This is a genomic window from Aestuariibaculum sediminum (assembly GCF_014596945.1).
GTDB lineage: Bacteria > Bacteroidota > Bacteroidia > Flavobacteriales > Flavobacteriaceae > Aestuariibaculum > Aestuariibaculum sediminum.
This window is the reverse complement of record NZ_JACVXB010000004.1, coordinates 115,343-230,685: the sequence shown is the minus strand read 5'-3', so window position 1 is coordinate 230,685 and position 115,343 is coordinate 115,343. Positions and strand designations below refer to the sequence as shown.

Annotated in this window: 91 protein-coding genes (1 of these 91 cut by a window edge); 39 read left to right on the top strand and 52 right to left on the bottom strand. The window is 33.8% G+C overall.

All coding sequences use genetic code 11. The features are described from left to right. Positions 1–70 precede the first annotated feature (70 nt). The gene (locus tag ICJ83_RS11035; protein ID WP_223154741.1) at positions 71–985 is read right to left on the bottom strand and encodes a DMT family transporter; all 915 of its coding nucleotides are present in this window, start codon (positions 983–985) and stop codon (positions 71–73) included. Positions 986–1,215: 230 nt separating this feature from the next. Here ICJ83_RS11035 and ICJ83_RS11030 point away from each other — a divergent pair, with 230 nt between their 5' ends. After that, on the top strand, positions 1,216–2,502 hold the full coding sequence (locus ICJ83_RS11030; protein WP_188230453.1) for a transglutaminase-like domain-containing protein: 1,287 nt from the start codon (positions 1,216–1,218) through the stop codon (positions 2,500–2,502). Positions 2,503–2,536: 34 nt separating this feature from the next. Next, on the top strand, positions 2,537–4,447 hold the full coding sequence (locus ICJ83_RS11025; RefSeq protein ID WP_188230452.1) for a peptide-N-glycosidase F-related protein: 1,911 nt from the start codon (positions 2,537–2,539) through the stop codon (positions 4,445–4,447). Between the two features lie 76 nt (positions 4,448–4,523). Here ICJ83_RS11025 and ychF read toward each other — a convergent pair whose 3' ends face one another. Then, on the bottom strand, positions 4,524–5,618 hold the full coding sequence (gene ychF, locus ICJ83_RS11020) for a redox-regulated ATPase YchF (RefSeq protein ID WP_188230451.1): 1,095 nt from the start codon (positions 5,616–5,618) through the stop codon (positions 4,524–4,526). Positions 5,619–5,831: 213 nt separating this feature from the next. Beyond that, positions 5,832–6,185, bottom strand: coding sequence for a 4Fe-4S dicluster domain-containing protein (locus ICJ83_RS11015; RefSeq protein ID WP_188230450.1), 354 nt, complete (start codon positions 6,183–6,185; stop codon positions 5,832–5,834). 179 nt (positions 6,186–6,364) lie between these two features. Between ICJ83_RS11015 and ICJ83_RS11010 the strand changes: the two genes are divergently transcribed. The 8 genes from ICJ83_RS11010 to ICJ83_RS10975 all read left to right on the top strand — a co-directional run bounded on the left by ICJ83_RS11010 (position 6,365) and on the right by ICJ83_RS10975 (position 14,178). Beyond that, on the top strand, positions 6,365–7,423 hold the full coding sequence (locus tag ICJ83_RS11010) for an acyl-CoA reductase (RefSeq protein ID WP_188230449.1): 1,059 nt from the start codon (positions 6,365–6,367) through the stop codon (positions 7,421–7,423). Positions 7,424–7,507: 84 nt separating this feature from the next. Further along, on the top strand, positions 7,508–8,572 hold the full coding sequence (serC, locus tag ICJ83_RS11005; protein ID WP_188230448.1) for a 3-phosphoserine/phosphohydroxythreonine transaminase: 1,065 nt from the start codon (positions 7,508–7,510) through the stop codon (positions 8,570–8,572). Between the two features lie 68 nt (positions 8,573–8,640). Then, positions 8,641–9,591: a D-2-hydroxyacid dehydrogenase gene (locus ICJ83_RS11000; protein WP_188230447.1), complete on the top strand. Its 951-nt coding sequence runs from the start codon at positions 8,641–8,643 to the stop codon at positions 9,589–9,591. Between the two features lie 104 nt (positions 9,592–9,695). Beyond that, on the top strand, positions 9,696–10,334 hold the full coding sequence (locus ICJ83_RS10995; RefSeq protein WP_188230446.1) for a DUF937 domain-containing protein: 639 nt from the start codon (positions 9,696–9,698) through the stop codon (positions 10,332–10,334). 137 nt (positions 10,335–10,471) lie between these two features. Beyond that, entirely contained in the window at positions 10,472–10,912 is a 441-nt protein-coding gene (locus ICJ83_RS10990; protein WP_188230445.1) for a DUF6146 family protein, read from the top strand. A 38-nt stretch (positions 10,913–10,950) separates the two neighbouring features. Then, positions 10,951–11,445, top strand: a complete 495-nt coding sequence (locus ICJ83_RS10985) for a DUF6787 family protein (RefSeq protein WP_188230444.1) — start codon at positions 10,951–10,953, stop codon at positions 11,443–11,445. Continuing rightward, positions 11,446–11,778, top strand: a complete 333-nt coding sequence (locus ICJ83_RS10980) for a hypothetical protein (RefSeq protein WP_188230443.1) — start codon at positions 11,446–11,448, stop codon at positions 11,776–11,778. It begins immediately after the preceding gene. A 132-nt stretch (positions 11,779–11,910) separates the two neighbouring features. Further along, positions 11,911–14,178, top strand: coding sequence for a TonB-dependent receptor (locus tag ICJ83_RS10975; RefSeq protein WP_188230442.1), 2,268 nt, complete (start codon positions 11,911–11,913; stop codon positions 14,176–14,178). 38 nt (positions 14,179–14,216) lie between these two features. On the opposite strand, the gene ICJ83_RS10970 is transcribed toward ICJ83_RS10975, so the two are convergent. The 3 genes from ICJ83_RS10970 to folE all read right to left on the bottom strand — a co-directional run bounded on the left by ICJ83_RS10970 (position 14,217) and on the right by folE (position 16,487). Then, positions 14,217–14,492: a hypothetical protein gene (locus ICJ83_RS10970; protein WP_188230441.1), complete on the bottom strand. Its 276-nt coding sequence runs from the start codon at positions 14,490–14,492 to the stop codon at positions 14,217–14,219. 1 nt (position 14,493) lies between these two features. Then, positions 14,494–15,747 (bottom strand): N-acetylmuramoyl-L-alanine amidase, encoded by a 1,254-nt coding sequence (locus ICJ83_RS10965; RefSeq protein WP_188230440.1) that lies wholly within the window; start codon positions 15,745–15,747, stop codon positions 14,494–14,496. Positions 15,748–15,899: 152 nt separating this feature from the next. After that, on the bottom strand, positions 15,900–16,487 hold the full coding sequence (folE, locus tag ICJ83_RS10960; RefSeq protein ID WP_188230439.1) for a GTP cyclohydrolase I FolE: 588 nt from the start codon (positions 16,485–16,487) through the stop codon (positions 15,900–15,902). A gap of 118 nt (positions 16,488–16,605) precedes the next feature. On the opposite strand from folE, the gene ICJ83_RS10955 reads away from it, so the two are divergent. Next, a complete protein-coding gene (locus tag ICJ83_RS10955) occupies positions 16,606–17,274 on the top strand; it encodes an ABC transporter ATP-binding protein (protein ID WP_188230438.1) in 669 nt (222 codons plus the stop codon). A gap of 50 nt (positions 17,275–17,324) precedes the next feature. On the opposite strand, the gene ICJ83_RS10950 is transcribed toward ICJ83_RS10955, so the two are convergent. Then, a complete protein-coding gene (locus ICJ83_RS10950) occupies positions 17,325–18,137 on the bottom strand; it encodes a hypothetical protein (protein ID WP_188230437.1) in 813 nt (270 codons plus the stop codon). 312 nt (positions 18,138–18,449) lie between these two features. Between ICJ83_RS10950 and ICJ83_RS10945 the strand changes: the two genes are divergently transcribed. From ICJ83_RS10945 to ICJ83_RS10930, 4 genes are all read left to right on the top strand, one after another. Continuing rightward, the gene (locus tag ICJ83_RS10945) at positions 18,450–19,214 is read left to right on the top strand and encodes a TIGR02757 family protein (protein ID WP_188230436.1); all 765 of its coding nucleotides are present in this window, start codon (positions 18,450–18,452) and stop codon (positions 19,212–19,214) included. A gap of 24 nt (positions 19,215–19,238) precedes the next feature. Beyond that, the gene (locus ICJ83_RS10940) at positions 19,239–20,735 is read left to right on the top strand and encodes a S10 family peptidase (protein ID WP_188230435.1); all 1,497 of its coding nucleotides are present in this window, start codon (positions 19,239–19,241) and stop codon (positions 20,733–20,735) included. A 243-nt stretch (positions 20,736–20,978) separates the two neighbouring features. Next, positions 20,979–22,457 (top strand): PhoX family protein, encoded by a 1,479-nt coding sequence (locus ICJ83_RS10935; RefSeq protein WP_188230434.1) that lies wholly within the window; start codon positions 20,979–20,981, stop codon positions 22,455–22,457. Positions 22,458–22,460: 3 nt separating this feature from the next. Beyond that, positions 22,461–24,254 carry a cytochrome-c peroxidase gene (locus tag ICJ83_RS10930; protein WP_188230433.1) on the top strand — a complete coding sequence of 598 codons (1,794 nt, stop codon included), beginning with the start codon at positions 22,461–22,463 and terminating at the stop codon, positions 24,252–24,254. Between the two features lie 78 nt (positions 24,255–24,332). On the opposite strand, the gene ICJ83_RS10925 is transcribed toward ICJ83_RS10930, so the two are convergent. Continuing rightward, entirely contained in the window at positions 24,333–26,225 is a 1,893-nt protein-coding gene (locus ICJ83_RS10925; RefSeq protein WP_188230432.1) for a M61 family metallopeptidase, read from the bottom strand. A 109-nt stretch (positions 26,226–26,334) separates the two neighbouring features. Here ICJ83_RS10925 and ICJ83_RS10920 point away from each other — a divergent pair, with 109 nt between their 5' ends. The 5 genes from ICJ83_RS10920 to ICJ83_RS10900 all read left to right on the top strand — a co-directional run bounded on the left by ICJ83_RS10920 (position 26,335) and on the right by ICJ83_RS10900 (position 31,680). Continuing rightward, positions 26,335–27,342 carry a glycosyltransferase family 2 protein gene (locus ICJ83_RS10920; RefSeq protein WP_188230431.1) on the top strand — a complete coding sequence of 336 codons (1,008 nt, stop codon included), beginning with the start codon at positions 26,335–26,337 and terminating at the stop codon, positions 27,340–27,342. Positions 27,343–27,503: 161 nt separating this feature from the next. Beyond that, positions 27,504–29,429 (top strand): BatA domain-containing protein, encoded by a 1,926-nt coding sequence (locus tag ICJ83_RS10915; protein WP_188230430.1) that lies wholly within the window; start codon positions 27,504–27,506, stop codon positions 29,427–29,429. Beyond that, the gene (locus ICJ83_RS10910) at positions 29,426–30,679 is read left to right on the top strand and encodes a dihydroorotase (RefSeq protein ID WP_188230429.1); all 1,254 of its coding nucleotides are present in this window, start codon (positions 29,426–29,428) and stop codon (positions 30,677–30,679) included. Before ICJ83_RS10915 ends, ICJ83_RS10910 begins: the two co-directional genes overlap by 4 nt. 4 nt (positions 30,680–30,683) lie before the next feature. After that, the gene (locus tag ICJ83_RS10905) at positions 30,684–31,022 is read left to right on the top strand and encodes a hypothetical protein (protein WP_188230428.1); all 339 of its coding nucleotides are present in this window, start codon (positions 30,684–30,686) and stop codon (positions 31,020–31,022) included. A 1-nt stretch (position 31,023) separates the two neighbouring features. Beyond that, positions 31,024–31,680 carry an alpha/beta hydrolase gene (locus ICJ83_RS10900; RefSeq protein WP_188230427.1) on the top strand — a complete coding sequence of 219 codons (657 nt, stop codon included), beginning with the start codon at positions 31,024–31,026 and terminating at the stop codon, positions 31,678–31,680. 83 nt (positions 31,681–31,763) lie between these two features. Here ICJ83_RS10900 and ICJ83_RS10895 read toward each other — a convergent pair whose 3' ends face one another. The 14 genes from ICJ83_RS10895 to ICJ83_RS10830 form a co-directional block, all read right to left on the bottom strand. Beyond that, the gene (locus ICJ83_RS10895; protein ID WP_188230426.1) at positions 31,764–32,468 is read right to left on the bottom strand and encodes a response regulator transcription factor; all 705 of its coding nucleotides are present in this window, start codon (positions 32,466–32,468) and stop codon (positions 31,764–31,766) included. 2 nt (positions 32,469–32,470) lie between these two features. Then, positions 32,471–34,042 (bottom strand): sensor histidine kinase, encoded by a 1,572-nt coding sequence (locus ICJ83_RS10890; RefSeq protein ID WP_188230425.1) that lies wholly within the window; start codon positions 34,040–34,042, stop codon positions 32,471–32,473. Between the two features lie 69 nt (positions 34,043–34,111). Next, the gene (coaE, locus tag ICJ83_RS10885) at positions 34,112–34,696 is read right to left on the bottom strand and encodes a dephospho-CoA kinase (RefSeq protein WP_188230424.1); all 585 of its coding nucleotides are present in this window, start codon (positions 34,694–34,696) and stop codon (positions 34,112–34,114) included. Positions 34,697–34,791: 95 nt separating this feature from the next. Beyond that, positions 34,792–35,757 carry a CdaR family protein gene (locus tag ICJ83_RS10880; RefSeq protein ID WP_188230423.1) on the bottom strand — a complete coding sequence of 322 codons (966 nt, stop codon included), beginning with the start codon at positions 35,755–35,757 and terminating at the stop codon, positions 34,792–34,794. Then, on the bottom strand, positions 35,751–36,761 hold the full coding sequence (locus ICJ83_RS10875) for a glycosyltransferase (RefSeq protein ID WP_188230422.1): 1,011 nt from the start codon (positions 36,759–36,761) through the stop codon (positions 35,751–35,753). The genes ICJ83_RS10880 and ICJ83_RS10875 overlap by 7 nt, the downstream gene beginning before the upstream one ends. Positions 36,762–36,836: 75 nt before the next feature. Then, a complete protein-coding gene (locus ICJ83_RS10870; RefSeq protein WP_188230421.1) occupies positions 36,837–37,655 on the bottom strand; it encodes an enoyl-ACP reductase FabI in 819 nt (272 codons plus the stop codon). A 100-nt stretch (positions 37,656–37,755) separates the two neighbouring features. Continuing rightward, the gene (gene recN, locus ICJ83_RS10865; protein ID WP_188230420.1) at positions 37,756–39,408 is read right to left on the bottom strand and encodes a DNA repair protein RecN; all 1,653 of its coding nucleotides are present in this window, start codon (positions 39,406–39,408) and stop codon (positions 37,756–37,758) included. 44 nt (positions 39,409–39,452) lie between these two features. Beyond that, positions 39,453–40,340 (bottom strand): type IX secretion system protein PorD, encoded by an 888-nt coding sequence (gene porD, locus ICJ83_RS10860; protein WP_188230419.1) that lies wholly within the window; start codon positions 40,338–40,340, stop codon positions 39,453–39,455. Then, positions 40,333–41,544 carry a bifunctional phosphopantothenoylcysteine decarboxylase/phosphopantothenate--cysteine ligase CoaBC gene (gene coaBC, locus ICJ83_RS10855; protein WP_188230418.1) on the bottom strand — a complete coding sequence of 404 codons (1,212 nt, stop codon included), beginning with the start codon at positions 41,542–41,544 and terminating at the stop codon, positions 40,333–40,335. Before coaBC ends, porD begins: the two co-directional genes overlap by 8 nt. Positions 41,545–41,556: 12 nt before the next feature. Further along, on the bottom strand, positions 41,557–41,883 hold the full coding sequence (locus tag ICJ83_RS10850; protein ID WP_188230417.1) for a DNA-directed RNA polymerase subunit omega: 327 nt from the start codon (positions 41,881–41,883) through the stop codon (positions 41,557–41,559). Positions 41,884–41,908: 25 nt separating this feature from the next. Further along, positions 41,909–42,724: an outer membrane protein assembly factor BamD gene (locus tag ICJ83_RS10845; RefSeq protein ID WP_188230416.1), complete on the bottom strand. Its 816-nt coding sequence runs from the start codon at positions 42,722–42,724 to the stop codon at positions 41,909–41,911. Between the two features lie 191 nt (positions 42,725–42,915). Continuing rightward, positions 42,916–43,839, bottom strand: a complete 924-nt coding sequence (locus ICJ83_RS10840) for an ion channel (protein ID WP_188230415.1) — start codon at positions 43,837–43,839, stop codon at positions 42,916–42,918. 1 nt (position 43,840) lies between these two features. Next, on the bottom strand, positions 43,841–44,719 hold the full coding sequence (gene dapA / locus ICJ83_RS10835; protein WP_188230414.1) for a 4-hydroxy-tetrahydrodipicolinate synthase: 879 nt from the start codon (positions 44,717–44,719) through the stop codon (positions 43,841–43,843). After that, positions 44,712–45,239, bottom strand: coding sequence for a DUF6913 domain-containing protein (locus ICJ83_RS10830; protein WP_188230413.1), 528 nt, complete (start codon positions 45,237–45,239; stop codon positions 44,712–44,714). The genes dapA and ICJ83_RS10830 overlap by 8 nt, the downstream gene beginning before the upstream one ends. Before the next feature lie 395 nt (positions 45,240–45,634). On the opposite strand from ICJ83_RS10830, the gene ICJ83_RS10825 reads away from it, so the two are divergent. Further along, a complete protein-coding gene (locus ICJ83_RS10825; protein WP_188230412.1) occupies positions 45,635–46,420 on the top strand; it encodes a bifunctional metallophosphatase/5'-nucleotidase in 786 nt (261 codons plus the stop codon). Here the strand turns inward: ICJ83_RS10825 and ICJ83_RS10820 are convergent. From ICJ83_RS10820 to ICJ83_RS10800, 5 genes are all read right to left on the bottom strand, one after another. Then, positions 46,417–47,217, bottom strand: a complete 801-nt coding sequence (locus tag ICJ83_RS10820) for a hypothetical protein (RefSeq protein WP_188230411.1) — start codon at positions 47,215–47,217, stop codon at positions 46,417–46,419. The genes ICJ83_RS10825 and ICJ83_RS10820 overlap by 4 nt on opposite strands. A 67-nt stretch (positions 47,218–47,284) precedes the next feature. Further along, positions 47,285–47,995 (bottom strand): hypothetical protein, encoded by a 711-nt coding sequence (locus ICJ83_RS10815; RefSeq protein WP_188230410.1) that lies wholly within the window; start codon positions 47,993–47,995, stop codon positions 47,285–47,287. 84 nt (positions 47,996–48,079) lie between these two features. Then, complete coding sequence (ligA, locus tag ICJ83_RS10810; RefSeq protein ID WP_188230409.1) at positions 48,080–50,077, bottom strand: NAD-dependent DNA ligase LigA; 1,998 nt, start codon at positions 50,075–50,077, stop codon at positions 48,080–48,082. 10 nt (positions 50,078–50,087) lie between these two features. Beyond that, positions 50,088–50,951 carry a peptide chain release factor N(5)-glutamine methyltransferase gene (prmC, locus tag ICJ83_RS10805; protein ID WP_188230408.1) on the bottom strand — a complete coding sequence of 288 codons (864 nt, stop codon included), beginning with the start codon at positions 50,949–50,951 and terminating at the stop codon, positions 50,088–50,090. After that, a complete protein-coding gene (locus tag ICJ83_RS10800; protein ID WP_188230407.1) occupies positions 50,942–51,439 on the bottom strand; it encodes a GNAT family N-acetyltransferase in 498 nt (165 codons plus the stop codon). The genes prmC and ICJ83_RS10800 overlap by 10 nt, the downstream gene beginning before the upstream one ends. Before the next feature lie 53 nt (positions 51,440–51,492). Here ICJ83_RS10800 and ICJ83_RS10795 point away from each other — a divergent pair, with 53 nt between their 5' ends. Genes ICJ83_RS10795 through ICJ83_RS10780 form a run of 4 tightly spaced genes read left to right on the top strand, consistent with a single transcriptional unit; the run spans position 51,493 to position 54,168 of the window. Continuing rightward, positions 51,493–51,945: an LEA type 2 family protein gene (locus tag ICJ83_RS10795; RefSeq protein ID WP_188230406.1), complete on the top strand. Its 453-nt coding sequence runs from the start codon at positions 51,493–51,495 to the stop codon at positions 51,943–51,945. A gap of 6 nt (positions 51,946–51,951) precedes the next feature. Then, the gene (gene ribD, locus ICJ83_RS10790) at positions 51,952–52,956 is read left to right on the top strand and encodes a bifunctional diaminohydroxyphosphoribosylaminopyrimidine deaminase/5-amino-6-(5-phosphoribosylamino)uracil reductase RibD (protein WP_188230405.1); all 1,005 of its coding nucleotides are present in this window, start codon (positions 51,952–51,954) and stop codon (positions 52,954–52,956) included. Beyond that, positions 52,949–53,554, top strand: a complete 606-nt coding sequence (locus tag ICJ83_RS10785; RefSeq protein WP_188230404.1) for an HAD family hydrolase — start codon at positions 52,949–52,951, stop codon at positions 53,552–53,554. Before ribD ends, ICJ83_RS10785 begins: the two co-directional genes overlap by 8 nt. Then, positions 53,554–54,168, top strand: a complete 615-nt coding sequence (locus ICJ83_RS10780) for an IMPACT family protein (RefSeq protein WP_188230403.1) — start codon at positions 53,554–53,556, stop codon at positions 54,166–54,168. The genes ICJ83_RS10785 and ICJ83_RS10780 overlap by 1 nt, the downstream gene beginning before the upstream one ends. A 1-nt stretch (position 54,169) precedes the next feature. Here ICJ83_RS10780 and ICJ83_RS10775 read toward each other — a convergent pair whose 3' ends face one another. Beyond that, positions 54,170–54,568 carry an acyl-CoA thioesterase gene (locus tag ICJ83_RS10775; protein ID WP_188230402.1) on the bottom strand — a complete coding sequence of 133 codons (399 nt, stop codon included), beginning with the start codon at positions 54,566–54,568 and terminating at the stop codon, positions 54,170–54,172. Between the two features lie 187 nt (positions 54,569–54,755). Here ICJ83_RS10775 and dnaA point away from each other — a divergent pair, with 187 nt between their 5' ends. From dnaA to ICJ83_RS10760, 3 genes are read left to right on the top strand one after another with little or no spacing between them, the layout of a single operon-like run. Next, positions 54,756–56,183, top strand: coding sequence for a chromosomal replication initiator protein DnaA (gene dnaA, locus ICJ83_RS10770; protein WP_188230401.1), 1,428 nt, complete (start codon positions 54,756–54,758; stop codon positions 56,181–56,183). Between the two features lie 13 nt (positions 56,184–56,196). Then, positions 56,197–56,649 carry a low molecular weight protein-tyrosine-phosphatase gene (locus tag ICJ83_RS10765; RefSeq protein WP_188230400.1) on the top strand — a complete coding sequence of 151 codons (453 nt, stop codon included), beginning with the start codon at positions 56,197–56,199 and terminating at the stop codon, positions 56,647–56,649. 58 nt (positions 56,650–56,707) lie between these two features. After that, positions 56,708–57,364, top strand: a complete 657-nt coding sequence (locus tag ICJ83_RS10760) for an SAM-dependent methyltransferase (RefSeq protein WP_188230605.1) — start codon at positions 56,708–56,710, stop codon at positions 57,362–57,364. Between the two features lie 10 nt (positions 57,365–57,374). Here ICJ83_RS10760 and ICJ83_RS10755 read toward each other — a convergent pair whose 3' ends face one another. The 5 genes from ICJ83_RS10755 to dapF all read right to left on the bottom strand — a co-directional run bounded on the left by ICJ83_RS10755 (position 57,375) and on the right by dapF (position 61,396). Beyond that, on the bottom strand, positions 57,375–58,034 hold the full coding sequence (locus tag ICJ83_RS10755; RefSeq protein ID WP_188230399.1) for a peptidoglycan-binding protein LysM: 660 nt from the start codon (positions 58,032–58,034) through the stop codon (positions 57,375–57,377). Positions 58,035–58,146: 112 nt separating this feature from the next. Further along, complete coding sequence (locus ICJ83_RS10750; RefSeq protein ID WP_188230398.1) at positions 58,147–59,058, bottom strand: DUF2279 domain-containing protein; 912 nt, start codon at positions 59,056–59,058, stop codon at positions 58,147–58,149. Continuing rightward, on the bottom strand, positions 59,058–60,101 hold the full coding sequence (mltG, locus tag ICJ83_RS10745; RefSeq protein WP_188230397.1) for an endolytic transglycosylase MltG: 1,044 nt from the start codon (positions 60,099–60,101) through the stop codon (positions 59,058–59,060). The genes ICJ83_RS10750 and mltG overlap by 1 nt, the downstream gene beginning before the upstream one ends. Further along, positions 60,102–60,626, bottom strand: coding sequence for a GNAT family N-acetyltransferase (locus tag ICJ83_RS10740; RefSeq protein ID WP_188230396.1), 525 nt, complete (start codon positions 60,624–60,626; stop codon positions 60,102–60,104). Then, a complete protein-coding gene (dapF, locus tag ICJ83_RS10735; protein WP_188230395.1) occupies positions 60,623–61,396 on the bottom strand; it encodes a diaminopimelate epimerase in 774 nt (257 codons plus the stop codon). Before dapF ends, ICJ83_RS10740 begins: the two co-directional genes overlap by 4 nt. Before the next feature lie 235 nt (positions 61,397–61,631). On the opposite strand from dapF, the gene ICJ83_RS10730 reads away from it, so the two are divergent. The 3 genes from ICJ83_RS10730 (at position 61,632) to ICJ83_RS10720 (ending at position 65,354) form a co-directional block, all read left to right on the top strand. Next, positions 61,632–63,038, top strand: a complete 1,407-nt coding sequence (locus ICJ83_RS10730) for a trypsin-like peptidase domain-containing protein (RefSeq protein ID WP_188230394.1) — start codon at positions 61,632–61,634, stop codon at positions 63,036–63,038. 140 nt (positions 63,039–63,178) lie between these two features. After that, entirely contained in the window at positions 63,179–64,627 is a 1,449-nt protein-coding gene (locus tag ICJ83_RS10725) for a glyceraldehyde-3-phosphate dehydrogenase (RefSeq protein ID WP_188230393.1), read from the top strand. 202 nt (positions 64,628–64,829) lie between these two features. After that, entirely contained in the window at positions 64,830–65,354 is a 525-nt protein-coding gene (locus ICJ83_RS10720) for a hypothetical protein (protein ID WP_188230392.1), read from the top strand. A 149-nt stretch (positions 65,355–65,503) separates the two neighbouring features. On the opposite strand, the gene ICJ83_RS10715 is transcribed toward ICJ83_RS10720, so the two are convergent. Genes ICJ83_RS10715 through ICJ83_RS10705 form a run of 3 tightly spaced genes read right to left on the bottom strand, consistent with a single transcriptional unit; the run spans position 65,504 to position 67,266 of the window. Further along, complete coding sequence (locus ICJ83_RS10715) at positions 65,504–66,226, bottom strand: pirin family protein (protein WP_188230391.1); 723 nt, start codon at positions 66,224–66,226, stop codon at positions 65,504–65,506. Positions 66,227–66,251: 25 nt separating this feature from the next. Then, positions 66,252–66,689 carry a MarR family winged helix-turn-helix transcriptional regulator gene (locus ICJ83_RS10710; RefSeq protein WP_188230390.1) on the bottom strand — a complete coding sequence of 146 codons (438 nt, stop codon included), beginning with the start codon at positions 66,687–66,689 and terminating at the stop codon, positions 66,252–66,254. 31 nt (positions 66,690–66,720) lie between these two features. Then, positions 66,721–67,266 carry an NADPH-dependent FMN reductase gene (locus ICJ83_RS10705; protein ID WP_188230389.1) on the bottom strand — a complete coding sequence of 182 codons (546 nt, stop codon included), beginning with the start codon at positions 67,264–67,266 and terminating at the stop codon, positions 66,721–66,723. Positions 67,267–67,435: 169 nt separating this feature from the next. Between ICJ83_RS10705 and ICJ83_RS10700 the strand changes: the two genes are divergently transcribed. The 3 genes from ICJ83_RS10700 (at position 67,436) to ICJ83_RS10690 (ending at position 71,777) form a co-directional block, all read left to right on the top strand. Continuing rightward, a complete protein-coding gene (locus ICJ83_RS10700; RefSeq protein WP_188230388.1) occupies positions 67,436–69,340 on the top strand; it encodes a tetratricopeptide repeat protein in 1,905 nt (634 codons plus the stop codon). A 285-nt stretch (positions 69,341–69,625) separates the two neighbouring features. After that, entirely contained in the window at positions 69,626–69,976 is a 351-nt protein-coding gene (locus ICJ83_RS10695; protein ID WP_188230387.1) for a hypothetical protein, read from the top strand. A gap of 172 nt (positions 69,977–70,148) precedes the next feature. After that, on the top strand, positions 70,149–71,777 hold the full coding sequence (locus tag ICJ83_RS10690; RefSeq protein ID WP_188230386.1) for an acyl-CoA carboxylase subunit beta: 1,629 nt from the start codon (positions 70,149–70,151) through the stop codon (positions 71,775–71,777). 19 nt (positions 71,778–71,796) lie between these two features. On the opposite strand, the gene ICJ83_RS10685 is transcribed toward ICJ83_RS10690, so the two are convergent. From ICJ83_RS10685 to ICJ83_RS10675, 3 genes are read right to left on the bottom strand one after another with little or no spacing between them, the layout of a single operon-like run. After that, complete coding sequence (locus ICJ83_RS10685) at positions 71,797–73,953, bottom strand: hypothetical protein (protein WP_188230385.1); 2,157 nt, start codon at positions 73,951–73,953, stop codon at positions 71,797–71,799. A gap of 10 nt (positions 73,954–73,963) precedes the next feature. After that, a complete protein-coding gene (locus ICJ83_RS10680) occupies positions 73,964–77,389 on the bottom strand; it encodes a DUF4450 domain-containing protein (RefSeq protein ID WP_223154739.1) in 3,426 nt (1,141 codons plus the stop codon). A 47-nt stretch (positions 77,390–77,436) separates the two neighbouring features. Next, positions 77,437–78,900, bottom strand: a complete 1,464-nt coding sequence (locus ICJ83_RS10675) for a glycoside hydrolase family 28 protein (protein WP_188230384.1) — start codon at positions 78,898–78,900, stop codon at positions 77,437–77,439. 166 nt (positions 78,901–79,066) lie between these two features. Between ICJ83_RS10675 and ICJ83_RS10670 the strand changes: the two genes are divergently transcribed. The 4 genes from ICJ83_RS10670 (at position 79,067) to ICJ83_RS10655 (ending at position 85,966) form a co-directional block, all read left to right on the top strand. Continuing rightward, positions 79,067–80,128, top strand: coding sequence for a GntR family transcriptional regulator (locus tag ICJ83_RS10670; RefSeq protein WP_223154736.1), 1,062 nt, complete (start codon positions 79,067–79,069; stop codon positions 80,126–80,128). Positions 80,129–80,219: 91 nt separating this feature from the next. Further along, positions 80,220–81,515, top strand: coding sequence for a rhamnogalacturonan acetylesterase (locus ICJ83_RS10665; protein ID WP_223154730.1), 1,296 nt, complete (start codon positions 80,220–80,222; stop codon positions 81,513–81,515). Positions 81,516–81,598: 83 nt separating this feature from the next. Next, entirely contained in the window at positions 81,599–84,448 is a 2,850-nt protein-coding gene (locus ICJ83_RS10660) for a glycoside hydrolase family 2 TIM barrel-domain containing protein (RefSeq protein WP_188230383.1), read from the top strand. Positions 84,449–84,463: 15 nt separating this feature from the next. Further along, positions 84,464–85,966, top strand: a complete 1,503-nt coding sequence (locus ICJ83_RS10655) for a rhamnogalacturonan acetylesterase (RefSeq protein ID WP_188230382.1) — start codon at positions 84,464–84,466, stop codon at positions 85,964–85,966. 74 nt (positions 85,967–86,040) lie between these two features. Here the strand turns inward: ICJ83_RS10655 and ICJ83_RS10650 are convergent, their stop codons facing one another. From ICJ83_RS10650 to ICJ83_RS10625, 6 genes are all read right to left on the bottom strand, one after another. Next, on the bottom strand, positions 86,041–88,179 hold the full coding sequence (locus ICJ83_RS10650; protein WP_188230381.1) for an alginate lyase family protein: 2,139 nt from the start codon (positions 88,177–88,179) through the stop codon (positions 86,041–86,043). Between the two features lie 8 nt (positions 88,180–88,187). Next, positions 88,188–89,708 carry a sulfatase family protein gene (locus tag ICJ83_RS10645; RefSeq protein WP_188230380.1) on the bottom strand — a complete coding sequence of 507 codons (1,521 nt, stop codon included), beginning with the start codon at positions 89,706–89,708 and terminating at the stop codon, positions 88,188–88,190. Positions 89,709–89,959: 251 nt separating this feature from the next. Then, positions 89,960–91,642: a RagB/SusD family nutrient uptake outer membrane protein gene (locus ICJ83_RS10640; RefSeq protein WP_188230379.1), complete on the bottom strand. Its 1,683-nt coding sequence runs from the start codon at positions 91,640–91,642 to the stop codon at positions 89,960–89,962. 17 nt (positions 91,643–91,659) lie between these two features. Continuing rightward, a complete protein-coding gene (locus ICJ83_RS10635) occupies positions 91,660–94,821 on the bottom strand; it encodes a SusC/RagA family TonB-linked outer membrane protein (RefSeq protein WP_188230378.1) in 3,162 nt (1,053 codons plus the stop codon). A gap of 210 nt (positions 94,822–95,031) precedes the next feature. After that, complete coding sequence (locus ICJ83_RS10630; protein WP_188230377.1) at positions 95,032–96,264, bottom strand: glycoside hydrolase family 88 protein; 1,233 nt, start codon at positions 96,262–96,264, stop codon at positions 95,032–95,034. A gap of 159 nt (positions 96,265–96,423) precedes the next feature. Next, entirely contained in the window at positions 96,424–100,533 is a 4,110-nt protein-coding gene (locus ICJ83_RS10625) for a two-component regulator propeller domain-containing protein (protein ID WP_188230376.1), read from the bottom strand. 380 nt (positions 100,534–100,913) lie between these two features. Here ICJ83_RS10625 and ICJ83_RS10620 point away from each other — a divergent pair, with 380 nt between their 5' ends. Beyond that, the gene (locus ICJ83_RS10620; RefSeq protein WP_188230375.1) at positions 100,914–102,095 is read left to right on the top strand and encodes a DUF4861 family protein; all 1,182 of its coding nucleotides are present in this window, start codon (positions 100,914–100,916) and stop codon (positions 102,093–102,095) included. An 81-nt stretch (positions 102,096–102,176) separates the two neighbouring features. On the opposite strand, the gene ICJ83_RS10615 is transcribed toward ICJ83_RS10620, so the two are convergent. The 7 genes from ICJ83_RS10615 to ICJ83_RS10585 all read right to left on the bottom strand — a co-directional run. Beyond that, on the bottom strand, positions 102,177–103,076 hold the full coding sequence (locus ICJ83_RS10615) for a carbohydrate kinase family protein (protein WP_188230374.1): 900 nt from the start codon (positions 103,074–103,076) through the stop codon (positions 102,177–102,179). A 73-nt stretch (positions 103,077–103,149) separates the two neighbouring features. Continuing rightward, positions 103,150–104,895: a RagB/SusD family nutrient uptake outer membrane protein gene (locus ICJ83_RS10610; protein ID WP_188230373.1), complete on the bottom strand. Its 1,746-nt coding sequence runs from the start codon at positions 104,893–104,895 to the stop codon at positions 103,150–103,152. An 11-nt stretch (positions 104,896–104,906) separates the two neighbouring features. Then, the gene (locus tag ICJ83_RS10605) at positions 104,907–108,062 is read right to left on the bottom strand and encodes a SusC/RagA family TonB-linked outer membrane protein (protein WP_188230372.1); all 3,156 of its coding nucleotides are present in this window, start codon (positions 108,060–108,062) and stop codon (positions 104,907–104,909) included. An 11-nt stretch (positions 108,063–108,073) separates the two neighbouring features. Continuing rightward, positions 108,074–109,675 (bottom strand): glycoside hydrolase family 32 protein, encoded by a 1,602-nt coding sequence (locus ICJ83_RS10600; protein ID WP_188230371.1) that lies wholly within the window; start codon positions 109,673–109,675, stop codon positions 108,074–108,076. Between the two features lie 8 nt (positions 109,676–109,683). Beyond that, positions 109,684–111,000, bottom strand: coding sequence for a sugar porter family MFS transporter (locus tag ICJ83_RS10595; protein ID WP_188230370.1), 1,317 nt, complete (start codon positions 110,998–111,000; stop codon positions 109,684–109,686). Positions 111,001–111,356: 356 nt separating this feature from the next. Continuing rightward, positions 111,357–114,113 carry a hybrid sensor histidine kinase/response regulator transcription factor gene (locus ICJ83_RS10590; protein WP_188230369.1) on the bottom strand — a complete coding sequence of 919 codons (2,757 nt, stop codon included), beginning with the start codon at positions 114,111–114,113 and terminating at the stop codon, positions 111,357–111,359. A gap of 296 nt (positions 114,114–114,409) precedes the next feature. Then, on the bottom strand, positions 114,410–115,343 hold the 3' portion of the coding sequence (locus tag ICJ83_RS10585; RefSeq protein ID WP_188230368.1) for a TlpA family protein disulfide reductase. The gene runs 446 nt beyond the window's last position; only the last 934 of its 1,380 coding nucleotides appear in the window; its start codon lies beyond the right edge, outside the window; its stop codon occupies positions 114,410–114,412.

The following is a 115,343-nucleotide window of genomic DNA, read 5'->3' as shown; positions in this document are numbered from 1 at the left end:
AAAAAAAGAAACCCCCTTTTCACAAAATAATTAACAATATATACCTGTATTTTTGTTAAGAACCTAGAAATTAATTTTTTGTTTCCTTTTTTAAGGACACAAATAAAATTCCAATAATCACAATAGCAGCACCTAAGCATTGTAACAATGTTAATTTTTCATTTAAAAAAATGGCTGCTAAAACTATAGTTGAAATAGGTCCAACACCTGCTACAATTGCAAAGTTTGACGAACTAATCATTTTTATAGAAGCCGATACCAAAAATGACGGTATCACCGTTGCAAATATAGCTATTAAAAAGCCATAACCATAAACCTGCCACGGAAAACTAAGCAAGCTAATCTTATTAATAATCCCATAATGAACAAAAACACATACACATGATACTAACATAGCATATGAAGTAAATTTTACAACGCCAAACTTTGGAATTAACCAGCCTGAACCTACCAAATATGAAGCATAAGTAACAGCACTCAAAAATATAAAAATACCACCCAAAAAGGTAGCGTCTCCAGAAATAGCAACCTCATCCCAAAACGCAATAACCACCCCTATATAGGTTAAAATAATAGCGCCAACCTGGATCTTAGTTATAGGCTTACTTAAAAACCATTTATTAAAAACGAGTACTATTGTTGGATAAATAAAAAGAATAATACGCTCTAAACTAGCTTTAATATAGGTGAGTCCGACAAAATCGAAATAGCTAGCCAAATAATACCCAACGAAACCGAAAAACACAAGCCAAACGAAATCTTTTCGTTGCACAGCATTATCGTTTCCTTTATTGCGATATAAAAAAGCGATAAACACATAAAACGGAAAAGAAAACAACATACGCAGCAATAAAACACTTATAGCATCAACCTCATATTGATATGCTAATTTAACCATAACTGCTTTGGACGAAAACATGGTAACGGCTAAAACGCCAATTAAAACGCCGTAAATAAATGTTTTTGTAGATTTTATTTGTTTCAATAAATTATTTTTTTCTAATAAATAGACCGCTAGAACCTAGATGCCTGTTTTTTTTTGACTCTGATGTCTATACTAATTTGAATCGAAAATAAACACCTATTTTAAAAAGACAATATGAAATAAAATAATATTACGATGTTCAGATTTAAAAATGTGTTATTAGTCGAAATTATAAAGTACCATCCCGCCTTTTTTCATAATTTGAATTTTTAAAATTTTTATCCTAAACCATGAAAAAAATAGCATTATTACTTATTTCCGTAACCGTTTTATTGAGTTGCCAATCTAAATATCCAGACGTTCCTGAGCAATATCACACCCTATTAGATAGTGCTTTTGTAAAAGCCAACGACAATGCCCCTGAAATTTTAAAAGCATTAACTGAAGCTCCCAAAGATCAAAAGGAGGGTATGGCATTTTTAATTAGCTATATGCCAGAACGCGACTTAACAACACTTAAAGCCGATTTTTTATTGGAAAATGCTAAATACGCTTACAAAGCCCGAGCAGAATTCCCTTGGTGCAAAACGCTACCAGATTCAATTTTTTTCAACGAAGTTTTACCATACACCAACGTAGCTGAAACCAGAGACCCTTGGCGGAAAGACTTTTATGAGCGTTTTAAAAAGTACGTAAGTGATGAAACCAATTTAAGGGATGCTATTTTTGCCATTGCTAACCCTATAAATAAAGAAGTTAAAGTTGAATATAATATAAAACGCTCTATAGTAGATTCGAGCCCTAAAGAAGCTATGGCAGAAAACATGGCAACTTGTACAGGATTGTCTATTATATTAACCGATGCATTTCGAGCTGTAGGTATCCCATCAAGATTAGCAGGTACAGCCATGTGGACCAATATGAAAGGAAATCATACCTGGTGCGAAGTTTGGATTGACAACGAATGGAAATTTATAGAATATTATCCCGAAGATTTAAATAAATCATGGTTTTTAGCTGACGCCGGAAAAGCAGACCCTAATAACCCCTTGCACTGGATTTACGCCGTGTCTTATAAACCAACAGGGCAGTTTTATTATGCAGGACGCGCTGCAAAATTCTTGTTAAAAGAATTAGATACGACTATGTTAAACGAAAGCACATTATCTAAATTACGCGAATGGAAACGCCGCGCAGATAAAAGTAACGAGAAGCCATATATCCATGGTGTGAACGTTACACAGCGCTATATCGATTTATACAAAAAATCCTTAGAAAATTCACCTCTCAAAGAAGACGAACTCATGGCAAACATTGTAGTCTTTAAAAATGATAATACTGAAAGTAGCGATGCTCGATTAGATTGCAGAGTCGATATTTATGAGGATGATAAAGCTGTGGATTTCGGTTATTCTCCAAGACCAACAGATGATATGAATAAGTTTTTTAAAGTAAAATTAAAAAAGAACACCACCTATAATGCCTTGGTTACCAACCCTAAAAACGATATAGAACAGAATTTCACCATAGAAACCACCTCTGAACCAACCCAGGATATTAAGTTAATATTACAATAAATAATAATTAATCCCCTAACAAATATTTTCACCGATGAAATATGTAATATTTACAAGTTTACTTCTTTTTATAGCATGTAAAAAACCTGAATTAAAAAAGAGTATTCATGTTAAGACGCATAACAAAACGACTATTGTTACTAATCCAAAGGAAGGCATAAACACCTATACCGAATGGGCTAAATTTCCTTCCAAATCGGAAGATATCAGAAAAATTACCATGTATCTGACTTTAGCTTACCCTGAAACCATGAAAATAGCTCATTGGGATTATATGGACCGTGTAAAAATTATATGTAAAGACGAAAATAATGCGGAACGTGAATTCGAAATAGGCCGCATGCTTACACCTTACGGAAGTAGCTTTAAGGAAGGGTGGAATTACACTTGGAAAACCGATGTTACCGACTTTGCTCCTTTTTTACGCGATAGCGTTCAGGTGGCGTATGTACATTCAGGATACGAATCGCCGGAAACAGGTTGGGATTTAACCATTGGTTTTAAAGTTGATTTTGGTCCACCGGTTGCTAACTTTGTTTCTGTTCAAAATATGTGGGAAGGCAATTTTCAATACGGAAATCCTGAAGACGACATAGAAAACCAGCTGTCTCCTATAACTATTTCTAAGGCAAAAAATGCTAGTTTCGGCAGGTTTAGAATTCAACATACAGGTCACGGTATGGATCGTCCAAGCGGGTGTAGTGAATTTTGTAGCCGATGGCGTGAATTAACATTTGATGGTGAAACTATTGACAAACGTGATTTGTGGAAGGAATGTAGTGATAACCCATTATTCCCGCAGGGAGGTACATGGATTTTCGATCGCGCCGACTGGTGTCCTGGTGATTTACAATTACCTGACCTGATTGACATGCCTTTAAACGAAAACACACATGTTTTAGATTTAAATATGGAACCGTTTACCGCAAATAATATCGATCAACCTAAGGAGCAAATTACGTCATATTTCTTTCAATATGAAGCACCAAATCACACGAATGATGTTGCTATTGAAGAAATAATTGCACCTAATAATGATGTTGCGTATAACAGACAAAACCCGACAAGCCTTAATCCTCAAATTAAAATTAAAAATTTAGGAAAAGCGCCTTTAACATCACTAACTGTCACCTATAAAACAGAAGGTTTTGAAGCAAAACGTATGGAATGGGTTGGTAATTTAAACTTTTACGAATCCACAATTATCACAATTCCTGGCGAAATAGATACCAATTCTGGCATTAATACATTTTTTGTATCCTTATCAAAACCTAATTTGCAGGAAGATGAATGGAAAGCAGACAACACACTAACATCTCAATTTAACGACATTCCTACCCTACCAACCGATATTGTGGTTGATTTTTTAACTAATAATAATCCAGGTGAAAATCATTTAACTATTGAAAACGAAAACAAAGAATTAGTTTTTGAAAAAACACCTAACAGTCTGTCTCCAAAAACCCAACACTTAGATACCCTAAAACTTAAAGAAGGTGTATATAATTTAAAGTTAACAGATACTGTGGGTGATGGAATTGAATTTTGGTATAACAGAAAAGCAGGTTTTGGAAGGCTTCAGTTAAAGGATTTAAGCGGTAATATTATTCAAGCTTTTGAAAGTGATTTTGGCAATGAAACGTTATACGCTTTCAGAACAAAAGAAGATGCAAAAACAGACTTAAGCATTCCTAAGTATTCCGTTAATATTTACCCCAGATATACCAACGATAGCCTTAGCGTTTATACCACAGCCAATACCCCATTCAAGCTAAAAATAAAGATTACCAAAGATGGCGTATTTATGGAAGAACATGAATTTGATCATGTGCAAAACACTAAAACCGATTTAAATGTAGGTCATTTAGACGAAGGACGTTATGTTATGGAAATTCACATGGACGGAAAACATATCATGAACCGGAGATTCAATACGTTTAAGTAATAAGATAAGTTATAAACAAAAAAATCCTGTATTGCGCTTCAATACAGGATTTTTGTTTTATTGTACCTTAAGAAATTTATACATTGAAAAGGAAGTGCATGACATCTCCATCTTTAACTATGTAATTTTTCCCTTCAACTCGCATTTTACCGGCCTCTTTTACTTTACTTTCACTACCGTAAGCTACATAATCATCGTACGCAATAACTTCCGCACGAATGAAACCCTTTTCAAAATCGGTATGTATCACACCAGCAGCCTGAGGTGCCGTAGCTCCAACACTCACCGTCCAGGCACGTACTTCTTTTACACCTGCAGTAAAATAAGTTTGTTGATTTAGTAATTTGTAAGCTGCACGAATTAATTTTGACGATCCTGGTTCCTCTAAACCAATATCAGCCAAAAACATCTGACGTTCTTCGTAATCGTCCAATTCATTGATATCGGCTTCTGTACCCACAGCAAGCACTAAAACTTCAGCTTTTTCATCTTTTACGGCTTCACGTACTTTTTCTACATAAGCATTACCTGAGACCGCCGAACCTTCATCTACGTTACAAACATACATTACAGGTTTATCAGTAATAAACTGCGATGGTTTCACAAAATCGGCATAATCGTCTTCGCTAAACTCTAAGGCTCTAACCGAAGTCCCAGCTTCTAAAGCCGTTTTAATTTGCAATAATACAGCTTCCTCTTTTTGAGCTTCTTTATTACCTGTTTTAGCAGCACGCTTAACTTTATCTAATTTCTTTTCAACGGTTTCTAAATCCTTAAGTTGTAACTCCATATCGATAGTTTCCTTATCGCGGATAGGATTTACATTTCCATCAACATGAACAATATTATCGTTATCAAAACAACGTAACACATGAAGAATAGCATCGGTTTCTCTAATATTAGCTAAGAACTGATTTCCTAATCCTTCACCTTTACTTGCACCTTTTACCAAACCGGCAATATCGACTATTTCTACGGTAGCAGGCATAACACGCTCAGGGTTTACTAAAGATTCGAGCTTTTCTAATCGTGGGTCTGGAACATTTACCACACCAATGTTTGGCTCGATAGTACAAAACGGAAAGTTCGCACTTTGCGCTTTAGCATTAGACAAACAATTAAATAAAGTTGATTTCCCTACGTTTGGTAATCCTACAATACCTGCTTTCATGTAAAAATTATGTTTATTTCCTTTTAACGGAACACTTTAATAATACTATTTTTTTCTGAATAACTCCTTATACCTATAAAAAGCTAAATTTTGCGAGTGCAAATGTAATTAATTCCACTCTTATTTATAGGTTTAGAATCTAATATCTGTTAAAATAAAAAAATCCTAAGCATACACTTAGGATTTTTAGTTGTATCTAAAATGAATATTAATTTAATCTTCAGGATGCATGAAACGCTGTTTTGCCAATAATTCCTCTTCAGTTTCTACGTGATCATCATCAGGCACACAACAATCTACCGGACATACAGCAGCACATTGCGGCTCGTCGTGAAACCCTTTACATTCTGTACACTTGTCTGGTACGATATAATAAATTTCATCGCTAATAGGTTCCTGAGCATCATCTGCATCAACCTCGGTTCCGTTTGTTAAAACAACATTTCCTGTTAAACTTGTTCCATCTTTATAACGCCAATCGTCTGCACCTTCATAAATTGCAGTGTTAGGACATTCTGGTTCACATGCTCCACAGTTAATACATTCATCTGTTATTATAATAGCCATAGCTTCTTCTATTCAATTAGTTTTTCTTGTTTATAAAATGCAAAAAGCACCATGTAAAGGGCTTTTAATATCACATTTTTAATACTTAAATAAATGCAGATTAAAAAAACGGATTCGTTTCATTTTTCTAACTTTGCAAAGCAAAAATAAAGCCAAAACTATTCATAACCAAATTCAGAATGAATTTACAGCAAAGAATTAATGCTTTTGTAAAATTAGGAGATTTTATACGTCAATTTTCTAATGATACTGTGGTAAAACAAAATACTGTTGAATTTAACGATATGTTTTTCGACGGATTTCAACATCAATTAAAATTAGCCGAAGAACATAATGGTTGGTTTACCCAAGAAAATATAAAATTCGCTCTAAAAGGTTGGAGTGAATCCTTGACAGCCGATAAATTTAAAACATGGTTAAGTCCTTATGATATTCAAGAAACCGAACAAAAGGAAGTTGCTATAATTATGGCCGGAAATATTCCATTAGTAGGTTTTCACGATTTTTTAACTGTATTAATTACAGGACATAAGGTACTGGTAAAGCAATCGTCGAATGACAAGCATATGCTTCCCTACCTTGCTAAATATTTAGAATTCGTTGAACCTGGATTTAAAGGTCGTATTAAATTTACCGAAGATAAAGTTGAAAATTTTGATGCCGTTATAGCCACCGGAAGTAATAATACCGCACGTTATTTTGAATATTACTTCAAAAACAAACCATCTATAATAAGAAATAACAGAAATTCGGTTGCTGTACTAACAGGAAACGAAACCCAAAATGAACTTGAAAAGTTAAGCGAAGATATTTTCAGGTATTACGGTTTAGGTTGCCGAAATGTTTCTAAATTATTTATCCCAAAAGACTATAATTTTGATGCCTTTTTTAATGCCATGTACAAATGGCACCCCATTATTGAAAAAGCAAAATACGCGAATAATTACGATTACAATAAAGCGGTATATTTGATGAGTGAATTTGATATGCTCGAAAATGGCTTTTTAATGATTAAGGAAGATCAGAGTTACGCCTCTCCTATTGCAACAGTATTTTATGAGTATTATGAAAATTTAGATGAAGTAAAGAAAAAAATAGTCGCCGACGAAAAACAAATTCAGTGCGTTGTAGCCAAAGGTTTTACTGAAAATGAAATTCCTTTTGGAGCCACCCAAAAACCCGAACTTTGGGATTATGCGGATAGCGTCGATTCTGTTGAATTTTTATTATCAATTTGACGAAAAAATTATTGAATTTTCAGTACGAAATCATCAATTAATTAGCAACTTTGTATCTTTAAAATTTACAACTCTACAACAAAAATGAAAAAACATAATTTTAGTGCTGGCCCAAGTATTTTACCACAAGAAGTACTTCAACAGGCTTCTCAAGCCGTAATTGATTATAACAATGAAGGTTTATCATTAATTGAGATATCACATAGAAGTAAAGCTTTTGTCGATATCATGGAGCAAGCCAGAGCCTTAGTCATTGAATTACTAGGTTTAGAAGGTAAAGGGTATAAAGCACTATTCTTACAAGGAGGTGCCAGTACTCAGTTTTTAATGACCGCAATGAATCTTTTAGAAACAAAAGCAGGTTATGTAAATACTGGTGCTTGGAGTGGAAAAGCTATAAAAGAAGCTCAAAAAGTTGGTAATATTGTTGAAATAGCCTCATCAAGTGATGCTAACTTTAATTATATACCAAAAGGTTTCGAAGTTCCTTCAGATCTTGATTACTTACATATTACTTCAAACAATACTATTTTTGGTACGCAGTTTAAATCATTCCCAACGACATCAGTGCCTTTAGTATGTGATATGAGTAGCGATATTTTTTCACGTGCTATTGATTATTCAAAATTTGATTTAATATATGCTGGTGCTCAAAAAAATATGGGGCCTGCCGGGACAACATTAGTTGTAGTTAAAGAAGATATATTAGGAAAAGTAACACGTAACATTCCTTCGATTTTAGATTATCAAAAACATATAGGTGCCGGAAGTATGTTTAATACGCCACCTGTTTTTGCGGTATACACTTCTATGTTGACTTTAGAATGGTTAAAGAAAGAAGGCGGTCTGGAAGCAATTGAAAAAGAGAACGAGAAAAAAGCCACTTTAATGTATTCTGAAATAGATCTTAACCCTCTATTTAAAGGTTTTGCAGCAACAGAAGACCGTTCTCCAATGAATGCAACATTCAATTTAGTAAACGAAAACTTAAAGGAAACTTTCGACACCATGTTAAAAGAAGCTGGTATTAGCGGTGTTAATGGTCATCGTAGTGTTGGAGGTTACAGAGCTTCAATGTACAACGCCTTACCATTAGCAAGTGTACAAGCTTTAGTTGAAGTAATGAGTGAATTAGAAAACAAAGCTTAAACCAAATAAAGAACTTAATTTTCAGTTGAACTTCTAACGTTCAACCTTTTAACTTATAACCTAGATAAATGAAAGTATTAGCAAACGACGGTATCTCAAAAAGTGGTATCGTAGCCCTAGAAAAGGCAGGTTTCGAAGTTATTACTACAACAGTAGCTCAAGAACAGTTAATAAATTATATTAACGATAATCAAATTAGTGTTTTATTGGTGCGAAGTGCAACAACAGTACGCAAAGACCTTATAGATGCTTGTTCAAGTATTAAAATCATTGGTCGCGGAGGTGTTGGCATGGATAATATCGATGTAGAGTATGCCAGAGAAAAAGGTATTTCGGTAATTAACACCCCAGCAGCTTCATCGCACTCGGTAGCAGAATTAGTTTTTGCTCATTTTTACGGATTAGCGCGATTTTTACATAACTCTAACAGAGAAATGCCTCTTGAAGGAGACACGAAATTTAAAGCCCTTAAAAAAGCGTATGGAAAAGGTGTCGAATTAAAGGGTAAAACTTTAGGTGTTTTAGGCTTTGGCCGTATTGGTCAGGCAACAGCCAAAGTAGCTTTAGGTGCAGGAATGAAAGTGATTGCTTTCGATCCGTTTATGGAAAAAGCAAATTTAGAATTAGAATTTTTCGATGGCCAAAAAGTAAACTTCGAAATCAATACGATTTCTAAAGAGGAGGTTTTAAAACAAGCCGATTTTATAACTTTACACGTTCCAGCTCAAAAAGAGTATGTAATAGGAGCTCCAGAATTCGAATTAATGAAAGACGGTGTGTTTTTAGCAAATGCAGCCCGTGGTGGTGTGGTTGATGAAGTAGCTTTAGTTAAAGCTATTGAAAGCGGAAAAGTAGCAGGAGCTGCATTAGATGTTTTTGAAAAAGAACCAACTCCTGAAATTCAATTATTAATGAATGCTTCGTTATCTTTAACACCTCATACAGGTGCGGCAACAAACGAAGCTCAAGATAGAATTGGAACAGAACTTGCAGAACAAATTAGCAGTATTCTAGGCTAATTTTAATGTGACTTTGATAACAAAATGGAGTCCTATACGTATGTATGGGACTTTTTTTATCCCATAACTAAGCAAATTTATTAACCATAAAATTAAACAATATCATGTCTGGCATTTTAGACTTATTAAACAGTGATTTAGGACAATCCATAGTCAATGGTGTATCAAATCAAACGAATCAATCAAAAGGAAAAACACAAGACGTTTTAACTATGGCTTTGCCTGTTTTAATGCAGGCCATGAAACGCAATGCATCATCTCCAGAAGGAGCAGAAGGATTACTGAGTGCTCTAAATAGTGGCAAGCATGACGGAGGCATTCTAAATAACTTAGGCGATTTGTTTCATGGAGGTGTTGATGAAAATGTTATTACAGATGGAAGTAAAATATTAAACCATGTTTTAGGAAGTAAACAGCAACATGTTGAAAATGTACTGGGCGCAAAGGCTGGTATGGATTCTGGATCGGTGGCACAAATATTAAAAGTGGCAGCTCCAATTTTAATGGGAGTTTTAGGAAATAAAGCGAAACAAGAAAATGTAAATAGTTCCAACGGGTTAGAAAGTTTACTTGGCGGCTTAATTGGCGGTAACTCTCCGCAAAGTGAACAAAGTTTTCTTGAATCCATTCTAGATGCTGATGGCGACGGTAGCGTAATAGACGATGTTGCTGGGATGGTTTTAGGAGGAAATAAAAAGAAAAGTGGGCTTGGCGGACTTTTAGGAGGCTTGTTTAAAAATTAATTCCTTTAGTTAATATAAATCATAAAACGTCAAACCCTATGGTTTGACGTTTTTATTTTGTTAAACCCCTTCCATTCCGCTTTAATTTTTCGTATATTTAGTAAAATAGTTAACTCTAAAACAACACTTTGTAAGCTATGAAAACATCTCTTTACATCATAATCGTTATGGCTCTTGTAATTGGATGTAACACTGCAAAACCTGTTGCAAATAAAAGTAATAAAGAAGAATTAAGTGCTACTAAATTAAGTGATACCGTTAGTATAGCTAATGATGATTTGGAATATGAAATTATTATCATAGAGCCTGGTTTTAATTACTGGTTAAATAGTATTGCAAAACCTGAAGGTTATTATTCTCAGCAATATTTAGAAACCAGAAATCTCTTTTTTGTAAACGAATGGAATAACCGTGTGCTTCAACCTTCGAGGTATAACCCTAATTTATATCAGCTTCAAATAGACTATCAGCCCAACATAGATTATGGTTACGAAGTAAATTACAAACTTTACAATTATTTCATTTATTTTCAGCTCACTTACAATCAACAATTAACAGGTTTTCTACCTAGAATTTAATTGCTTTCATTACTTTTGCCCCAACAACTATATAAAAGGTGAACACATTTAAACAACGTTGGCAAATACAGCAAAACTGGCAGCTCGTCTTTCCTTTTTTAGGGGTTATTATTCTAGCCTACTCTGCATTTAAATTGTCTTTTATTTTCATAAAGGAAGAGCATATCATTTTTAATGTATTGTTAAGCCTTGTTATTTACTACCTTTTATTAAAATTTGTCCTGTTCACGTTTAAAAAACTGCAAAACAAATGGGTTGTTAAGTACCGTTGGGAATTTATTCGTATTTACATTGTCTTTGCCTTAACAGGCTCTTCATCGCTATACATTAGCCGACCATTAATAAAATTAATTGGAATTACACAAGAAAATCTAAACCCTGTTCTTTACTGGATTCTATTTATTTTTATTGGCCTAATCTTTTATCAAATATTATTAGTTTCTTTTGGTTGGTTGTTTGGTCAGTTCGAGTTTTTTTGGAACTTTGCAAAAAAAATACTAATACGTTTTGGTTTAAAGCGTTTTTTAGACTAAATGCAACAATTAAAGATACATAAGGCGTTAAAAATAGTAGCATTGCTTTTAGCTATTGCACTACTTACTCCTACTATCAATAAGTTTGCTCACCTTTTTGCGCACCACCATCATGATATTTGTAAAGGAGAAAAAACCACGCACTTACACGAACTTAACCTTGATTGTGATTTCTACAAATACAAGGTTTTTCATAACTACACTTTTCACTTTTTTAAATATAATATTTTCTTAATAAAAGAGGAATCAATTCAAATAGTCTCACAATATCAATTTTTAAGCGAGTATCAACGCTTACAAACCGCATTACGCGGCCCCCCTTCCCTTATCTAACCATCAATAAATACACTGGTAAGTTTACCAGTAAACACAATTAATTTATAAAATCATCTGAAAGTCATAATTGTTAAATTTCATTTTTGAGGAAATTAACAGCGTTTTGACACCAGATAAAATATACGTAATATGCGATTACTTTTAAATATATTGCTGTTTTTAGCAGTGACTCATTTATATTCACAAAATACTTTAAAAGGCTTGGTTCTAGATAATGATACCAGCACCCCCCTAACCTATGCTAATATCTATTTTACAGACCTTGAAAAAGGAACTACAACCGACGATCTTGGTAATTTCACAATAAATAATCTGCCATCGGGAAATTACAAAGTAGTTATTTCTATTCTGGGTTACGAAACTAAGGCTATAAATGTAAATGTTCCTAATTTGCAATACATTGAAATACGTTTGGATGCATCAGCTATAGAAATGGAGGATATTATTATTTCCACACCATTTCATAAATTGCAAAGTGAAAATGTAATGAAGGTAGAGCGTGCTTCTGTAAAAGATTTAAATGCCAATGGTGCAATTAATTTAATTGATGGTATTAGCAATATTGCCGGTGTTGAAAGTGTAACCACAGGTTTAAGTATAGGCAAACCTGTTATACGTGGTTTAAGTGCTAATCGCGTTTTGGTTTACACCCAAGGCGTGAGACTAGAAAATCAGCAATTCGGAGGTGAACATGGTCTTGGAGTAAGTAGCAGTGGTGTTGAAAGTGTAGAGGTAATTAAAGGTCCGGCTTCCTTACTTTATGGTAGTGATGCGCTTGGAGGCGTTTTGTATCTCAACCCTGAAAAATTTGCAGCAGAAGGCACATCAAAAGGAGATCTTGGTGGTAATTATTTTAGTAACACCCAAGGATTCAATACAGGGGCAGGCTACAAAGCTTCAGAAAACAATTTTAAATTCTTGTTTAGAGGAAACCTTAGCGAACATTCTGATTATAACACATCTGACTACCGCGTGACAAATACCCGATTTAGAGAACAAGATTTTAAAGCTGGTATAGGATATCAGGAAAATTCCTTTAAAACGGATTTTAGATATAATGTGAACCATTCAAAACTAGGGATACCAGAGGAAATTGGTGAACAAAGCACCCTAAAAACACCGTTACTCCCTTTTCAGGATATTACTAATCATGTATTCAGTTCGAAAACTACAATTTTCTTGAATGCATCAAAATTAGATATTAATTTAGGCTACATATACAACGATCGTAAAGAGTTTGAAGATGAACATCATCATGACGAAGAGGAACATGAAGATGAACATCTTGAAGAACACGAAGAGGAACATCATGAGGAACACGAAGAGGAACATCATGAGGAACATGAGTTTCTAGAGGCTGCTTTACAAATGAAATTAAAAACGGCCAATTATGATATTAAATACACCTTACCGGAACTAGGTAAATTTGAAACTATAATCGGTGTTCAAGGCATGCATCAAGTGAATACAAACTACGGTGAAGAACAATTAATCCCCGATGCTACCACCAACGATTTTGGAGTAATGGGAACTTCACACATTCATTTCAATAATCTTGATATTCAACTAGGGGCACGCTACGACAACCGAAAGATTAATGTTGTTTCAGGATTGAATAGAGATTTTAACAGTTTTAATGGGGCGTTAGGTATCAAAACAAACCTAAGCCAAAATTTAACAGCGCGTTTTAACTTTGCTTCAGGATTTAGAGCCCCTAATTTAGCCGAATTAACTTCCGATGGCATCCACCATGCATCTAATCGTTACGAAGTAGGTAATTCTGACTTAAATAATGAACAAAATTTTCAATGGGATTTAGCCTTAGAATACAAAAACGAACATGTTGAGTTTTTCGCTAATGGGTTTTATAACAAAGTAAACGATTATATTTACCTATCTCCTAATGGCGCTATAACAAACAATACGCCTGTTTATGATTATATTCAAAATGATGCCAAATTATATGGTGGAGAAGTAGGACTGCATATCCACCCGCACCCTATCCATTGGTTACATATTGAATCAAGTTTTGAAACGGTTACTGGAAAACAGGACAATGACAACTATTTGCCACTTATCCCTGCAAATTCTTTAAGCAATGTTTTACGAGTTGAATTTGAAAGACCTTGGCTCAATAATGCCTATGCATTTGTTAAACTTGCAAGCACCTTTAACCAAAATAATGTGGGGATTTTTGAAACTACAACCGATGGTTACAACTTACTTAGTGCTGGTTTTGGTGGTAGCTTCAGCTTGTTTAAAAATGAAGCTACAATTAATATTTCGGGAACAAACTTAACTAATAAAACTTACATCAACCATCTGTCGCGTTTAAAGCCTGATGGCATCTTCAATATGGGCAGAAATATTAGTATTGGATTAAATTATCAACTTTAATAAAAAAAAATCCCTTTCCTTACAGAAAGGGATTTTTTTTATTTTGTCTCTTGGGGTTCTTTTTTAAAAACATAAGTATATAACCACATTAAAGTAAAGGTAGGAATAACATCCAGCCCAGGTACCGCTTCTTCGACAAATGAAACCACACCGGCAATTTTTCCTGGTTTTCCTTTGTATAGTTTGGTCATTAACCAACCTGAGACCGGCGCCCAGACAATATCCGAAAACTCCCCTATTCCAGGAATAAAAAAAGACACATAACCAAGGGCATCAAAAAGAAGTCCAAGGAGTAAAATTTTGTATTTATTCAATTTATTTTATTGTTTTAACAATTTCTTCTGCTATTTTATTTTGACCTTTTTCAGTTAATAACAAATCTTTATCTATTGCGTTCATCATGTTCCCTAAATCAATTAAAACTCCTGGACAATTAATATTTTTCAAGATTTTGAAATTAGCATTTTTAATTTCATTAACCTTAAAATTACCTTCCAGAGTTGAACTCATCTTCTTTGCTAAATTATTCGATTGTTCTTTAAAAACCCCATCTCTGGCAACAAAAATATTCAACCCATGAGTGTTTAAATCATTAACCATGTGAGTGTGTAAGGATATAACAAACTCTGGACTTAAATTATTAATAAATTTTACTCTATTTCCCAAACTTTTAAAATCATCTGAAGTTCTTGTCATTAATATTTCAAAACCTGATTCTTTATAAATGCTCTTTACTTTTTCTGCTATTTTTAAGACAATATCCTTTTCTTTAGATTCGGATGAAATATTCCCAGGATCCACTCCTCCATGCCCTACATCAATAACGATTACTTTTTTTAACTTTCCAACAAAAAAAGGGACTTCAGCAGTTTCTGAGTAATCCCGATAAAAACCAATTCTTTTATCCTTGTTAATAGAATTTAATTGGTTAATAGAATACCTTCCTTTAAAACCATCATTACAATCTACATCATAATCTATAGATTGAAGCAAGCCATTCTCATCAAACTTAACTTCTCTAAAATTAAGTTTAATTCCCTTGTCTTCTAAATTATTTTTAATTGAAACTAGGTTTTCAAGCGTTTGTTCACCTGTAAAAGCAACTTGAATTCTTCCTTTTTTTACTCCGGAATGATTCGTGTCATTTTCAATTTCGGAATAAGAAAATACTTTGTTCTTTTTCGAGCCTTGGGCTTTAATTTCCGATTTAAAAGAAATTAAGCTGACCCCAACAATTAAACATAAAGTCGTTAAAATAGATACTTTTTTCATTGTATTTGTTTTTAAATTAAATAAATCCTTTATAAACCATAAAATGGATGGCTTATTCAATTTTAAACTTTTACTTTCTTCTAAAGCTTCAGCTAAACTTACTGTTTCTTTAAAAAAATCAAATCCTAAAGCTTCTGAAATGACTTTTATTGTATATGCCCTAGGTTGTACTTTACCAGACTCGATTCGCTGAATAGTGCGTGCAGAAATATTACACAAATCGGCAACCTCTTCTTGAGTTAGCCCTTTTGCATTTCTAATTTCAAATAATTGAGTTCCAAAGTCTACAGTTTTCATTCAAATTGAATTTCTAACAAGAATAAATTCATTTTAAAAACATTCAAAAAAATAATCGGGTCTTTCACACGACATTAAAACGACATTACATCACAACTTATTATTAATAAGCAAATTAAGAATCTATTAAATGCAATATATTGTGCTAAAAACTACTTCCCAATAAGCTTTAAAAACTCATTACGAGTTTCTATTTTTTCAAACTGACCGCGAAACCCTGAAGTAGTCGTTAAAGAGTTTTGTTTTTGAACACCTCGCATCATCATACACATATGAGATGCCTCAATTACAACGGCAACCCCTTGCGGATTTAAAGTATCGTTTATGCAGTCTAAAATTTGTTCGGTTAAGCGCTCCTGAACTTGTAAGCGTCTGGCAAAAACATCAACCACTCGTGGTAATTTACTCAACCCCACAATATGGCCATTAGGAATGTAAGCAATATGTGCCTTGCCAAAAAATGGTAATATATGGTGTTCGCACAGGGAATACAATTCAATATCTTTTACAATTACCATTTCGTTGTAACTTTCTTCAAACATGGCTGCTTTTAAAATTTCAACAGGATCCTGATGATAGCCTTGTGTTAAAAACTGCATGGCCTTTGCTGCACGTTCTGGTGTTTTTAAAAGTCCGTCGCGACTGGTATCTTCACCCAATTCCTGGATAATTTTATCATAATTTTGTTTAATACCATCGGTAGTTTCGTCATGGTATTCCTCAAACGATTTATAATGCATTTTTGATTTGTTTTAGAATATTAAATATAGAGTATAAATTGCATTTTGCAATAAAATACAATTCTTAATTGTACAACACGGCTTAATGTAGTAAATTCACGGCTCCTATTACATATCCATGATTAAAGCAAAAAACATACATAAATTTTACAATGATTTAGAAGTTTTAAAAGGTGTAAATTTACATATAAAAAAAGGAGAAGTTGTTTCTATTGTTGGTGCATCTGGGGCCGGTAAAACGACGCTTTTGCAAATTTTAAGTACACTTGATAAAGCCGCATCTAATAACGACTATCAACTTACTATTAATGGCGTAGAAATAGCTAATTTAAAAGACAAGGCTTTAGCTAAATTTAGAAATGAACACATTGGCTTTATTTTTCAGTTTCATCAATTATTACCCGAATTTTCTGCTTTAGAAAATGTTTGTCTTCCCGCTTTCATTAAAGGCACAAAAAAGGCAGATGCCGAAAAACGAGCCAAAGAACTTCTTAATTTTCTTGGTTTATCGCATCGATACAATCATAAACCAAATGAGCTTTCAGGAGGAGAACAACAGCGTGTAGCTGTTGCCAGAGCATTAATTAATAATCCAGATTTAATTTTTGCTGATGAACCTTCAGGAAATTTAGACAGCGAAACGGCCGAAAATCTGCATAGTCTTTTTTTTAAACTTCGTGATGAATTTGGACAAACCTTTGTGATTGTAACACATAACGAAGAACTAGCCAATCTCGCTGACAGAAAACTGGTTATGGTTGATGGAAATATCACTGATGAACAATAAAAAAAGGCTTATTGAAATTCAATAAGCCTTTTTTTATCTTTTTTGAAAAACTAATTCTGCATAGGGAACGTCTTTCCTAGGATGGTAACCGTTCCGTTAGTATAATTTAATTTTATATCCTGAATATCGGCAACATCGACATCTATTATACCTGATTCGATGTTGCGTGGTAATAATACAAAATGTAAAGGAACTTCGGTTGTTAAAGTATAATCTATTCCTTTAGAGCTTGTACCACTTTGCATACCATCAAGTACATACTGATCGTCCCAAATATTAAATGGAGTGTCGCTACCTACTACCCAAGTTCTTGTGGATTCTTCAGAATAATTAATAGTTCCCCCGGAAGGTGTTGTGATCATTCCATTTTCAACTAAAACACTATATTCCAAATGTCCTTCATTGTTCTCACCCAAATTTTTCACATAATGGGTTCCCTCAACTTTATAATCGTTATGATAATAATTATTAAATGTAGCTGTATGTTCACTTTCTGGAATGCCATACCAATTTGTAGAAATAACAGTTACTACACCTTTACGAGTAACACCATCTTTACATAATACACCATCTTGATAATCGATAGTTATGGTTTTAGGAAACGTTGTTAAATCTAATGGAGTAACAGTAATTAACACCTCCTCTACACTTGCTTGCAATGATTTTGAACTAATCGCAATAGACTTTTCTGAGGCTAATATGGCATCACCACTATTATTCCCTACATCCTGAAATACTTTGTTAACAGTAGCATACTCATTTAAAGCTTCAAGAGCTACTGCTGTATCGATCGTACTTTTCACACTGTCTTCATTACAACTAACTAGTATGATAGTTATAATTGGAAGGATAAACTTTTTCATATGTTAATGGTTTTTTGAGGTTTTAAATCAAAAAGATATCTTATCAAACAATTGTTAATTAACAACTTAACTCTTTATCGAAGTATATCTTTTTTACAATTTTTTGCGAGACTAATTAACGGCATAATTTTCATATCAAACATACATTAAGCCTAATTTTTTACATTTTAAAGTGTTTTTATGTATTTCATCGATAAACAGAAATCGATAAGCGCAATATTTCATGAAGCTTTTAACATATCTATAATAATGTGTTTTACTTATTATTGGTATTTTTGGGCACATTAATCCCAAATAAAAGGATATTAAATCTTGAGGACTTCCGAACTTAAAGACTTTCTTGATGCAAAAGTTGAACAATATAACAATCCACGGTTTATAGAAACCGACCCCATTCAAATCCCACATCTTTTTACTAAAAAAGAGGATATCGAAATTGCTGGGTTTTTAACGGCAACCATAGCCTGGGGCAATAGAAAAAGCATTATTAATAATGCTAAAAAATTAATGACTATGCTTGATAATAGTCCTTATGAATTTGTTTTACATCATTCTAACAAAGATTTAGAGCGACTACTTCCTTTTGTACATCGTACATTTAATGGTGATGACGCTATTCAGTTTATAAAAAGTTTAAACCATATTTATACAAAATATAAAGGACTGGAAGATGTGTTTTCTAAACATTGTACTCCGGATTCTGTTCAAACATCTATTTCTCATTTCAAAAGCATCTTTTTTGAAATAGATCATTTACCACGCACCCAAAAACATATTAGTGATCCATTAAAAAACTCGGCAGCTAAGCGAATAAACATGTTTTTACGTTGGATGGTAAGACCCAATAACACAGGCGTTGATTTAGGTATTTGGGATAAAATTTCGACCGCGCAATTGTCTTGTCCTTTAGACGTGCATTCAGGTAATGTAGCCAGAAAACTAGGCATTTTAAAAAGAAAACAAAACGATGCAAAAGCGCTTTTAGAGCTAGATTCTGGATTACGAGCCTTTGATTCTAATGACCCTGTAAAATACGATTTTGCGCTTTTTGGTTTAGGCGTATTTGAAGATTTTTAAAATATAAAAACAATAAAATTAACAATGAAAACACTATTCTCTTTTATTCTGACTTTTACTTTACTTTCGGTATTTGCTCAAAGCAGAACAATTCCTGCCGATACTACCGTAATTACAACCGACACTGCTATCATTAATGGTAAAAGTTTTGAGTATACGGCAACAACAGGCACACAACCTGTTTGGAATGCACAAAACGAACCTATTGCAAGCCTATTTTATACCTATTACGAGCGTAACGATATAAAAGATAAAGCGAATCGTCCTCTAGTTATTTCTTTTAATGGCGGACCAGGTTCAGCTTCCGTTTGGATGCATATTGCTTATACTGGGCCTAAAATATTAAACCTTGATGATGAAGGTTTTCCTGTGCAACCTTATGGCATAAAAAACAATCCTCATTCTATCTTAGACGTAGCAGATATAGTCTATGTAAACCCTGTAAATACTGGCTATTCGAGAATGATCAAAAACAAAGAAGGCAAACTACCTAAGCGTGAAACATTTTTTGGTATTAATGCTGATATAAGTTATTTAGCAGAATGGATTAACACTTTCGTTACCAGAAAAAATCGTTGGGAGTCACCTAAATATCTAATAGGTGAAAGTTATGGTGGAACTCGGGTAATGGGATTGGCAAATGCTTTACAAAATAACCAATGGATGTACCTCAATGGTGTTATTTTAGTTTCACCTGCCGATTATAAATCTTATAATACAGGACAACCAGAGTATTCAGCTTTAAATCTACCTTATTTCGCAGCTACAGCCTGGTACCACAAAAGGTTACCTTTAGACTTACAACAAAAAGACTTACTGGAAGTTTTACCAGAAGTTGAAAACTTTGCCATTAACCAACTAATGCCTGCCATTGCTAAAGGTGGATTTATTTCAGATAATGAGAAAAATACAATTGCTGAGACCTACGCAAAATATTCAGGGCTAAGTAAAACCGATATTCTTCAACATAATTTAAATATCCCTAATAGCTTTTTCTGGAAAGATTTATTACGTCATGAAACAGGTCACATTATTGGACGATTAGATTCGAGATATTTGGGACTTGATAAAACCGAAGCTGGAGTTTCTCCAGATTACAGTCCGGAATTAACAACTTGGAATCACGCCTTTACGCCTGCCATTAATTATTATATAAGAGAACATTTAAACTTTAAAACGGATGTAAAATATAACATGTTTGGAAATGTTCATCCATGGGATAATAGCAACGATAATACCAGAGATGGTTTAAGACAGGCGATGGCTCAAAACCCGTATTTAAAAGTATTGGTACAATCTGGGTATTACGATGGTGCTACAACTTATTTTGGTGCCAAATACACGATGTGGCAAGTTGACCCTAGTGGTAAAATGAAAGACCGCTTCACTTACAAAGGATACCGAAGTGGACATATGATGTATATTAGAAATGAAGACTTGAAAAAAGCGAATAACGATTTGCGTACCTTTATAAATAACTCATTATCGAAAGGAGAATCAGCGAAATATACTGTCGAGTAAACACCTTTTTTCTCTTAAATAAAAAGCGATATACCATGTTTAAATGGTCTATCGCTTTTTTTATTCCTATCTGGTAAGAAAACATAATTATAAATTCCTTAGAATCAATATAAATATTCAACATTACTTTACATTCATAACATTGCAATAACTATATCTTCATTCAATGCCAATAATTGCTTAACACGATTGCTGATTAATCAGTATAATTTTACCACAAATTAATTCACTAAATTTTTAAAAATGAAAAAAGTAATCGCATTAACAGTTTCATCCCTCGCGGTTTTAACATCGTGTAATAATGATGCTACAGAAGATATTTCTGTAAATAGTACTTTAAAACTTAAAAACCAAGACGATATTGAATTCGTTAATCGCTCGGTAACCCCTAGTTTTTTAGATGTAAAACCAGGATTTAATCATATTTCAGTAACCACATTATTGTCTTCTGAAGACGTTTTACAACAATCTGAAGAATTTGTTTATGGAAGTATGGCTGATGGTGCTGGCCTTATCAAAGAAAACAACGGGAAATACACGTTAATTAATAATATAGAAGCCGATTATTCGATAGCAAGAATTACTTTCGATAAAACGTTTAAACCAGTTCGTGGCGAGTATATCTTAAACGCGGAAGCTACAGCCAACACAGCACAATGTTCAGGGTCACTTATTACTCCTGAAGAGCATGGATTTGGACCTTTATACCTTTCTGGTGGTGAATGGGGTGGATCTTCTAAAGGCGTATTTTTAACCAATCCTTATAAAAAAGAAAAAGATGCCAGTGCATTTCAAATGCTTTCAGCTTTCGGACAATGGTCTACAGAAAATGCAGTTGTAATTGGACAGAATGCATATCCAGGGAAAACCGTTGCTTTTATTGGTGACGACCATTCTGATAACAGTGTGCCATCAGGACAATTAGGTATGTACGTTGGTGATCACGGTGACTTATATGGGGGGCAACTTTACGGTTTAAAAGTAACAGGAATGTCAAACGATTCTGAAGTGGCCATGATTGAAGGTCAAGAATACCCTGTTGAATTTGTAGAACTTAACGAAACAAATATCGATTTATTAGATGCCGAATGTAAAGCAAAAGGCGTTATGGGATTCTCTAGACTTGAAGATATTGATTGGAGACGTGGTTCTGAAGCTAATAACCGTGAATTATATTTTTGCGTTACCGGAAGAAAAAGACCTTCGTTAGAAGGACTTGGAACCCAATATGGTCGTGTTTACAAAGTAGTATTAAACGAAAACGACCCTACACAACCAGGAACAATAACATGTATTTTAGATGGTGATAAAAACGATGGCATTGCTAAAATGTTCCACAGTCCGGATAATATATTAGCTACTGAAAATTACCTATATATACAAGAAGATCCTAATGGGTATTTCGACGGTCCAAATAGACAACATTTTGCCCAATTATATCAGTATAACCTTAATACAGGTGAATTAAAAACCGTTTTAGAATGTGATCAAACTGCCGCTGAAGCTGCAGGATACGGCACAACAAACAGCACTTGGGAACTTACAGGTATGATAGATGTTTCGGATGTTGTAAACAAAGAAGGAACCTTCCTATTAATTACTCAAAATCATGGTTGGGAACCTGCCGATGGTTCCTCATTTACCGATCCTAACGCAAACCCTGATTTAGAAAACAGAAAAGAAGGTAGTGTACTTTATTTAATAAATGGATTAGAAAGATAAACAATGCAAAAAATAGCATTAATACTACAAAAGGCACGCGTTTTTTACGTGTGTCTTTTTATAATTTTTACCGTTTCCTGCAAAAAGCAACAATCGACTAAAGTTGTTTCGGAAACGCCATTAGAAACAGTAACCAAATATTATAAATCGAATTTAAATTTAAGCTTAAGGCACCTGGACAGTTTATCGGTAACTAATAATTTTAAAGAAGCCGAAAAGCAATATAAACTGGCACGAAAATATTTTAAAATTTGTGAACCCATTTTAGCCTTCGTTGATGCCGAAAATTACAAAGCATTGAACCAGCCTAATATTTTAAAAATTGAGGAAGAAGACGCTACCGACATTAAAATTTTGAACCCTTTTGGTTTTCAAGTTCTCGAAGAAACTCTTTACGACGAAAACTATAATCAGGAAACCTTAATAAACGTTTGTAAGAAGACTAAAAATCGATTAAATTTAGTATTCAACAATACATTTTTAAACTTTAAGGATTACCATGTTTTATGGCTAATTCGCGATGAAATTGCACGTATTGCATTAACTGGTATTACTGGTTTTGATTCACCAGTCTTGGAACAATCTTTAAAGGAAGCGATATTTTCTTATAACGCAATCGCCGAAATTTTAACAATTTATGGTAATCGGTTCTCTTCAAAAACTCTAATAGATAACTGGCGTTTGGAAATTGAAAAAACTATAAAAGATTTAGATTCCGATTTTGAATCTTTCGATCGTTACAGTTTCATAAAATATCACACGCATAAACAATTGGAATTATTAAATGACACCAAAAAAGACTGGCAACTGGAATTTCCTTTAAAATTGGCTTTTAACCATAATATAACTTCGCTGTTTTCAAATAACACCTTCAATATTAGTTATTTTTCAAGTGAACAATTTGATAGTCTTCCTAAGGAAAGAATTAAATTAGGAAACCAACTTTTTAGAGAAAAAGCATTATCAAAAAACAACACAGTAAGTTGTGCCACGTGTCATAAAAAAGACAAGTATTTCACTGATGGTTTACCTATTTCAAAGGGCGTTACAAGAAATAGCCCTACCCTGCTTTATTCGGCATTACAAAAAAGCTTTTTTTATGATAACCGTGCCGGAAGTTTAGAGGGGCAAATTGTAGCTGTGGTGGAGAATAAAAATGAATTTCATTCAGATTTAAAACATATGGAACAGGTTGTTAGCAAAAACCCGGAATATGTGAATCAGTTTAAAAAAGTATATAAAGATTCGGTGACAGAAAACCACATTCGTAATGCAATAGCAACGTACATACGTAGTTTAACGCCTTTTAACTCGAAATTTGATAACAATATAAATGGTAAAATAAACTCTTTAACCGATGCCGAAAAACGTGGTTTTAATTTGTTTACTGGTAAAGCTAAATGTGCTACCTGTCATTTTCCTCCAACTTTTAATGGTACGGTTCCCGTTTTATATAAAGAAAGTGAAATGGAATTAATTGGAGTACCTAAAAATAAAGATACCATACATGCTGAATTAGATAGCGATACGGGACGCTTTATGGTTTTCAATACCGAAGAAAAGAAACACTTTTTTAAAACACCTACCGTTAGAAATATTGCTAAAACAGCTCCCTACATGCACAACGGTGTTTATACGACTTTAAAAGAAGTCATAGATTTTTATAACCGTGGTGGCGGCATCGGACTTGGAATCGAGCTTGAGCACCAAACCCTTCCTGCCGATAAACTCAATTTAAACGCGAAAGAAATGGATGATTTAATTGCTTTTATGGAAAGCTTAACCGATACTATTTAGCATCATTAGACAAATCTCAAAAACAAAATCCCGTTAGATTTCTCTAACGGGATTTTATGATATTATAAATATCTATTTTTAGCCTTTTAACCACGCCTCACGAAGCTTTTTTTGTGCTTCAGTGGCATTAGGCATTTCATTAAGACCTTCACCAGTGGTATAAGATTGTGTTGTAGTTGTTTTAATATTAACAGATTCTCCTTGTCTGTCTAGTTCCACTTCAATATCTTCTCCTGGCGACCAACTAAACATTTCCTGTAAAAGTTGGTTTGCATTTTGCATTGTTAATTCCTTACCATTAATAGTTTTTAATACATCCCCAGGCTCTACACCTTGGTCGTTCCAGAAACTGTTGTCCTTTACCATGTCACTAAAAAATATTTTTCCTGCTTGTGGATTAGCTTCAAAAATTAAATTTGCACCATTAAACACATAATTTGTTTCTATTTTACCCTCGCTTAACTCTAAACCAATTTTATTTAAAAAATCATTATAATCTATGGGCGTATCACCAATAACATGGGTATCGAAAAATGAACGTAACGAAGGATAAGTCATGGCTACAATTTCATCGATTAATTTATCGTCTTCAAAAGGTTTGTTTTTACCATATTTATTCGACAATTCTTTCATTAACGATAAAATACCACGTTGACCATTACTTTCTTCACGAAGCATAATATCAATGCACATGCCTATTAAAGCGCCTTTTTGATACACGTTTACGTATTGATCTTTATAAGGGTCTTTTAATACATTTTCACTCATAATGGTAAAACTCATCGCATCATTCATGTTTTTTGAAGCTTGAATTTTCTGCATGATTTTATTGTAAAATTCCGATTCGTCCACTAAATCTTGATTAACCTGAAATAAGGTTGCAAAATATTCGGTTACCCCTTCATACATCCATAAATGCTTTGAAAAAGTTGGGTTGTTATAGTCGAAATAATGAACATCTTCAGAGTGAACACTTAAAGGTGTTACGATGTGGAAGAATTCATGCGAGACAACATCAATCATACTTTCTGCCAAAGCCTCATCCGGGTACGCTTCAGGAAGGACAACTACTGTAGACGTGTGATGCTCTAATGCGCCAAAACCTTTTGGTGATTCTGGTAAACCTTCCGATAAATAAAGGAATATATCATAACGTGGTGTCGAATTAATATCTCCTAAAAATGCCTTCTGCGCTTTCATCATTTTATACATGGTTTCTTTCAATGATGCTGCCGAATGAACTTTATTTGGTGAATATACACTCAAGACGATTTTAATATCTCCAACTTGGAATTCTTCAACCGTTAAGTTTCCATAAAACATTGGGTTGTCGGTAATATCAAAATAACGAGGTGCGTAATAGTTTGTAGTTACTGTTTTTCCGTCGTCACTGGTTTTTGTCGATACCTGTTGCAAAGCCGAACTTCTAACAAAACTCGCAGGAGATGTTATGGTTAAATTATACTGATTATTCTTTAAAGAATCGAAATAGCCGATAAACCCATGTAAATTAAGAACGTCATTTGTTGGCTCTATATTAGTGCCTGCTGGTGAAAAAGGTTGTTCTTCACCAATACCACCTACTTCTTCGATATCGAAAGTATCATTAACCAAATAAGTTATTTTATCCAGTTTTTTAGCATTGGTAATAGTCCATGAATTTTCGTCTATTTTTTCAACTGGTATTTCATTACCATCGTAATCAAATGCTTTAAAGTTATCGACGTACTTGCCAAAATCACTTACCGAATAGGTTCCTTGTACCACTCGAGGTAATCTGTAAGTTACAGTTTCATTGGTAAAGCGTCCTGGATTAATAGTTACCGGAGCTTTATCGTCTACAATTTGGGTTAAATTTATTGACGTTTGAATTGGTGTGTTAATTGCCAAATCGTTTTTTGTGTTTTTTGAAGTACCACAACTTGCCATTAAAATAGCCGCCATTAACGCGGTTATAGGTTTTGTATTCATGAATTAGTTTTTTTTATACAATTACATAAGTGACGTCCAAAATACTATTTATGTTACACATCATGTTCATAAGGTTTTGTTAAAATGATGATTTACGTATATTCGCCCTATGGATGAGCCACTTATTAGTATACTTACACCTTTCAAAAATACCGAACAATTTCTTACGAATTGCATAGAATCTATAATAAATCAAACCTATACCAACTGGGAATTAATTATTATTGACGACGGTTCTAGTGATGGGAGCTACGATTTAGTGAAGACATTTGCCGGTAAAGATCCTAGAATAAAACTTTTTAAAAACGAAGGCAAAGGTATTATCCAAGCCTTACGTATGGCTTTTAAATTGAGTACAGGGGTATATATTACACGTATGGACAGCGACGATATAATGCCTGAAACTAAATTAGAAATTTTACTTTCTAATCTAAAAAAATACGGAAAGCAACATGTAGCAACTGGTTTGGTTAATTACTTTTCAAAAGAAGGTATTAGCGATGGTTATAATAAATATGAAAATTGGTTAAACAAACTCACTAAAACAGGAGAGAATTATAGTGAAATATACAAGGAATGTGTTATAGCTTCGCCATGTTGGATGATTCATCGCGAAGATTTAATAAAATGCGACGCTTTTAATCCAAATCGGTATCCCGAAGATTATGATTTGGTTTTCAGGTTTTACAAACACCAGTTCCATATTATTCCGTGTAAACAGGTGTTGCATTACTGGCGTGATTACCAAACCCGTACCTCTCGAACACACGATAACTATGCAGAGAATACTTTCCTGGATATTAAAATGCATTATTTTCTGGAACTAGATTTTGATAAAAGCAGACCTCTTGTTATTTGGGGGGCTGGATGGAAAGGAAAAACCATAGCTAAAACCCTTATTAATAAAAACATTCCATTTGAATGGATTTGCGACAATCCAAAAAAAATAGGTAAACATATTTACAATCAGGAAATGAAGCCTTTTACCTACTTAAAGACCATTGTTAAACCCCAAAGTATTGTAACCGTTGCAAACCCAAAAGCACAAATTGAAATAACAAATTATTTTAAAACACATAATATGCATCCCATGACGGATTATTTTTTCTTTTGTTAAGTTAATGTTGTTGTAAACAACTCGGTAATAAAGTACAAAATACAATTATTAAAAACGGACTTAAATTATAGTTACTTATAACTAACTTATAAATTTATTCATAACTAATTTTCGAAGTTAAAAATTTTAATATCTTTGAAATTGATGCTAAAATGCCATGTATGCAGTTTAAACACCCCGAACTTCTTTACGCTTTATTTTTACTGCTCATACCTGTTATTATTCATTTGTTTCAGCTCCGTAAATTTCAAAAAATTGATTTTACGAATGTGGCATTCTTAAAGCGTGTTACTATAGAAACACGTAAAAGTTCTCAAATTAAGAAATGGTTAGTCTTAATGACTCGATTACTACTTCTTGCCTGCATAATTTTTGCTTTTGCGCAACCATTTACATCAAAAAAAAGTAATTTTAACACTAAACAAGAAACGGTTATCTATTTAGATAATTCGTTTAGTATGCAAATTAAAGGGAATAATGGCGAACTATTAAAAAGAGCTATTCAAGACATTATAGCCAATACCTCAGAGGATGAAACGTTTTCTATTTTAACCAATGATAAAACTTTTAGAAACACGACGATTAAAGCAATTAAAAACGATTTGCTTCAATTAAACTATACGGCCAATTCCTTAACACCTGAGGCTGCGTTATTAAAAAGTAAAACGCTATTTAGTAAACAAAAGGATGTCTTAAAAAACCTTATTTTTATTTCTGATTTTCAACAGAGCGAATCTAACTTCACGCTAAAAACCGATAGTATAACACAATATCACTTTGTTAAATTAAACCCGGTAAATAATAACAATACAGCTATTGATAGCGCATATATTTCGGAACGAAACACAACTGCAATAACCTTAAATGTTATTTTAAAGAATAGCGGCAAGACAATTGATAATCTACCTATTTCACTATATAACAACGATAAACTTATCGCCAAAACCTCAGTTTCGATTGCTAATACTGCCGAAACCACATTTTCACTTCCAGTTAACGAAGTTATTAATGGTAAAATCACTATTGAAGATGCCGGTTTGCAATTTGATAATACATTATATTTTAACATTAATGAACCTTCAAAAATTAATGTGTTGGTTATCAATGATACTGACGATGATTTTTTACAACGTATTTATACTAACGACGAGTTTAACTATACTTCAGTGTTAGAAAATCAATTAAATTATAACGATATTGACAAACAACAACTTATTATATTAAATGAACTAAACAACATTCCAAACGCTCTAATAGCTGCTTTAAAATCCTTTTCCAGTCAGGGTGGTTCACTTTTAATAATTCCTTCAAATGAAGCAAATTTAAATTCATACAATGCGCTTTTAAGTCATTTTGGATCAAATTTAAACGCCTTAGTAAACGCTGAAAAACGCATTACAAAAATTAAGTATGCACATCCGCTTTACAATAATGGTGTCTTTGAAAAACAAGTGACTAATTTTCAATACCCTGTTAGTAATAATTTCTATACCATGTCTTCAAATAACGCTGCGGTAGCTTTAGAATATGAAGATGGAAAACCCTTTTTATTCAGTAATAATGCCACATATATTTTTACGTCTTCATTACAAAAAGACCACTCGAATTTTAAACGTTCTCCTTTAATCGTACCAACACTCTACAATATTGGGAAATTCAGTCTTAAATTTCCCAAATTATATTATACCATAGGAGCTAATAACACTTTCGATATTGTTACAACTTTACAACAAGATGATATTTTAGCCTTGGTGAAAGATGATATAAGCATTATTCCTAGGCAACAATATTTTAATAATAAAGTGGTAATTACCACCTCCGAGACACCAAACAAAGCCCATATTTATGGCGTTTTAAATAATAAAGAAACCTTAAAAAAGGTAAGTTATAATTACGACCGGAAAGAAAGTAACCTGAACTACATGACCTTAGCACCGGCAAATAATTTAACGCTAAGTGATTCCATAGCCGAAATATTCGATAACATAAAAAGTGATACAAAAGTTAATGCCTTATGGAAATGGTTTGTTATTTTTGCACTAGCATTTTTGATTATCGAAATGGGCATCTTAAAATACTTTAAATGAACATACTTATAAAATCTGCCACCATTATAGATCCGCAAAGTGAGTATCACAACAAAACTCAGGATGTATTAATTGAAAATGGTGTCATTACCAAGATTGAAAGTAACCTTAAAAATCCAGGGAATTACCAAGAAATATCACTAGACAATCTGCATATCTCGCAAGGGTGGTTTGACAGTAGCGTGTGTTTCGGCGAACCAGGATTTGAAGAACGCGACACCATAACTAATGGTTTAAAAACTGCAGCCGCGTCTGGATTTACTGCGGTTGCCATGAATGCAAATACCAACCCTGTTATAGATTGTAATTCGGATGTTACATTTGCTAAAACAAAAGCCAAAAATCATGCTACAAAACTACTTCCTGTAGGCGCTTTAACGGTAAAAAGTGAAGGTGTTGATTTAGCCGAATTATATGATATGAATACGGCTGGAGCAGTTGCTTTTTATGATTATAAAAAATCAATTTCAAATCCAAACCTAATGAAAATTGCATTGCAATACGCAGCAAATTTTAATGGTTTAGTATGTTCTTTTCCGCAGGAAAATAAAGTCGTGGGGCATGGTGTTATGAACGAACATATAACGAGCACTAAATTAGGATTAAAAGGTATTCCTGCCTTAGCAGAAGAATTACAAGTAGCGCGTGATTTGTTCCTTTTAGAATACACTGGAGGTAAATTACACATTCCAACCATTTCTACTAAAAAATCGGTCGCATTAATTAGAGAAGCTAAAGCCAAAAGCTTAGATGTAACCTGCAGTGTAGCTATTCATAACCTATACTTTACCGATAATGCTCTAACCGAATTTGACACCAATTTTAAAGTATTACCACCATTAAGAACTCCAGACGATGTTGAAGCTTTAATAGAGGGTTTAAAAGACGGAACTATAGACATGGTTACCAGCGACCACAACCCGTTAGATGTTGAACATAAGAAAATTGAATTTGATCATGCTGCTTATGGAACCATTGGTTTAGAATCTGCATTTGGAGCCTTACAAACCCTTTTCGATACCGAACACGTAATAAAATTTTTAACCCAAGGAAAAGAACGCTTTGGAATTATACCACATTCTATTGCTGTTGGTAATACCGTGAATATATCATTATTCAATCCGAATACTGAATACATATTTTCTAAAAACCATATCGTTTCAAAATCAGGAAACGCAATTTTTTATAACGAAACTTTAAAAGGACAGGTTTACGGTGTTATAGCAAACAATCAAGTAAGTTTAAATTAGAATAATGACAAATCAAGATATAGAAAAAGGTCGTAAAAACGCAATAATCAGTTATATTACCATATTCGGAGTAATAATTGCCTATTTTTTAAATAATGAAGATGATAAAAAAAGTTCGTTTGCAAGTTTTCATATCAGACAGTCTTTAGGTTTGTGGCTTACATTCTGGGCTTTAGGTTATCCTGTTGGTAGTTTTGATAGTTGGATGGTAAGTTCAGCCTTTTACATTTTTATTACCATACTTATCATTTACGGTTTATCTGGTGCTATTGCAAAAAAAGCAACTATGGTTCCGTTAGTTGGTACATTTTATCAAAAATTATTCGCAAACCTAGGCAAATAAAATGACGAATTCAGAACTTTCCTTATACCACATTACAAGACCTTCTTCTCTAAAAGAGAATGCGCCATTATTAATTATGATGCATGGTTATGGTAGCGATGAAGACGATTTATTTTCTTTTGCCTCAGAATTACCTGAAGAATTATTTATCATTTCTGTTAAAGCACCTTATCCACTTCAGCCATACGGAAACGCATGGTATGCTATTAATTTCGATGCCGAAAAAGGCAAATGGAATGATAATATTCAGGCTGCACAATCGCGTGATTTAATTGCTAAATTTATTGACGAAGCAGTGCAAACCTATCCTGTAAATAAAGAAAATGTAACACTTTTAGGTTTTAGTCAAGGGAGTATTTTAAGTTATGCTGTCGCACTTAATTACCCCGATAAAATTAAAAACGTAATTGCTTTAAGTGGTTATATAAATAAAGAGATTTTACCAGAATCGGTAAATGATACAAATTATAGTAATCTAAATTTTTATTGTTCACATGGTAGTGCCGACCAAGTGATTCCAGTAGATTGGGCGAGACAGACAGCACCTTTTTTAGAACAATTAAATATTAATCACAAATATTCGGAGTTTCCTGTTGGACATGGTGTTGCCCCACAAAACTTCTTCGAATTTAAAGATTGGTTAAAAGACAAAATTTAATCATCACATATAAAAGAAAATCCAGCATTATTAAGCTGGATTTTTATTTTATACAGGTCTTTATGAAGATATCGTCTTACTTCTTACTCATTTATTACCAAACGAAACCCTTCACCATGAATGTTTAAGATTTCCACTTTTTCATCTTGCTTTAAATACTTACGTAATTTAGCAATATACACATCCATACTACGAGACGTGAAATAGTTATCATCTCTCCAAATTTTTGTTAATGCCAATTCACGTGGCATTAAATCGTTTTCATGTAAGGCCAATAATCGTAATAACTCGTTTTCTTTTGGCGATAATTTTACAGGGTCTCCACCTTCAAAACGTAAAAATCTTAATTTTGAGTTTAAATCGAACTTGCCAATTTTAAACTCAAATTGTTTACTGTCTGAAATAGTTTCGGTTGCTTTACGCTGCATTATTGCTTTAATTTTCATTAAAAGCACTTCGCTATCAAAAGGCTTATTTAAATAGTCGTCTGCTCCTACTTTATAACCTTTTAACACATCCTCTTTCATAGTTTTAGCTGTTAAAAACACGATAGGTACATCGTCGTTTTTCTCGCGAATTTCCTTAGCCAAGGTAAAACCATCTTTATAAGGCATCATGACATCTAAAATACATAAATCGAAATCGTCTTTTTTGAACTTTTCGAAGCCTTCCATACCGTTTTTAGCATGTGTAACTTCGTAGTCGTTCATCATTAAATAATCCTTTAAAACGGTTCCGAAATTCGGGTCGTCTTCAACTAGTAGTATTTTTTTCTTTTGCTCTTCCATATTTATGATATTAGTGGAAGCTTAATTATGAATGTGCTTCCTTTGTCTTTTTCACTCTCTACAGAAACATGTCCCTGGTGGTCTTCCACAATGCGCTTTACATACGCTAAACCTAATCCATGCCCCTTCACATTATGAATGTTTCCTGTGTGTTCTCTATAAAATTTTTCAAACACGCGTTTTACGGCAGCTTTACTCATTCCGCTACCATGGTCCTTTATTTTTAATAAAATATTGTTTCCAACATTTTCAGTATACACCTCTATTTCTGGTGCATTGGGAGAATACTTTATAGCATTATCCAACATATTTACTATAACATTAGTAAAGTGTGTATCGTTAGCTAACACCGACGATTGTTCCGCATCTAAAAATGTTTTTATATAACCTTTACGATCTTCGACAATTAATTCTACATGGGTAATAGCGTCTTCAACCAAGTCATGTAAATTTAATCTTTCTTTATTAATATTTAGTTCATTTTTTTCTAGCTTAGATATTCTCAATACATTTTCAACCTGAGCATGCATGCGTTTATTTTCTTCCTTTATCATCCCTAAATAACGCAAAACCTTTTCCTGATCTGCTATTATTTTAGGGTTTTTAATGGCATCTAACGCTAAGTTTATTGTGGCTATTGGCGTTTTAAACTCATGCGTCATATTGTTTATAAAATCGGTTTTAATCTCAGATATTTTACGTTGTTTTATTAATTGATACAAAGCACCGGCATATGTAATCATAATAATAATTGTAAAAATTACCGAAAGTAATATCATCCAAATGATTGAAGATAAGATAAATTTTTTGTCGTTGGTAAAATTTACTACCAATTTATACGGCGTTTTTCTATCTTCATCATAAAAAATAGGTACCGAAAATACTGAAGCTCTATCGTATTCGAAACCATCACTTCTTACTTTAGTTGATAAATCCTTATCAAAAATAGCGAATTCAAAATCTAAATTAATATTGTATTCCTTTAATCCGCTGGACAACATAGATCGAATTTCTTCTTCAGATACACGTTGATGAATAGGTGTTAATTTCCTTAAAGCTTTAAAATTTTTCTCAAAGACCAAACGCTGGGCGTCAGATATCACTCCACTTCGCATGATACTTGTAATGGGACTTTGACTTAAATCCTTATCTTTTAAATCTTCGTTTTTAAAAACTTCGGTAGATGAACTTCCAATGATACTTTTAATATCAAGACTATCTAAACCAATGTCAAAGAGCGTTGAAGTTAATTTATAATTTTCTTCTAAAACACTGCTTTTTAAAATAAGCGTTTCTTTAGTATTATTATTTTGCTGGTAAATAAGAAGCTGCGAAACCGTTGCAGAATCCCCTTTTTTTTCTGAATCTAAATTCTGGTATTTTTCAAAAAACTTAGCTTCCTCCTCATCTTGAATCGCATCGGATGCATGCAGCAAAACCAATTTTACATTATTTGTAAAACGGTCTTTTTCATTTTTAACAGAACCATTTATATAGTACGCCTGAACGAATATTATCCCCACTAAAGACAGGGTCATTAACAGCACTAACAGGACAAATATTCTCTTGCTCATTATTCAAATTTAACATTTTAACATTTAGACTTATTCCGTTTTAACCTTACATTAACAAAAATGTTAAAATTATAAAGTATCCATAATTTGCTCGTGTATTCTTACAGCCTGTTTACGCATTTCATCTAAATTAATATTCTCTATAACAAAGTTAGATAATTCTATTTTTTTCGCATCACTCCATTGATTGTTCATGATGGCTTCAATTTTATCTACAGTTGTTTTATCGCGCTTTAATAGCCTTTCTATTCTCAGTTTTAAAGGTGCTACTACCGTAATTACAAAATCGCAGTTTAAGTATCCCCCATTTTCAAACAATATAGCTACTTCTTTTATCACATAAGGCCCTTTTTGTTTTAATTTCCATTGATTAAAATGTTTAGCTACTTCGGGGTGTACAATCGCATTCATTTTTTCTAAATACGATTTGTCTTTGAAAATTATATCCGCAATAAATGGTTTATTCAATTTATCATTGATGTAAGCTTCTGCTCCAAATAATTCTTTTAGCTTACTTTTAATTATTGCAGAATTCACCATAAGTTTTTTGGCTTCCAAATCTGCAATATACACAGGAATACCTAGTGTTTTAAATTCCTTAGCCACAGTGGTCTTTCCACTTCCTATTCCTCCTGTTAGCCCTACAACTTTCATACGATAATTTGGTGTATTAAAATTAATCTATAATTCATATTAATGGAATAAATACGAATTCTTGAAATTATTAGAATAGTATTTTTAAAAAGGTTTTATTGTGTGATTATAAACTCGATACGTTTTTGATTAATTTTTACACTTTTTACGTTTTCAGGATATTTTACTAATTCCGGAATTAAAAAAAACTGATTATTAACATTTTTACTAAAATCACAAACTACTTTAAAATCTTTCTCGGTAATAGCATTAAAGTCGCTCAAACTAACATAATAAGCTACGTTTACCTCTTTTGGAAAAAATTTTAGTTTCAAAGATTCTGGAACGTTAATAAGTTCCACTGGAATTTTTAAAATTCCTTCGGTAAATTTATCAACTTTAGCTCTTAAGCTGGTTTCTGTAGATAAAACCTTTAAATCGGAGTGTTTTAAGGTCTCTGGCAATTTTAACTTAACCGACTCAGAAATATCTGTACGAACCTCGTTTAGGGTTACTGGTTCGGTTTCAATATTATTTATTTTAGACACTTTTACTTTCGGTCCAATAACAACAACCGAATCGGGCTGTAAACTAAAATCTGAAGCTCGATCGTAACCTGGACTGTAATTTATATCAGACTGTAAAACTATAGGAACCTTTTTCACCATATTTTCATCAAAACTAAATATCAAAGTATCTGGTGATAAATTAAGCACCTCAATTTGATTACCAAACTGAGTGTTTTGTAAAAAAGCCTTCGATTTATGCCAGATAAAAACAGAATCCTTTTTGTAAACATCCTTTTTAAAATCGACTGTTATTGTAGGTTTCGAAAAATAATACTTAAGCCATTTAAAGCCATGCGTTTTTAGGGTTATATCTATGGTAATAGAATCATTTAATATTACATCTTCGTCGGGCACATTAACTTGTTTTACACCAAATACTAATGTATTAGTGTAAGGTTTTGAAAGCTTGGTAAACATCAATATGACAAAAGAAGACACCAAAAACAACACAAAAACATTAAGCCTTTTGCTCTTGATAGATGCTAATATTTTAGATTTTAGTTCTTTTAACATGTTGGTTTAAAAAATAAATTTGGAAAATGAGATTCCGGATTTTTCATCAGAACTTCTATGGCCCATGTTGATTTTAAAAATCCGTAACCATAACCAAAAAACTGAATACAAATCGCCACAACACTTAAAATAGAAACTATAATCTGTCTTGTTGAAATTAAAGCTGAAACAAATGCGATGAAAAAATAAAATACATAAAGCAGAAATAAGGTCTTTTCTTGAACCAACAACAGGAGTAAACTACACATAAAACCTAGCGTAAACACAGTAGGAAACCAGTATGTAATTTTTTTTGTACTTGGGTGCCAATTATTTAGAATTGGTCGAACCATACCAAATTTATTAACCTGCTTATAAAATTTACTCCAAGAAATTCGTCGTTTATGATACACAAAAGCTTCGGGTATCAGGGTTGTTTTATACCCCAAATTCCATAGCCTAATTGATAAATCAGGATCTTCGCCAGGATGAATATAACCAAATCCTCCGGAAGCTTCAAAAGCTGCTTTAGAAATGCCCATATTAAAACTTCGAGGTTGAAATTTATCGATACGTTTCTTATTTCCACGAATTCCTCCAGTTGTAATAAAAGAAGTCATCGAAAAGTTTATCGCCTTTTGCAAATTGGTAAATGAATTATGTGCGGCATCAGGTCCTCCAAAACAATCAACATAATTTTCATTTAACCCTTTTTCTACTTCATTTAAATACTGGGGTGGTAAAATGCAATCGGAATCTAAAATTATAAAATAATTCCCTTTGGCTTTCCGCATGCCAAAATTTCTAGAATCTCCAGGTCCGGAATTATCCTTAAAATAATATGATATTTCCAGTTTTTCTTTAAACTCAGCAACAACAGCCTCGGATGTAATCTCCGAGCCATCCTCTACGATTACTATTTCAAAAGGTGTATTAGTATTTAAGTCCTCAAAACTTTGCAAAAGTTCTTTGGTCTCATCCGGACGGTTATAAACGGGAATAATAAATGAAAAGCGTAACTGCATAACACAAATGTAATTAATCCTAATAAAAAAGCCACCTTAAATAAGGCGGCTTTATATAGGCTTATTAATTGAATTTTATTCTTCACCAACAAAAGTACTCATTACTGCATCGCTTACACCCATGTTGCTAAATCCACCATCGTTATATAAGTTTTGTAATGTTACACGTTTTGTTAAATCACTGAATAAGGTTACGCAGTAGTTTGCACAATCTAAAGCTGTGGCATTACCAAGTGGCGACATCTTATCGGCATAGGCAATAAAACCATCGAAACCTTTTACTCCACTACCTGCTGTAGTAGGTGTTGGCGATTGAGAAATAGTATTTACACGTACTTTTTTATCTCGACCAAAGAAATACCCAAAACTACGAGCAATACTCTCTAAATAGGCCTTATTGTCAGCCATATCGTTATAATCTGGAAACACGCGTTGCGCAGCCATATAACTTAAAGCCACGATACTACCCCACTCATTCATTGCATCGGCCTTATAAAGGGTTTGCATAACTTTATGAAAAGACATAGCAGAAACATCAGTCCCTTTTTGTGTCCAATCGTAATTTTGATCGGTATAGTGTTTGCCTTTACGCACATTAATAGACATACCAATAGAGTGAAGTACAAAATCTATCTTACCTCCTAAAATCTCCATAGATTGCTCTACTAACTTTTGTAAATCTTCAACCGATGTTGCGTCGGCAGGAATTACCTGAGAACCTGTTTTTTCAGCCAATTCGTTAATTTGTCCCATACGCATTGCTACTGGCGCATTAGTTAAAACAAACTCTCCTCCTTCTTCATGAACACGTTCTGCTGTTTTCCATGCAATCGAATTTGAGTCTAAAGCCCCAAAAATGATTCCTTTTTTTCCTTTTAATAAATTATATGACATTTTTAAAATTGTTTTTCCGTTAATTCGTATAGTTTGTATAAACTATTAGAGGTCAAAAATAATAAACTTTAAACTTTTAATTTAACACTTTTCACTTTTTTCAGTTTAATAATTCTTTGGCGTGTGCTATAGCAGAAGAAGACATTTCCACACCCCCTAACATTTGAGCAATTTCAACAATTCGCTCGTCGTGATTTAATTGCACTAAATTAGAGTGTGTTACCTCGTTAATATCTTCTTTATAAACCTTATAATGTGTATGTCCTTTGGCAGCTACTTGCGGCAAATGCGTAATTGAAAACACTTGCATTGTCTTACTCATTTCCCGCATAATATCCCCCATTTTATTAGATATTTCACCAGAAACTCCTGTATCAATTTCATCAAACATAATGGTGGGCAACTGAATATATTTTGCCAATACTGATTTTATGGCAAGCATAATTCTGGAAAGTTCACCTCCGGACGCCGCCTTCTTTAGTTCATTATAATTTCCGCCCTTATTAGCTGAAAACAGAAATGACAACTCATCTTTTCCGTTTGATAAATATTCATCCTTTAGCCTCACTTCTATACTAAACTGTGCATTCGGCATACCTAAGCCCGAAAGAATAGATTCTAACTGTGCTTTTAATTCAGGAAGTACTTTAAAGCGATTATCGTGAATGGTTTTAGCAAGCTTATCAAGTGCCTCTGACTTTGCATTAATCTCACGCTCTTTATGTTGAATATCCTCATCCAAATTTTCGGTAACGGCTACTTTTTGTTCAAGTTGTTCCTTTATATTTATGAGCTCAGAAACTGATTCCACCACGTGTTTTTGCATTAAATTATGCAGCAAACGTAATTTAGAATCGACTATTTCTAGTCGGTTAGGATCCGCTTCCAAATCATCCTTAAGCACATCCACTTCTCGGTAAACATCATCCAGTTCTATTAAGCTGCTATTTACCCTGTTGTATAAATCCTCATATTTACTTCCAAAGGAACTTAATTTTTGTAATGTACTTTTTAAAGCAGTTAAAGTGCTAATAGCTCCAATTTGTTCATCTGTTAATAACTGGTAAGCTTCTCCTAAATTATCTTTAATACTTTCTACATTATTCAAACTTTCATACTCTTCTTCAAGAGCTTCCAATTCACCATCAACTAATTGGGCTTCAAGTAATTCATTTAACAAAAAACTATTATAGTCGTGCTCTTTTATTGCTTCTGCCTGAAATTCTAAAAGTGATTTTAATTCCTTTTTTAATGTTTTATATGATTTTAATTCAGAAGTATATTTTTGTAAGTTACTGTCATTATTAGCCAAAGCATCAATCACCTGAAACTGGAATGTATCTGTAGTTAAAGCCAACGTCTGATGTTGAGAATGAATATCGATTAAACGCTCACCCAATAATTGTAAACTACTTAAGTTTACAGGCGAATCGTTTACAAACGCTCTGGATTTTCCCGAAGGTAATATTTCTCTACGAATAATAGTTTGTTCGTCATAATCCAAGTCTTCAGCTTCAAAAAAATCTTTTAAATGGTAATTTGAAATATTAAAAACGGCTTCAATAACACATTTTACCGAGCTGTCCTTTAAACTACTTAAATCGGCACGTTTACCCAGAATTAGAGACAACCCTCCTAATAAAATAGATTTCCCTGCTCCAGTTTCTCCTGTAATAATTGAAAACCCATCGTTAAAATTTACATTTAACTGATCGATTAATGCATAATTTTTAATTGAAAGTGATGTTAACATTCAAATTGAAAGTTTAGACGTTGAAAGTTTAAAAGTTACCTAACCTAAAACTTAATATTTTGCCATTTACTGCTATAAGTTGGCGCAACTTTTTGAAGCGTTTCCTTAACACTGGCGATATTTACACTAGGACCACCAGTAAAAATTTGTTCAATTTCATCGGCCTTTGCATCGAAAAATGTTCGAAGTAAAAATGAATTGGGGCGACGTGAATTCATAGATTGGAATTTTTTTAAAGAAGTTGCAACCTCCTCCTTGCCGGTTTTAGGATTATCGTTCATTATATCTAATCCCTGTCTATGATAATCGTACATCACCTGGCGGTATTCTTTAAACGTTGGCGATAAAATATTATCGATTAATGCAAAACGGCTTTGTAAACCGTCTTCTACCTTCCACCCTTTAAAATTATCTTGTTGTGAGTAATTTGTAATAATTTGGGCTTGCCTAAAATACGGATCACCACCATTTGGTGCAAACGAGTCGGCATCTAAACCTAAAACCATATACACGTGAAAGGCGATTACAGATACTAAATTAGACTGGTACTGTGTTGGATTAAAAATTAAGTTTTGATATTCTAAATATCTAAAATTAAAATCTTTATCGTTAAAATTATAAATAGGAGTACTAAATGAAGAACCATACACCGGTCTGGATGACTGCACCTGAAGCGAAGCTTGAAATGCTTCTCCACTATAATTGGTTACATTCACAATAAAACTACAATCAATACGCTCTTGAAGTGCAAAGGGTTTATCGGTCCATTTCGTATTATTTATAAACTCGATAAGTTGTTTTTCTAATGTTTTAAAAATGGGAAAATTTTCATTTCCTGTTTGCTGTGCATTAACAACAACATTACAATTTAGCTCTTGGGCAAAGCCAAGATGACTTAAACTGAAGAATAAAACTAGAAGAATGTTACGCATTAATTTGTTTTAATATTTTATTTATCAAATCTTTAGCAACTTCTGCTTTAGATTTTAATTGAAACTCATCAATATTATTCTTGTTATCGATAAAGGTTACTTTATTAGTATCGCCTTTAAAACCGGCTCCTTTATCATTTAACGAATTTAACACAATTAAATTTAAATTCTTTCTTTTTAGCTTGTCTTTTGCATTTTCTAGTTCGTTATTAGTTTCTAAGGCAAAACCTACCAAAAACTGATGTTTTTTACTTTTTCCTAGTGATGCTAATATATCCTGAGTTTTCTCTAACTCTAAAGTTAACGCTGCTTCTTTCTTTTTTATTTTCTGAGAAGCCACTTGTTTTGGTTTATAGTCGGCAACCGCTGCCGAACAGATTGCTACATCAACCGAAGCGTAATATTCATGTACAGCCTCATACATGTCTTGTGCACTTGTTACAGAAACAACCTGTATTAAACTATGATTTACTTTTTGGTTTGTTGGTCCTGATACCAATATCACTTCACCTCCTAAATTGGCAACCGCTTTTGCTATTTCAAAGCCCATTTTGCCACTAGAATGGTTTCCTATAAAACGAACCGGATCTATAACTTCATAAGTTGGACCAGCAGTAATTAAAACTTTTTTTCCGCGAAGTGGTAACTTATCAAGAATATCTTGTTCAATAAAAGTAACGATATCTTCTGGTTCTGCCATGCGCCCTTCGCCTACCAATCCGCTTGCCAATTCTCCAGTTCCGGCAGGAATCATAATGTTTCCATATGCTTCTAGCGACTTAAAAGAATTAAGGGTACTTTTGTGTTTGTACATATCTAAATCCATCGCAGGCGCAAAATACACAGTGCATTTTGCAGACAAATAGGTGGCAAGTAATAAATTATCGCAAACACCATTAGCCATTTTAGACAGGGTATTTGCTGTGGCTGGAGCGATAACAAATAAATCGGCCCATAGGCCTAAATCGACGTGATTGTTCCAAACGGCATTATCGTCTTCTTCGTTTGTAAATGAAGAGTAAACCGGATGTTTAGAAAGTGTAGATAAGGTTAAAGGGGTTATAAAATCTTTAGCTGAAGGCGTCATTACAACTTTTACATGAGCACCCGACTTTATAAATAACCTAACTAATGAAGCGGTTTTGTAAGCGGCAATACCACCACTAATTCCTAATAGTATGTTCTTGCCGCTTAATATTGACATTTTAAAAACGTATTACTGATTGTCTTCTTCAGTGTTTCTAAAATAAACTTTATCGGTTAACCATTCTTGAACAGCTAAAGCGTGAGGTTTTGGTAATTTTTCGTAAAACTTAGATACCTCAATTTGCTCTTTGTTCTCAAAGATTTCTTCTAAACTATCATTATAAGTAGCAAACTCTTCTAACTTATCGATAAGTTCTTTTTTAATCTCTGTGTTAATTTGCTCAGCACGTCTTGAGATGATAGAAATTGACTCGTAAATGTTTCCAGTTGGCTCGTCAATTTGATTTCTGTCGTACGTAATGGTATTAACAGGAGCATTGGTTTTCTTTAAATCCATCGTTTTTATAATTTAACTTTTTATGCTATAAATTTTTTATTTCTTCGTCTAAAATTAATCCTATCTCATTGACTTCTTCAATATGATTAGAACTTGCATACGATTCTTTAAATGCATCACAAAATTCTTTTGCTTGCTCTAAACGCTGCTTTTTTAATGGCACAATTCCGTTAAGAGTTCTTTTATATTCAACACTATTTACTGCAATTTTGTAAGCAGAATCTAGCCTGTAATAAAAAGCTTCCTCTCGTAATGAAGATCCTGGAAATTCGATAACAAAATTATCAAATGACTTTATAGAAGCCTCATAATCGGAAATCGTATTATATTGCTTAGCTATTTCAAAAGCTTTCTTTTCTAATTTAAAATCCAATTCTTTTACCAGCTCATTGGCTGCAGACTGATATTCGGAAGTTGGAAATTTATTAATAAACCCCTGAAGTTTTTCAATAGCTTCTTTTGTTTCTGTTTGATCCTTTGAATAGATAGGCGAACGCATGTAAAAACTTTTCGCTGCTAAAAAAGAGACTTCTTCTATTTTTTCACTTTTAGGGTAGCTGGTAGCGAAACGTTCTAACTGATATCCTGCTGTATAATAATCGCCAATTTCGAATAACGATTTAGAATACAAATACATTAACTTTTCGGCTTGGGGTTTTCCTCTATAACTTGCAATAAGTGGCTCAAAAAGCCTATTTGCTTTAGTATACTTACCTTCGTTATAAAGTTCTTCTCCCATTTTATACTTTGCAGCTACATCTTCCGACTTTAACGTTTTTTGATATTCGCTACAAGAGCTTAATAATGCGACTGTTAATATTAAATAAAGATATCTTTTCATTTGTTGTTATTACCTGTTTCAATTATCAAACGTCATATGCATCTTATAAACATACCTAATTTATTGTAAATATGCATATTTCATTGCTTTAAAACAAGACGCAAAATTACGTTAATAATATGGATTTTAAAAATATTATTTATTGCTAAAATAATTGTTGTTATAAAGTACTAGCAAGGATTAAGTAATATTTAACTTTTGTACGGTTCGATGGCTTCAAAAAGATCATAATCCAAGACTAAAGCCCCTTGTTTATTAAAGTTTTGAGCCTTAGCAAATTTGTAATCTATTTTAGCTTCATTTAAAAGATAAGAATGAATTTTATGAACTTCCTGATTAAAAGATTCGTCGTAATAACTCATCATGATAATAAGTTCTCCGTGTAATTTAACAATTTCCTGGTTTGAAATTTCATAAAGAGGACTCTCTTCATCTAATTCATGAACAACAGTCCAAGTGGTTGGTAAATAATCTATTTCGTTACGTTCTAATTTTAAGAGATAAAAATTATTTTGATATTCTCCTGCTTCATTTGGTTCAGAAAGCATTAATGTTACTGATATTTTTGGCTTTATCATTACCGATTTACGGTTATTCACAAGCCTAAACATAATTGCCCGACCATGATTAAAGTCTCGTAAAATTAAATGTTCACTAAATCTTACAGCCGATTTCGGTTTTGAGAACCTTCCGTAAATAAGACCAGTAACGAAGGCAAACAGCATTAATCCTAGAAAAGCTTCTACCGAAGCAACAAATCCACTTAAAATACCATGTGGAGACATTGCCCCATAACCGACAGTAGTAAAGGTTTGTGTTGAAAAAAAGAAAGCATTAAGGAAATCCTGAAATACACTTCCCGATGGTTTTACAATTTCTTCTATTCCTATAATCAAATATATTATAGCGAATAGCGCATTAACCAAAAAGCCTATCAAAAATGACAGGCTAAAAAAATAAAACCACGAAATATTTACCAAAAAGTGATAAGCTTCGGAAAATTTTCGTGGTTTATTCTTGTACTTTAAGTTAAAAGAACCATCCGTTTTAAGCATACGCTTGGCATACTGTGCTGAGGCATTACCTACTCCTGGATCTTTTATCTTATTTATCAAACTAAAAGTTTTCTACAAATGTTTTTATTTTAGCTTTTAAGCCAGCGGTTGCAGGCACTAACGGTAATCTTACCGTATCATTACAGTAACCTAAAGCTTCAAACACGCCTTTTATACCTGCCGGGTTATTTTCTTCAAAAATATAACCAATAACGTCTATTAGCCTAAAATAGATTTCATGAGCGTCTTTAGCTTTACCTTCTAAGCCCAAACGAATCATTTCAGAAAATTCCTTTGGGAACCCTTGTCCGATAACCGAAATTACACCAGCACCACCTGCTAAAACTACGCCAAGAGCTAAATCGTCGTCTCCTGATATTATAGAAAAATCTTCAGGGCAGTCCTTTAGTAAATCTAGATATTGCCCTGTATTATTACCTGCTTCTTTTACACCAACAATATTTTCAAAATCTTTAGCCAAACGCAGCGTTGTGGAAGCCTCCATATTTTTAGCAGTGCGACCTGGTACATTATATAGAATTATATCTACAGGAGAAGCCTCTGAAATAGCTTTAAAATGCTGATAAATACCTTCTTGTGTTGGTTTGCTGTAATAAGGACAAACCGACAAAATAGCATCCATCCGGCTTAAATCAGTTGATTTTATTTCTTCTACAACCAGAGCCGTGTTATTACCTCCAATACCTAAAACCATCGGTACACGACCATTATTCGCTTTAACAACTGTTTCAACAACTTCCTTTTTCTCTTGCTTTGTAAGGGTAACGACCTCACCGGTTGTGCCACAAATAACAAGATACTCAACACCATTTTCTATGTTGAAATTAACTATGTTGGTTAAAGCTTCATGGTCGACACTTTGGTCTTTTTTAAAAGGTGTAACCAATGCAACTCCAGTTCCTAGAAACTTTTTACTCATTTTTTATTTTATTTAATATAGTTAGGTATTTAAAAAGTTCCTCTTTAAATACATCAAATTCTTCCAATTTTGTTTTAATGATAAGATCGTTAAAACGCTCGTCTGATTGTAAAATACCAATTTTAAATTGGGCCTGAGATATTGCTGTTATTAACTGCAATTCCAGTAAGTCTTTATCATAAAAACTTATTAAAGCATCAAACTTTGTATTTAAAAACGTTTGAAGCTCTGCATTTTTTATTGCTCCTTTCCAACCAAAATCTTTAGGATTGTAACATACATCCCACGTATGCTGCATCTCTTTTTCTGACTGAGAGAACGCTATTATTTTTACGCGATTAGGACGCACCTTAATGTACTCGGCCAATTCTCTAAATCGTTCGAAATCATCAATTTCATCAATATTAAAGATGATGCCTAAACTTTCAATTTTACTGTCAGCAACCTGCACTTGTCGCTCTAACAACAATTTGTTTAAGTACTTTTTATTAGATTTTTCCTTAAAACCCTTTAAAATCATCTATCTTTATAATTTGCGCAAAGGTAACAAAACTAGATTCAAAAAATCCATTAAAAATATGAGGTTTACATATTTATTTTTTTTGTTATATATATCACTATTTATCAGTTGTAAGCGCACAAAATTTCACCTTTCAAGAATTGAAGCTTCACAAATTTTAATTTCAGATAGTCTTCCTGAAAATTCAAAAATCGAAAGTTTTATTAAACCTTAACGAACGCATTTAAATAATAATTTAGATTCTGTTTTAGCATACTCGGCAGGTAGATTTACAAAATATGATGCCCCTCTTAACAACTCTTTATGGAATTTAATAAGCGACGCCATTTACCAAGAGGCAAACCCTATTTTTAAGCAAAAAACCGGAAAAGAAATAGACATGGTTGTATTAGCTCATGGAAGTATCGATCGATCCCTTTAATCCTAACTATAGTCAATATGTAAATCAGGGCGGTATAGCAAGACGTGCTAAACTTATTGAAAATATTAGAAAGGAAAACCCAAATACCTTAGTTTTTGATGCTGGCGATATTTTTCAAGGCACCCCATATTTTAACTATTACGGTGGTTCGTTAGAGTTTAAACTTATGAGCATGCTTAAATATGATGCTGCTACGCTTGGTAACCACGATTTCGACAACGGCATTGAGGGTTTATATAAACAACTCCCACATGCTAGTTTCGATTTTATTTGCTCTAATTACGACTTTTCAAACACCATAATGCATTATCATACGAAACCATTTAAAATCTATATTCTTGAAGGCAAAAAAATTGACGTATTCGGATTAGGAATTGATCTTTTAGGTAAAGTAGTTCCTTATTTTTACAAAGAAACCAAATATTTGGACCCTGTAGAAATCTCTCAGGACATGACTCGTATTCTAAAATATGAAAACCAGTGTGATTTAATTATTTGCTTGTCCCATTTAGGCTACGAATATGATAACTCAGATAAAATAAGTGATTTAAAACTTGCAACATTAACAAAAGATATCGACTTAATTATAGGGGGACACACGCATACATTTATGCAAAACCCCACGGTTGTAAAAAATTTAGCTAACAAAACAACACTAGTAAACCAAGCAGGCTGTTGGGGTATTAAATTAGGCCGTTTGGATTTTTATTTTAACAACAACAAACCTTCGCATGTTAACGGAACTTCTATAAATATTTAAACGAAAATATTTTCCGAACCAAAGTCATAATCCAATCTAGATTCCTGACTATAGCTCCAACTTACCGCGGCATATTTGAAAATAAAATACAATGACAACGCATAAAATGACTGTTCTAAAATTACGAAAACGTCATGATTAATATAATACAGGTTTATATAATTTAAACCGACAGAAAAAGACAAACTTATTGCAGCAATAAAAAACATAGTTGATGTTCTGGACTGTGTTTTTAAATATACTCCAAATGAGATAATAGTTAAAACAGCCAAACTAATACTTATAAGCGCAAATAATTTTGGCTCAATAGAACTTTCTAAAACTAATTTTAAGGCTTGGTATACTTGCAATACAAAGAAGGTACTTATTAAAAAAACCACTAGTAAATACCCTAGAATAATACCCTTTATAACTTTAAGCTTAAATTTTTTAACACTTTGAAAAATTAAATAAAATATTCCAATTAAATAAAATACACTTGACGCCGTTACTTCCATATTGGCGTTAAAAAACAAATGAGAAGCATCTCCAATAAACGAGAATAAAATAAAAGCAATTACACTAATATTCATTCTTTTGTACTTTATAAAATAAACAAGTGAAAAGAGAGGAATGAATAGCAACACATTATGATTAACTAACCAAGCATTGGAAGTTAACGTTGCTATAATACTAAGTGCAATTAAAAACGACATGGTCATAAAAAACACACTGTCTGGCATTTTGGTAAATTCAGTCTTCATGGTAATTTCATAAGTAGGTGCAGCTAATTTAGAAAAGACATGTATTTGACCCAAAAAAAATAGCTTTTAATCGATAAAAGGACACCTTTAAGGATAAAGTCTTACAAAACCAAATAAAAAACTATACTATTTCAATGCTATCCAATTGTTCTTCTAACAATTTTGATTGCTTATAAAAGAAGTAAAAACCAATAAGATAAAGTGTGGTTGATAATACATTTAGTAAGTTACGTTCAGATATATAAGTGTAAGCTACCCATATTACTTCTGCAAAGACTACACAAAGTACTCCTAAAAATAGGTAAAGAGCTTTAACATTATCTTTGTAAAAATAACCTAACAAGGCAAAAGAAAGCATGGTTAACAATACAATATTGTATATTAATTCTATACAATATTCATTGGCTGCACTAACATAGGGAACAACGGTATTTTGTAATGCAAATACAATATAAACACTTAATACTGTTAACACTAATAAATGTATAATATAGTTTTTTATTACATATTTAAAATTTAAGGATTTACATATTTCTAAAATCAGGAAAATATAAGACAATATGTAAAGCCCGTTTCCTAAGAAATAGTCTATTTTATTATATCCTTGAATATCCTCTAAGAACACTAATAAATCGGAAATTGAGAAACATACCAAAAACAAGCTGAAAAACAACGATTTTCTATCTACTCTCAAAAAATACACAATGGTAATCACCGGTATTATTAACGAACTACTGTAATAAGCCAAGTGTTCATGTCCCGTAAACTGAAACAAGACAGACAATATGTAAATTATCATAACCAAACCCTCAATTATTTTTAATTTAAACATGATAGCAATCTAATAATCAAGGACAAATATAAACAAATAATGTAATTAAACGACAAAAAAATACATTTTATCGATTAATAATCATTAAACACCTATCATTTGTAGGAAATCAAACTCGCTTTTTATTTCTACATTAAGGCTTTCCGCCTTTTTTAGCTTACTTGGCCCCATTTTATCTCCAGCAACTAAAAAACTAGTCTTTGACGAAATTGAACTACTTACTTTTCCTCCATTTTTCTCGATAAGCGCTTTTAATTCGTTTCTCGATACTTTATTAAAGACACCAGAAACCACTATGCTTAACCCCTTTAATATATCGGTTTGTCCCTTTAATTCTTCCTGCGAAATTTCTACCTGTACTCCAAAAGCTTTTAAACGATTGATAATTTGTAAATTTTCTTCGGAAGCGAAAAAGGTCCGTACACTTTCAGCTATTTTTACACCAATCTCATCAACATTTACTAATTCATCAAGAGAAGCTTCAGCTATGGCATCAATACTTTTATAATGTTTAGCAAGTTTTTTAGCAACAGTTTCACCAACGTATCTAATCCCTAATGCGTATAAAACCCTTTCAAACGGAATATTCTTAGACGCTTCAATACCCTTTATTAAATTATCAGCACTTTTTTCTGCCATACGTTCCAAAGGAATAACTTGTTCCTTTGTAACTTCATATAAGTCAGAATAATTAGTTATTAGACCCTGTTTAACTAATAAAGTCACCGTTTCTCCTCCTAAACCTTCAATATCCATGGCCTTTCTAGAAATATAATGCTGAATACGTCCAATAATTTGAGGTTCGCATCCATTATAGTTTGGGCAATAATGTTGTGCTTCGCCAGCATGTCTAATAAGTTCTGTATTACATTCCGGACAATGTTTAATATATTGCGTAGGCACAGAATCTGTTGGGCGCAATGTTAAATCGACCCCTAGTATTTTAGGTATTATTTCACCTCCTTTTTCCACATATACTTCGTCTCCTACACGAACATCTAACTTTTCGATTTGATCTGCATTATGTAATGAGGCACGTTTTACAGTTGTACCCGCCAATTCGACAGGTTCTAAATTTGCCACAGGTGTAATAGCACCGGTTCGACCTACCTGATAAGTAATACTATTAAGTCTTGTAGAAACTTGTTCAGCCTTAAACTTGTAAGCCATAGCCCATCGTGGTGCCTTTGCTGTATAACCTAACTCCTCTTGCTGTTGTAAATTATTTACTTTTATCACAACGCCATCGGTTTCATAAGGCAAATTATGGCGTTCTTCATTCCAGTAGTCTATAAATTCTAAGACTTCATCAATAGAATGCGCTAGTTTCGCAACCGACGGCACTTTAAATCCCCATTGACGAGCCTTATCCAGACTTTCAAATTGCGTGTTTACTCCTAAATTTGTTCCTGTTAAATTATACAACAAACATTCTAAAGGTCGTTTGGCTACTTCGGCACTATCTTGAAGCTTTAAACTTCCTGAAGCTGTATTTCTTGGGTTTCGATACGGCTCCTCTCCTATTTCAATACGCTCTTCATTCATTTTATTAAACCCATCGAAAGGCAAAACTATTTCTCCTCGTATATCGAACTTTTCTGGAAAATCACCTTTCAATTGTAAGGGTACCGATTTTATGGTACGCACATTTGCAGTTACATTATCCCCCTGAAATCCATCGCCTCGTGTCACTGCTTTTACTAATTGACCTGCTTCATAGGTTAAACTAATAGAAGCTCCGTCGTATTTTAACTCACACGTATACTGAATATCACCATCAACCAGCTTTTTAATTCGGGTTTCCCAATCCTGTAAATCTTCCTTTGAATACGAGTTATCCAAGGAATACATGCGATGCTCGTGCGCTACAGTTTCAAAATTTTTAGTTACAGCACCACCTACACGCTGAGTTGGAGAATTCATATCTAAAAACTCTGGATGTTTAGCCTCCAACTCTTGAAGTTCTTTAAGTTTTAAATCGAAATCATAATCTGAAATCTCTGGTGTATCTAAAACATAATACTTATAATTATGCTGATTTAATTCTTCTCTAAGCTGTTTTATATATTGTTCTGTATTCATGGGATAATTACTAATGCTTTTCTCCTTTTATCATTCTGTCTTTCTTAAAGACATCTTGTTTTAATTGAATATTTTTAAAATTATTACTGGTTAATAAATGAATCATCTCTCGACCTAAAAATTCATTTATCTCAAAAAACAAAGCACCTTGCAGTTTTAAATTTGAACTTGCATATTTTGCTATTGCGTTATAAAATAACAGCGGATTGTCATCTTTTACAAACAATGCTAAATGCGGCTCATTATTTAACACATTGGGCTTCATTAATTGTTTTTCCTGTTCTCTTACATAAGGTGGGTTGGAAACAATAATATCAAACTTTAAGTTTTTAAATTTATCATTCCAGGTTTCAGGATGTAATATATTGGCTTCTACAAACTCGAGTTCAACATCATTAATTTCTGCATTTTCTTGAGCCATTAGCAGCGCTTCTGGGCTTACATCTAAGGCATATACTTTCGCCTTTGGTATATTTTTGGCTAATGAAATAGCTATGCACCCACTACCGGTTCCGATATCCAGAATATTTACAGTGTCATTTGTTAATTCAGGTTGATGTTTAATTATCCATTCCACCAACTGCTCAGTTTCAGGTCTTGGAATTAGTGTATATGGGTTCACTTTAAAAGTAAGTCCATAAAATTCGGTTTCCCCAAGAATATATTGAACAGGTTCCTCCTTTTTTAGACGCTCTAGAGCTTGAAATATTTTATCAGAATCATCTACTGAAAAGCTTGGATCCATGGCGAGTTTAATTCTCGACATGTTATAATAGGATTCAGAAAGACTGAAAAAGAAAGCGTCTACTTCTTCTTTTCCATAAATAGCATCTAATGCCTTGTGAAACTTTTCCTGTATGTTTTTTAATCGCATAATTCTTTAATCATCCAAACACCACATGAATAATGCCCTGTATTTCCTAGAGCTCCATCGAGGTGTTTAAACCCATATAATTCGTAAATATGTATCGCTGCTTTTAACTGGGGAGCAGATTCTATATAACAAGATGTAAAACCTAATTTTTTCGCCGTTGCCAAACACTTTTCGAAAACAAGTTTACCATAACCGGCTCCCCTTATTTCGGGCGCAAAATACATTTTTTGAATTTCACAACACCCCTTATTGTTTCCCGCTAAAGGTTTTAATCCACCTCCACCCATCACGACACCATTTTTTTCAACTACAAAATAAATAGAATTTGGTTCCTGATAGGCTTCAAACATACTTTTCGTTTCGGGGTCTTGATACGCTGTGCCTTCTAAAGGGATATTAAATTCGTGAAAACACGCGCGTATAACTCCTTCAATAGACAAATTATCTTTCGCCTGAATTTCTCGAATAACTATAGTATCTTTGTTCACTTTAATTACTTTTTTTTGCGCAAGTGAAGATACTTAAATCCTGAAAAAACCACATGAAACGACTTATAATCTTATCAACAATATTAATGACTTTTTTAAGCTGTTCGGTAAAAGAAAAGCCAGAATTCTTAAGAGTTGAAAATATTCATGTTACAGATTCAAATTCAAAACGTATTACAATTACTGCCGACGCGTTATTTCTAAATCCTAACATTATTGGCGGACAATTAGAGACCGAAGCTATTAAAATTTATGTTAATGACAACGAAATGGGACAGGTTTCGGCTGAACGTTTCGATGTTCCTGCCGAAAAAGAATTTACAATACCTATACATGCCGAAATCCCAACCGATAGTTTGTTTAGTGACAAAAGTCTTAGCGGTTTATTAGGTAGTTTATTTAGCAGAAAAATAAAAGTGCAATACAAAGGTGATATCACTTATAAAATTTTTGGATTTTCATATTCTTACAATTTAGATAAAACCGACGAAATAAAAATTAAATAACCAAAATTGAATATGCACGAACGCTATATACAACGTTGCTTGGAAATTGCCAAAAATGGACTGGGTACTACCCGACCAAACCCTATGGTAGGCAGTGTTATTGTGCATAAAAACCTAATTATAGGTGAAGGGTTTACAAGTGCATATGGCGGTAATCATGCCGAAGTTAATGCAATTAACTCTGTAAAAGATAAAGAAATACTAAAGCAAGCTACCATATATGTGACTTTAGAGCCTTGTTCACATTATGGTAAAACACCACCATGTAGCGATTTAATTATTAAACATAAAATACCTGAAGTCGTTATAGGCTGCTTAGATGACAATATTTTAGTTGCAGGAAAAGGAATAGAAAAATTGCGTAGTGCAGGATGTCATGTCACCGTTGGCGTATTAGAAAATGAATGCAAAGCACATCATAAACGTTTTTTTACGTTTCACAATAAAAAAAGACCTTACATAGTTCTAAAGTGGGCAGAAACCACCGATGGGTTTATAGCTCCTGAAACTAGAACAGAAAAAAAACCAGTTTGGATAACTAACAAATATTCACGTCAATTGGTTCATAAATGGCGTACCGAAGAGCAAGCAATATTAGTCGGTACAAATACGGTACTCCAAGACAATCCGAGTTTAACTTCAAGAGACTGGACTGGGCATAACCCTATTCGCGTTGTAATAGATCGAGAAGAAAAGCTACCAAAAACATTTAGTGTTTTTAACCATGAAGCACAAACCCTTACTCTTACAAAAAACATCATCGATTTCACAAAACCTTTAGCCCAGCAAGTTAGCGATGTGTTACACAATCACAACATCAATTCAGTAATTATAGAAGGTGGCACGAAAACACTTCAATCATTTATTGATGAAAATTTATGGGATGAAGCGCGAATTTTTACAGGAACAACAACCTTTGGTTCTGGTTGTAAATCACCGAAGCTCACCGGACGATTAATTTCAAAAGAACACATTATAAACGATACGCTGAAAATATATTTAAATGATTAATACTCTAATTTTTGATTTTGGAAATGTTTTTATAAACCTGGACATTGAAGGCAATTTAGCTTTAGCTTTAGAAAAATTCAAAATCGAAACATTTTCGGAAGAAATGTTAGCCTTTAACAGCTTTTATGAGCAAGGATTAATTTCAACTCAGGAGTTCATCGACTTTTACAGCGAAAACTTCCCTAACCTTTCTCGTGAAGAATTGGTTACCATTTGGAATTACATGCTAAAAGATTTTCCAAAACATCGTCTAGAATTCCTTCAACAAATAAAAAAAGAAGGCAATTACAATCTTATTTTACTTAGTAATACCAATGAACTACATATAGATTGGGTAAAAGAACACGTTACGTTTTTTGATGAATTCAAAGCTTGTTTCAATCAGTTTTATTTATCTCATGAAATTCAGCTTAGAAAACCAAATCAAGATATATTCGAATTTGTGTTAAAAGAGAATAATTTAAATGTAAACCAATGTGTTTTTATAGATGATAACGCTGATAATTGCAAAACAGCCGAAACTTTAGGTATAAAAACCTGGAACATTAACCCAAAAACAGAAGATATAACAAACCTTTTTAAAACAAATTTATTTTAATGGATTTGGATAACTCTGATATTTACAAAACCATAAAAGCACCTGTTAAGGGTGTACTGTATAAAGATAAAAACAGCAAATTTTTCGGTTACGCCTTCCCGGTGTTAAATGAAGATGACGTAAAAAACCAAATAGAATTACTAAAGAAAGAACATCATTCAGCCAGACACTGGTGCTATGCCTACCAATTTGGCACCGAAAACATAACCTATAGAGCAAACGACGATGGCGAACCCAGCAATTCGGCAGGGATGCCTATTTACGGACAAATACAATCGTTTGATCTTACAAATGTTTTAATTGTGGTAGTGAGGTATTTTGGAGGTGTTAAATTAGGCGTTGGTGGTTTAATTAGCGCCTACAAAACGACAGCGCAATTAACCCTTGAGGAAGCCTTCATAATAGAAAAAACCATCAATAAAAACTTCCTTATTACTTTCGATTATAAAAATATGAATGTAGTAATGCGCATAATCAAGGAAAAAAATCTAAATATTAGCCATCAAAAATTGGAATTAGATTGCCAAATTACCATCTCGGTTAGAAAAAAAGACGCCAAAAATATATTTGAAATATTCAATCAATTATTTGAAATAAAAATTAAAGAAATTTAGACTATTTCTTAATAGCATCCAGTATGTATTGAGGGGCGCGCATAGGACGGTTTGTTTTCATATCTATAAACACCAAAGTAGTAGTTGCTGTTGTTAAAATTTCACCTGCTTCATTAGTAATTTCATATTCAAATTCAATTTTTGCAGTAGGCATTTTAGCTACTTGAGTTTTTACATTAATCACGTCATCATAACACGCTGATTTTTTATAGTTTACCGACATAGAAACAACGGGTAACATAACACCATTTTCTTCCATTGACTTATAGGAAATTCCAAGCTTTCTAAGCCACTCAATACGTCCCATCTCTAGATATAATGCGTAATTTCCGTGATATACCACCCCCATTTGGTCGGTTTCACCATAACGCACTCTTATTTGTATTTCATCGATTTTCATAAGGATAATTAAATATTTTTTTGTAGTTTCGGCAAAGGCACTAACATGAGTAATTTTTTGCAAAAATTCAATAGCAATTGATTTTTTTTTTAAGATTTTTGTTCACATATTTGCCGAGCCAAAGAACAACAAGAGATATATTTTTCTCTTTCATTTAATACAACAAACAAATCCATAAAATTAAACAATGAGTAGAACTGCGCAAACGGTCTGGAATAACTGTCTTGAATTTATTAAGGATAACATCCAACCGCAAGCTTACAAAACTTGGTTTGAACCAATAATCGCAGTTAAACTCACTGACAACGCCCTAAGCATTCAAGTTCCTAGTAAATTCTTTTACGAATGGCTTGAAGAACATTACGTAAAGATACTAAAGGTATCATTAACTAAAGAATTAGGAGAAAAAGCCAAACTGGTGTACATTATTAAAATGGAAAACACCTACGGCAATAAGCAACCGTTTACTGAGAAGATTCCAAGTTCAAACAGAAGTGCTGTAAAGTCACAGGAAGTCGATATTCCTTTGAAAAACAAAAATCCAGAATTACGTAATCCATTCGTTATTCCTGGTATTAGAAATGTTAAAATTGAATCGCAGTTAAATCCGAATTACAGTTTTGAAAACTTTTTGGAAGGTGATTCAAACCGATTAGCACGAAGTGCAGGATTAGCAGTAGCAGCTAAACCTGGAGGCACATCATTTAACCCTTTACTTGTTTTCGGAGGTGTTGGTTTAGGAAAAACCCATCTTGTTCACGCTATTGGCGTTGATATTAAAGACAAGTATCCGGAAAAAACAGTTTTATACATTTCGGCTGAGAAATTTACACAGCAATACATCGATTCGGTTAAAAAGAACAATAGAAATGATTTTATTCACTTTTATCAAATTATCGATGTGTTAATTATTGACGATGTTCAATTCTTATCTGGCAAAACTGGAACTCAAGATGTATTCTTCCATATTTTTAACCATTTGCACCAAAACGGCAAACAGGTTATATTAACCAGTGATAAAGCTCCGGTTGATATGCAGGATATTGAACAACGCTTATTATCACGTTTTAAATGGGGACTTTCGGCTGAATTACAAACACCTGACTTTGAAACACGCGTATCAATTGTTAAAAACAAATTATATCGTGATGGCGTAGATATGCCTGAAGAAATTATTGACTACGTTGCTAAAAATATAAAATCGAATGTTCGTGAATTAGAAGGTGCCATTATTTCATTAATAGCACAATCCTCATTCAATAAAAAAGAAGTAACACTCGATTTAGCGCGTATCGTGGTTGAAAAGTTTGTAAAGAACACCAAGCGAGAAGTATCAATTGACTATATACAAAAGGTTGTGTCTGACTATTTCCAAATGGATGTAAGCACACTACAATCTAAAACAAGAAAACGTCATATTGTGCAAGCCAGACAATTAGCCATGTTCTTTGCTAAAAAGTTCACCAAAGCATCATTGGCAAGTATCGGCTCACAAATAGGTAAACGTGATCATGCCACCGTGCTTCACGCTTGTAAAACCGTAGATAACTTAACAACGACAGACAAGCAATTTAAAAAGTATGTCGAAGATATTACAAAAAAACTGTCTGTTTAAAAATCTGTTTTAAATGACAAATATATTAATGGTATGTTTAGGCAATATTTGTCGTTCACCATTAGCTGAAGGCATTTTAAAAGCCAAATTACCACGAAATTCATTTACAGTTGATTCTGCCGGAACGGCCAATTACCATTCCGGCAGTCAGCCAGACCGAAGATCTGTAGCTGTAGCAAAAAAATATGGATTAGACATCTCCAAATTGAAAGCGAGACAATTTGATGTTTCAGATTTCGATCGTTTCGATTTAATCTATGTTATGGATGAATCAAATTATAGAAATGTTATGGCTTTAGCTCGCGATGATAACGATAAAGCCAAAGTCGATTTCGTTTTAAATGAAATTTATCCCAAAGAAAACTACACGGTACCCGACCCTTACTATGGGGGCGATCAAGGTTTTGAAAATGTTTATAACATGTTGGATGAAGCTTGTTCTATAATTGCAAAAAAACTTATTTAAAGTGAATTCAAAAGGCGTTTTATATTTAATACCAACAACTTTGGGCGACACTAACCCAATGGATGTTTTACCTCAAACTGTAAAACGTGTCATAGAACAAACCAATACTTTTATTGTTGAAAACGATAAAACAGCAAGACGTTTCATAAAAAACATTACTCCGGAAAAATCACAACCAAGCCTTAAAATGTTTCATCTTAATAAATTTACAGATCCTGTAGATTTACCAACATTTTTAGAGCCTTGTTTTAACGGCACAAATGTAGGATTACTATCAGAAGCAGGTTGTCCTGGAGTTGCCGACCCTGGCGCGGATATTGTTAGTCTTGCGCACCAACACAATATTAAAGTGGTGCCGTTAGTTGGTCCGTCTTCTATTTTAATGGCTGTAATGAGTTCTGGAATGAATGGCCAAAGTTTTGCCTTTAATGGCTATTTACCCATTGATAAGAATGAACGAAAAAATGAAATAAAACGTCTGGAACGACTTTCTTTTGAGCATAATCAGTCGCAGTTATTTATAGAAACTCCCTACCGAAATAACAAAATGCTGGAAAGTTTGTGTAATATATTAGAAAAAAATACACAAATATGTGTCGCTTGCGATATTACATTAGATACTGAATTTATTAAAACGCAGTCGGCAGCTAACTGGAAAAAAAATATCGTAGACCTTCATAAAAGACCTACGATATTCATCATTCATAAAAGCTAAATTTAAAGCTTTAAATCGCTTTAGCTTTTCTATTAGGTTTTAACGAAGAGGTATCGTAACCCGAAAACTTTTTCATATAGTATTCGATTGTGGTACCATAACCATCTTCAAAATTGTCTAAACCATAACTTCTTAGATACTTCTTGACACTTCCTGGGCCTGCTAAATGTGCAGCAGCTATAATTCCCGATTCTGTAACCAAAACACCATTAATTCGTTTTCCAACGAAATTTTTGATGTCTCGACGAAGCACCCATTTGTTTCGCTCTGCATTTGCAATAAATGCGCGCTCTTGAAGCTCTGGGTTGTTTAAAAACTTCTTAGGATTTTTAATTCCTAATAATCTTAAAGTTCCTTTTCCAAACTGATATTTACCTAAATACCCTAAAGTATTAACAGTAAAATAATCACCGCCGGATTCCTTAAAGCCTACGGCTTCTTTAAATCCTACAAAAGATTTCCCTAAAAATGGAGAAAACGTTTTGTTCACATCATTCGACGCTAAAACATTATCTTTAATGTTCTCGTCTTGGCTTACAGTATAATTTAACTCTAAGCCAGCTGTTGAGTATTTACCTAAGTCTACCGTTTCATTTGCTGATAACGATACATATGCCAGAATACATATTGTAACACTTAGGGCAATAAAAGTTGCAATACTTTTTCTCATAAAACTAAATTTCTTCAGCCCGATATTTCTACCGTATTTGGCTTGAAAATTTCAGCGTGCAAAATTATAAATTTTTTTAATTATTTCAAAATTAATCGTTTATCTACTTTTTTTACATGTAGAATAGATGAAATACACTGCCTTTTTTATTAATTTCTAATGTAGGAAAAGGTATTTTTACGAAGTTAATAACCTCAAAAACAGTCTTTAGTACTCGTGAATTTGTTTTAATCTTTTCGAGATTTAAATCGAGGCTTAAATAGAATTGGCGATATCTATTATATTTCTCAAAATTGGTTAAACTGTTTTCAGGAGTACCTGACAACATCTCTTCGGCACCATAACCAAAGGCAATATTTAGCCAATCAGGAATATTTTCATGTTTAATGAATGACTTTAAATTAACGCTTAGCCAATATGTTTGTCCATTATAATCTTTTAAAACCCGTTCGAAAAAACCTGTTCCTAATTTATCTGAACGCAGTGAAGCATACTTTGTTTCGTGATAAGAAAACTTTAACAGAATGCGTTGCTCCTTCCAAAGTAATTGCTGACCAATATACAATCCCGTTCCCGAGGCATTGGCCATAATATCGCCCCATGAAAAGCCCCATTCTTCTGAAAACCCATCGAGAACCTCTACTGCAGTAAGAAATCCAAATCCTAAAGTAGCTCCATAGATTAATTGATTTTTTTCACTAACCCCACTCCAGTTTAACAACCCTGCACCTAATTTACCCATCTGATAAGCAGTAAAAGCATGACCCATTTTATCCATTTGCAACCATTCGTTATTATCATTAATGGTATGGAATTTAGATCGGTCATAATCAGAATACCAAAATTGATTTAGTCCTACTAAGGTTAGAGCAGACAAAGAGGTTTCACTAATAAAAACGGTATTTCTTCTGATTTTATTAAGCGAGTCGCTAGGTTTAAAAAAATGGTCTGCATTCGATTGTGAAAATGAATTTAGACTAACACTAAAAATAATTATACAATGTATTAGTCTAGAATTTGTCATTATCTATTAATGCCTTGCGAAGATAAATAATGTTGATACTCTCTGGCATTAACATTATGCTGAGCCAATGTTTTTGCAAACTTATGAAACCCTAAACGTTTCGCATCGGCAGCAAAATAAAGGTACTTATGCTTTTCATAGTTTAACACAGCATCGATTGCTGAAATATCAGGCATAGCGATTAATCCAGGAGGTAAACCAGCATTTTTATAGGTATTATATGGCGAATCTATTTCTTTATGTACGTTCAATACACGTTTAATAACTGTATTTTTATATTGTGGAAGCTGATACGCGGCAAACTTCAAGGTAGGGTCGGCTTGCAATGGCATACCAATACGTAGTCTATTCATGTAAACTCCAGCTATTCGCGGTTGCTCACTGGCTTGCTTTGATTCTTCATAAACAATAGAAGCCAGTGTCATAACTTCATCTTGCGACAATCCTATAGCTTTAGCCTTCACTTTACGCGATTCATTCCAAAAACGTTTATATTCTTTCAGCATGCGCTCTCTAAATGCATCTGCCGAAGAATTCCAGAAAAACTCATAACTATTTGGGATATACATTCCTAAAGCTGTTTTCAAACTGAAATCATTTTTTTCTAAAAATGATTTATCCATCATCGCCTGTATTAAAGACAAACTATCCGCTTCAATTTGCATACTTACTCTACCTGCCAGTTTTTCTAAACTCTCTTGATTATTAAAAGAAATTGTTATCGGTAAATTTTTACTTCGTATAGAATTAATTATTTCGTTATTGCTCATTCCTTTTTTAATAGCGAAACGACCAGGCTTTAAATTGGTATTGTACTTCTTTTGCTTTGCCAAAACATCAAACGATTCAATATCATTTAATAAAGGCTTCAATTGTTCTTTAACATCCTGATATGTTCCATTTGTCGGAACATATATATATGCTACGTCATTATTAAAAGCTGTGTTAGGCTTTAACATAGCATTATAGACAAAATAAGCAAAGTATGCGGCACCCACTAAACCTAATAAGGCTATGGCAACAAGTATTTTCTTTAAGTACATTTAATTATTTATAAGCTGAAATAAATATTCATTTTTATAGGACCCATTAAAATAAATCCAATCCTTTTTTAATCCTACTGCTGTAAAGTTATGTTTGGTAAACAAGTTAATACTTGCTTCATTCTCTTCTGAAACATTACAATATAACTGATGTAAATCAAGATGTGTAAAGCAATAATCAATCAACAATTTTAAGGCCTCACTTCCAAATCCTTTGGAGCGATCGGCTGGCTCCTTAACCAAAATACCTACACCAGAACGTTTATTTTTAAAATCAAAATCAAACAAATCGATCAACCCTAAAGTTTGATGATTATCATTACAAATCACAAGTCGCAATTGTTTTACCTCAAAAATATCTTTGTGAGCTTGTTCTAAATACTGTTTGATTATATATTTTGAATAAGGGGTTTGCGTGCTACTTATCTCCCATATCGATTCATCGTTCTCAATAGCATGAATAAACTCTAAATCCTCAGGTTCGAGCGCACGTAAATAAATATGTTCTCCTTTTAGAGTTATCATATGGTTCCTTTAAAAACATAGGTTGCCGGCCCTATAAGCCATACATTTTTATATAGCTTATTTTCGGCATCAAAACAAACCTGCAATTTACCGCCTTCAACATTAAGATTTATAAGTGTATTATTGGTTTGTTTTAAAGTATGCATAGCGATAGCCACTGCTGTAACGCCAGTACCACATGATAAAGTTTCGTCTTCTACCCCACGCTCGTATGTACGTACTCTAAAGGTATCTTCATTAATTTTCTTTACAAAATTAACATTGGTACCAGCCTGATTATACGGAGCACCATAACGTATTTGAGACCCCTTCGATTTAATATCAAAATCTTCTATTTGTTCTTCAAATTGAACATGATGAGGAGAACCAGTATTTAAAAATACGTGTTTATCATACTCCTCTACGTTTTCTACATCGAGCATCTGAAGTTTTACAATACCATCCTTTATCTCAGCATGATGTAAACCATCAATAGCTTCGAAAACCGCTTTATCCTTTATAACGCCAAGATCTTTTGCAAAAGCGACTAAACAGCGCCCTCCATTACCGCACATGGTGCTTTCATTTCCATCGGCATTATAATACACCATCTTAAAATCTAAATCTGGATGATTTTCTAATAAAATTAATCCATCCGCACCTATGCCAAAACGTCTGTCACATAAAAAAGCAACGCGTTTGGTATCTTTTTTGTTAAACGTTTGCTGACGATTATCAATCATCACAAAATCGTTTCCTGTTCCTTGATATTTGTAAAAAGTCTGTTGCATAATTGAGCGCAAAGATAGGAATAATTAACCGTTTTTACACCTGTTAAACCCGAGTTAAAACAGACGTTAAAAATCGTTAAAACGAAAGAAAACATTCAATAATTAGTTAATTTTAATCGTTATAAGAGCAAAATATTAACATCAATATTATTCAATAATTAATTTTAAGTATCAAATATTACATTTTGAATAAATTGACTGTCATTTTAATAATAAATAAAAATAGTTGATCATTATGAAGAAGATTTTCTCATTAGTACTAGTTTCTGCTTTAGGAGGCGCAATTACTCTTGGTGCCTACAAGCTTTTTTTAGAACCTGAAAATAAAGTTCAAATTACGACTGCAGACTCAAACCCAGCTTTTTTACCTGCCAGCAATGTCAATAACTTATTTAAAAATGCTGAAGATGCGCCAGATTTTACCATTGCCGCAGAAAATGCTGTAAACGCCGTAGTTCACGTTAAAAATGTATCAATTAGTTCTGGTCAGATGACATTTGAAGATTTTTTCTTCGGAAGAAGTCCACAACGCACCCAAATGGGAACGGGATCTGGTGTTATTATTAATGCCGATGGATACATTATTACCAACAACCATGTTATAAATAATTCTGACCAACTGTCAGTTACTCTAAATAATAATAAAACGTACGAAGCAGAAATAGTAGGCACAGACCCAAAAACAGATATTGCTTTACTTAAAATTGATGCCGAGGAGGAATTACCTTATGTCACTTTTGCCGATTCCGATCAAGCTAGAATTGGTGAGTGGGTTTTAGCTGTTGGTAATCCTTTTAACTTAACTTCTACAGTCACTGCGGGTATTATAAGTGCGAAGGCCAGAGACCTTTCAGGAAAATCAACACAATCATTTATTCAAACCGATGCCGCTGTAAACCCTGGGAATTCGGGTGGTGCATTGGTAAACACTAATGGTGAATTAATTGGTATTAACACCGCTATTTCATCGCAAACCGGATCGTACATTGGCTACTCGTTTGCCGTACCAAGTAATATTGCGCGACGCGTTATCGAAGATATTATGGAGTATGGTAATGTACAAAATGGTATCTTAGGTATTTCGGGCGGTGCGCTTAACAGTGAAGTTTCTGAGGAATTAGGTGTTAACGATACCGAGGGTATTTATGTTGCCAGCGTTGTAGAAGACTCTGGTGCTGAAAAAGCAGGAATTAAAGAAGGTGACATCATTAAGGAAATAGATCAAATTAAAGTTTCTAAATTTTCTGATTTAACTGGTCATATTGGTGCCCGACGTGTAAATGATGTTGTGGAATTAAAAATATCGCGAGATGGAGAAATTAAAAACGTTAAGGTAACTTTAACCAGAAATGAAACCTTAACCCTACCTTTAGTTGGTCGTGTAAAAAATGCTAAAAAAGAAGATTTAAAACCTTTAAAAGCTGATAACGGTATAAAAATTATTGAACTTAATAAAGAATACGAGGCCTACTGGAAGAAAAACGGTGTTGAAGAAGGCTCAATTATTACATCAATTAATGATGTTAAAATACATTCTGTAGAAGATGCCCAGCAAGCTATAAAAAATCGTTCGTCTTATGAACCTTTGCGAATTGAATTAATAAATACTAAAGGAGAAAAAGAACGCTATAATTTTAGATAATTAACAAAAACAATAAATGTCAAATAACCTCTTATAACATCTGTTTTTAAGAGGTTATTTTTTTGTTAAAACCCGTTACGAAAACGTTTGAAATATGATACTTTTGCTGAACCATTTTTTAAACTAAACGATATAAAGACATGTCTTTAAACAAAAACTACGAAAAGGAATTAGCTTTTCAAGCCGACCGCAGACGAGCCACTGTTGAATTTATTAAAATTGTTAGCGACCTGTGGTACGACAAATCCATCGAACTGGTTTTGTTTCGCAATCAATTAATTGACAGAAATGTGAGTCAAATTTTAAATTTGCACGAATACGCAGGTAAATTTGTTGAAAAACCCATTTCGATTTTCGACTCTGTTGAAATTGCACAGGCGATAAAATCGCTTGACATTGCGCCTTCTAAATTAGATATTGGTAAATTAACTTACGAGTATCATATAGAAGATACCAATTATAACAACGCCAGTAGTTTTATTGCTGAAAAATTAAAAGGTGCGAATAAAAAAAGTGCCTTACTACCAAAAGACGTAGTTCTTTATGGTTTTGGAAGAATTGGACGCTTAGTTGCTCGTGAAATATTAGCCCGTACTGGTAAAGGCAGCCAATTAAGACTGAGAGCTATTGTAACTCGTGGCGCTGTTGATACCCAAGTTTTAGAAAAAAGAGCAGCCTTATTACGAAACGACTCTGTACACGGCGAATTTTCAGGAACCGTATCTGTTGACGCGAAAAATATAGCACTTAATATCAATGGTACTACAGTAAAAATAATTTCGGCAAATACCCCTGAAGAAATTGATTATACCAAATTTGGTATCAATAATGCATTAATTATAGATAATACGGGAGTATTTAGAGACCAAGAAGCTTTAAGCAGACATTTAAAATCAAGAGGCGTTAGTAAAGTGTTATTAACAGCCCCAGGAAAAGGTATACCTAATATTGTTCATGGCGTTAATCATTTAGAATATAATCCGGATACCATTGATATATTCTCAGCTGCTTCATGTACTACAAACGCTATCACACCTGTATTAAAAGTTATTGAGGATACTTACGAAATTAAAAACGGCCATCTAGAAACGATTCACGCCTATACAAACGACCAGAATTTAGTTGATAATTTCCATAATAAATACCGTCGTGGTCGAGCCGCAGCTTTAAATATGGTAATTACCGAAACTGGAGCAGGAAGTGCCGTAGCTAAAGCATTACCAAAATTAGAAGGCAAGTTAACTTCGAATGCCATTCGAGTACCAGTACCAAATGGATCTTTAGCCATTTTAAATCTTGAATTAAATAACAAGACCTCATTAGAGGCATTAAATGCAACCATTAAAAAGCATGCACTTGAAGGTGATTTAGTGGAACAAATAAAATATGAATTGAGTGACGAGCTAGTATCTACCGACATTGTTGGGTGTTCGGCACCTTCCATTTTCGATAGTAAAGCAACTATTGTACGTAAAGATGGTAAAAATGCTATAATCTACGTGTGGTACGATAACGAATATGGTTACAGTCAGCAAGTTATTCGATTAGCAAAATACATTGCTAAAGTGAGACGATATACGTATTACTAAAGATATCAAAAAATAATCTTTGAACCACTTAAAACAAGCCGTTTATAAGAATAAATAGACGGTTAATTTTAAGTGGTTTTTTTATTTTAATTTATTATCTCTCCCTATTTATATCTCTACTAAAAAAATCCTACTATTATTATTGCCTCTAGCTTTAAGATCCTTCAATTAAATATATATTTGCTCACATAAAAAATTGCAAATGAAGAAAACTATAATACTCTTAAGTCTAATCTTTGTAACTATTATTTTAAATGGTTGCAAGGGAACTATCAATACAATAAAATATTCTAATCAAAACAAAGACAACTTTAAAAAAGCCTACATAATATCTTCAGAAGATTCTGAATACATAAAATTCAAATTTGGAAAATTTCAATACGGTGGTTACGTTCCTCCAATCGACGATGAGCCTGAAAAAACTAAAGTTATTGGAAATACCGACACAATAATAAAACAAGAATTAGAGAGATATGGTATTAAGGCTATAATTGGAAAGAAAGGAGATGAACCAATAGACTTTGACTTGATTGTTGAATATAAAGACAAATGGAGGTGGGATTTTAAAAAGATTCTTGACGAACTTGAAATATTATTTATTTCTCCGGATGGAAATGAAATTTTAGCTAAATCTAACTTTAATATATACAAAAACAAAGAACTGCACAATTTTCCAACTCCCGAAAAAGAAGTTCCAAAAATGATTAAAGAATTACTTGAAAAATAAAAAACATATTTTACAATAATCAAAACCCAACGCTTTACCAAAGTGAGACGATATACTTACTATTAGTGGTGCTTTATATTCTTGAAAGTTTACATAAAAAAAGCACTCATGTGAGTGCTTTTTTCTGTTTTTAAATCAGTTCCTTTTTTTTAAAATTCCATAGGAACTTCAATAAATAAAAGACTGGAATCATCTTTGGCCTCTATATCGAACGATTTTGTTTCTGATACTCCTACGGCATCTCGCGTTTCTAATTGTTTTCCATCAATTAATACTTCTCCAAAAATAGTCATAACGTAAACACCATGTTTTTCGCTTTTTAATGTATAATTGAAGGTTTTTCCTTTGTCTAAATCAATTCTTGATAATACTGCATCCTGATGAATTTTTAAACTGTCCTCATGATTTTCATCTATTGAAGTCACTAGCGTTTGCAATTTATTTTTTCGTTCTGATGCATCAAACGCTTTCTGATCGTAGCGCGGTGTAACTTGTTGTTTATTCGGAAATATCCAGATTTGAAACAAACCTAAATGCTCATCATTAGACCCGTTAATTTCAGAATGTTGTACACCACTACCAGCCGACATCACTTGTACCTCCCCTGGTAAAACTTGTTGCCATTCGTTATGCATAGAATCTCTATGTTTAAGCACGCCTTTTAAAGGAATGGTAATAATTTCCATGTTATCGTGTGGATGCGTTCCGAAACCCATTTTAGGCGCTATCATATCATCATTCAAAACCCTTAAAGCCCCAAAATGAACTTTTTCAGGATTGTAAAATCCAGCAAAACTAAAAGAGTGATTAGCTTGTAACCAACCATGATTTGCAAATCCTCTACTATCTGATTTATGAATTATTGTTTTCATTTTAATGTCCTTTCTTTGTTTGTGTTTACCTCATTTTATCCAACAAATCACTTAATTGCTTTGCTTCGGATTCATTGAGGTCTTTTATTAAATTCGTATTAAAATCATCTGGGATAGATTCTAACAACTGTAATCCTTTTTTTGTTATAGCTATTTTAACAACCCGTCTATCATGGGCACATGGTAAACGTTCAATTAATTGTTTTGCACATAATTTATCCATTAACCTAGTGGCGTTAGGAGCCCGGTCAATCATTCTATCTTTTATAATCTTCACGTTTAATGGCTCAGAAGCTCCGCGAAGAATACGTAAAATATTAAATTGCTGTGGCGAAATACCAAATGGCTTAAAAAATTCATTTTGGCAACTTGTTATCCAACTGGCGGTAAACAAAATATTTATAAGAGCCTTTTGTTTTTGACTCACAAATTTGGATTTTATTTCCTTAGCTAAATCTCCCATACCTGCTTATTTTTATAGCAAATCTTCATTATTATACGCTTTGTTCTTGCATTGCGTTTTCCAATTGTTTCACGGCATCTACCAATTTAGAATTCAATTCTTCATCTGTAATTTTATCATTTTCAAAATTATCCTTAAAAAAAGGCAGTGAGAAAACGTCTATAATGTTAGCATTATGACGAGGAAAACGATCTTGCGCTATTCCTAAAACAGACAAACCGCCTCGACCTCCAGGAGAAGTAGCCATTAACAACATCGGCTTATCGAAAAAGGTTTTGCCTTCAATTCGCGACATCCAGTCAAATAAATTTTTAAAAACTGTAGTATAAGCCCCATTGTGCTCAGCCAACGACAATAAAATACCATCAGAGTTTTTAATTAATTCTAAAAATTTATAGGCATTATCTGGTATTCCATGCTCATTTTCATAATCTATTCCGTATAAAGGCAGCAGGAAATCATTTAAATCCAGAATGTTTACATTGGCATTATCAACTAAGCTTGCTGCATAGGTAACCAATTGTTTGTTTATAGAATTTTTACTATTAGATCCTGCGAAAGCTACAATTTGTTTCATCTCTTACTTCTATGTTTTATTATTTATATTCAAAGATACAATAAAAATTTTTATTTTCCAAGGAAACTATTTCCATGTAATTTTATTCATTAACTTTCTTTTAATGTTATTGCTAGTTTTTATAAATTTAACGCAGACCAAAAAAATAATATCTTTAACTAATTATAGAATGAATATATATAGACATATTCTATTTTTCTTATCCTTTATATTTGTCATTAGCTGTCAAAATGAAAAGATAATAGAAAATACATTTGACAACCATATAGAACTTTCGAACGAGTTAAAAAATGCAATACGAAATATCAAAAAAATTGAATATAGTAATGTCAATTTATTAACGACCGCCGCTAAAAACCTCAATAAGATAGATGATAAGTACGCACGAATTTATTCTAAATTTTATCAAAATAAAGCAGAGTTTTTAAAGGAAAGTAACCCAGAATCCTTACATTCATTCGATTCCATTTACGACGAGCTTAAAGAAAAAAAGCTGTACAAGCTAATGGCAGAAATTGATATCCTTTCCGCTTACACTAACCATAGGTACGATAATTATACTAAGGTAGAGGAACACGTAAGAAAAAGTTTTGAATATTGCTTTTCAAATGATATGGAATTAGAACGGTACGCCTTAGTTTACGGAATTTCTGCGACCGCAATAGCTAATTCTCCAAAGGAAAAAAAAGAAGAAATTTTATCTATTCTGGAAGACTTAAATAAATATAAATGGACTTATTACCATTCTCGAGTATACGAAAATTTAGCTTATGCTTACACACACCTAAAAGATTTTGAAGAAGCCAATAGAATAATGTCGGTTTGCTTAGAAAATAATACCAATAATGGCTTTTTATACGAACTTGCCAATAATTACGAAGTATATGCTTTAATTCAAAAATTATTACACGATGACAGCAGCCTATACATTAAAAATTTTCTAAAAAGTATCGAGGCAAGAAAATCTTTTGGTATGCACAATTTAAGTTTAGCCTATAGGCTGATTGGGCATCAATATTTTGAAATTGGTAATTTTCAAAAAGCTGTTGAATATTATCTAAAAACCGTTGAGTCTGACAAAGAAAATCAAGACTCGTTAGCCGAAGATTACGCCTATGCTGGTTGGGCTTACTTCCAATTAGATCATGATAACAATTTCAAAAAAGCAGATGCGTATTTAGATAAATCACTCTCTCTTTCAGAAAAAGGTAGTATCGATTATGAAATGGCTTTAGAACGAAAAATATGGATTAGGCAAATATTAAATAAAACTCAAGAAGTTGAGCAGTTAAGATTATTAATGCTACAATCCAGAAATTTAACGACTAGAAATTTAAACAATCAGGCCCTGAAAGATTTAAAAACAAATACGCTATTAGAATTAAAATCTAAAAACTATCGTCTGGCGACACTTGAAATGAATGAAAAAATATCTAAAAATAAGTTATCATTTCAGCGAATTTTTAATTTTGGTCTGGTTATCTTACTTATCATTCTCTTACTGTTTCTTCTTCAAATTCGTAAAAACCTAAAAAATTATAAGGTTATAAAAACATTAAATCAAAAGCTGCAGAAGAGTGTAAAAGAAATTGAAAACCAAAACAACAGTTTAAACGAAAAAAATAATGAAATAACAAAACTCTTGGAACATAACGAAAGAACTCTTTTCGCTAGAGTTCTAAAAATATCTACTTATAAAGACGCTATTGATAATTTAATAAAAGACATTTCCAAAACTATAGATACTTCAACGGCTGTGCCAGTTAAAGAAGTAATAAATATTCAGAAACAATTAAAATCAATTATAACAGAAGATGAAATATGGGAAGATTTCAAATTTCAATTTGAAAAAACTAGACCTGGATTTCTAAAGAAATTAAACGATGTAGCTCCCAATTTATCTGTAAACGACATTAAACATTGTACTTATTTATTACTTAATTTAAAAACCAAGGAAGTTGCCCAACTAATAAATATTACCCCCAGAAGTGTAGAAACTGCACGTTATAGATTAAAGAGAAAACTAGGTTTACAAAACGACGACAATTTATTTCAATATTTGAATAGTTTATAAAACCCTACCTATAAATTTGGCAACCCTTTACACCTACCAAACCTAAGTAGCATAAAAATAACACATCATTATTTTTTGCTTAGAAATAATGCAAACATTCCCAAAAGCGCGCAACAGCATTTAATTTTATATTTTTAATTAACCATAAATAATTATATTCTATATCGTGTTATAAAAAAACACTACATAACCACTACATAACTATAAAATAGCCACTACCTTGATACTACTATAAAAATTTGGTGGAAGGGTTAAATACTTTTGACCCAACAAAATCCAGTAACCATGAAAACAACTAACATTTTTAAATCGACAAATAATAATTATTTAAAAAGCATCTTGCATGCATCATATATAAGCTACAAAAATATATACACATGGCATTTAACAATAACTATAAAACCTGTATTACATAAATTCGAGCTAAAAGAAACCATGTTGGAAGTAGAGAATAAGTTAAAAAACACTATTGAAAAGTATGGTAGTTTAAAAGAAGTTATGATATGCTCACAAAAACATAAAAAAACATTGCATTGGTTATTCGATAATCAAAAAATTAATTATTATGAATTAAAGGAAATTATTGAAAATTTAGAAACATATCACAATGTTGATATTTACCTAAATCAATTGTAGCCCCACTACATAAACTTAACCTAATCTATTCATTAATTTCCGTAACAGCTGCGAATCGAGACATTAATTTTATTAATACGATTAGTAGCTGTTTCTTTTTAATTTTATACTCATTCAATCTTTATATAAATTCAAACTAACATTTTGTATTTTAGCCAGAAATTAGACATCAATGGATTTAAACTTCAATAAAAACGAAGATCATAATAAACTTTTAGTTTCCGAACTAAATAAACGTTTGGCAAAAATAAAATTAGGTGGCGGAGCTAAAAACATTGAAAAGCTTCACGCCAAAGGTAAAATGACTGCCCGAGAACGCATTGATTATTTGTTGGACGATAAAGCTAAATCCATTGAAATTGCCGCTTTTGCAGGTGAAGAAATGTACAAAGAACACGGCGGTTGCCCGTCGGCCGGTGTTGTTGTTAAAATTGGCTATATAAAAGGAAAACAATGTATTGTTGTGGCTAATGACGCAACCGTAAAAGCAGGCGCTTGGTTTCCTATTACAGCAAAAAAAAATTTAAGAGCACAGGAAATCGCCATCGAAAATAAATTACCTATAATTTATTTGGTAGATAGTGCTGGGGTCTACCTACCCTTACAGGATGAGATTTTTCCTGATAAAGAACATTTCGGACGTATTTTTAGAAACAATGCCATAATGAGCAGCATGGGGATTACGCAAATTGCTGCGGTTATGGGAAGCTGTGTTGCGGGAGGCGCCTACCTTCCTATTATGAGTGATGAAGCCTTAATTGTTGATAAAACCGGAAGCATTTTTTTGGCGGGAAGTTATTTAGTAAAAGCTGCCATTGGTGAAACTATTGATAATGAAACTTTAGGTGGCGCAACAACGCATTGTGAAATTTCTGGAGTGACCGATTATAAAGCTAAAGATGATAAAGATGCTTTAGATACGATTAAAAATATTGTTGATAAAATTGGAGATTATCAGAAGGCTGGATTTAACAGAACTGAACCCAAAAAACCGAAAGAAAATCCAGAAGACATTTATGGTATTTTACCAAAATCTAGAGCCGACCAGTATGATTCGTACGAAATCATAAAACGTTTGGTAGATAATTCGGAGTTTGAGGAATATAAAGCAGGCTTCGGAAAATCTATTATTACATGCTATGCCAGAATTGATGGTTGGGCTGTTGGTATTGTTGCCAATCAGCGTAAACTGGTTAAAACAAAACAAGGAGAAATGCAATTTGGCGGCGTCATTTACAACGACAGTGCCGACAAAGCTACGCGGTTTATTGCAAATTGTAATCAAAAGAAGATTCCTTTAGTGTTTTTACAAGATGTTACTGGATTTATGGTGGGTAGCAAAAGTGAACATGGCGGTATTATAAAAGACGGTGCTAAAATGGTAAATGCTGTTAGTAATTCGGTAGTACCTAAGTTTACGGTAGTTATAGGCAACAGTTATGGCGCTGGTAATTATGCTATGTGTGGTAAAGCTTACGACCCAAGACTTATAGTTGCCTGGCCTAGTGCCGAATTGGCGGTGATGAGTGGTAACTCGGCAGCCAAAGTCTTGCTTCAAATTGAAACGGCGTCTTTAAAGAAAAGAGGTGAAACCATAACCCCTGAAAAAGAAGAAGCCCTATTTAATAATATAAAATCGAGATACGATGCCCAAGTTTCACCATATTATGCCGCAGCACGTATTTGGACAGATGCTATTATAAATCCGTTAGACACCAGAACATGGATTAGCATGGGCATTGAAGCCGCCAACCATGCTCCTATTGAAAAACCCTTTAATTTGGGCGTAATTCAAGTGTAAATCGTAATTTACTTTTTTTTTAAGGCATCGGTTGTAGGCCTTCCCATTTTACATCCCATTTCCCATTTTTTGGAAACCCGGGGTTTTTAGTGGAGCAACCATCATAACCTGCGCACATTAAAGCTATAGCAGATAGCAAACCACCATTGCCTGGCAAATACAAGGTTAGTCGTGGCGTTTGGTAATTATGTCCATTGGGGAGATATGTATTGGTTATTTCATCTCTTAACAAAGCTTTTATAGCATCTTCTGGTCGGTTAAGTCTGGTCGCTGTCATGGCCTCTAAAGGAAAATCCCATCCCCAAGTATGATCCCAGTGCCAAACTGCATCAACAGTATTAAAGGTATTATTCATGATTTCCATATTAACATAATTATTGCTTGGTAGTATACTTAAGGCTCCTAAAACCGCTGGATGATCGATGGTGTGCTTGCTCGATGGTGAATACGAATCTAGAACACTTTCGGCAGCTAAGTAAACTCCTTCCTTTTGAGCCATTGGCGATAATTTATCGATTACCTGCTGCCAGGCTTGATCTTTAGGCATTCCAAGACGTGAACGCCATTGTTGAGCCTTTTCTAAAGCCCATTTCCAATAAGCTAATTCAAATGGCGAATTATAAGTTTCTGTTTTATTAAAACATTCTTGCGCAGGAATAATTCCTTGACCTAAGATATAGCGGTCGTTTTCTGCATCGTAATGTGCAAAGGAAGCCATAAAATCGGCCGTAGAGAAAATGAGTGTTTTAAATTTTTCAAGCTGTTCTTGTGATGGGTTGTTTCTATAAATCAACTCAGCTAAATAAATAACATGTGGCTGCTGCCATATTAAAAACGACCCTACGTTAGACGGCGCTTCATCAGCATTATGATCGGTCATTTTTTGCCAACGTACACCTTTATATCCCTGTCGTTCAGCAATTAATTTAGCTTTATCAAAAGCATCAAAATACCATCCTATACTCTGCTCTAATAATGCTGTTCTGCCCCAAAGCGGATAATGCGCGCTATGCCACCAATACATTTCCATATGCGGTTTACCATACCAACTATTATAAGTTAAGCCTGTTTCTTGTATAGGGTAATGTCCGGCACATTGTAATCGTGTTAAGTATTGCGAAAGTACCACCCGTCGTTCAATTTCAAAAGCTCTAGGGTCTGTACATGCCGAAAAATCGACAGCAGCTCCCGATTGCCAAAAAGACTCCCAGGCAATAATGCTATGGTTTTCAACATCTTTAAAACTCATGGATGTTTTGGGAGTTTCTGGAGCAAACTCAACAGCGACTTCAAAACAATCTGACGCCTTTGGTAAAATCATGTAATAATGAGGTTGCACTTCTGTTATTTGACTATCCACATTTAACTTGGCCTTTACCACATAATTATCGTTGTCTAATTTTCTATGAAACACAACCGTTTGTTCTTCTATTATATTTGCTTTAGTTTGATGTAAATCTGAATGTTCGTAATTTGTACCACGGTCTGAAAAAGCATTTGTTGGGTAGGGAAACCTAAATTTCAACTTAATACGGCCTTCTTGTAATAACGGCGACTCTACTTTTGCAGCGATGCCATCTTTATTTGCATCGGCGTATGTGGTTACTTTTACAGGTATGCCTTCAACTGAAAACTGACTTTCAATTTTACCCGTCCATAAATCCAATTCCTGATGAATCTGTTTCAAATCGGTCGGTCCAGCAGAGCTTCCATTGGCTTTTAAAATCTCCAAACCAATATTTCCTAATTGCAAGCGATGCGGATTCGCCCTGAAATAATCGGCAGCATCGTTTCTTCGTATATTTTCTCGATCCTGAATGGCATACAAACGGTTTGGGTTTTCATTAAAATTATAGGCTTTCAATGTTTCTGTAAATTGATAATCAGCCTGATTTGGAAACGTATGCCAGCCCCACTCCGATTGTGTTCCAAGCGGTACGCCGTTTTGATAAAATTCCGGGAACGATTGCAAACCTGTTACATCTACAGTAAATGCAAATTTACCATTTCCAACACTTAAGGATCCTAGAGTGTCAATAGTTGAAATTTTCACATGATGTCTAGATACCACAGCCTTACGATCTATTGTATTCGTAATGGGTTGCGATTTTTCTTGGCAGCAATATAGGCTAGAAGACAAAATAATTAATAGGTAAAACCAGTTAAGCTGTTTCATTTTATCATTTTTATTTCATTAAAGTTAGGCTCATTAAACCAATAACCACCTCGTTGGCCACCGCTTTAATTTCTATTTTTTCTAAAGTCTTTAAAGGGTTTAAAGGCAAATCCAAAAGTGTCCCTGCCCCTCCTTCTATACCGTAGTTAGAAAAACCTTTTATAGGCTTAAAATCTTTAAAGTTTCTTGTAATCTCCCCAGATTTAAAATACACTCTTGGTGGCTTAGGTGCATTAGTAGTAAAAGCAAGACCGTCAATAAAATAATCTTGTTCTATCGGCCACCAGTTTTCTGGGTTCTTTAGGGCTAGGGTTTCAAAAGTTCCATCGGTGTAATACACCGTTATTTCGCCGTTAACAACGCGACTTTGCATAGGGTTTGTCGTTCCAGCCATCATAAAATAGGCATGTTTAGCTTGTCCTGAAAGTGGAATCTCTATTTGATTTGGAAAATTATCCCATTGCGATACAAACGCTATATTTTTTGTATTGGGGTTTGAAGGTGTTTTAAAAGGAATATGTTGCGGAGTAATAATGGTATTGTTATTTCCTGCTTTTTTACGCAATCCAGAATCATCGATTACAGGCTGTATATATGGGTAACACCAATTACCAATACCTTGGGTTGGCAATTGTAACGTTGGCGATGTGGGACGCGGACTTAAATACGTTTCTTGAAAAATATGATTGACGTTACTGTTAAAAAACGGATTTAAATTAACCATACTAAAGTTTGTGTTTTTAGGTAAAGTAGTCTCCCATTTTTGAAACTTTGATGATTTATCAGGTTGTAAAACATCTACGTGAATTGGCTGCCACCAATGTAAATCATTCTGTTTTAGTTGAACAAAAAAGGTTTTATGTCCTTTTTGGGCATTAATTTCAAAATCAAGTGCGTGGCTGGTTTTGTTTAATGATTTAATAGCTAATTGAGGATTATAAACCTGAATGATTTCGGCTTTATCTGTTACGAATGACTTTATGTCTTCCTGTAAACCAATAAACTCGAATTTGGGATGCTCCAGCAATGCCTTATGCCATTTGATTTTAATAGTATAACTTTTAGAATAAGGGCTTTCAATAATTAATTTTGGAAGCCCCACGGCTTTCATGTTTAACGACCAATCGACTTTTTTTCCATTTACTTTAACATATTCAATACCCGAATTAAAAACATTAATTTCTAAACGGAGTTTCATATGCTTTTTTAAATGAGATTGTATCTTATATTCTGAAAGCAAATTGTTTCTTTGAAACTCTAATCTAACATCTGGAATACTAAGCGAAGCTTGATCCCATTTTTTTGGGAATCCTGGTCTAATAAACAAGGTATCTTTTATAGCATTAGGCTGAATTCCAAATAAACCCTCTACCAACGAGCGCGCTGCCATACCAATCGGGTCTGCAAAATCGCGATATAATTCACCTCGCATGGCATCATAATATGATAATTGTTGAAAACCACCTGGCGAAGCCCCCAAAAACATACTTTCTACTAAGGCACTTTTCCAAAGTTTGTAGGCTGTTTCATTTCTTCCACCCTGCCAGTAGGCTAAAGCAGTATGCAGATTTTCAGATAAAGCCACGTTATTAACAGACCATGTATAAGGTTGCCAGTTAGTAGTAGCTATCAATTTTAAATCGTTGAAAGGCAATCCTTCTGCTGTTATGGGAATGTGTGGAATTTCAGTATCGACATACCGCAATGACTGATATGCTTGAAATTGGTTGGCTATGTTTTCATCTAAACTATGATAAATTGTCCAAACACCCGGATAATCGTGTACCAATTGATTCCCGAGCAAATCTTTATGTTCAGCAAACACACCCTTTTCGGGAACCCACAGCTCTTTATTGATAGCCAATTTGATGCGTTTGGCTTCATTACTGTATTTAGAGGCATCTTCACCCAAAAGTTTGGCAATCCTTGCTGCCCACACATTGGCCGAATAATTATACGCTGAAGCATAAGTTACCCCACCGCCCATATATTGTAATGCATCACTTGCCCAAATGGCGGCATACGCATCGTAAAGACCGTCGTTATTGGCATCAAAATTACGTTTCTCCCATTCTAAATGCCGTTTTACAACGGGCCACATACTTCGCATAAAGTCTAAATCACCTGTCCATTGATACCCTCTTAATACCTGATTAATAAATACCGAATTCATATCGTAATGGTGGGCTTTAGTTTTATTGTTGGGATAGCGACTAATATAACCACGACTAAACATAGCTGTGCCCAAAACTTCCTTTTGTCTAGCAAAGTGCCTTGAACTATCTAGTACAACTGGGCCTGATTCAGGCTCTAAAATCTGTGAATCGCCGTAACTCTTAAAATGCAACTCCGCCCGATCATGCCACCCTAAAGGATGCGCCACATATGCTCCTCGCCAAGCATTTAAATGCATACGCCATGCTACAGCACCGTGTAAATAAGCAGGAGATTCCCAAATGGCATCACCAGCCACCGCCAATGCACCTCCTAAACTATTGATATATGCATCGGGGGTTTTTAAAACGACACGTTTACGCAAAACCTCTACTTTTTTTAAAGCCTCATTAAATTCGGAACTTATCTGAGATTGTTTGGTGTGTAATAAATCATGAGCTTGTTCAAGCTTCCAAAATAGGTTTTGGTTATTTTTTAAAGGCAGTTTACCAATAATTACCGGTAAAAATTTTAATGTTGAATTTATTGCTTCTTCAGGAGAAGATAACGCATTGGCTTCAGAGAAAAGGACTTTCGACTTTGGAAAAGATCCCACAACACTTTTGTTATTACCCGTTTTTTGCTTGTTGCTTTCTGAGCCATAATGCAACAAAAACGTCTGGTTTTCTAGTTTATATTGATTGTTAACACAATTTTCTGGAAGTAAATAAAATACTGATTCTGGATCGGCTCCTATATCTCCATCGCGATGAAACTTTTCCCCAGAAGCACCTCCATAACACCAAATCAGGTTTACCTGTTTTGGTAGGTTTATTGGTACGACTTTAATTAAGAGTGCTTCGGTTTTAGCATGAGCTAAAACTTCTATTTTTATTTGACCATCTTGCAATAATGCGTCCGTAATTATGTAACGCATCATACCTGGAATATATTCTGTTTGAATACTATCGCATTTTGAAATCCACTTATCTTGGTTGCTTGTTGAAATTCCAAATCTAAAATTACCTCCCATACCGGGCATGTATAGCGCGAATTCAGGAAGGTCACCGGCTTCTACCCGAAAGCCTGTATTTGTGCCGTAAAGTGCCCTATTAAATTTTCTAGTGCCGTTTTTTAGTATGAACGTATCCCCCTTAGGGTAATAATGAAGTTTTCTAGTCTGTGTCTGTAAACCTGAATAATCTTGGGCAGGTGCTTGAAACGGAAACCCCATAATAAAACACAAACCGATAAAAATTACGCAAGATTGTAGCACCTTCATTATAAAAAATTATTGTATAAACTATTTACATCTATTGCTAGTGCATTTTATTCATGATATAGTGCTGCTGGCAAATCTACATTATTGGTATGCTCTAAAAACACAGATGTACCATCTTCGGCTAAGACTTTTACATTATCAACCTTCCAATTAGAACTAAAGGTAATCTTTCCTGCTTTTTCAGCTTTAATAAAAACGTTATTTAATGTTATACTATCGATTACAGATTGTTCTAAACCGTTCACATTAATAGCCGTTTGCGCTCCTTCAACATAAATATTTTTAAGGGTTATGTTTTTAAATGTTGGAATGCCCTTTTCGGGAGTAACTGTCATTAACATCTTTTTCCAGTGTTCAGGTATAGAATCCTTATTAAATTCTTCTGGCAATTTTGAATAACTGTAATTAGGATTCCAGTTCATACCAACCTGCATAAAGGTGCCAACACTATCCATTTTAATATTTTCTAAATGAATATCCTCTACTATTCCTCCCCGATTGGTTGCCGATTTAATATTCAATCCGTTTTTGGTTCCTAAACCTTTAATATTTGATACAAATACATGACGAATACTTCCTGAGGTTTCACTCCCTAAAGTAAACAATCCTGCACCTTGACGAGCAATACAATCCTTAATAACAACATATTCGGTTGGCTTGTTTACACGCTGACCATCCCAATCGCGACCTGCTTTCAAACAAAAATTATCATCGTTACAATCGATGTCGCAATTTTGTACTAAGATATATTTGGAAGAGTCGATATCCACACCATCGGTACTTGGCCCATGACCTCCAATATTGTTTCTAATGGTTAACCCATCAACAGTAATATATTCTGAATATAACACTTGTACCGTCCAAAATCCAGCGCGTTGCAGATTTAGATCTTTAACAAAGATATTTTTTGAGTTTTGTACAAGTACAGTTCGTGGGCGTTTTGCATCATAATCAACAATCCAACGTAAGCCTCTGGGTTCGTAATCATTTTTTCGCAAATCCCAATAATAATCCCAAAACACTTTACCTTGCCCATCGATTACCCCATTACCTCCAAGAATTACATTATTCTGGTCTTTAATATTAATTAATGCCGCTGGCCAAACCATCTCAATACCAGCAACTCTAGTTTCTATTTCTTTATAATCTTCAATGTTTTCACTTCCCTTTAAAATTACACTTTCTGGAACGATAAAATGAATGCCGCTTTTAATAAAAATAGAGCCTGATAAATATTCTCCTGGTTTAAAGGTTACAACACCTCCTCCATTTTCAAAGCAGGCATCGATAGTTTTTTGAATGGCTTCGGTGCATAAGGTTTCTCCATCATTACTTGCTCCAAAATCGTTTACATAATAGGTTTTATTTTTAAAATCTACAGACGCCGCTCCCACCTTATCGACCCATTTTGGAGTATTGTTTATCTGTTCATTATTACGATTTTGTTCTTCTTTACATGATTGATATAGTATGCTTGAAAATACGAATAAAATAAGTTTTAAGCTTTTCATTTTAATTTTTTTTGATTAAAGTAAATGTAGCTGAAACAGAAAAATTAAGCATCCTGCACTTACATGACCATTTAATGTAATCGATTAAAATTTAAGTGTTTTAATAACATTTTTCAATTAAATTTATATAAATTTGTTAACCACCCTAACTAAATAAGTATTAATTATGAGCTTGACAATAATGTCTCAACAAATAGAAATAAGAATAAACGAATCGTCTCGTGTACCGAAATACAAACAAATTGTAGATTCTATAATCAATGATATTTCTAAAGGCAAATTGAAGGTAGGACAAAAAATCCCTTCTATTAATGAACTTAGTGAAACATGCTATCTATCTAGAGATACCGTAGAAAAAGCCTACAGACAACTGAAACAGCAAAAAGTAATTGTTTCTGTAAAAGGAAAAGGCTACTACACGGCTAAAACGGATTTAATTTCGAAAATTCAAATCTTCTTTATGATTAATAAACTGAGCTCGTACAAAATGATGATTTATAATTCTTTTGTTAATAGTTTAGGAATTAATGCACATGTTACTTTATCGGTCTATCACTGTGAAGAAAGTATATTTACTAAAACCCTAGAACGTAATTTAGGTGCTTACGATTATTACGTGATTATGCCCCATTTTAAGACAGACGATTCTAACCATATTAGTGCTACTGCAATGGTACAGGAGGCTCTAAACAAGATTCCAAAAGATAAACTAATCATTTTGGACAACAATAAATTAGAACTGAAAGGAAATTACGGCTCTGTTTATCAGGATTTCCAAGAAGATATTTATGAAGCTTTAAAAAAAGGGGTTAATAAACTTAAAAATTATGACAAACTCGTGCTTGTTTACCCTTCGAAATCTGTTTACCCCTACCCGCAGCGCATTGTTCATGGTTTTAGAAAATTTTGCGCGAGATATGAATTTGATTTTGAAATATTAAATGAAATTTATGAAGATATGGATCTGGATAGTAAAGACTCATATATTATTATTGAAGAAAATGATTTAGTTAATTTGGTAAGGCAAATAAGAGCCAAGAACCTAACTTTAGGAAAAGATATAGGTATTATTTCTTATAACGACACCCCATTAAAAGACCTTTTAGGAATTAATGTTATCAGTACGCATTTTAAAGCTATGGGGGAGACGGCTGCATACCTTGTTTTAAACAATAAAAAAGAAAAAGTAAAAAATGTATTTGAATATATTGAACGAAATTCCGTTTAATTTTAAGTAGGATTTAAACAAATAAAAAGATTCATCATAGTACAGGATGGATCTTTTTTTTATTCCATATATTTTAGTAAAAATTTAATTCATGAATTCGAATAAAAACCTTTTTTTAACTTCACTGTTAGTCATTTCAACTTACATAAATTTCGCACAAACCAAATCATTTTACTTTGGTTCAAAAAAAGATGTAAAAAACAGTATAAATGTTAAATCCCCAATAGCTTACAATCCTGATTTAGGCTATGGATTTGATTTCAATACAACAAACAAAGTTAAAGTAACTAAACAGGCCTTAACTGCTGAAGGTTCGGTTTATTTTTCTGTTAAGTTACCTGAAGGAAATTATAAAGTTGATGTCGTTATTGGTGATAAAAAACCATCCGAAACAACTATAAAAGCAGAATCACGAAGGTTAATGTTAAAACAACTCAAAGTTGAAAAAAAAGATACGGTTCATTTCTCATTTACTGTTAATGTGCGCACGCCTCAAATTAATAACAATGATGCTATTCGTATTAAAGCGCGCGATAAAAATCAACTAAACTGGGATGATAAATTAACACTTGAATTTTTAGGCACCCCAGCCGTACAAAGCATAACAATTACACCTGTTTCAAATATCACTACCATTTTCCTAGCTGGAGATTCCACCGTTACCGATCAAGACGTTGAACCGTGGGCGTCATGGGGTCAATTTTTCACGAATTATATTTCTAATGCAGCTGTTGTTGCCAACTATGCGGAATCGGGTTCGTCCTTAAGTGCTTTTAAGGCAGCCAAAAGGTTGGACAAAATCCTATCTTTAATGAAACCTGGTGATTATTTATTTATAGAATTTGCCCATAACGATGAAAAACAAAAAGGCCCAGGAATTGGCCCTTGGGAATCATACACTAATTTATTAAATGAATATATTAACAAAGCTAGAGACAAAGGTGGTATCCCTATTTTATGTACACCTACACAGCGTCGTGCCTTTAACAGCGATGGTTCACTTAAAGAAACTCACGGCGATTTTCCAGCAGCCATGCGTAAAGTTGCTATTAATGCCAGTGTCCCTTTAATCGATATTACAGAAATGACTACAAAAATGTACGAAAGTTGGGGAGATGAAGTCTCCAGAAACGCCTTTGTTCAATATCCCGCAAATACTTTTCCTGGTCAGTTTACAAAATTAGAAGATAATACACATTTTAATAGTTTCGGGGCTAATGAAATTGCAAAGTGTGTGGTGCAGGCTATTAAAGATTTAAATTTGTACTTAGCGCACTATTTAAGGCGCAACATACCTAAATACAATCCTTTAGCACCAAATGAAATCAACAATTGGAATTTACCTCTAAGCAGTAGATTTGAGGTTAAAAAGCCTGATGGAAATTAACATGATACTACAGGATGGTTCTTAAACCCCTAAAAATTACATTTACCTTTAGTTTACATTAATATTACAACTACTAAACACGTATGAGATTTTATAAGCTAAAGGCATTATGCCTTTTATTTTTATTTGCTCTAACCAGTCAGGCGCAAGAAACAGAAAACATTTATCTTTCAGGAAAGGATTTTAAACATCCTGTGACGTGGGATTTTATGTGTACCGATGGTTATAATAGTAAATTGTGGAGCACTATCAATGTGCCTAGCAATTGGGAATTGGAAGGATTTGGAGAATACACCTATGGACGTTGGTATAAAGAATTGAATCAAGACGAACCTAGCAAAGAAGAAGGATTTTATAAATATAAATTTAGCGTTCCACAGAAATATAAAAACCAAAATGTTACTATCGTTTTTGGCGGATCAATGACCGATACAGAAGTTAAAATAAACGGTAAATTGGCTGGCCCTATACATCAAGGTGGCTTTTATGAGTTTAAATACGATATCACACCTCTTATAAACTATAATGGTGAAAATCTTCTTGAGGTACATGTCTCAAAACATTCGGCTAATAATACCGTAAATAACGCTGAACGTAAAACCGACTGGTGGTTGTTTGGAGGTATTTACAGACCTGTTTGGTTAGAAATTGCTCCTAACTCTTATATTAAACATGTTGCTGTTGATGCGAAAATGGATGGTTCACTAAAGGCCAATTTAAACCTTGTTAATCTTCCTGATAATTCAAAAATAGAAGCACTTATCAAACCTATTGGAAGCAACGAAATTTTTAAAACCGTTACCATTCCTTTAAAAAATAAAGACACTCATCAAATCATATCAGCGCAATGGAGTAATATAAAACCATGGAATCCAGAATCTCCTAATCTGTATACTTTAACTTTAAATTTAATTTCAGAAGGTAAAACTTTACATACTTCAAAAACCAAAATAGGTTTCAGAACTCTGGAATTTCTCAAAAAAGATGGTATTTACGTTAATGGTAAAAAAATTATCATGAAAGGCATTAATCGTCATACCATCTGGCCTGAATCTGGGCGTAGTACCGATAAAACTATTAGTATTCTGGATGTAAATCTTATAAAAGATATGAATATGAATGCGGTTCGCTTTCATTATCCACCAGACACGCATTTTTTAGAGGCTTGTGATTCTTTAGGATTGTTTGTTTTAAATGAAGTTGCAGGCTGGCAAAACGGATATGACACAAAAACAGGAACGCAACTTATTAAAGAAACCGTTCAACGCGATGTTAATCACCCCTCGGTTATTATTTGGGATCATGGCAATGAGGGAGGCTGGAATTATGATATAGATCATGTATTTCACGAGTACGATCCGCAAAAACGAATTGTTATTCATCCATGGAGTGATTTTGATGGTTGGGATACCCACCACTACCCTACTTATTTAACGGGAATGCACCGCTTTAATAATGGCGAAAATGTATTTTTTCCAACTGAATTCATGCATGGAACCTATGATAATGGTATAGGTGCTGGTTTGGAAGATTTCTGGACACGTTACAAACAAAGTCCTTTATTTGCCGGAGGCTTCATGTGGGCCATGTTGGATGAAGCTGTTTTACGTACAGACTGGACAGGTGAGCAAAAATATGACTCCAAAGGTAATCTAGCTTCCGATGGTGTTCTAGGCCCTCACAGAGAAAAAGAGGGTAGTTTTTTTACCGTTAAAGAAGTATGGTCTCCTATTCAGTTTAAAGAAAAGCAAATAACTTCTAAATTTGATGGTTCGTTCTTTGTTACAAATGATTATATTTTTACTAATTTAAATACGTGCAAACTAGAGTATCGTGTTTTAAAAGCTAGCGCCAACATTCTATATACTAACGATAAAGCTGAGGTTATAGTTTCAAAACCAATAAATATTGAAAATATTGAACCTGGAGAAACCAGAAAAATTCAATTTGATGTACCAAAGAACTTTTTTGAAGGGGATTGGCTAGAAATTACGGCAACCGATAAATATGGTAGAGAAATTTACACTTGGTCATGGCCAATTCATAAGGCTTCTTATTTCGCTAATAAACTTATTAACGTTGAAAACATTAAAAAAGAAGCTAAAATAGATAAAACAGATTCTGAAATACAGTTATCCTGCAAAGCACTTACACTAGTATTACATGCAAAAACTGGCCAAATTATTAAAATAAAAAACCAAAAAGGAAATGTACCATTTACCAATGGTCCTGACCCTGTAGGAATGAAGGCTGAAGTTGAAAATGTTTCTGTCAAAGAAACCAAAGATGCGGTTATTTGCGTTTTTAAATATGCTGGAGGTATTGACACCGCTACTTGGACCTTGTATAACGACGGTAGATTAAAATTAGAAATGATTTTTCTGAAAAATGCGGGACGAAACAGTGGTTTCGATGGTGCCTTTTTTGAAGGAGCAATTAATCAATTTGGTGTTACTTTCAACTTCCCTGAAGATGGTGTTAAAGGTTTAAAATGGCTAGGTAACGGTCCTTATCATGTGTGGAAAAACAGAATAAAAGGTACCACATTAGGTCTTTGGGAAAAAGATTATAATACAACTGTTACTGGTGAAAGTTTTGAAAATCTTGTATATCCTGAATTCAAAGGCTATCATGCAAACTTCATTGCAGGTAATCTTAAAACTAATAAGGGAGACTATAAATTCTTCAGTGAAAACGACAAATTGTTTTTACGCTTGTTTACACCCGACTTACCGAAACATGCGGTTTCAAAAGTATTTCCGCAACCTAGGTTTCCGGAAGGCAATATTTCGTTTATGTATGAAATTCCAGCCATGAGAGCTTTTAAGCCCTTAGACCATCAGGGACCGGAAAGCCAGCCTACAAATATTAGAATTAAAAGTGGGGATGAAGGTATTCCTATGACTTTATGGTTCGATTTTAGAGACAATTAGAAACAACTATTAATCATGAAAAAATTTCAAATTTTTATACTTGCGTGCCTATTCATTTCATATTACAATTGCGCTCAAGAACCTAATGGTAAACCAACTATTTATACCGTTGGTGATTCAACGGTTAAAAATGGTCGTGGTGATGGCTATGGCGGACTTTGGGGCTGGGGTGATTTTATTGGTCAACTTCTGGACAGCACTAAAGTAAATGTTGAAAATCATGCCTTAGGAGGTACCAGTAGTCGTACATATCAAAATTTAGGTTTATGGGATTCGGTACAAAAACAATTAAAACGTGGTGATTACGTATTAATTCAATTTGGACATAACGACAATGGTCCTGTAAACGACAAAATACGAGCACGAGGTACTATAAAAGGTATTGGAGACGAAACCGAAGAAATAGATAATCTAATTACGGGAGAACATGAAATTGTTCACTCCTACGGTTGGTATATCGAAAAAGTTGTTAAGGAAACACAAGAAAAAGGTGCTATTCCTATTGTTATGTCTCCCATACCACGAAATGACTGGGTTAATGGTAAAATCCCAAGAAACGATAAATCTTATGGACTTTGGGCAAAACAAATAGCCAATAAAACAGGTGCTACTTTTATCGACTTAAATGAAAAAATGGCTTCCAAACTGGAAAGCTTTGGTGAAGAAAAAGTTACAGGTACATATTTTTATAAAAGAGATCATACCCATCCGTCGGCAAGAGGAGCAGCCATGGCAGCTTCTTTAATTATCGATGGTATAAAGGAAACTGATAATTCTTTAAATAAATACATACTTCAAAACCCTGAAATAAAGCTTCCCCGTAAGAAAAACATATTTTTAATTGGCGATTCTACAATGGCAAATAGTAGTAATCCTAATACTATTGGCTGGGGTGTACCGTTTCCTCAATTTTGCGACACCACCCAAGTCAATGTTATCAATAAAGCTCGAGGCGGAAGAAGTACCCGAACATTTATTTATGAAGGACTTTGGGATGCCGCTAAAAACGAATTTCAACCCGGAGACTTTGTCATTATTCAATTTGGACACAACGATGCTGGAAATATTGATAAAAAGAAATTTAGAGGCTCACTAAAAGGCATAGGAGACGAAATTCAAGAAGTAAGGCGAGATAGTACTGGAATTGAAACCGTACATAGCTATGGCTGGTATTTAAAACAAATGATTAAGGAAACCAAAGAAAAAGGAGCAAATCCAATTATATTAAGTTTAACGCCTCGAAACGAATGGCCAGGGGGCAAAGCCGAAAGGCGAACCGATAGCTATGTAAAATGGGCGAAACAAGCTGCTGAAGCAGAGGGAGTACCTTTTATTGATTTAAACGATATAGTCGCAACAAAATATGAAATCTTAGGAAAAGATAAGGTGAAACCATTTTTTCCTCAGGATCACACCCATACAAACCTTGAAGGAGCAACATTTACAGCGAAAACCGTTGCCGAAATATTTAAAAAGTCCAAAGCATTAGGTCTAAGAAGTTATATTTACTTGAATTAACACCAAATTTCTTTATATGAAAAAAGCCAAAATATGACAACATATTTTGGCTTTTTTGTTAATATTCTTCTCTACTATTTTATAACTTTAGTACTAGTTTTACCATCTTTTGTTTCTATAAGCACCACTTCCCCGCTCACTATTTGATTATTTACCGAATAAAAATGTGTACCAGGTGGTCGATTATATACGACCATTATGGTATAATTCGTCTCTTCAATAGACAGGTTTATTGCTTCGGCCTGACTGTCGGAAAGTAATTTATTATTCCGATCATAAACTGGTATTTTCTCATACTTTAATTTTGTTTGGTCTGGAAAATATAAAAGAGTTATAAATGATGTAAAACCTAGGGAATGATTAAAAATTTCGGCTCGTTTACTCTCAGTCTTTAAATTATATTCTGATGAAAACCAGGAATCTTTAAGCGAAACTTCTACATCTTTTATAGGTTGAATTCTTAAATTATCTTTCTTATATGTGGTTTCTATTGTATTATAATTTAGTTCTACAGAGGAATCTGGGAAATTGAAATATTGCGAAAATTTATGCCTACCTTTAGTATGAAAACTATCAAATAATAGCCAAATATTTGGTTTTAAATATAATAATTGACGTTTCATTGTAACTGGATTTTCCAATCTTTCGTAGGCTATATTTTCAGCTTCAGCATAATCAAATGACTCAGAAATAACCGTTTCAATACCTTTAGAGGTTGCGTCATACTTGTTGCTCCATGAACTACCATATACACTATTAGATAAGTCATCGACACCTAACGTATTGTGGCTTTTACTCTCTTTAAAAAACGCTCTCCATTTCGTGTTTACATAAGTATATCGTCCATTATCTACCAAATAATCTCTTCCGTTTGCAAACAACGATACATGTAAAATATTATCATGCCCGTGACCACACCCTAACTTTTTTAGATGAAAACTTGTATAAGATGCATTTTCATCCCAAGAATTTCTCATGTAAAAATCGCCAGACGATTTTTGAAAAACCGATAAAAATTCTGGTTGCTTCGCTGTTAATTGTCTGTATGACAACATTTCATCCTTACCAAGTATACAATATGTATTAAAATCGAAAGTTTGATAGGCTCTAGATTTCAAAACTGAATCTTGATATAAATAGGCTGCCAATGTTAAAAGTCCTCGCAAATCTGTATCATCACTATCCCCAAGTAATGGCTGGTGAAAATTAGGTTTTTGCCATTGTATATTGGCATATGCCATGTCCCTTGTTTTCTGTACAATATCCTTGGGTAACTTAATATGTTTTCGCTGCGCCAGTAAATTGACATTCATAAAACAATGAAATACCTCGTTATGATACATTGGCGACTGTTCCCATTGCGTACCATCATCTAATATTTGAAGGTTTATACATGTTTCCAGGTTATTTAAAGCATGACGTTGCCAATTATCAGCATCCTTAAAGTCATTTAAAAACTGGGATACGTTAAATAATCCGTGAAATTCTAAAACACCCCAATTGCTGGTTTTGGAAAAATTGCTAAAATCCTTATTTAAATATTCGGCATGCTCTTTTAAAGACATTAAAAATTTAGCCAAAAACTGAGGTGTAAAATGCTTTGAGTGTTTTACATATTCAAAAGATTTTATCCAATTTTCACAACGGATTCCTGCTTCTATTCTTCTCCATGATAAGTTTAAAAGCTCATTTGAAATAGGATTGTTATCAATCCAGTGGGTGACTTGATTTATAAAACCTTTTGCATATTTCTCTTCTCCAGTTAAGTAGTATGCTCGTCCCAAATCCTCCCAATATCGATGCCTGTTAAGCATGTAGCACCATTCGGGGTCTTCAAACGGAATGATACTCCAATCTATTTCTTTCTTAAACTGATAAGGTACATTTGTTTTTTCCATAGCCCACTCATCTCGAAAAACAAAATATTGGTCTAAAACCTGATTGGCTGTTTCTAAAACTTTTGCTACATCCTTGGGATAATTCAATTTCAAATAATCTAAATCAGATTGATCCATCTTAAGGTACAGAGGCTGCTTTGCTATATAAATCTTTAAAAGCTCTTGTAAAGCTCGTTTATCATTCCCTTGATTATATGCTTCTTTTACCTTTTTTAATTCTGAAAAATTAAAATCAAGGCTCTCTAATACCCCTTTTGTTTGTGCAAAAACGGATATTGAAATAGTAAAAAGAAGTACAGTTATACGACGTTTCATAATGAATGTTAGAGCGGATTTTTATTTTTAATAGCTTCTAACTTACTTTTTAACTCTTTTACCTTTTTTTGATTTGAATCTGCGAGATTAATTGTTTCTCCGGCATCTTCTTTCAAATTATAAAGTTGCGGCTTTGCAAGATTTCCCAATTCAATATTGGTTAATTTATTCATTTCAGGACCATTATTAGGTTCAATATATTTCCAGTTTTTGTCTCTAATTGCCAATCTGGATCCCGTTCCTTGTTCCACGATGTAAGTCCTGCCTCTATTTGATTTTCCTAATAACACGTCACTTAAATCCATACTATCTTCATAATCAGATTGAAATGCTACACCTAACAGTTTTGCGAAAGACCCTGCCATATCTACTTGAGAAACTAAGGCATTTGACACTTTTGGTTTAATAGTCCCAGGCCAACTTACTATAGTAGGAACTCTTGTACCTGCTTCAAAGGTACTATACTTCCCTCCACGTAAAGCTCCCCAAGGCGTATGACCATTTAATTCAGTTACAGCACCATCCACATAGCCATCGTCAAGAACAGGCCCATTATCGCTTGAAAATACTATTATAGTATTTTCTGAAATGCCAAGATATTGAAGCTGTTTCATTATTTCTCCTACCGCCCAGTCTACTTGCAAAATAGCATCACCGCGAAAACCCAATCCGCTTTTCCCTTTAAACATTGTTGATGGCATACGAGGCACATGCGGCTCGGTTAACGCATAAAATAAAAAGAATGGTTCTTCTTTATTTTTTTCTATAAATTCATTGGCTTTGTACAGAAAAGTAAAAGGTACTTCCTCATCAGTCCATCTTGCTGTATGCCCGCCACTCATATAACCAATTCTACCTATTCCATTAACAATGGTATTATTATGTCCATGGTTTGGAGACGCCTTCATTTTAAGTAATTCGGGGTTTTCCAATCCGGTAGGGTCATTCCCTACTTTCTTTTTATAATCTACCTGAATCGGATCCTCTGGATTCAAGCCTACTACATGATGATCTTCTACAAATACGGTTGGTACGCGATCTGCCGTAGCAGGAAAAATATAGGAGTAATCGAATCCAACGTCATTTGGTGTGCCAACCAACTTACTATTCCAATCTTTATCGACTGCATCTCCAATTCCCAAATGCCATTTCCCTACAATGCCCGTATTATAACCTGCATCTTTAAATATTTTTGGTAAGTTTGGTTTGTCTTCTGGTATTATCAATGCAGCATTTCCAGGAAGAACCCCAGTCCCACTTTTTCTCCATGGATACTGTCCCGTTATAATGGCATAACGCGATGGTGTGCACGTGGCTGACGTAGTATGTGCATTAGTAAACTTTACACCTTGTTTTGCCAACTTATCTATATTAGGTGTATACAATTTCGTAGCTCCATAACAGCTTAAATCTCCATATCCTAAATCGTCTGCCAGTATAAAAATGACGTTTGGTTTTTGCTGAGCACTAAAAGCTTGTATAAATAGCCCGATGGTGATTATTAGTAATGTTTGCAGGGTTTTCTTCATAATATTAAATTTAGTTTTAGTTGTTTTTATTCTTAAATTTTAATCGATTGATTTTTCTTGATATTTCTACCTGACTTAACAAATATAAAATTATAATTAAACCTTTTGTGTTCGAACACATTAAAATACTTAACTAAGGCATATCAATTTGGACTATATTCAAATATTTAGACCATAAAAATACCCAAGATTTAAAAAGTCTTGGGCATTTTAACATCAACTCATTAAAAAAATTATTTAAAAACTAGATTTTAATACCCTGAATTTTGCTTTAAATTCGGGTTCTTATTTATTTCACTTTGTGGTATAGGCAATTTATTATGGCTATCTGGAAATGTTTGCGTTCTTCCTTGAACTTCAAAAACGGTGTAATCTAAATATTGAGGATCAAACAATTGTGGTTGTACTTCTTTTGATGGGGCATCGGCAGTACGCTCGATACGAATACCATGAGGTACAAAGCCATCTAACACATCTTTAGCAATCCCCCAACGTAATAAGTCCCAATATCTATGATTTTCAAAAACCAATTCAATTTTTCTTTCATGACGAATACGCTCACGCATTTGGTCTTTTGATAAACCCGTTGGAAGGTCTGAAATACCAGCTCTATCACGAATTCTATTTATAGCATTGTAAACCTTGTTTGTTGGGCCTTCGGCCTCGTTAGCAGCTTCGGCATAGATTAACAATACCTCTGCAAAACGAAGTTCTTGCCAGCTACTAATACTTTTGCCGTTTTGTGGAGAAAATCCATCGGCAGGGTTAGCGAATTTCTTAACCAGATACCCAGTAATAGAAGCGGCACCATGAAATTTTCCGGGATCTCCAGGACCTTCATTACCGTTATTCCACTCCATATCTATAAAAGGTTCACCTTTTGATGGTTGTATTTCCGAAAACTCACTACCGTGATAAAAAATTGATGCATCAAATCGTGGGTCTCTGTTAGCATATGGATTGGATGGATCGTAACCCGAAGCAGGATCTGTAATAGGTAAGCCATTTTTCATTTCGTAATCATCAACTAATTCTTGTGTAGGATCGGTTTGACCGCCCCAATCGCTTCGCCATCGTACTGGAAAATTATACAACCCGAAGGATTGCCCTGCTAGTGGAGGTAAGGTTTGTTTTTCAAAAATGGTTTCAATATTGCCTCCAGTAGACAAAAATAAACCACGGTAATCATCAAATAAATCCAAGCCATCATTATCTGTTCCCGTAATTAAACGATCTGCCAAAGTAGCCGCTTCAGTCCAATTTTCGGCATATAAAGCCGTTCTGGAAGCTAAAGCTATTGCAGCTTGTTTTGATACATTTGCTGATCCAGCTTGAGATAATTCGGGTAAAACTGTTGCAATTTCTTTTAATTCACTAACCACATAAGCATAAATATCTTGTCTTGCTGTTTGCGAAACAAACAAATCATCTTCTAAAGTTTGTGCTTGCGTAATTAAAGGTACATCTCCATAACGTCTGGCCAAATCGAAATAGGTAAACGCCCTAATATAGCGTGCCTGAGCAATAGCCGCCGCTTTAAATGCTTCGGTTAAAGACGAGGCTTCCATACCTTCAATAATTTCATTAGCTTGACGTATGGTTACATATGCGCTATTCCATAAGTCTAAACCACCTGATTGTGTTGGGGTTATTGCTCCTTTAATAATTATGGAATTATTTTGAACCCATCCACTTTTCGCACGGGCTTCATCGGTAATTGAGGCAATCATACATGGGTATTGTCCATACCCTGTAGACCCATGTATTCCGAAAGGTAATCTACCCATAGTATTATCAATATAAGCCTGAGCTAATGCTTCGTCTTGGTAAACATTTGAAGAACTAATTTGATCTAATGGGGTTCTATCTAAAAATTCATTGTCGCATGCCGTAAAAGCCAGCATGAAACCTATTGTATAAATTATGTTTTTCATATCTATTTTATTTTTAATTAAAATCCAACATTAACTCCAAAAGTCAATGTTTTTGTTTGTGGATAAAATGGTCGTAATCCTGATGGCCCTTCCGGATCTCTCCAACCTAAATTAGATAGTGTTAAAATGTTGGTGGCAGAACCATAAACCCTTAAGTTTTCTATACCTAATTGCTCTAAAACTGATGAAATATGGTTGAAATTATAACCAAATTCAAGATTTCTTAGTTTACAATAAGTTACTTCCTTAACCCAAAAATCAGAAGTTTGACTGTTATTTGCAGAAGCATCACCAGAACTTAATCTTGGGTACTTGGCATCCTCGTTTCCTGGTCGCCATGAGTCTACAAATTCTCTGAATGAGTTTCCATCACGTTCAAATGGAATGGAGTAAACATACCTTGAAAAATCGGTGGCTCCCTGAAAGTTTGCTGTTAAATCAAACCCTTTATACTCCATAAACAAGTTTAGGCCAAATAACATATTAGGTGCGCCACTGGAACCTATAATAGCTCTGTCATCTGCATTAATAACGCCATCCGGTTGACCTGTTAAATTTCCATCTCCATCACGACCATTAATATCTTTATATTTAATATCTCCAGGTGCTAAGCCATCGTGAATTGACTGCGAAAACTGGATGGCCGCATTATCAATTTCATCTTGAGTTTGAAACAAACCATCGGATAAATATCCGGTTCTTAAACTTAACTCTCTGCCGGTTTGGGCTATAGAAGGCAATACACCTTCTGCTTCGGCTAACTGAATAGCTTTATTTTTAAACCAACTCGCATTGGCATCAACTGAGAAATTAAAATCACCTATTCGTTGCTTATATCTTATTAAGGCTTCTCCTCCCCAACTGTCTACAATTCCGTAGTTTACATCTGGCAAACTAGCGCCAAACGAGCCTGGTACTACATCAGTGTTTGGTCTTAAAATATCTTCTGTTCGTTTTTTAAAGTAGTCAAACTCAAATCCTAAGCGGTGGTCAAGCATATCAAATTCAAGACCTAAATCTAAAGTTGTCGCAGTTTCCCATGTAATATTAGGGTTAGCAATTCCTGAACTACTAATACCTTGTTGAAATGCGCCATCGGCAACATACCCGCCATTAAATCCGAAAAGCGAAAGAAACTGATATGCAGGAACGCGGTCGTTACCAACTTGCCCCCAAGACCCTCGGATTTTAATATTATCCATAAAATCTACATTATCCATAAAGGCTTCTTCAGATAATCGCCACCCTAATGAAAATGCCGGAAAAACCCCAGTACGACCACTGTTTGGAAAATTAAAAGACTGATCGATACGCATATTGGCTTGAAATAAATAACGACTATCGTAATCGTATTCTATACGACCAATATAACCTCTTCTGGCTGTTTCGATTGTAACCCCATCGTTAGACCATAAGTCTGTACCTCCCGCAAACAATTCTGGAATAGCCGTAGAAATAAAATTATCTCTAAAAGCATCCAAAGAATTTTGAGAAGATTCAATTTGCTCAAAAAGTGCTAGAGCTCCAATTTTATGTTTTCCAAATAAACGGTCGTAACGCAAACTAAGCTGTAGGGTTTGTTGATCATTTAAATCTCTAGATTCCGCCAAGCTTATTGTTGAAGGCCCTCCAATGATTTGATCATAACCGTCGGTCGCTCCATTATATTCATATTGAATGAATGGTTTTTTGAAGATTTTATTTTTATTAAAAGTTAAATCATAAGAATACAATGCTGAGGCTACTAAGCCATCTACTCCAGGTATTTTATAATTTAAGCTGATATTACTTTGAATAATATTTGAAAGTCTTTCGTTCGTACCACTTCTTTCGGCATGACCTATCGGGCTTCCTCCTAATCCGTTTGTTGCAATGGCTCCTGGTCCAACTTCTTCATCTAATCTTGGGTTTAAATAAGGTTTACCAATAAGTGCGCCTTGATAAATCGAATTTAAATTTGTTGATGAATCCGAGCGATCTTCTATACGCCCTGAAATATCTAATCTTAAGTCCAAGTTATTAGACAATTCTACATCTATATTCGATCTTAAATTATGTTGTCGGTAATTAGCTGTGGAATAAAACCCCTCCTGATTTAACAATCCATAAGACAAGAAATAACGAATCCCTTCTCTACCTCCACTTGCCGATATACTATGTTTAGATAATGGTGCTGAGTTTCCTAAGGTAGCACCTAACCAATCGTAACTTGGTAATTCTCCACTTTCGTATTGCGCAACTTCTGCATCGGTAAAAATGGGATTTAATCCATAATTATTTTTAGCTTCATTAATATATCGCGCATATTCGCCAGCATTCATTAATTCGATTTGACGAATCTGAGATTGATATCCAAATGAACTTTCAAAATTGAATGACGGTTTATTTGAGTTACCGCGTTTAGTTGTTACTAATAACACGCCATTTGCAGCACGAGCACCATAAACTGCAGTAGAAGCAGCATCTTTTAATACGGTTACACTCTCAATGTCGTTGGGGTCTAACCTTGCAAAAGGTCTTACAATTCCATCTACAATAACTAGCGGTGCATTATTTCCAGTGGTGCTTGTTCCTCGAATGGCAAAATTAATATCCTCTGCTCCTGGCTGTCCTGTGGCGGTGTTAACGAACACACCTGTCATTTTACCAGAAAGGTTTGATGCTAAATTGGCTGTTGGAGCCTTTACCAATTTCTCACCCTTTACAGCCGATACCGATCCGGTTAAATCCTTTTTAGTTTGGGTTCCATACCCAACTACGACAACTTCATCTAGTTTAGCTGTATCTTCTTCTAAAGTAATATTTATCTGTGTCTTACCGTTTAATGAAATCTCCTGAGATTTATAACCTATGTAAGACACTACCAAAATGCCATTACTATTGTTTAAATTGATTGTGAAATTTCCATCAAAATCGGTTTGAACTCCATTAGTTGTTCCCTTTTCCAAAATATTTGCTCCGGGTAGAGGGACATTATTCTGGTCTAAAACAACCCCTGTTACTTCTGTTTGTTGTAACTTTTTCTCTGTGTTATTAGTTTTAAAATTTTCTGTTGTTGAATAAGTTTCAGCCTGAACGCCAAAAGCTATTACTAAAACAAAAAACGCTGATATTTTAGTTTTCAGTTTGAGTGTAAAAATATTAAGAGACCAACTCTTAATGCCTTCAAGTTTTTTCATACTTAAATTGTGTTTTTAGTTAGTGTTTAAATTTAAATCTCAACATATCAATCATGGCTGATTAATAATCAAGACCTTATTTCGCTTAGTGTTGGTGTGTGTTTTATTTACTTCATTTCATATTTAATTTGTGTTTGTCTTTAGATTTGTTGGTGTATATTTCGTAATATTTTATGGATTCATTCAATCATATACCGCAGTTCTGGAGCCTTAATCATTTATATTTAAATACTGCTTTTTATACCTAAGTAATGCTTCGATATAATAGTAATCGGCATAGTTAAGTGGCACATCAATTTCATTATTATGCGGTATGCTTCCTACAGAATGTTTTAAAACAAAATTTTGATTTTCACCAATTTTAGCGGTGTATGCAGAAGAAGATAAAGTCGTTATTAACTTATTAATGTGATTAAAATATGATTGTTTGGTGTAACTATCGAGTTCAATTAATGCCGATAAGGTAATCGTTGCTGCAGAAACATCTCTTGGGGTATTAGGAATGTTATCGGTATCGTAATCCCAATAAGGAACACCATCCTCAGGGATACTATTATTACTTAAAATATATTTAGCGATGTTTTCTGCGAGCTGCAAATAGCGTTTGTCCTTGGTGTATCTGTAGCAAACAGTATATCCATACAATCCCCAAGCCTGTCCTCTAGCCCATGAACTTTCGTCTGCAAAACCTTGAGCCGTTTGTTTGCTTCTTACCTCGCCTGTTTCTGGGTTATAGTCAATCACATGATAGGAACTATAGTCCTTTCGGAAATGATTTTTAATGGTCGTATTCGCATGAGAAATTGCGATTTCCTTATAAGCAGGTTTCCCAGTGAATTCAGAGGCTTTAAATAATAGCTCCAAATTCATCATATTATCAATAATAACGGGGAATTCCCAATTTCTTTTTGATTGCCAACCTCCTTTAACATCCCAACTTTTTAAGCAGCCCACATTCGTGTTATAACGTGTAGATAAAGAATCTGCCGCTGTTATCAAAACCTCTTTAAAAGCCTCATTATTCGTTAGTCTGTAACCGTTTCCATAAGAACAATTAAATATGAAACCTAAGTCATGATTGGTAGTTACGTACTTATGATTTTCAAATAAACTTTGAAAATGTTCTGCGGCATTTTTCCATTCGTTCTTATTTGAATATTCATACAAATACCAGCAGCTACCAGGAAAAAATCCTTCGGTCCAATCGAAGTTTGTATTGGTCCAGTGAACGACACCATTTGCATTTAATGTTCTTGGTATTTTGTTCTCTTGTTTTGCGTGTTTTTTTAAAAGATAAAATTGTTGCTCTGCTTTATTCAATATAGTAGTAACATCAATAATTGATTTTTCCGAAGAAGCATTACTGTTTTGCTTTTTTATGAATACAAAACCTATTACAGCAACTAATAATAAAATGGAAAAACCATATTTTAATCTGGTCATTTGCGTCTTTAATTAAATTCGTAATAATGAAAATATCGAGACGCAATATCGGCAGGGATTATCCTTTGATAGGTTGATTTACCTGTCTATTTTAGGGGGTATATTATGCAGAATAACCATTATGTAATTAATAATGAGTAACTTATATTTGCTTTAAATTTATTCCTTATTCGTGTTTTGATGTTGTTTCTTAAATTGTGAAGGTGTTAAATTGAAGGTTTCTTTAAAACATTTTCTAAAATACTTGATATCATTAAAACCAATTTGGTAAGCTATATCGGTAACTGTCATATCTGTTTTCACTAATAACTGTGCTGCTCTTTTTAATTTAATTGTTCTTAAAAATTCTGAGATACTTTGACCAGTAAGTCCTTTTATTTTTCGGTATAATACCGATTGGCTCATAAACATTTTTTCGGCAAAAGTGGTTACCAGAAAATCTGGATCGGTAATATGTTCTTCTACAATATCCATGGCTTTTTGTAAAAACACCTCATCAGTTGATACCAATTCCAATTCTTTTGGCTTCAGAATAATATCTTTTTTAAACTTTTCTATTAAATTTAATCTTGACTTCAGTAGATTTTCTACCTGCATTTTTAACAAATCCGGTTCAAAAGGCTTACTGATATAAATATCGGCACCTGTTTCATAACCTGATTTCTGCATATCCTTAGAAGTTCTTGCCGTTAGCAATATCACAGGTATATGACTTGTAACAATATCTGTTTTTATTGCCGAACAAAATTGCAAACCATCCATTACAGGCATCATCACATCGCTTATAATAATGTCTATGGGTTTAGATTGAGCTTTTGTAATTCCCTCATTACCATTAGTTGCCTGATAAACATTAAATGTTTTTAAAAAAAGGTCAAATATAAGCTTACGTACTTCACTATTGTCTTCAACAATTAACATTGACGGTAAATCCTTATTAAATTTGTCTACATCAAGATTCTCGCTATGAATAACATTATGACTGAAGACTTCTGGGGTGGAAACATCTAAAAAAGAATGGTTATTAATTTCTTCTACTTCAAAATTTATTTGTTCTTGATTTATGTGCTTATTACCCAATGGGAGCGCTATTATAAATACCGTGCCTTCTCCTATTTTGCTATGTACTTTAATTTCTCCGTGATGTAAATCTACAATGTCTTTAGCCACTGCTAAACCAACTCCGGTTCCGGTTCTTAATTCATGTTGTTGTCCTAGCTGGAAATACCTGTCGAAAATAAATGGAATCTGATTGTCAGGAATGCCTTTTCCGTTATCCCTAATTTTTAATTCTATCGTATCGTTTTTTTCGTTTTTACTAATATCTATTGAGATACATCCGCCAACAGGAGTAAATTTAAATGCGTTTGATAGTATATTTAACACTGTTTTTTGCAATTCCACTTTATCAAACCACAGTTCTAAATGCGACGACGGGTAATTAAGGGTGTACTTAATTTGTTTTTCATGAGCCAGCTGCTCAAAAGACAGTTTAATATTCTCTATAAACGGCACAAAATTACCCTTAGAAAAATGCATTCTTAATTTGCCACTTTCAGCTTTTCTAAAATCCAGTAACTGATTTATTAACTGTAACAAAATATTGGTATTTCTATACATCCCTTTAAGCTGAGTTTGTATAAAAGGATCGTTACTGGTGTGATCCATTAAGCGTTTTAAAGGCCCCACTATTAAAGTTAAAGGGGTTCGAAAATCGTGTGATATATTTGTAAACAACTGAAGTTTTAGTTTATTTAATTCTTCAGTCCTTTCTTTATCTCGTTGGACTTCTCGCAAGGCATTTTTCTCATTAATTCTAACTAACAAAGCTTTTCTAGCTGCAAAAAACAACACTATAAAAAGTACAATATATAAGGTATAGGCCCACCAGGTCTTCCACAGTGGTGGTGAAATAACTACTTTTAAAACCGCCGGTTTATCTGTCCATATACCATCACTATTAGCCGCTTTGACTTCAAACTGGTAGGCACCATGGTCCAAATTTGTGTAAGTGGCTTTTGAATTATTCCCCACATAACGCCATTTATCATCAAAACCATTTAACTTATAGGCATACTCATGCTTATTCGCTTTAGAAAAACCTAAGGCCACAAAGTCAAATTGAATATCGTTTTGATTATACTCAAGATTAAGGGATTTTACCGTTTCCGTAACTTTTAATTCAGGGCGATTTCTAACCGTTACTGAACTAATAAGAACAGGTGGAATAAAGGTATCAACAACGATATTATTTGGGTTAAACATGGTTAAGCCATTGGTTCCTCCAAAAATTAATTCACCATTGTCACGCTTGTATGAGGCTCCGTAGTTAAATTCCTTTATATGTAAACCATCTGATTCATTAAAATTCTTTATATCATTGGTTTTTATATTTAATCTACTTATTCCATTATTAGTACTCACCCAAAGTTCTTCATTATTTGGTTTTATACCATATATGACTCCATCAGACAAACCTTGTTCTACACCAAAGCGCTGACTTTCCTTACTAACTATATTATACTTATACAAACCGTCGCCTTCAGTACCAATCCATAAAATCTCATCTGATTCCTGATAAATGCTTATCACAGTTTTTACATTGAATGCTTTTTCCTTGTTACTCTTAAAATCTACATGAAGTATTGATTTTGAGTCGGCATCAATTTCAAATAACCCGATATCACTTCCAACCCATAACTTATTTTTATTTATAGCCTTAAACATGGTTTGAATAAAACCTCCCATTAAAGTATCAGAATCTTTAATTCTGGAAAAATTATTTAATGCTTTATTGTAGATATTTAATCCGCCTCCACTAGTTCCAACCCAAATATTGTTATTATCGTCTTCTGCCAAACAGGTGATTTTATCATCACTTAAACTTGCAGAATCATTTAGTTTAGAGACATATCTGGTATAGCTTATGTGTTGACCATCGTATGTAACTTTACTAATTCCTGAACCATGCGTACCGACCCATAAATTACCGCCTTTATCTTTAAGTAATGCTTTTACATTATTACCACTAAGGCTGTTTACCATATCGGGATTGTGTTGAAGGTAGCTAAATTTTCCTGTTGATAAATTAAGCACATTTAAACCGCCTCCCTCGGTTCCTATCCATAATTCGTTATCCCTATACTCAACTATGGAGCTAACGATATTATTGTTTAGTGATACTTGGTATATATCATCAGAGTAAGACTTAAAAGTATTGGCATGCTTATCTAAATAACTTATACCTCCTGCCCAAGTGCCAAACCATAAATCCCCTTTGGAGTCCTCATATATTTCATATATGGAATTCTGACTTAAGCTACTTTGTTTTTTTTTATCGTGTTTATAATGATAAATACTTTTATCCTTTAAGTTGATATAGAACAAACCATCGTATGTTCCAACTAACAAGTTGTTATATTCATCTTCATAAATTTTCCGAACAGCGCTAGTAATTACAGTTCCTGTGTCTGATTTAAATTTATATTCTTTAAATCTTTTTTCGATTTTATCAAAATAGGCTAACCCTTTGTCATACCCAATCCAAATAGTATTATTCGAATCTTCAAATAAGGTGGTGGTGTAATTTTTAGTGCGCGTGGGAGAAGCATCCTTCGGATATGAGTAATGTAAAAACGTATTATTCTGTGGCTGATATTGGTCTATAGTTTCAGAAGTACATATCCATAAATCAGATTTTTTGGTTAACAATAATGAGCTGGTTTGGTTCGAACTTAAACTCGATGGAATATTTCTGTTATTTTTAAATGTTAAAACCCTGTATGTTTCAGTATTAAAGCGATGTAAGCCCTGATTAGTAGCAATCCATAAAAAAGGACCTTGCCCCTCCGTTAAGGCAATAATTTCTATATCATACGGCTTTTCTATATTGTGATTAAGATAAATTCTTTCGAAACTATCGTGTTCGGGAATGTATTTATTCAATCCATTTTTTGTTCCAAACCAAATGTTATAACTTTTATCTTCTACAATAGATAAAACCCAGCTATTACTTAAACTATTAGGGACTTCCGAATTATAATAATATGATTTAAATTTTTTTCCATCAAATTTATTCAAACCATAGCGTGTACCAAACCACATATAGCCTTGATGGTCTTGAAAAATAGAAATAACAGAGCGCTGTGATAGGCCATCTTTTGTTGAATAGTTTTTAAAAACAGGATTCGAAAGAAAACCATTTTGTGCTTGCCCAAAGCCTTTGCTACAAATAAAAATCAGGAAAAAAGTACTAAGGATATACCTCATTATAAAAACAATCTGTTAAAAGTAAGCTGGTAACATTTCGGTGTTTTTGTTCCTATAATTAGTTATAAAAACATCTTTTAAAACTAGTATTTACTGAAATAACCTTGGGGTTTTAAATTCTGAGAAATTGAACATTTAAAAAATCCTCGTCAAAATTAAAGTTTAAAACCGCTAAGTTTCAACATCTCATGTTAGCCAAACAAATATAAAATTATAATTAAATACAGGCGACCTCAGCGGTACAATATCATAAATAATTAAAATATCAAACCTAAAATTATTTTAATATTTCTTTTTGACTATCATAAATAGTTGTCAATTTATTATTTTCGAGATTCTAATCATCGTTGAACCATTTAACAGACATTATAACTAAAACCATGAACTTAAAACAACCTTATTTAGCGTATCTATTCACACTTTCGTTATTAACCTCCTGCGGGAACAACGAAAAAACTACAACAGTAACTATTACTAACCCGCTTGAATTTGAAAGATTTCATGAAACTATTGAATTAAATAGAACCGATTTACAATTGGAATCATTAGATTCTGTGGGAATTCTTAATATCTCAACGCAAAAATTAGAAATAACCCAAACCGTAGATCAAGATGGTGATAGCCAATCCGATGTATTACTTTTTCAACCTGTAGTACCCGCAAATGGCTCAGCTAGTTACCAAATTGTAACCATTAGTAAAAAAGAAAGACCTACAGCGGACACCGTTTGCTATTCGAGGTTTGTACCAGAACGAACCGACGACTACGCCTGGGAAAACGATAAAGTAGCCTTTAGAGTATATGGTCCGACCGCTCAAAAAATGGTAGAAGAACAAATTCCAGGAGGAACATTATCAAGCGGTGTAGACGCCTGGCTAAAACGCGTAGATTATCCTGTAATTAACAAATGGTACAAAAAAACAACAGAGGGAACAGGTAGCTACCATGAAGATACCGGGGAAGGTTTAGATAATTTTCATGTGGGTGTAAGCCGTGGTGTTGGAGGGTTTTCAATTTTACAAGATACCACATATTACACGTCTAAGAATTTCACAAATTACCGCACCATAAGCACTGGACCTATTAGAACTAGTTTTTACTTGGACTATGCGAACTGGACAGCTGGAGGTAAAACGATAAAAGAATCCATGGTAATTAGTTTGGACCGGGGCCAAAATCTTTCTAGATTTAATATTGATATTGAAGGAACCAATGAAATTGTAGCTGGTTTAACATTACATGAAAAAGACGGTATCGTTAAAGGAAATAATAGTGAAGGTTGGGTAAGCTATTGGGAACCTCATGGCGATTCTGAACTAGGAACTGCAATTGTAACCAAAAAAGAATATTTTAACGGCTATTATAGGTACGATACCAATCGCCCAGATGAAAGTAATGCTTACCTTAAATTAAACGTTATTGATAACCAAGTTAGTTACTATGCTGGATTTGGATGGAAAAAAAGCGGACAGTTTGATACGCCAAAAGACTGGGAAGCTTACTTAAATCGTTTTTCAAAATGCATTAATGCACCGCTTAAAATTACCATAGAAAAACTATAAGTCATTATTTAATCAAAACCCTGGCTAAAAGGAAATCATTGAAATGAATTTTAGACAGGGTCTGATATTTAACTAATGATATTACAAAACCTCTTGTGGTAATGGATTCATGAAAGCATTAAGCTCCTCATCTGTAATATCTGGATTTGCTCCTTCACTTTGAGCCACCAAAGCGCCTATAGCACACGCAAAATTAATGGCTTTCTGCGGTGGTATTTTGTTCAATAATTGACTTATTAATGCGCCTAAAAATGAATCTCCTGATCCTACTGTGTCAATTACCTTAATGGAATAACCGCTATTGTAATACAATTTCTCGTTATACAATAAAACAGCTCCATGTTCTCCCTTAGTAACACAAATGTGTTTTGTGTTTGTTTTTTTTGAAACATAAATGAGATTTTGCTCTAATGAATAGTATTTTGAACCTAAATATTTGCTTACTTCATACAGTTCGTCGTCGTTAAATTTTATAAAATCAGCCCTTTCCATTAAATGAAATAAAACCTCTTTTTTGTAATATGGAGCTCTTAAATTAAGATCGAAAACTTTATAGTTTGCGCGCTCTATTAAATCGTATAATGTCTGTTTGGAGCTATCGTCTCGGGCAACTAAACTACCAAAAACAAAAGCATCGGACTTCTCTACTATTTCTACATTTTCTTTTGTTAATTGTATTTTATCCCAAGCCCTCGGGTAATTTATATCGTACGATGCTGCGCCTTTGTCGTTAAGCATCACTTTAACTTTGCCTGTTTTATATTCCTTTTGAATTTGAATACAATCGGTGTTCACACCTTGACCTTGTAAAAAATCTAATATGCGGTTTCCAGACGTGTCATTACCTACAGCACTAATCATGCTAACATCGTTATTAAAGGACCTTAACCTACAAGCTACATTTAAAGGTGCGCCACCAATTTTTTTATGGTTCGGAAAAACATCCCACAACACTTCTCCAAAACAAGTAATTTTTAACATTTGCTAATATTTAAAAAGGAGGCATCTAAAAAAACACCTCCTTTAGTTAACTCAAATTAAACCAACAAAACTATTAATAACCAGGGTTTTGAACATATAGTCCTCCTGTAAAATCAATTTCTCTTTGCGGAATCGGATAATATTCATCGCGACCAGCTGTGAAATTGGCATTAGCTAAAAAGTCTTTTCTTGTTTTTTCAACATCTAAATAAGCGTTTAAAACTTGCTCAGCTACACCCCATCTTACTAAATCGAAAAACCGAGGTCCCTCCATACCAAACTCTAAACGTCTTTCGAACATTAAAGCTTTTATAGCATCCTCTTTTGACATCCCCATAGGATACGTTCCCATATTATAAACGTTGGTAGCACCAGCATCAATTTGTCTTTGCGTACTTGCTGCTGCACGCTCTCTAATTCTATTGATAATGGTAATACCAGCATCAACCTCGTTTCTTTGAATTAAGGCTTCTGCTTTAAATAATAACACATCGGCATAGCGGATAAAATCGATATTTTTCGAAGTTCCAATAAAAGGCCCTTCCTTGACGTAACAAGAGCAATCGGGTGCTTGTTGTTCTTTCATGTTTCCAAAATATCCATATACACCAGGATCTCTGGCCCAAGAAAAATTGTATATCATATCTCCCGATTCGCTAACTGTATTTCTATATTTGAAAGGACGCCCAGGAATACCCACAGTATGATCTATTCTAGGGTCTAAAGTTATACCTGCTGCAAGAGGAGCTTCACCATTGCTATCTACAGTGTTAAAAATATTGCTATCATTAAAAGTATCTATTAATGGTAAGCCTGAAGCATCTGTTTTAAAGGCATTAACCATATTCTGACTTGCTAAATGGAAACCACAACAACCATATAATCCGGTACCGTGCGGCGAATTTAATCCCATAACGAAACTCACTCTACTCACGGTTGTCCCGTCGTTAATTGAAAACTGGGCTGCCCAGATAGACTCTGCACCGTTATCATAGCCATTTAAGAAATTATTACCATAATCGGCTTCTAAATCGCCAGTTACCTCATCGGCATAATCGATAACTTCTTGTAAACGATCTAAATTTATGTTAGTTACCTGATGTGTCTCATTTTGCTCGTAAGCCTGATATAAACGCAGTTTTGCTAAATAAGCTGCTGCTGCATTTCTGTCGGCTCTACCTACTTGTTCTTGCGACTGAGGTAAATTGTTGTATGCAAATAAAAAGTCGTCTGCAATCGTATTCCAAAGGGCATCATTATCGACATCATTAGATATTTCAAGTGTTTCTTCTTGCGTCAATCCTTCAGTTATGTAAGGAATTTTTTTAAATAATAGCTTTAGCATAAAGTGTGAATGCGCTCTTAGAAAACGTAATTCTGCTTGTCGTAATGTTTTATCGGCATAATTTTCATCCGGAATATCGTTAATAACCTCTAATGCAAAATTCGCTCTGGAAATAGCCTTGTAATAATTAGTCCAAGTTCGTGGTCCCATCCAATCTGATGGGTCATCGGCAATAGTTAAATTGTATTGCTCATAACGATCTATAATATCTACATCGCTACGGCCTCCCCCGCCTTTATAAGCATCGTCTGAACGCACACTTCCATATACCCACATACTGGTTAAAGGCCCTATCATTTCATCGTTAGCAATACCTGCATAGGCTGCAACAACCAAGGCTTCGGCGTTCTCTGCAGTAGCAGCATCTTCAACCGATAAATAGCCTTCCGGTTGATATTCTAAAAAGTCGTCGGAACACGCTGAAAATAGTCCAGCAGTTATAATTCCTATTAATATTATTTTTATATTTTTCATCGTGCTATTTTTTAAAAGTTAATGTTAAGACCAAGTGACATTATAGTTGGCACTGGAATGTTGTCTACATTTGTTCTTTCTGGATCGGCTCCTATATAATCTTTTGGAGTAAACCAGAATAAATTTTCGCCCTGAAAATACACACGTAAACCTGTCATACCAGCCCAATTGCTGATTAAGTCTTCTGAAAATGAATAACCAAATTGTAGGTTTCTTAACTTGAAATATGAATTCTTTCGGTATAAGTAATCTGAAATTCTTTGGTCGTTAAAAGCCAATGACAACGATGGAATATCTGAACCTGTATTATTAGGCGTCCATGCATCTAAAACACCTAAACCTGAGTTCTCACGACCTGACGCATAATTGTTCCAGAAAATATAAGGATCTTGACCAATTCTTCCTGCAACACCTGAACCAAATAACGATAAATCGAAATTTTTGTATTCTAAATTAATTCTAATACCATATTCTAAATCAGGTAGTGTAGTACCAAGGAAATCTCTGTCTTCAGCACCAATACTTCCATTGCCATCTAAATCCTGAAATTTTAAACCTCCGGGTCTGGCTCCAACCTGAGTAGGACTGTCTTGAACATCCTGATCGCTTTGAAATAATCCAGCTGTTTTATATCCGAAAATAGAAAACTGCGAATGTCCTATGATTGAATTATCAACCGTACCAGGATAAGACGATACTACTTCTTCCGGTAAGGCTGTGATTTCATCTTTAAAAGCACCGAAGTTAGTTGCTACGGCAAACTTTAACCCATTATCAAATGTTTTAGAGTAAGCCAACGATAATTCCCAACCTCTTGTTTGTGTAGTCGCTCCGTTTAGCACCCGCTGTTGACCTTCGCCTATTACCGAAGCAATTGGTGGCGTGGTAAGGATATCACTGGTTTCTCTGGTAAAATAATCGAAAGACCCGGTTACATTGTTATTAAACATGTTAAAGTCTACACCAAAATTGAATTCTTTAGTCGTCTCCCATTTTAATTCTGAATTTGCTGCTTGTATAGACACAAATCCAGAAGGTAAATTCCCCGTATTAACACCATTTAAATCGTAAGCGGTACCCACATTATAATAAATATTGAAAAAATCTGGAACAAACTGATTTTGGTTTGAACCGTATCTTGACTCGAACAATCCGAAACGCGCAATATCTCCAATAGTCTGGTTACCAACTTCTCCATAACCTGCTCTTAATTTTAATGTATTAAGCACATCATTTTCTGGCCAGAACTCCTCATTACTAATTCTCCATCCTAAAGTACCTGCTGGGAAAATACCGTATCTATTATCGGCACCAAATCGAGACGATCCATCACGACGTAAGGTAAATGAGGCTAAATAACGGTCTTCAAAAGCATAATTGATTTTTCCAAATTGTGATAATAACCTACTTCCTGTAGATCTACCTGTAGTTGTTCTTGCTCCAGTGGCTTCTTTTAGCACAAAGTAATCTTCAGTTTCAATAGAAAAACCATCGGCTTGCGCATACACACTACTAAAATCATCTTTAATAGACTCAATACCTAGTAAAACACCAATTTTATGCTTATCATTTAATTCTAACTGATAATTTAAGGTATTAGAAAACACTAAACTTGAAAACTTATTAGAATCGATAATTAATCGGTTATTAGCACGTGTAATAAAACCATTAAACACACGAGGCTCAATATCCTTTCTTTGATAATTACTATGGTCTAAACCTAAACTTGTTCTAAAGGTTAAATTATCAAGTATATCCAATTCAGCATAAATATTACCGAAAATGGTTGTTCTGTCGGTATTATCCCATCGGTTAATATATTGCATTAACAATGGGTTATTTCTATCGGAATATCCAGCGCCAATAGGTCCTGCAAAATTGCCATCACTATCGTAAACTGGAATTGTTGGCGCTAAAGTGATAGACAAACTAGGTATTCTTGCACTACCTACATCTTGTGAAGCCAGTGTTTCATCGGAAGTTGAAAACTGGGTATTCACCCCTATTCTAAGTTTATTATCAAATAAATGGAAATTAGAGTTTAGCTTACCGTTAATTCTTTCGTAGCCAGTATATTTTAATATACCTGTATTTTTTAAATGACCTATATTTAACAAATGGAATGAATTATCGGTTCCTCCTGAAACAGAAATTTCATTATTGTAAACATATCCTGTTTTGTACATTTCATCCTGCCAATTGGTATCCCCCACAGGAACATTGGTATCGCCACCAACATACGGTTGAATGGTAACACCGTTTAAAACAGGATTATTAAAATCGCCGTTCCAATCGAAATTATAAATCTCGCCATAACCAGCATTAGGGTCGGCTCCATCATTCACGGAAGCCTGCCATAAAACTTCACCACGTTGCTGCGCATTTAACATGTCGTAACGTTGCTGCTTTTCAGAAAGCATGGATATATTTGAATTTATGGTCACTCTAAATTTCTCTCCTCCTGCTGCTTTAGCACTGTTTTTAGTGGTAATAATAATAACACCATTACCGGCACGTGCACCATACAAAGATGATGCCGACGCATCTTTAAGCACCTGAACAGACTCAATAGTACTCGGATTTATTCCTGCAAACACCTCTTGTCTCACTGTAGGGACTCCATCAATAACAAAAAGCGGATTATTATTACCTAATGTTGTAGCACCACGAATTAAGATGTTATTACTGGTTCCTGTTGGATCTCCATTTTTTTCGATGAATAATCCCGGTACCTGTCCTTGCAAACCTTGAACGGCACTACCCGAACTTAAACTTGCTCCCTCGGTAGGACCTAGTTCTACGACTGTAATGGCTCCGGTAACATCAACTTTACGTTCTCTTGAATATCCTGTAATAACTACCTCCTCAAGTTGTCCTGCATCTGCTGCAAGTACAACATCTAAAGTTGTTTGGCCTGTATATTTAATTTCTTGGGTTTTATATCCCACATAGCTGAATACTAAAGTTGCATCTCTAGATAAATTTTCTAAAGTATAGTTTCCATCAAAGTCTGTTGCTGTACCCTGACTTGTGCCAGAGACTACCACCGAAACTCCGGGCAGAGGCATACCATCCTCTTGGGCGGTTACAGTACCACTAACCTGCCCTTGTGCGATAACACACACCAACATGAATAATGGAATTAAAAAGTGTTGTTTAAATTTCATAATAATTAGTTTTAGTTAACATTTAGTTTATGGATTTCAATATGGTTTATTGTAAAATCTTCATCACCTGCAATCATACTAAGTGTGTCGTATGGTGCATTAGGGAAAAATATTTCGGTCATCACTGTTTCTCCTTGATCATAAAACAATTCAACGGAAGTTTTATCGAGTATAATAGTTCCTGTTAAAGTTGAATTTGAACTTGTGCGTGGTGCTTTAGTTTTTTTACTAGCGAAGTCCTCAGAGAAGTCAATTTTTCCTGATTTACTTCTATCTATAAAAAATGAGTTATTTGTTTTATCGTAACCAAACAACAACATATCGCCTTGTTGGTTTGATAATTTAAACGTAAAAGCACTAGTTTGAAAATCGGAGATCTCGAATTTTATTTCTGTACTACTCAGCGTTATGACTTTGGAATCTACTATCTTGGTCTCGCCCGAAATAAGCAAATCTTCTTTTTTATACTTGGTACTTCTGTAGCCTTCTAATTCTTTAACTGGATTAGATACTAATCGATACCCGTTGTCATCTTTTTTAAGCTGAACTTTTCTAGCTACGGTCATAGCACTACGCCATGTTTCGGTAGGCACTTTTTGTGCATATTGCCAGTTAGACATCCAACCGAGCATAAGTTTGCTTCCATCTTTTCTTCTGGCATTGCTCCAGGATACTCCCGCATAATTATCTTTTCCAAAATCAATCCAATAGTTATGGTCTTTAGCCAAATCTTCTGCAAACTCGGGATCCATAACAAATTGTGTCCCGTCGAAATCACCAATAAAATATTGAGTTGCTGAACCTCCATTTGGTCCTCCTGGGTTGATACTAACAAAAAGAACCCATTTGTAATCGTCTCCTCCATTAACTGGCAGTTTGAAAAAATCTGGACATTCCCAAACACCACCGTGGCCACCTATTCCTTGACCAAAATCGGACAAAAATTTCCAGTTTTTTAAATTTTCGGATTCATAAAACATAATTCTATCACCAGCAGCCAAAACCATTATCCATCGGTTTCGTTCTTCATCCCAGGCCACTTTAGGATCTCTAAAATCTTTTAAAGAATCGTTATCAATTACTGGGTTTCCTTCAAATTTTGTAAAGGTTTTACCTTCATCGTTACTGTAAGCAATACTTTGCGTTTGCTTCCAGTTGTCAGTACCTTCAAGTTGTTTAGAACTGGTGTACATAGCCACAACTGGTGCTGCTTTTTCAGTTCTTCCCAAACCTGAAGTATTTCCTATATCTACAACAGCACTTCCAGAAAATATGGTACCCAATTCATCGGGGTACAATGCTATAGGTAATTCGCGCCAAGAAATCATGTCGGTACTTATGGCATGTCCCCAATGCATAGGTCCCCAAACATTACTTTCAGGGTGATATTGAAAATACAAATGGTAATAACCGTTGTAATAAAACATCCCATTGGGGTCATTCATCCAGGCCTTCTGTGGCGTAAAATGAAAATTGGGGCGGTACAGTGCTTCTTCATTGTGCACTACACTTTCAATGGCTTGCTGTTCTATTTGCTCCTTTTTATTGTGTTTACAGGCCACAAACAACATGAGCATAAAGCTAACAGTTGCAATTAGTCTAAATGTTTTCATTATAAAGTTTATTTAGTTAGTTTTTTACTTAATTCTTCAAGGGATACTCCTTTGGTTTCAGGCATCATGAAAGCCACGAACGCAAGTTGGAAAACCATCATAATCATAAAAATTAAAAATACCATTCCAGCCCCTATGGTAGAGAATAAAACTGGGATTAAAGAAGGAACAACGGCTGCAAGCACCCAATGCACTGAGCTACCAAACGATTGCCCGCTTCCGCGTAAATGATTAGGAAAAATTTCTGAAATGAATACCCAAATTACTGTTCCCTGTCCTATGGCATGAGCGGCAATAAACATAAAAAGGAAAATAGGCATTACACTGCCTTCCCAGTTTAAAAAGAACGCTGCCGAAACCAGAGATAAAGAAATAATATATCCAAAAGAACAGATATACATAAGTTGCTTTCTTCCTAACTTATCGATTAAAAACACCCCCAGAAGCGTAAAGATTAAATTGGTAACACCCACACCTATACTACTTAATAGTGCCGAACTTTCGGCCAAACCAGCCTCTGTTAAAATTCGAGGAGCATAATACAGTAAGGCGTTAATACCTGACATTTGATTAAAAAAAGCGATTAAGAATGCAAGAATTAAAGGGAAACGGTATTTCTTAAGAAAGATATTTTCATTAGGAACCGTGTGGTTCATTTCATCCTGAATTTCGTCTACGAGATGATTTGCATCTAATTCAGGATTTATAATTTGAAGTACGTTTTTAGCCTCTGAAACTCTGGCCTTAGTTAACAACCAACGCGGACTTTTAGGTATTCCAATAGCAAAAACAGTATATAATACAGCGGGTAAAGCTTCAATACCTACCATCCAGCGCCAAGCATTATCTCCTGTATCGTTTAACAGGTAATTCGAAAAAAAGGCAATTAAAATACCAAAAACAATATTAAATTGGTAAAGTCCAACCAATTTCCCTCGGTCTTTTGCTGGGGCAATCTCAGAAATATATGCAGGAGCTGCAATGGTTGAAGCCCCTACTCCTAAACCACCAATAAACCTGAAAATTGCAAAGGTAATAGGATCATTTGCGATTGCCGATCCCAATGCAGATACTGTATATAATATACCAATCCAGATTAACGTATTTTTTCTTCCTATTTTATTGGTTGGAATGCCACCAAGCAAAGCGCCAACTACGGTGCCCCATAATGCCATTCCTATTACTACAACGCCGTGAAATACATCGGATGAATTCCATAATACCTGTAGTTTTTTTTCTGCGCCCGAAATAACTACGGTATCGAAGCCAAATAAAAAGCCAGCTAATGCCGCAGTAATGGACCAAATCAAGATTTTCTTATTCATGTGGTGGTGGTATTAGTTTAGTTATTTGCAATGTAGAGAGAAAGCCCTCGCTTAGACTTTAATATTGTTTCAAAAAGTTACAACTTTGTTAAACCAACAACAAAAAAGATCTTAAACCACTAAATAATAGCACATTATGGTATTAATTATGTTTTATGAAACATTCAAAAATTCAAAATTGTTACCTACTTTTTAAAAATTGTTACATCAAATTATCTTACAGAAGGATAAATTGAAAAGGTATTAAGCTAGAGTAAGCTTAATTTTTTATTTTTATGATAATAATCTTCTAAAGTCATTAATAATTTCTTAAAATAAACTTAATAAAAGCGAGCGGGAAGACACCTTTTGGCATATCAACTTTTATTTCTAAAAGCTTTAGGTGTTATTTTGTAAGTGTTTTTAAAATTGGTTGAGAAATAACTTGGGGAAGAAAATCCGGTGGCATAGGCAATCTCAGAAATACTTAAACCTGAAGTTTCTAATAGCGATTTAGCCTTTTCCATACGCATATTTTGAATATAATCGCTTATACTAACGCCCAAAATAGCTTTTACTTTACGATACAATTGTACACGTGATACATTTAAATTTTCGGCCAGTTGTTCAACAGAAAAATTAGAATTATCAAGATTATCGTTAATAATGTGATTCATCTGAGCTATAAAATCCTGTTCTTGCGAACCAAAGGTCTCATTGGAATTTATTTTATGAATATTATTAATGTAATAATAGCGAAGTTTCTCGCGATTATAGAGTAAAGTCTTGATGGATTGAAATAAAATTCTAAAACTAAATGGTTTCGTTAAATATAAATCGGCTCCAGACTGTAAGCCTTTTAAATAAGAATCCTTGGCATCTAATGCCGTTAAAATTATAGTTGGTATATGTGAAGTTCGTAGATCGTTTTTTAATATTTCACAAATCTCAAAACCATCCTTATCGGGTAAGTTCACATCACAGATAATAACATCTGGAACATGTTCTAAAGCTTTTTCTATAGCATCAGTACCGTTGGAAAGGTAAACTTGAAATTCGTTTTGTAATTTTCCTTTTATATATTGTATTAAATCGATATTATCTTCAATAACCAAAACAGAGTACACGTCGTCGGGATTCAACGGCAGGGATTCCTGCTCAAATCGCTCGGATTCAAAATCGGATTCATTTAATTTTAATCCCGAGTCATAAATCACATCGGGTTCCTGAATTATTTCTTCTGAAGCTAAATGAGCTTTTCCTTTAGGCAAGGTAATTTCGAATTCGGTACCATTTTTAGATTTAACACTAATGTTACCACTGTGCATATCGACAAATTCTTTCGACAAATGCAACCCAATTCCCGAACTGGGTTTATTGTTGTTAGACCCTTGATAAAATACTTTAAATACATTATCAAGCTCTTTACCAGGAATACCAATCCCCGAATCTTTAAAATAAATTTTAACACAATTCCCAATTTCATCATCTACAATTTCAATATGTATACGACCATTATTAGGGGTAAACTTAAAAGCGTTAGAAAGCAAATTAAAATACACTTTATCCATTAAATTTCGGTCTATAAAAACGCTTAGCGCTTCGTTATTACAAACTAGCGAAAAGTTGATATTTCGCTTTTGTGCTTCACGTTCAAAATCCCTAAAAATGGTTTTGGTAAATTCGAACAAATTGGTTTCAGAAGCTCGTAAGGTAAATTTTCTGTCTTCAATTTTTCTGAAATCTAGGAGTTGATTAATTAATCGCAATAAGCGTTTGGAATTGTTAAAAATCAAACCAATTTCGCGAAGTAGTTTGTTATCTTTTAGTGCTTTATTATCAGAAAGGGTTTCAACAGACGATAAAATGAGTGTGATAGGTGTTTTAAATTCGTGCGACAAGCCGGTAAAAAAATTAACTTTAGCATCGTTACTTTTCTTAACCTCATCGGCTATTTTTCGTATTTGATTTCTTTGAATCGTAATCTTTTTGTTTTGTAATTCTAACTCCCGCTTTTTCTTTTTTAAATTATAACTCGAATAAATACTATAAGCCCCCAGTAAAACGCTAATAATGAGCAAACCCAGTAAGAGTTTTAAAATGTTGGATTGCGTAGAATATATTTTTTCCTGACGTTTAAGTTTATTTTGCTGATTTTCAATATCCTTTTGATGCTGAGCTATTTTATCATACTGATTTTTCATTATATCAGCATTTCTGGAATCGATAACAATGGTTTTTAAAATATTGTTTTTAGGCACCGTTTGTCCATTTAATATGCTTGATGCCAATTTCATAGCTTCGTCGCCCCCGGTAGGATATAAAATTGTAGCCATAAATATCCCTTCCTGAACCAGTTGAATACCGCCATTTGGACCAGAAAGTCCATCAACCCCTATAATTTTAATATCATTCTGTAAGCCCTTTTCTTTCAAGACCTCCCATGCTCCCAATGCCAATCTATCGTTATGTGCAAATATGTAATTTATTGATTTTGTTTCATCTAAAACCTTACGTAACGTATCGGTTATCGAATAGCTTTCCCAGTTACTATCAATAGACTGAATTACCTCTAAATGATTGTTTTTTTTAATGACATTATTAAAACCTAGACTTCGCTCTAATGCAGGAGAAGATCCTGGCAGACCTTTTATTTCTAGAATATAACTTTTTTCTGATGTTATCGATGCCAGATAGTTGGCAGCATCGGTACCTACTTGTAAATTATCGGCTCCAAGGTAAGCTGTGTACTCTGATCCTTCAATTTTTCTGTCGACGATTAAAACGGGGATTCCTTTATTATATGCGCGTTTTACTATGGGTGTAATAGGCTTTGATTTTACTGGCGAAACAATTAAAACATCAACACCTTTCTTAATTAATTGTTCGATATCCTCAATTTGATTATCAACATCATCCTCACCATCCATAATAACCAAATCTATATTAGGATTAAAATCTGCTTGAATCCTCATCGACTGATTCATGGCCTTACGCCAGTCGTCATCGAATCCTGTTTGAGCAAAACCAATGGTAAACTTGTAAGCATCCTCTTTTTGTTTACAAGAAATTTGTAATGATAAAAAAATGAAAAACGTAAATTTTAACAAGCAGTTTAAGTAAGCTTTTGTCATTAAAATAAGTGAAGAAATTAGTTTAGTTAGTTAAGTTATTTACGAAATATAGTAAATTTTAACCTTTTAGAACTCTTCTTCGCTGAAGATTTTAATCGGATATTAAACGGCTTTTGGTGCTTTTGATCGTTTAAACTATTCCCTCTCTTAGATTTAGAGTTTATAGATAATAAGTTTATTTAATAAAAAAAGGGCTGTTTAAACAGCCCTCGTTCATTCATATTCTCTAGGATTTAACTAACTCAAATATGAATTTCAATCAAAAAAATAATTAGGGAAAAATTCGATTGCTAGTTTTATATGTTTAATTCTTTAAATAAATCGATTAGTTTTTCGTTGGAAGGCCTCGGAGCATTGGAGGTAACAATATTTCCTTCCGGATCCAAAAGGATAAAACGTGGAATACCTTTTATTAAATAATCTTGAACAAATTTCGAATCAAAGGCATTATCAGCCAATAACTGAACACCTCCTAGCTCCTTATCCTCGACCATGGCTTTCCATTTATCACGATTGTTTTGGGTATCAACTGAAATACTAACAAATTCAATATTCTTATTATGATATTGTTTTTCAATTTCCTTTAAATAAGGAATCTCCCTTTTACATGGTCCACACCAGGTTGCCCATACATCTATATACACGTATTTGCCTTTTAAATCATCTAACGATGTGGTTGAGCCATCAAAGTTTTCGTAATTATCAAAATGTGGTGATTGCTCACCTTTTGCCAACTTTCGAAGCGCCTTATAGCTTTCTTCTACTTTTCTATTATTTTCTTCATCCGTACTCCCTTTTAAATATTCAGCGTAATAGCCTTCTAAGTCAGATGTATATGTAATTCCTGCTTTTGCTCGTTTATAACATATAAAGTTTTTTATAGTTTGGTTAGTTAGTGTGTTTACCTGTTTTAAATATGCCACATCGGGTTCAATATTCAATGAATCTGAAAGCTTTTTGGCTTGTTTTGTTAGGTAAGAACTTATTAAACTACTGTAGTTACTGGAAAATATAAAGTCTTCAGCGTTATTGTAATCTAATTCATGTAATTCTTTTAAAAACCCTTTAGATACCTTAAAATCTGGGTTTTTACTGAAATAAGCATGATTAGCTTCATATTCATTTAATCGATTTAATGTAGTATATCTAATATTCCTTTTTTCCTTTTCTAGATACGCTTTTGGTAAGCCTTTAGTATTGCTTAATAAAGCCAGACAAGCTAATTCTATT

Bases quoted from the DNA above. Each gene is read 5' to 3' on its own strand.
- ICJ83_RS11030 (WP_188230453.1), top strand. From the start codon at position 1,216: ATGAAAAAAATAGCATTATTACTTATTTCCGTAACCGTTTTATTGAGT.
- ICJ83_RS11025 (WP_188230452.1), top strand. From the start codon at position 2,537: ATGAAATATGTAATATTTACAAGTTTACTTCTTTTTATAGCATGTAAA.
- ychF (WP_188230451.1), bottom strand. From the start codon at position 5,618: ATGAAAGCAGGTATTGTAGGATTACCAAACGTAGGGAAATCAACTTTA.
- ICJ83_RS11015 (WP_188230450.1), bottom strand. From the start codon at position 6,185: ATGGCTATTATAATAACAGATGAATGTATTAACTGTGGAGCATGTGAA.
- ICJ83_RS11010 (WP_188230449.1), top strand. From the start codon at position 6,365: ATGAATTTACAGCAAAGAATTAATGCTTTTGTAAAATTAGGAGATTTT.
- serC (WP_188230448.1), top strand. From the start codon at position 7,508: ATGAAAAAACATAATTTTAGTGCTGGCCCAAGTATTTTACCACAAGAA.
- ICJ83_RS11000 (WP_188230447.1), top strand. From the start codon at position 8,641: ATGAAAGTATTAGCAAACGACGGTATCTCAAAAAGTGGTATCGTAGCC.
- ICJ83_RS10995 (WP_188230446.1), top strand. From the start codon at position 9,696: ATGTCTGGCATTTTAGACTTATTAAACAGTGATTTAGGACAATCCATA.
- ICJ83_RS10990 (WP_188230445.1), top strand. From the start codon at position 10,472: ATGAAAACATCTCTTTACATCATAATCGTTATGGCTCTTGTAATTGGA.
- ICJ83_RS10980 (WP_188230443.1), top strand. From the start codon at position 11,446: ATGCAACAATTAAAGATACATAAGGCGTTAAAAATAGTAGCATTGCTT.
- ICJ83_RS10975 (WP_188230442.1), top strand. From the start codon at position 11,911: ATGCGATTACTTTTAAATATATTGCTGTTTTTAGCAGTGACTCATTTA.
- ICJ83_RS10965 (WP_188230440.1), bottom strand. From the start codon at position 15,747: ATGAAAACTGTAGACTTTGGAACTCAATTATTTGAAATTAGAAATGCA.
- folE (WP_188230439.1), bottom strand. From the start codon at position 16,487: ATGCATTATAAATCGTTTGAGGAATACCATGACGAAACTACCGATGGT.
- ICJ83_RS10955 (WP_188230438.1), top strand. From the start codon at position 16,606: ATGATTAAAGCAAAAAACATACATAAATTTTACAATGATTTAGAAGTT.
- ICJ83_RS10950 (WP_188230437.1), bottom strand. From the start codon at position 18,137: ATGAAAAAGTTTATCCTTCCAATTATAACTATCATACTAGTTAGTTGT.
- ICJ83_RS10940 (WP_188230435.1), top strand. From the start codon at position 19,239: ATGAAAACACTATTCTCTTTTATTCTGACTTTTACTTTACTTTCGGTA.
- ICJ83_RS10935 (WP_188230434.1), top strand. From the start codon at position 20,979: ATGAAAAAAGTAATCGCATTAACAGTTTCATCCCTCGCGGTTTTAACA.
- ICJ83_RS10930 (WP_188230433.1), top strand. From the start codon at position 22,461: ATGCAAAAAATAGCATTAATACTACAAAAGGCACGCGTTTTTTACGTG.
- ICJ83_RS10925 (WP_188230432.1), bottom strand. From the start codon at position 26,225: ATGAATACAAAACCTATAACCGCGTTAATGGCGGCTATTTTAATGGCA.
- ICJ83_RS10920 (WP_188230431.1), top strand. From the start codon at position 26,335: ATGGATGAGCCACTTATTAGTATACTTACACCTTTCAAAAATACCGAA.
- ICJ83_RS10915 (WP_188230430.1), top strand. From the start codon at position 27,504: ATGCAGTTTAAACACCCCGAACTTCTTTACGCTTTATTTTTACTGCTC.
- ICJ83_RS10910 (WP_188230429.1), top strand. From the start codon at position 29,426: ATGAACATACTTATAAAATCTGCCACCATTATAGATCCGCAAAGTGAG.
- ICJ83_RS10905 (WP_188230428.1), top strand. From the start codon at position 30,684: ATGACAAATCAAGATATAGAAAAAGGTCGTAAAAACGCAATAATCAGT.
- ICJ83_RS10900 (WP_188230427.1), top strand. From the start codon at position 31,024: ATGACGAATTCAGAACTTTCCTTATACCACATTACAAGACCTTCTTCT.
- ICJ83_RS10895 (WP_188230426.1), bottom strand. From the start codon at position 32,468: ATGGAAGAGCAAAAGAAAAAAATACTACTAGTTGAAGACGACCCGAAT.
- ICJ83_RS10890 (WP_188230425.1), bottom strand. From the start codon at position 34,042: ATGAGCAAGAGAATATTTGTCCTGTTAGTGCTGTTAATGACCCTGTCT.
- coaE (WP_188230424.1), bottom strand. From the start codon at position 34,696: ATGAAAGTTGTAGGGCTAACAGGAGGAATAGGAAGTGGAAAGACCACT.
- ICJ83_RS10880 (WP_188230423.1), bottom strand. From the start codon at position 35,757: ATGTTAAAAGAACTAAAATCTAAAATATTAGCATCTATCAAGAGCAAA.
- ICJ83_RS10875 (WP_188230422.1), bottom strand. From the start codon at position 36,761: ATGCAGTTACGCTTTTCATTTATTATTCCCGTTTATAACCGTCCGGAT.
- ICJ83_RS10870 (WP_188230421.1), bottom strand. From the start codon at position 37,655: ATGTCATATAATTTATTAAAAGGAAAAAAAGGAATCATTTTTGGGGCT.
- recN (WP_188230420.1), bottom strand. From the start codon at position 39,408: ATGTTAACATCACTTTCAATTAAAAATTATGCATTAATCGATCAGTTA.
- porD (WP_188230419.1), bottom strand. From the start codon at position 40,340: ATGCGTAACATTCTTCTAGTTTTATTCTTCAGTTTAAGTCATCTTGGC.
- coaBC (WP_188230418.1), bottom strand. From the start codon at position 41,544: ATGTCAATATTAAGCGGCAAGAACATACTATTAGGAATTAGTGGTGGT.
- ICJ83_RS10850 (WP_188230417.1), bottom strand. From the start codon at position 41,883: ATGGATTTAAAGAAAACCAATGCTCCTGTTAATACCATTACGTACGAC.
- ICJ83_RS10845 (WP_188230416.1), bottom strand. From the start codon at position 42,724: ATGAAAAGATATCTTTATTTAATATTAACAGTCGCATTATTAAGCTCT.
- dapA (WP_188230414.1), bottom strand. From the start codon at position 44,719: ATGAGTAAAAAGTTTCTAGGAACTGGAGTTGCATTGGTTACACCTTTT.
- ICJ83_RS10830 (WP_188230413.1), bottom strand. From the start codon at position 45,239: ATGATTTTAAAGGGTTTTAAGGAAAAATCTAATAAAAAGTACTTAAAC.
- ICJ83_RS10825 (WP_188230412.1), top strand. From the start codon at position 45,635: ATGGAAGTATCGATCGATCCCTTTAATCCTAACTATAGTCAATATGTA.
- ICJ83_RS10815 (WP_188230410.1), bottom strand. From the start codon at position 47,995: ATGTTTAAATTAAAAATAATTGAGGGTTTGGTTATGATAATTTACATA.
- ligA (WP_188230409.1), bottom strand. From the start codon at position 50,077: ATGAATACAGAACAATATATAAAACAGCTTAGAGAAGAATTAAATCAG.
- prmC (WP_188230408.1), bottom strand. From the start codon at position 50,951: ATGCGATTAAAAAACATACAGGAAAAGTTTCACAAGGCATTAGATGCT.
- ICJ83_RS10795 (WP_188230406.1), top strand. From the start codon at position 51,493: ATGAAACGACTTATAATCTTATCAACAATATTAATGACTTTTTTAAGC.
- ICJ83_RS10785 (WP_188230404.1), top strand. From the start codon at position 52,949: ATGATTAATACTCTAATTTTTGATTTTGGAAATGTTTTTATAAACCTG.
- ICJ83_RS10780 (WP_188230403.1), top strand. From the start codon at position 53,554: ATGGATTTGGATAACTCTGATATTTACAAAACCATAAAAGCACCTGTT.
- ICJ83_RS10775 (WP_188230402.1), bottom strand. From the start codon at position 54,568: ATGAAAATCGATGAAATACAAATAAGAGTGCGTTATGGTGAAACCGAC.
- dnaA (WP_188230401.1), top strand. From the start codon at position 54,756: ATGAGTAGAACTGCGCAAACGGTCTGGAATAACTGTCTTGAATTTATT.
- ICJ83_RS10765 (WP_188230400.1), top strand. From the start codon at position 56,197: ATGACAAATATATTAATGGTATGTTTAGGCAATATTTGTCGTTCACCA.
- ICJ83_RS10760 (WP_188230605.1), top strand. From the start codon at position 56,708: ATGGATGTTTTACCTCAAACTGTAAAACGTGTCATAGAACAAACCAAT.
- ICJ83_RS10755 (WP_188230399.1), bottom strand. From the start codon at position 58,034: ATGAGAAAAAGTATTGCAACTTTTATTGCCCTAAGTGTTACAATATGT.
- ICJ83_RS10750 (WP_188230398.1), bottom strand. From the start codon at position 59,058: ATGACAAATTCTAGACTAATACATTGTATAATTATTTTTAGTGTTAGT.
- mltG (WP_188230397.1), bottom strand. From the start codon at position 60,101: ATGTACTTAAAGAAAATACTTGTTGCCATAGCCTTATTAGGTTTAGTG.
- ICJ83_RS10740 (WP_188230396.1), bottom strand. From the start codon at position 60,626: ATGATAACTCTAAAAGGAGAACATATTTATTTACGTGCGCTCGAACCT.
- dapF (WP_188230395.1), bottom strand. From the start codon at position 61,396: ATGCAACAGACTTTTTACAAATATCAAGGAACAGGAAACGATTTTGTG.
- ICJ83_RS10730 (WP_188230394.1), top strand. From the start codon at position 61,632: ATGAAGAAGATTTTCTCATTAGTACTAGTTTCTGCTTTAGGAGGCGCA.
- ICJ83_RS10725 (WP_188230393.1), top strand. From the start codon at position 63,179: ATGTCTTTAAACAAAAACTACGAAAAGGAATTAGCTTTTCAAGCCGAC.
- ICJ83_RS10720 (WP_188230392.1), top strand. From the start codon at position 64,830: ATGAAGAAAACTATAATACTCTTAAGTCTAATCTTTGTAACTATTATT.
- ICJ83_RS10715 (WP_188230391.1), bottom strand. From the start codon at position 66,226: ATGAAAACAATAATTCATAAATCAGATAGTAGAGGATTTGCAAATCAT.
- ICJ83_RS10710 (WP_188230390.1), bottom strand. From the start codon at position 66,689: ATGGGAGATTTAGCTAAGGAAATAAAATCCAAATTTGTGAGTCAAAAA.
- ICJ83_RS10705 (WP_188230389.1), bottom strand. From the start codon at position 67,266: ATGAAACAAATTGTAGCTTTCGCAGGATCTAATAGTAAAAATTCTATA.
- ICJ83_RS10700 (WP_188230388.1), top strand. From the start codon at position 67,436: ATGAATATATATAGACATATTCTATTTTTCTTATCCTTTATATTTGTC.
- ICJ83_RS10695 (WP_188230387.1), top strand. From the start codon at position 69,626: ATGAAAACAACTAACATTTTTAAATCGACAAATAATAATTATTTAAAA.
- ICJ83_RS10690 (WP_188230386.1), top strand. From the start codon at position 70,149: ATGGATTTAAACTTCAATAAAAACGAAGATCATAATAAACTTTTAGTT.
- ICJ83_RS10685 (WP_188230385.1), bottom strand. From the start codon at position 73,953: ATGAAACAGCTTAACTGGTTTTACCTATTAATTATTTTGTCTTCTAGC.
- ICJ83_RS10680 (WP_223154739.1), bottom strand. From the start codon at position 77,389: ATGAAGGTGCTACAATCTTGCGTAATTTTTATCGGTTTGTGTTTTATT.
- ICJ83_RS10675 (WP_188230384.1), bottom strand. From the start codon at position 78,900: ATGAAAAGCTTAAAACTTATTTTATTCGTATTTTCAAGCATACTATAT.
- ICJ83_RS10670 (WP_223154736.1), top strand. From the start codon at position 79,067: ATGAGCTTGACAATAATGTCTCAACAAATAGAAATAAGAATAAACGAA.
- ICJ83_RS10665 (WP_223154730.1), top strand. From the start codon at position 80,220: ATGAATTCGAATAAAAACCTTTTTTTAACTTCACTGTTAGTCATTTCA.
- ICJ83_RS10660 (WP_188230383.1), top strand. From the start codon at position 81,599: ATGAGATTTTATAAGCTAAAGGCATTATGCCTTTTATTTTTATTTGCT.
- ICJ83_RS10655 (WP_188230382.1), top strand. From the start codon at position 84,464: ATGAAAAAATTTCAAATTTTTATACTTGCGTGCCTATTCATTTCATAT.
- ICJ83_RS10650 (WP_188230381.1), bottom strand. From the start codon at position 88,179: ATGAAACGTCGTATAACTGTACTTCTTTTTACTATTTCAATATCCGTT.
- ICJ83_RS10645 (WP_188230380.1), bottom strand. From the start codon at position 89,708: ATGAAGAAAACCCTGCAAACATTACTAATAATCACCATCGGGCTATTT.
- ICJ83_RS10640 (WP_188230379.1), bottom strand. From the start codon at position 91,642: ATGAAAAACATAATTTATACAATAGGTTTCATGCTGGCTTTTACGGCA.
- ICJ83_RS10635 (WP_188230378.1), bottom strand. From the start codon at position 94,821: ATGAAAAAACTTGAAGGCATTAAGAGTTGGTCTCTTAATATTTTTACA.
- ICJ83_RS10630 (WP_188230377.1), bottom strand. From the start codon at position 96,264: ATGACCAGATTAAAATATGGTTTTTCCATTTTATTATTAGTTGCTGTA.
- ICJ83_RS10625 (WP_188230376.1), bottom strand. From the start codon at position 100,533: ATGAGGTATATCCTTAGTACTTTTTTCCTGATTTTTATTTGTAGCAAA.
- ICJ83_RS10620 (WP_188230375.1), top strand. From the start codon at position 100,914: ATGAACTTAAAACAACCTTATTTAGCGTATCTATTCACACTTTCGTTA.
- ICJ83_RS10615 (WP_188230374.1), bottom strand. From the start codon at position 103,076: ATGTTAAAAATTACTTGTTTTGGAGAAGTGTTGTGGGATGTTTTTCCG.
- ICJ83_RS10610 (WP_188230373.1), bottom strand. From the start codon at position 104,895: ATGAAAAATATAAAAATAATATTAATAGGAATTATAACTGCTGGACTA.
- ICJ83_RS10605 (WP_188230372.1), bottom strand. From the start codon at position 108,062: ATGAAATTTAAACAACACTTTTTAATTCCATTATTCATGTTGGTGTGT.
- ICJ83_RS10600 (WP_188230371.1), bottom strand. From the start codon at position 109,675: ATGAAAACATTTAGACTAATTGCAACTGTTAGCTTTATGCTCATGTTG.
- ICJ83_RS10595 (WP_188230370.1), bottom strand. From the start codon at position 111,000: ATGAATAAGAAAATCTTGATTTGGTCCATTACTGCGGCATTAGCTGGC.
- ICJ83_RS10590 (WP_188230369.1), bottom strand. From the start codon at position 114,113: ATGACAAAAGCTTACTTAAACTGCTTGTTAAAATTTACGTTTTTCATT.